Below are 115,343 nucleotides of genomic sequence, written 5' to 3'. Positions count from 1 at the left end.
CCTCGCTCTGGCTGATGCTCAACCTGCCGACCGAGACCTGGCTGCGCTTCGCGGCCTGGATGGCGCTCGGCTGCGTCATCTACGTCGCGTACGGCCGCTCCCACAGCCGCATGAGCGCGCCCACGAACCCGGGGGAGTAGGCCGCTGGGCCCCCCGCCTGGCCCCGCCGCGTGGGCAGGTGCGTCGGTGCGCGGATCGCCGCACCCGGACACGCGGTCCGAAAGCGGCGCGGCGGCGGGAATTGGGGGTCGTAAAACGTCGATTTCAGGACCGGGAAAAGCGATAGATGGCTCTGCCACTTCCCGGATCTCGTTGACGTTGTGATCCGTCGCCTGCGAATCTCGGTGAGGCTCGGCGGCTTTCCCATCGGGGGCGGCGCATTCGCCCGAGAAAAGCGCGCTGACGGAGCGGCTGACACAGTGACAGCGGGAGCGGCGTTGAGATTTCCAGTACGTGTGTCCGCGCTGGCTCTGGCCGGTGGCCTGGCGGTGGCGGGCTGCGCCAGCGACTCCGCGCCCGCCCCCGTGGAGTTCGCGTCACAGAAGGGACAGCCGCTCGGAAAGGCCGAGGAGCGGGCACGACAGGCCGGCCTGACCTTCTCGTCGCACGACGCCAGCGAGGGCGATCGGGCGCCACGCGCCGACTGGTCCGTGTGTTTCCAGTCCCAGCGCGAGCGGAGTATCGAGTTCGCCGTCGTCAGAAAAGCCGAAACGTGCCCCAGCGCGGACGGTCAGCCGATTCCCTGGTTACGGATGCCCGACGTGTCGGGGCGGCCGGTTTCCAGCGCGCGGGCCGAACTCACCGATATCGAGACGGCCCTGAGGAAGGGCGTCCGCCTGGTCGGAGCCCGCCCCGGCGTCAACCCGCACGCACACCCGGGCGACGGCGCGTCCGACTCCTGGACGGTCTGCTCCCAACGGCCCGCCCCGGGGACCGCCCTGGACGAGCGCTGGCAGGCCGAGGAGGACATCGAACTCCTCGTCATGCGGCCCGGTGCCCCGTGCCCATGAGCGGCGGCTAGCCGCGCACCGACCGTGGCCCCGCCACGCTCGCCCCCAACGCGCCCACCCGCTCGCGCAGTTCGCGGTCGGCCGTGACCACCAGGCAGGGCCGCTCCGGTGGGCGGGCGGCGACGACGTCCACGATGTGGTCGTCACCGCTGCCGGGTGCCGCCTCGACCCGTACGCCCGGCGCCGACGCCACCTCGCGGGCCCTGCCCTCCACGACGAGCACGATGTCCACCGGCTGCCCGCACGCCCACGCGGGCACGTCGGTGCGCGCGGGCAGTCCGGTGGCGGAGAATGCGGTCAGTGCGTCGCGCAGTCGCTCGGCCGCACCATGTCGATCCCGCCACCAACCGTCGGGTACGGAGCCGACCACGTTCGCCGCGTCCACCACCACGAGTGCCTTCATGCGCCCAGCCTGGCACGATCTATGGCTCGGGGCCGTATTGCCCACGGGCGGGCACCCGGCGTGCGCGGCCAGGCAAAATACTATGGTCAGTGTTACAAGAGGGAAGGTTGTCTGCGAACCATGGTGTTGCGGTTGCTGCGCGGCAAGGACGGCAGGCTCTCGGCCTACGCCCCGGCGGCAGGCGGCATCGCCCGCTGGACGGAGACCCGTCCCGGAGGTCCGAAATGGACGGGGCCGGTGTGGCTGGACGTGCCGGGGCTGACCGTCTGTTCCATCGGCCAGGGCTCAGACGGCTACGTCCACCTGGTGGGTCTGCGGGAGAGACGCGCCCCCGACGAGCGGGTCGACGTGGACGTGGTGCACGCCACCCAGTACCAGACGGGCCGGCCGACCACGGTCTGGCACTCGCTGGGCACCCCGCACCCCAATGACTGGCACAAGGCCAGCCGCGTCAACGTGGTGACCACCGTCGTCGGCAAGGAGGGCGCCGTCCACGTCGTGGTCCGCAACGCGGGCGGCGGCATCAGCGCGCGCCGCCAGGACGCCAAGGGCAAGTGGAGCGGCTGGGTCGACTTCAAGGGCAGCAACGTCACCGAGGGCATCTCGGCCATCGCCACGGCGGAGGGCCGGGTCGAGTTCTTCGCGCCGGCCACGGGCGCCGCCCTGCGCTGGTACATGAACGAGCCCGGCGGCGGCCTCAAGCGCGGCGCCAACCTCGACGTGGACCCGCTGCCCGGCACCGCCTCCGGCGTGCAGACCGGCCCCGACAGCCTCACGCACTACTGGCGGGACGCGGGCAGCAACGAGATCTTCGCCCTGCGGCCCGCCGAGGGCGCCGAGCCCGTCTCGCTCGGCGGCGCGGCGGGCGAGGGCCCGGCCGCGGTCATCCAGGCCCCGGTCTACGGATACGACTGCACGGTCCTCGCCCAGCGCGAGCCGAGCACCGGGCGGCTGGCCGTGGCGGCCTACCCCACGGAGAACGAGGCGGCCGGCGTGTGGTGGACGCCCACCGGCGACCCGGGCCTGACCGAGCCCGCGTTGGCGCTCGACGGGTACGGGCGCGTCGTCCTCGCCGCCCTCGCGCCCGACCGCACCCTGCGCGTCGCCCGGCAGAAGACGACGGAGCCCGGGCTCGCGCTGGACGCCTGGACGGCCGTCTAGCCCCACGCCCGCGGGCCGGCCCCGCCGGCGTGAGCCCAGCCCGCCGGCGTCGGCCCGTACGCGCCCCGCCCACGTCGCCTGACGGCCCCGCGTCCGCCGCCCGGCGGCGGCCCCGTACGCCCACGCGGCGGCCCCGCACGCGCACGCGGCGGCGGGGCGCCCGGCGCCGCCCGGCGGCGCACACGCGAACGGGGAGCGCCACGCGCCGCGTGGCACTCCCCGTCGACGGTGTGGGGCGGTGGGCCGTCAGGCCGGCACGCTCGCCAGCCCCGGCGCCAGGAACCGCTTGCCGGCGACCCGCTCCGAGACGCCCGCGCGGTCCAGGTACGGCGTGATGCCGCCCAGGTGGAAGGGCCAGCCCGCGCCGGTGATCAGGCACAGGTCGATGTCCTGCGCCTCGGCGACCACGCCCTCCTTCAGCATCAGGTCGATCTCCTGCGCGACGGCGTCGAGGACCCGCTCGCGCACCTGCTCCTCGCTCAGCACGCTGTCGCCCTGCTTGAGCAGCGCGAGGACCTCCGGGTCCAGCTCGGGCTTGCCCGAGTCGTGGACGTAGAAGCCGCGCTTGCCCGCCTCCACGACGGCCTTGAGGTTCGGCGAGACCGTGAACCGGTCCGGGAAGGCCCGGTTCAGCGTCTCGGAGACGTGCAACCCGATCGCCGGGCCCACCAGTTCGAGGAGGACCAGCGGGGACATCGGCAGCCCGAGCGGCTCGATGGCGCGCTCCGCGGTGGCCACCGGGGTGCCCTCGTCGATGACGTTCTGGATCTCGCCCATGAAGCGGGTCAGGATGCGGTTGACGACGAACGCGGGGGCGTCCTTGACCAACACCGCGGTCTTCTTCAGGGACTTGGCGACCGCGAACGCGGTGGCCAGCGACGCGTCGTCGGTCCGCTCGCCGCGCACGATCTCGAGCAGCGGCAGGATCGCCACTGGGTTGAAGAAGTGGAAGCCCACGACCCGCTCGGGGTGGCTGAGCTGGGACGCCATCTCGCTGACCGACAGCGACGAGGTGTTCGTGGCCAGGATGGCGTGCGCCGGCACGACCGCCTCGACCTCGGCGAACACCTTCTGCTTGACGCTCATCTCCTCGAAGACGGCTTCGATGACGAAGTCCGCGTCGCCGAAGGCGGCGGCCTTGTCGAGCGAGCCGGTCACCTGGCCCTTGAGCCGGTTGGCCTGGTCCTGGTTGACCCGGCCCTTGAGCAGCAGCTTGTCGATCTCACCGTGGACGTACGCCACGCCCTTGTCCACGCGCTCCTGGTCGATGTCGGTCAGCACGACCGGCACCTGGAGGCGGCGCACGAACAGCAGCGCGAGCTGCGAGGCCATCAGGCCGGCGCCCACCACGCCCACCTTGGTGACCGGGCGGGCCAGCGACTTGTCGGGGGCGCCGGCGGGCCGCTTGGCGCGCTTCTGTACCAGGTTGAAGGCGTAGATCCCGGACCGCAGCTCGCCGCCCATGATCAGGTCGGCGAGCGCCTGGTCCTCGGCGTCGAAGCCCTGGCGCAGGTCGCCGTTCTTGGCGGCGGCGACGATGTCGAGCGCCCGGTAGGCGGCCGGGGCCGCGCCGTGCACCTTGGCGTCCGCGAAGGCCCGGCCGCGCTCGACGGCCGCGTCCCACGCCTCGCCGCGGTCCACCTCGGCCCGTGCGACCTCGACCTCGCCGCTCAGCACCGACGCGGTCCACAGCAGCGACCGCTCCAGGAAGTCCGCGCCCTCGAAGAGCGCGTCCGCGATCCCGAGGTCGAACACCTGCTGGCCCTTGAGCTGCCGGTTCTGGTTCAGCGCGTTCTCGATGATGACGCTGACCGCGCGGTCGGCGCCGATCAGGTTCGGCAGCAGCGTGCAGCCGCCCCAGCCGGGCACCAGGCCGAGGAAGACCTCGGGCAGCGCGAAGGCGGGCAGCGCCTTGGAGACGGTGCGGTAGGTGCAGTGCAGGCCGACCTCGACGCCGCCGCCCATGGCCGCGCCGTTGTAGTACGCGAAGGTCGGCACCGCGAGCTGGGACAGCCGCTTGAAGACGTCGTGCCCGCCCTTGCCGATGGCCAGCGCGTCCTCGTGCCGCTTGAGCAGCTCGACGCCCTTGAGGTCGGCGCCGACGGCGAAGATGAACGGCTTGCCGGTGAGGCCGACGCCGACGATCTCGCCGTCCGCGGCCTCCTTCTCCACCTGGTCGATGGCCGCGTTCAGGTTGGCCAGCGACTGCGGCCCGAAGGTGGTGGGCTTGGTGTGGTCGAACCCGTTGTCCAGGGTGATCAGCGCGAACCGCCCGGCGCCGGGCAGGTCGAGGTGGCGCACGTGGGCCTGCGTGACGACCTCGTCCGGGAACAACTCGGCCGCGCCCCGCAGCAGTTCGGTGGTGGCGGTGGTGGTGCTCACTTGCCCTCCCAGTGGGGGTTCTCCCAGATGACCGTGCCGCCCATGCCGAAGCCGACGCACATGGTGGTGATGCCGTACCGCACCTGCGGCTGCTCCTCGAACTGCCGGGCGAGCTGGGTCATCAGCCGCACGCCGGAGGAGGCCAGCGGATGGCCGTAGGCGATGGCGCCGCCGTACTGGTTCACCCGCGGGTCGTCGTCGGCGATGCCGTAGTGGTCTAGGAGCGAGAGCACCTGCACGGCGAACGCCTCGTTGATCTCGAACAGGCCGATGTCGTCGATCGACAGGCCGGCCTTGGCCAGCGCCTTCTCGGTCGCCGGGACCGGGCCGATGCCCATGACCTCGGGCTCCACGCCCGCGAACGCGTAGGAGACGAGGCGCATCCGCACCGGCAGGCCCAGCTCGCGCGCCACGTCCTCGGCGGCGATCAGCGAGGCGGTGGCGCCGTCGTTGAGCCCTGCCGCGTTGCCCGCGGTGACCCGGCCGTGCGGGCGGAAGGGGGTCTTGAGGCCCGCCAGGTTCTCCAGCGTGGTGCCGGGCCGCATCGGCTCGTCCGCGGTGGCCAGGCCCCAGCCGGTCTCGCCACCCTCCGGGCTGGTGCGCCGGATGGAGATCGGCACCAGGTCCTGCTGGATCTTGCCGTTGGCGTACGCCTTCGCGGCCTTCTCCTGGCTGCGTACGGCGTACTCGTCCGCGCGCTGCTTGGTCAGGTGCGGCAGCCGGTCGTGCAGGTTCTCCGCCGTCATGCCCATGAACAGGGCGGACTCGTCGACCAGCTTCTCGGACACGAACCGCGGGTTGGGGTCCACGCCCTCGCCCATCGGGTGCCGGCCCATGTGCTCGACGCCGCCGGCCACGACCACGTCGTAGGCGCCGAAGCTGATGGAGCCCGCGGTCGTGGTGACGGCCGTCATCGCGCCGGCGCACATCCGGTCGATGGAGTAGCCGGGCACGCTCTGCGGCAGGCCCGCCAGGATGCCGGCGGTGCGGCCGAGCGTCAGGCCCTGGTCGCCGATCTGGGTGGTCGCGGCCACGGCCACCTCGTCGATCCGCTCCGGCGGCAGCCCGGGGTTGCGGCGCAGCAGCTCGCGGATGCACTTGACGATCAGGTCGTCGGCACGGGTCTCGTGATAGATGCCCTTCGGGCCCGCCTTGCCGAACGGGGTGCGGACGCCGTCGACGAAGACGACTTCCCTAGCGCTACGAGGCACGTTGGCTCTCCCTCTCGTTGTGTTCGCTCGCCACCGGGTACGGCGCGACCGGTGCCGCCCCCGAAGGGCCGACCCACCCGGGACCCGCGGCCACCGGTCACCAGGCCCGACGCGTGGCCCGGGCCGACCCGCGGGCCGACTCCACTGCCACACCGGGCGCCCGCTGGCTCGCTCGCCTCACGGGGCTGGCCGGTTACGCCGGGCAGGTCACCCGGCAGAGCTCACCGCAGGCGTAGCGGCGGGGCTCACACCGTCATGCTACTTACGGGTAACCAAGCTGCCCACCCCCCACGGGCTAAGCGGCGCAGATCACACCGCCCGCTCCCACGTGCGCGGCGACACGCGCGTCAGCTCACGCCGTCGGCAGCAGCGCGCCGGTGAGCGCGGGCGTGACCAGGTCGACCTGCCAGGGCCTGGCCCCGTACCCGGTGAGCACCTGCGCCACGTTCTCCACCGTGGCGTCGGCCGGCGGCTCCCAGCACAGCCGGCGCACCGTGTCGGGGGTGATCAGGTTCTCCTGCGGGAGGTTCAGCCGCTCCGCGAGCGCGCTCACCGCGGCGCGGGCCGCGGCCAGCCGGGCGGCGGCGGCCGGGTCCTTGTCGGCCCAGGCGCGCGGCGGCGGCGGGCCGTTCAGCGGCGCTCCCGGCTGCGGCAGTTCCGTCTCCGGCAGCGCCCTGGCCCGCTCGACGGCCGCGTGCCACTGCTCCAGTTGCCGCCGGCTCATCCGCTGCCCGAAGCCGGGCAGCGCGGCGAGCGCGCGGGGGCTGGTCGGCATCGCGAGGGCGGCCTCCACGATGGCGCCGTCGCCGAGCACCTTGCCGGGCGAGACGTCGCGCCGCTGCGCGATCCGGTCCCGGGCCTCCCACAGCTCCCGCACCACGGCCATCTGCCGGCGCTTGCGCACCTTGTGCATGCCCGACGTGCGCCGCCACGGGTCCTTGCGCGGGGCGGCCGGCGGCGCGGCGGCGATGGCCGCGAACTCCTGCTGGGCCCACTCCAGCTTGCCCTGCTCGGTGAGTTCGGCCTCCAGCGCGTCCCGCAGGTCCACCAGGAGCTCCACGTCGAGCGCGGCGTAGCGCAGCCACGGCTCGGGCAGCGGGCGGGTGGACCAGTCGACCGCCGAGTGCCCCTTCTCCAGGGCGTAGCCGAGCACGTTCTCGACCATCGCGCCGAGGCCCACCCGGGCGAAGCCGGCCAGCCGGCCCGCCAGCTCGGTGTCGAAGAGCCGCTCGGGGACCATGCCTATATCGCGCAGACACGGCAGGTCCTGGGTCGCGGCGTGCAGCACCCATTCGGCGTCGGCGATGGCCGCGCCCAGCGCGGACAGGTCGGGGCAGCCGACCGGGTCGATCAGGGCGGTTCCGGCCCCGGCGCGGCGCAACTGGACCAGGTACGCGCGCTGTCCGTAGCGGTAGCCGGAGGCGCGCTCGGCGTCCACGGCCACGGGGCCCGAACCGGCCGCGAAGGCCGCGATGACCTCGGCGAGCGCGTCGGCGTCGGCGACGACCGGAGGGATGCCTTCCCGCGGCTCCAGCAACGGGACCGGTGCCGATGGGCTGTCCGGGGGGCCGCCCCCGGTGGTTCGCAGTGTCGTCTTAGCTGCGGCTTCTTGGGCGTCGGTCACTCATCAAGGGTATAGGTCACATGGGGCGGTGACCTGCCCTGATTCCACTCTATGGGTGCTGACCTGCGCCGACCACGCTCCGTAGTTCCCGCCCCGGCCCGGCGGGCCCGTATCCCGCGCCAACGGCCGGCGCGCGGACCGGTGTGCGGGCCGCACAGGATCGCGGTGCGGGCCGGACATCGCCCGGCGTGCGGGGCCCCGCGACCTCGCCGTCGCGGGCACGACACGCGCCCGCCGGCGGAACGTCTCCGCAGACGGGCGCGGGGTTACGGGGCGGGCGCGGGATCACGGGCGGACCGGGAGGCGGGGGTTGGGCGGGGGGTCGGGGATGACCCCGGGGTCAGTGGATGATCCCCGTGCGCAGGGCGACGGCGACCATGCCGGCCCGGTCGCCGGTGCCCAGCTTGCGGGCGATGCGCGCGAGGTGGCTCTTGACGGTGAGTGCGGACAGGCCCATCGAGACGCCGATGGCCTTGTTGGACTGGCCCTCGGCGACCAGCCGCAGCACCTCCACCTCGCGCCCCGACAGCTCCCGGTAGCCGCCGGGGTGGCCGGGCGCGCCCGGCGGGCGGCGGTGCAGCCGGGCCGCCGCGGCGCCCACGGGGGTGGCTCCGGGGCGGCCGGGGAGGCCGAGGTTGGTTCGGGTGCCGGTGACGACGTACCCCTTGACGCCTCCGGCGAGGGCGTTGCGCACGGCCCCGATGTCGTCGGCCGCGGACAGGGCCAGGCCGTTGGGCCAGCCGGCGGCGCGGGTCTCGGACAGCAGGGTGAGCCCCGAGCCGTCGGGGAGATGGACGTCGGCGACGCAGATGTCGCGCGGGTTTCCGACTCGGGGGCGGGCCTCCGCGATGGACGACGCCTCGATGACGTCACGCACTCCGAGCGCCCACAGGTGGCGGGTGACGGTGGAACGGACTCGGGGGTCGGCCACGACCACCATGGCGGTCGGCTTGTTCGGGCGGTAGGCGACCAGGCTCGAAGGTTGCTCTAGAAGAACAGACACCAGGCCTCCTGAGGGAGTGGCGAGAACGGACGCCGTGCTCGGGGGACAAGCGAGGCGTTCCGGGTGGGAAGGGTCATGTGATCCTTCGGCAGCTCAGGTGCCCGGCTTTAGGGATTGATCACGAAATCCTGGGTAACAATTCGGGTCATTACGGACCAGGGAAGTGGGGCTCGCCGGGTGCTGGGGCGGCCCGCAGCCGGGCGGGGCGAGGTACGCGAGGTCGTCCGGAAAGGGCCGCGCGCCCACGCCGATGGCGTACGCCCTCGGCACTCCACGGCCCGGGACGCCGCCCTCCGCCGCGCCTTCCGTGACCCCCGGCCGGCCGCCGCCGTCCACGGCCGTACGCGCCCTGCCGGCTGGCCCGCCGCGCGCCCACGGCGCGCTGTGGCACTGAGTGTCACGAGTGAGGGTGCCCGACCGCCGGGGCCGGGCGCGGCGAAGCCGCCGAGGGCCGGGCTCAGGGGCTGGGCTCAGGGGCTGGGCTCAGGGAGGGGGCCGGCGTCAGCGCGGTCGCCGAGGGCCGGCCCCGTGGAAGTCGCCCGAGGCCGGGGCTCGGCGGTAGCCGTCGGGGCCCGGCTCAGCGGGAGAGCGGCCCCCGGCGCTGGGGGAGGGTGACGACGCTCGGGTCGCCGGCGCCCACCGGTGGCAGGCCCGCGACCTGACAGAGCAGGTCGCCCCACGCGGAGAGGTGCGCCGCGGTGTCGGGCACCGGGCTCGGGCCGCCCCGCCGGTCCGGGTCGCCCCCCTCCGTCGGGGTCCAGGAGGCGCGGATCTCGATCTTCGTGGACGGGGCGCGGTCGGCGAGCCCGCCGAAGTAGTGCGAGCCGGCCCGCGTCACGGTGCCGCTGGGCTCGGCGTACGCGACGCCGCGCGCCGCCAGCGCCCCGGTCAGCCAGGTCCAACACACCTCGGGCAGGAGCGGGTCGGCCGCCATCTCGGGCTCCAGGTCGGCGTGGACGAGCGTGACCATGCGGAACGAGCCGTGCCAGGCGTCGTGCCCGGCCGGGTCGTGCAGCAGGATCAGCCGGCCCTCCGCCAACTCCTCGTCGTCCACGACGACCGCCGCCTCCAGCGCGTAGGAGAACGGCGCGAGGCGCCGGGGTGGGGGCGTCGAGTCGATCTCCAGCTCGGGTCGCAGCCGCGCGTCGCGCAGCCCGGCGACCGCGTGCCGGAACACGAGCGGGGTGCCCTCCCCGTCCGCGTCGTCCGCACCGTCAACGAGGTGTCCGTGAGCCGCAGCCATGCGGGGAAGACTAGGCGGAGAACGGAGCTTGTTCGGGTAGGAACACCCGCATGGGCGGGTCACTCGTTCGGCCCGTGCGAAGATTTGGGACATGAGCGCCAACTCCCAGCCGACGAGCCAGCAGCAGACCGGCCGCACCGCGGCCTACGACTCCGCGTTCCTGCGGGCCTGCCGGAGGGAGCCGGTGCCGCACACCCCGGTGTGGTTCATGCGTCAGGCGGGCCGCTCGCTGCCCGAGTACCGGAAGGTCCGCGAGGGCACCGCCATGCTGGAGTCCTGCATGCGGCCCGACCTGGTCACGGAGATCACCATGCAGCCGGTGCGCCGGCACGGCGTGGACGCCGCGATCTACTTCAGCGACATCGTGGTGCCGCTGAAGGCCATCGGCATCGACCTCGACATCAAGCCGGGGGTCGGCCCCGTGGTCGAGGAGCCCATCCGCTCCCGGGCGGATCTCGAACGACTTCGGCCACTCACGCCCGACGATGTGAAGTACGTCACTGAGGCCATGGGGATGCTCGTCGGCGAGCTGGGCACCACCCCGCTGATCGGCTTCGCGGGCGCCCCGTTCACGCTCGCCAGCTACCTCGTGGAGGGCGGCCCGTCCCGCAACCACGAGCACACCAAGGCGCTCATGTACGGCGACCCCGAGCTGTGGGCCGACCTGCTCGACCGGCTCGCCGACATCACGGCCGCGTTCCTCACCGTGCAGATCGAGGCGGGCGCCAGCGCCGTGCAGCTCTTCGACTCCTGGGTGGGCGCCCTGGCCCCCGCGGACTACCGGCGCTCGGTCATGCCCGCGTCGGCCAAGGTCTTCGACGCGGTCGCCGGCTTCGGCGTGCCCCGCATCCACTTCGGCGTGGGCACCGGCGAGCTGCTGCCGCTGCTCGGCGAGGCGGGCGCGGACGTGGTGGGCGTGGACTGGCGGGTCCCGCTGGACGAGGCGCGTCGCCGGGTCGGCCCGGGCAAGGCGCTGCAGGGCAACCTCGACCCTGCCGTGCTCTTCGCGCCGCGCGCCGCGGTCGAGGCCGCGGCGGACGAGGTGCTGGCGGCGGCGCGGGGCCTGGAGGGCCACGTGTTCAACCTGGGCCACGGCGTGCTGCCGACCACCGACCCGGACGCGCTGACCCGCCTGGTGGCCCACGTCCACGAGCGGACCAGCCGCTAGCCGCACGACCCGGACCGGCTCGGCCCGGGCCGGCCACAGGTCGGCCGTACGGGGCGGTGCGGGGCCGGGCCCGACCCGCCGCGCCCGGTGGGACGCGGCGAGCCGGGCCGGGTGGCCCGGCGGAGCCGGTCAGCGCCCGCCGGCGGCGTGCTCGATGTCCCGGGCCACCTGGGCCGTCGCCTTGCGGGCCGCGACCAGGACCGGGTCCCAGACGGGCGAGAACGGCGGCGCGTACCCGAGGTCGAGGGCGGTCATCTGCTCGACCGTCATGCCCGCGGTCAGCGCGACCGCCGCGATGTCCACCCGCTTGCCGGCGCCCTCGCGGCCGACGATCTGGACGCCGAGCAGCCGCCCCGTACGACGCTCGGCGAGCATCTTCACGGTCATCGGGCGGGCCCCGGGGTAGTAGCCGGCCCGGCTCGTGGACTCGATGGTGGCCGTGACGAACTGGAGCCCCACCGACCGCGCCTGCTGTTCGAGGAGCCCGGTGCGGGCGATCTCCAGGTCGCAGACCTTGCTTACCGCCGTACCGACCACGCCCGGGAAGGTGGCGTGGCCGCCGCCGACGCCCGCGCCGATGACCTGGCCGTGCTTGTTGGCGTGGGTGCCGAGTGCGATGTGCCGGGTGCGGCCCGACACCAGGTCGAGCACCTCCACGCAGTCCCCGCCCGCCCAGACGTTGTCCTGCCCGCGCACCCGCATGGACAGGTCGGTCAGCAGCCCGCCGGACTCGCCGAGCGGCAGCCCCGCCCGGCGCGCCAGCGTCGTCTCGGGGCGTACGCCGAGGCCGAGCACGACGATGTCGGCGGGGTACTCGGCGTCGTCGGTGACCACGGCACAGGCCCGGCCCTCACCGTCGGTGCGGATCTCGGTCACCTTCGCCTCGCGCACCGTCTCGATGCCCAGGCCGCACATCGCCTCGTACACCAGGCGCCCCATGTCGGGGTCGAGCGTGGACATGGGCTGCTCGGCCTGGTCCACGACCGTCACCCGGTAGCCGCGCTGCACGAGCGCCTCGGCCATCTCCACGCCGATGTACCCCGCGCCGACGACCACCGCCCGTGGCTGCTCGCCACCCTCCACGGCGCGCAGCGCGTCCAGCAACGCCTGACCGTCGTCCAGGTTCTGCACCCCGTACACGCCCGGCGCGTCGATGCCCGGCAGCGGGGGCCGGATCGGGCGCGCGCCGGTCGCGATGACCAGGTCGTCGAAGCCGGTCCAGGCGTCCGTGGCACCGGGTGCCGCGAGATCGCGGGTGCGCACCCGCTGCCGGTCCAGGTCGATCTCGGTGACCTCGGTGCGCATCCGCAGGTCGATGGAGCGCTCGCGGTGCTCCTCGGGCGTGCGCGCGATCAACGCGTCGGGCCCCTCCACGCCGCCGCCCACCCAGTACGGGATGCCGCAGGCGGAGTACGAGGTGAAGTGCCCCCGCTCGAAGGCGACGATCTCCAACTCGTCGGGCCCCTTGAACCTCCGTGCCTGGGACGCGGCGGACATCCCCGCCGCGTCCCCTCCGATGACCACCAGCCGCCGAGCTGCCATGCCGCGTGCTCCCTTACGCCGTTCCCGGGTGTGCCGGCCCCACGGTACGTGGCCCGCGGTGCGGGGCTGGAGTGGCGTGGGGGGGCGGGCCGCGGGGCGGCGGAGGAGGCCCTGCCCGGGCGCGGCCGGGCAGGCAGGCAGGCAGGCAGGCTAGGAGAGTATGACGCCGAACTCCCTGAACTCGTCGGCGAGATCGGACCAGTCCCAGTCGGTCCCGTCTTCGACCTGGTCGGCGGGGGGCGGGCCGATGCGGAAGTCCTCGGCGACGTCCAGGAAGGTCACGGTGGACTCCAGGGGTCCGTCGGCGGTTTGGCCGCGCATCCTGAACCGCTTGGTGGTCTGGGTGGCGTCGTTGACCCACCCGTCCATGGTGAAGCGCGTGATCCCCTGGGCCTCGTACTTCTTGGCGGTGGTCAGGAGCGACAGGCGCCGGGACCAGCTCAGCGTCTCGTCCTTGGCCATGGTGCGCAGCTCGGCGGTGCTCATTTCGCTGTACAGGCGGTAATGAGTGGTACGCACACCGTCGATGGTCTCGGTGCCGATCCTGCGCCCCTCGTGCAGACGATCGGGAGAGACAGTCGTGCCGTCCTCCGTCCCCGCGAGATCGTCAGCCGGCTGCTCCCGGTCCGTACCGCGTTCTCTCTTCTGGGGCAGCGCGTCGGTCACCCTGGTCCAGGGCTTGTCTCCGGACGCCTCAGCCTCCGGGTCCCTGAGGTAGAGGGTGCTCCCGACCGTCCGTAGCTCTATGGCGGGCTTTCCGCCCGGGACCGGCATGTACATCCGCCGGCTCATCGCGCGGGGCTTGTCGGTCATCGCTATCTCGGAGTACAGGTACCCACTCTCGCGGTCCCAGGTGGTCGCCCGCATGCGGATCGCGTTGATGTCCTTCGTCCGCCGCGTGGCCTCGCGCGTCGGCTCGGTCTTCGCCGCCCGGTCGGCGCTCGCCGTCGGGCTCGGTCGCGCGGTCGGCTTCGCACTCGGCTTCGCGCTCGGTTCCGCCTCCACCCGCCGCTGCACGTCGGCGAGGGAGGACGACGAGCCGCAGCCGGCCGCCCCGCCGCACAGCAGCAGGCTGCCGAGGACGGCGCCGATCATCCGCGTGCGTCTTTGTTCGCGCGTGCGTAAGGCATTGGCCATATATCCCACCCCTGTTCGTTATGGAGCGCTTTGTGCGCAACCTGCGGACTTTAGCGCACGCATAACGGACGGGTGGTGGGGGGTGGCTGTGCCGGCCCCTGGCTCAAATGCCCAGCGGGGGCGGGTACTTGGTGGGGCGTGTCGGCGGGCTCGGCTCAGGGGCCACGCGGGGCGCGCGGAGCCCCCCGAGCCGCCCTACCGCTAGCCGCTCGTTCCGGTACGTGGAGTCGACCGGCTCACGATCCGGTCGGTGGCGGGTCGATGCTGAACCCCGAGTTGATGCCGTCGTAGGTCAACACCATCTCCAACGGCCCGACGGACGACGTGGCCTTGAGCACGTACTGCCTGGCGAAGCCGTCGGCGTCGATCCACAGCTCGGCCGTGAACTGGCGTACGCCCATCGCCTCGTACTCCGCGGCGCGCTGTGAGCGGTGCGCGCGCTGGGACGGGCCCCTGAGGCGGAAGAGTTCGGCGCGCAGTGCCGCGACGGTCAGCGTGCCCCGGTAGCGGGTGGTCTCGGCGCCGTGGAAGGGCTCGGTGCCCACCCGGCGTACGTCGTCGAGTCGCGCGGGCGGTGCCGAGGGGCCCATCGGGTTCTCCAGCGCCTGGTCGGCCAGTTGGTCCCAGCCGCCGGTCAGGGTCGGCGCGTCCTTCTGTCTGACCCAGGGGCCGTCGTTCGGCTCCTGCGTGTAGGTGACCCCGCCGACGATCCGCTTGCGCGCCCGCACGTCGGGGCTCTCCTCGGGGGCGAAGTCCTCGCGGTCCATGCTGAACGGCTTGAAGGTCAGCGCCGCCGTGCTGGCCCGCATGGTCTTGCCCGGCATCTGGACGGACAGCGAGACGCGCAGCGAGGTGGCTTTCTGGAGTTGGCGGGCGGCTGCGCGTACGGCGTCCGCGGGCGGTGTCTGGGCCGGCGGGGTGCTCGCGCGCGGGCTGGACGTCGCCGGTCGGGGGCCACCGTCGGTGGACGGCGACCCGCTACAGCCGGTCGCCGCGCCGCACAGCAGCGTGCCGGTGACGACGGCGACCACCGCCCGCTTGGGTCTGTGGTGTCGCGTACGTAAGCCAGTGTTCATGTAGCTTGCCCCTCGGTGCGGTTGGGCCCCTGTGGCCCGGCGGGCGGACCCTAGCGCGCTCCGGCACACGCGCCGGGGGTGGGTCCGGGAACCCGCGCCCGAACCCACCCCGGCCGTGCTCGTCCCCCGCGCCCCGGGCGTCAGCGCTCCAGGACGAGGGCCTGGCCCTGGCCGACGCCGATGCACAGGGCGGCCAGCCCCACGCCCGAGCCCGCGGCGGCGAGTTGGTGGGCCACCGAGCCGGCCAGCCGGGCGCCGGAGCAGCCGAGGGGGTGGCCGATGGCGATGGCGCCGCCGCGCGGGTTGACGATCTCCGGGTCGAGGTCGGGCCACTCGGCCAGGCAGCCGAGCGCCTGGGCCGCGAACGCCTCGTTCAGCTCGAAGGTGGCCAGGTCGGCGAAGGTGTGGCCGCTGCGCTCCAGGACCTGGCGCACCGCCCGCACCGGGCCGAGGCCGAAGTACTCGGGCTCGATGCCGGTGACCGCCGTCGCCCGCACGCGGGCCAGCGGCTCGCGCCCGCTGGCCCGCAGCCCCTCCTCGTCGCAGAGCATCAGCGCCGCCGCGCCGTCGTTGAGCGGCGAGGAGTTGCCGGCCGTGACCGTGCCGCCCTCGCGGAACGCGGGCCGCAGCCGGGCCAGCGCGTCGAGCGAGGTGTTCTGGCGGATGGTCTCGTCGCGGTCGAGCGAGGCCGCCGGGTAGGCCACCACCTCCGCGTCGTACGCCCCGTCCTTCCAGGCCCGGGCGGCCTTGTCGTGGCTGGCGAGCGCGAACGCGTCCTGGGCCTGCCGGCTGATCCCGTGCCGGTCGGCGATGAGTTCGGCGCCCTCGCCGAGCGGGATCGTCCACTGCGGCGGCATCTTCGGGTTGGTCATCCGCCAGCCGAGCGTGGTGTTCAGCAGCGCCTGGTTGCCGGGCGGGAACGGCCGGTCCGGCTTGGGCAGCACGTAGGGCGCGCGGCTCATCGACTCGACGCCGCCCGCGATCACCACGCGCGCGTCGCCGACGGCCACGGCGCGCACCGCCTGGACGACGGCCTCAAGCCCGGACGCGCACAGCCGGTTGACGGTCGCGCCCGGCACCGACACCGGCAGCCCGGCCAGCAGCACCGCCATCCGGGCCACGTCGCGGTTCTCCTCGCCCGCTCCGTTGGCGTTGCCGAAGTACACGTCGTCGATCCGGGCCGGGTCGAGGGCGGGGGAGCGCTCCACGAGCGCACCGAGAACATGGGCGGCGAGGTCGTCCGGGCGTACGCCGGACAGCGCGCCGCCGTACTTGCCGATCGGCGTGCGGACTGCGTCGACGATGTACACGTCGCGGAGGCGGTCATTCATGCGGTGGTGGTCCCTCGTGTGAAGGTGAGCCGGTGGATGACGGTCGTGCCGAGGACGGTGCGGGGTTCCCGGGGCGGCCCTGGTGGGCGGCGGTCCGGTCGAACGGTGGGGTGGTTCAGCCGGTGCGCCGCGGCCGTCCGGCGTCGTCGCGCGGCCAGCCGGGCGGCGCACGGCACCCAAACCCACCGACCGATCGTCCGTTCGGCGGGTGGGGGTACTCGTCCGTGCCGCTCACCCTGCGCTGAGTCTCCGCACCCTGGCACGCAGTGTCAATGGGGCCCGCTCGGCTGTCACTGAAGGCCGCCACCCGGGGGTGGGGGTGCGACAGCCGGGCCGGGGCGCGGTGAGAGAGTGGGGGTATGAGCGAAACGCACGTTCCCGCCCCCCAGGTGCGTCAGGTGGTCGTCATCGGTGGCGGCATCTCCGGCCTGGCCGCCGCCCACCGGCTCACCGGCGGCGGCGCGCGGGTCACCCTCCTGGAGGCGAGCGGGCGGCTCGGCGGCAAGCTGTACGCGGGCGAGATCGCGGGCGTCCCGGTGGACCTCGGCGCCGAGTCCATGCTGGCCCGCCGCCCGGAGGCGGTGGAGCTGGCCCGCGCCGTGGGGCTCGGCGACCACCTGTGCCCGCCCGCGGCCTCGGCCGCCGACCTGTACACGCGCGGCGCGCTGCGTCCCATGCCCACCGGGCACCTGATGGGCGTCCCGGGCGACCTGGCCCCGCTCGCCGCCTCCGGCGTGCTCAGCGACGCCGGCGTCGCCCGGGTCCGCGAGGACGCGACGCTGCCCCCGGTCGCACTCGGCGACGACGTGGGCATCGGCGACTACATCGCAGCCCGGCTCGGCCGCGAGGTCGTCGACCGGCTGGTGGAGCCGCTGCTCGGCGGCGTGTACGCGGGCGACGCGTACCGGATCTCGATGCGCGCCGCCGTGCCGCAACTCTACGAGGCGGCGCGCGCCGACGGCTCGCTCACCGAGGGCGTGCGGGCGCTGCTGCGCCGGTCGGCCGAGGCCGCCCCGCCCGGCCCGGTCTTCATGGGCATCGACGGCGGCATCGGGCGGCTCCCGCTGGCCGTCGCCGACGCGGTACGCGCCCGCGGCGGCCAGGTGCGCACGCACGCCCCCGTACGCCGCCTGGCGCGCACCGGTACGGGCTGGAACGTGATCACCGACGACGGCACGGCGTACCCGGCCGACGCCGTGCTGCTCGCGCTGCCGGCGCCCGCCGCCGCCCGGCTGCTGGCCGCCGACGCGCCCGGCGCCGCCGCCGAGTTGTCCGGCGTCGAGTACGCCTCGGTGGCGCTGGCCACGATGGCCTTCCGGCGCGCGGAGGTGGCCGCGCTCCCGGACAGCCGCGGCTTCCTGGTGCCCTCCGTGGACGGCCTGACGATCAAGGCGTCCACGTTCTCCAGCAACAAGTGGGGCTGGGTCGCCGACGCGGACCCCGACCTGTTCGTGCTGCGCACCTCCGTCGGCCGACACGGCGACGAGGGGGACCTGGAGCGCGAGGACGCCGAGCTGGTCGAGCGGTCGCTGACCGACCTGTGCACCGCCACGGGGCTGACCGCCCGCCCCGTGGCCAGCCGCGTCGAGCGCTGGACGGAGGGGCTGCCGCAGTACCCGGTCGGCCACCTCGGTCGGGTCGCCCGGGTGCGCGAGCAGGTGGCCAAGCTGCCGGGGCTGCGGGTGTGCGGCGCGGTCTACGACGGTGTGGGCATCCCGGCCTGCGTGGCCAGCGCGCACGCCGCGGCCGACGAACTCCTGGCGACCACGCTCGCCGCCGCCTGAATACTTCCGACAGAGCCCGCGACAGCGCCCCGCCGCGGGCACCGGGCCCTGCCGCGGGGCACTGCCGGACGCAAGTGAAGACTGAGAAGAGGAACGATGACTGCTGCTCCCGACAAGACGCCGAACGCCGGCAAGCGGGCCAAGGACCTGAACGAGGTCATCCGCTACACCCTGTGGTCGGTGTTCAAGCTGCGCGACGTGCTGCCCGCTGACCGCGGTGGCTACGCCGAGGAGGTGGAGGAGCTGTACGCCCAGCTCGCCACCGCCGACGTGACGGTGCGCGGCACGTACGACGTGTCGGGGCTGCGCGCCGACGCGGACCTGATGATCTGGTGGCACGCGGAGACGGCGGAGGCGCTGCAGGACGCGTACAACCGCTTCCGTCGCACCCGGCTCGGCCGCGCGCTTGAGCCCGTGTGGTCGAACATGGCGCTGCACCGCCCCGCCGAGTTCAACAAGTCGCACATCCCCGCGTTCCTCGCCGACGAGGAGCCCCGCGAGTGGGTCAGCGTCTACCCGTTCGTGCGTTCCTACGACTGGTACCTGCTGCCGGACGAGGACCGGCGTCGGATGCTCGCCGACCACGGCAAGATGGCGCGCGGCTTCCCCGACGTGCGCGCCAACACGGTACCCGCGTTCTCGCTGGGCGACTACGAGTGGCTGTTGGCCTTCGAGGCGGACGAGCTGTACCGGATCGTGGACCTGATGCGTCACCTGCGGGCGTCCGAGGCGCGGATGCACGTCCGCGAGGAGGTGCCGTTCTTCACCGGGCGTCGCCGCCCCGTGGCCGAACTGGTCGCCGGCCTGGCGTAGTCGACGCCGAGCGCGCGCCGGTGGCGCGGCGGCGACACGGCCGGGCACGGGCTTCGGACCGCGCCCGCGCCCTGGTGTCGCCGCCCGGGTCCGGCCCGGGCAGGTCCGGACCGGGCCCGCCGGACGGCTCGGGGGCATCGCGGGCCCCGGGCAGGCGGGTTACGGGCGCGGCGGGTCAGGGCAGGGCGCGGCGCCGGCCGCCGCGCAGCGCGGCGCGGAGCGCGGGGTCGGACAGGCCGGCGGCGCCGTGGATGGCGAGGATGGTGAGCGCGGCCCGTTCGGCGCGCTCGGCCGGGCCGTTCGGGTCGTACGGTTCGCTCGGCACCGGGCCGTCGCCCGGCACGCCGCGCTCCGCCGGCCCCTCCGCCCCCGCGGTCGCCCGCGGCGCGTCATCGCCCGCGCCGGGGCCGGCGGGCGGCTGGCCGTCGGCACGGTCGCCTCGGTCGCCTCGGTCGCCGCGTTCGTGCCCGTCGTCCCGGGCGTCCCGGGCGTCCCGTTCGTCCCAGGTGTCCGGGGCGCCTCGGACGCCGGGGTGGGGCGCGGGGCCCTCGGCCGGCCGGGCCGTGCCGCCCGGCAGCCGGTCCTCGCGCGGCGGCACCAGGATCTGGCCGAGCCGCTGTTGGCCCGCGGGGGAGGCCCAGCGGGTGTACGGGTGGACCTCGACGCGCGCTATGGCCAGGCAGCCGGTGGTGGCCACCAGGGGCAGCGCGAACCACGCCGCGACCGTCCCCGTGCCGGTCTCCGGCGGCACCATCACCAGCGCCGCGACCGCGCTCACCAGGATCAGCGCGCAGGCGCCGCGCACGTGGGCGATCGCGGCGGCGACCCCGGCCCGGGCCGCGTCGGGCACCGCGAGGCCGGCCATGACCAGTCGGTCGGCGAGCGCCCGTACCGGTTCGGCGGCGGCCACCGCCGAGCGCACCGGCGGCACGGGCGCCTGCCCGGCCGAGCCGATGGCCCGGAGCAGCGAGCGCTCCATCTCGTCCCGGCCCACCGGGTCGACCACGGTGACCCAGCCGGTGTGGGCGAGCAGCAACCGCCGCTCGCGGTGCATGGCGACGAGGGCGAGATCGCTCACCCGGTACGGGCCGCCGGACAGGAACGCCGCCTCGTACAGCGTGAGAGCACGGTCACGGCCCGCGGACGGCGCGGCGTCGGGGCCTTGCGCGGCGGCGACGGCCGCCTGACAGAGCCGGGCACAGGTGACAAACGCCGCGACCCAGGCGATCACAAGAAACAGGACCCACAGCATGGCCGATTCTTACTCGGCCAACTCCGGCTCCGCCATGCTTTGTTCACGATACGGACCGACGACCCGCGCATCGGTGACCGTCCGTGGGCACGAGACGCACGGACCGGATCAGAACGGATGGCCCGAACCACGCACGGTGGTGGGCGGGGCGACATCCGTAGCCGCCCCCACGCCGCTCGCGCCGCCCCACGCTGCCCGCGCCGCCCCACGCTGCCCGCGCCGCCCCACGCCGCCGCGCCGGCGCCCGGCCCCGGGTCAGCCTCCGCCACCCCCGCAGCCTCCGCCGCCGCAACCGCCCCCGCAGCCACTGCCCCCACCGCTACCGCTGCCTCCCCCTCCGCCACCACCGTCGCCGGAGCCCGCCCCGCACGAGGCGTTGCCGCAACCGCTGCCCCCGCCACCTCCGTTGCCCCCGCCGCCCCCGCCGCCGGACGAGCTGGCCCGCACCGACTGCTCGGGCGCCGTGCCGCACCAGGTGACCTCGGCGACCGCCGGCGCCGCCACCGCCGCGCCCCCGGCGACCAGCGGCGCGGCCGAGCCCTTCCGCGCGGCCTCCTGGAGCAGGGTGCGCAGCTTCCCGCTGATCTCGTACAGCCCCTTGGCCGCGACGCGGTTCATGGTGGCCGGCACCTCGTCTCCGGTCTCGGAGCCGGTGGTCGAGGCGTACGTGAAGAAGGCCGCCTCGCCGGCCGGGGTGAGCCGGCCGCCGACGGCCGCCACGCAGACCAGGCTGCCGACGAAGCCCACGACCAGCGAGGGCAGGAGCGCGCCGAGCGTCGAGCCGACGGAGTCGCCGAGCCCGCCGAGGCCGAGCAGCACGACGAGGAACGCGAGCCCCAGACAGGTCAGCGCCAGCGTGCGCGCCCGTCGTCGCCAGTGCCGGATGACGGCGGGCCGCACCATCAGGCCGCGCTCCGCGAGACGGTCGCCGATGCCCTGCACGGTGGCGCTGCGCATCACCTCGCCGCGCAGCCGGCCGAGGCCGCCGTGCGGGGAGCGGGCGTGCGCCGCGAGGACCTCGCTCTCCACCGGGTGCCGCGCGACCGGCTGTTCGACGGTGACGACGCCCGGGTCCCCGACGCGTATCCGCCCGTCGGCGTGCAGGGCGTACAGCGCCAGGTCCGTGACCCGACCGGGCCCACCCGCCAGGAAGGCGGCCTCCCACACGTCGTCGGGCCGCTCCGTGCGCACCGTCGAGAGGGTGCGCCGGAAGGCCCGTACGCCCAGGATGAGGGCGAGCAGCGCGCCGCCGACCACGGCGGCCAGCGCGAGCGCGAGCACGGTGATCATCACTTCCTCCCCCATGCCCGTCGGGCGGCGCGCAGCAGCCGCGCCGCCGGGTGCGCCGACAGCGGGGCGGGCCCCGAGCGCTCCTGCCACCAGGCCGCCAGCCGTCGGTGCACCACGGGGTCGGTGAACTCCTCGGTCGCCAGCAGCCGTTCGACGAAGGCGAGCGCGTCCCGCCGGTACCCGCCGCGCAGCGGCCGGTACCGGGCGTACGCCACGAACGCGGGCCGGTACGCGGTGCCGAGGATCTCCGGCAGTTCGGGGGCGATCCTGGCCACCACGTCGGCGCGCTTGGCGATCAGCGCCCGGCTCTGCACGCGCAGCCGGCCACGGTCGAACCCCTCCGGCGCCGGCGTGCCCGCGACCAGCGCGGACAGCAGGGCGGTCTGCGCGAGCGCGAGCCGCTGCCGCTCCGGGTCACCGGCGTCCGGCGCGGCGACCCCGGCCGTGGCGGCGTCCGGCGCGCTCGGCGCGGCGACGGGGCCCACGGCGGGCACGACGCCGGGCACGGCGCCGGGCGCGGCGCGGTGGCCCGCGGGTCGGGCCGTCGGGGCGGCGGCGGTCGGGGCGGCGGCGGTCGGGGTGGCGGTCGAGGCGGCGGCGGTCGGGGTGGCGCGTGCCGTGTCGGCCCCGGACGGCGGGCGCGGTGCCGCCGGGCGCACCGCGGGCCGCGCGCCGTGCGCCGCGGCCACCGGTTCGCGGGCCACTCGCGGCGTCGGCGCGGGCGAGCGGGGCGCGGGGACGGCTGTCAGGTGCGGCAGGGTGCGGGCCGGGGCGACCGCCCGGCGCGCCGAGGGGGCGGCCCGGTCGGACGTGGGCGCGGTCGGGGTGGTGGCCACGACCGCGCGGATCGCGTCGAGTTCGGCCGCCAGCTCCGCCGTGGTCGGGAACGCCTCGTCGCGCTCCAGCAACACCCCGGGCGGCGTCGCCCGGGAACACAGCTCCGCGAGCACGTCCAGCACCGGCCGGGTGACCGGGTGGGCGTGGCTGTCGTGCCACACCCCGTCGCGCTCGACACCGCCCGCCACGTGCACGTAGGCGATGGCCCAGGTCGGCAGCGCGTCCAGGGTGCGGGCCGGGTCCTCGCCCCGGTTGACGTGGTTGGTGTGCAGGTTGGCGACGTCGATGAGCAACCGGACGCCGGTGCGCTCGACCAACTCGGTCAGGAACTGGCCCTCGGACAGTTCCTCGCCCGGCCAGGAGATCAGCGCGGCGATGTTCTCCAGGGCCAGCGGCACCGGCAGCGCGTCCTGCGCGATGCGCACGTTCTCGCACAGCACCGCCAGCGCCTCCCGGGTGCGCGGCACCGGCAGCAGGTGTCCGGCCTCGATCTCCGGCGACGCGGTCAGCGGCCCCCCGCCGCGTACGAACGCGATGTGCTCGGTGACCAGCGGCGCGGCCAGGATCTCGGCGCGCTCGGCGAGGGCGGCCAGCCGTCCCGGGTCCGGTCGCGCGGCGCCGCCGAGCCCGAGCGAGACCCCGTGCGGCACCACGGTCGCGCCGCGCTCGCGCAGGGCGGTGAGGGCGTCGGGGACGTGACCCGGGCAGATGTTCTCGGCCACCACCTCCACCCAGTCGATGTCGGGAAGGCGAGCGATGTCCTCGGCGATCTCCGGTCGCCACCCGATTCCGGTCCCCAGTCGTTTCATGGTTGCCCCCCTGGAAGAATGCGCGCGTCCATCCGCGTGGGGAGAGTCTTGGCCCCCCGTAGGGGGGACGAACCCCGTCCGCGTTCGGTTCAGAGCTTCATTTGAGGTTGCTCCGTGGGCGATCTCCGCGCGGTCCCACGGGGGTTGGGCACCCCGGCGGCGGGGTGGTGCGCCGGCGGGCGTGGGCGCGCTCTCGGGGAGTGCGGACAGGCGCGTAAAGGGGCTGTGGGCTTGGTTTTCGTGCGGCCCGGGGCGCGTTGAGTGATGATAGGCACGCGAGTTGGGATGCGTAGATTGCGCTCGTGCGGGTCCGCTAATGTCGGCACTGCTACGAACTTGTGCGGTTCTCTTGCGAAAGCTGTTCACAAGGCGCCATAGAGTCGGACGGTTGTGGGGGCGCGGATCGGTGCGGGTGCGCGCCGGGTCCGCCGCGTCGCATTCGGGACGTAGGAGAGACGTGCGGATCGGAAAGCTGTTCGCGGCGGCCAAGGCGCGAAAGTCCAGGGGGCCGGACGGTTCGACCGGGCCCGCGGAGCCGGGCACGCCGCCCGCCGCGCCCCGCCCGGCGCCCGGGCACGACGACGCCCACACGATCACCCTCGGCATCGTCACCCCCGGCAGGGCCGCCGCGAGCGACGGCCACCCCCCGCCCCGCCCCGGCCCCGCCCCCGCGACCCCCGCCGCCCCGGGCGCGACCAGCCAGGGCGGCGCGACCGGCAGGGGCCGCAGGCGCAAGGCCCGACCGCGCCGTGGCCCGTCGCTGCGCCGGCCCCGGATCGACTACCCGCGCGTGGGCAGGCGCGGCGTGCGCCGGTGGGTGCCCTCCTGGCGGCTGGCGCTCGGCACGTTCCTCTTCGTCCTCGGCACGCTCTCGGGCGTCGTCGGCTACGCGTACTCGCAGACCGAGATCCCCTCCGACCTCAACGACTTCGCCACCCAGCAGGACAACGTCTACTACTGGGCCGACGGCACCGAAATGGGCCGGACGGGCCAGATCAACCGGCAGGCCACGGCGTTGAAACGGGTTCCCGAAGACGTGCGGTGGGCGGTGCTCGCGGCCGAGAACGCCTCGTTCTACTCCGACAGCGGTGTTTCCCCGACCGGCATGTTCCGCGCCGTGACGCGCATGATCACCGGGGGCGACACCCAGGGTGGTTCGACCATCACGCAGCAGTACGTCAAGAACGCCTATCTGAACCAGCGGCAGGACCTTTCCCGCAAGGTCACCGAGATGTTCATCGCCATCAAGCTGGACAACAAGATGAGCAAGGACGAGATTCTGGAGGGATATCTCAACACCAGTTGGTTCGGGCGCGGCACCTATGGAATCCAGCGCGCCGCCTACGCGTACTACCGCAAGGACGTGTCCGAACTGACCGTGAGCGAGGGCGCCTTCCTCGCCACCCTCCTCAAGGGCGCGGGAATGTACGACCCGCACCTCAGCGACGCCAACCACCGGCGGGCCGTGGAGCGCTGGGAATGGGTGCTCGACCGCATGGTGGAGATCGGCAAGCTCTCCCGTTCCGAACGCGAGCAGATCACCGAGTTCCCGGAGCCGCGCAAACCCCCCAAGCCGGTCGGCCTCGACGGGCAGACGGGATATCTGGTGGAGACCGCGCGGGCCTACGTCGCCGCCCACACCGACATCGAGCCCGCCGACTTCGACCTCGGCGGCTACCAGATACGCACCACCTTCGAGAGGCCGAAGGTGGAATCGCTGGCCGCGTCGGTGAAGGAGGTCCGCGACGAGCTGCGGCCGAAGGAGCGGGAGGCGGATCGGGAACTCCACATCGGCGCCGCCTCGGTGGAGGCCGACGGGCGCATCGTCGCCCTCTACGGCGGCCCCGACTACGTCAAGCAGGGCTTCAACGACGCCAACGCCTCCAACGTGCCGGCCGGCACCGCCTTCGCCCCCTTCGTCTACGCGGCCGGGCTCCAGGAGGGCGTGCTCAAGAAGCGCGGCGAGAGCCGCAAGACGATCACGCCCGCCACCGTGTACGACGGCGACGACAAGGCCGCCCTCCAGACGCCGGAGGGCCCGTACTGGGACCGCGGCGGCAAGATCGTGCGGGCCCGCAACGACGACGGCAAGTCCTGGGGCGACATCAGCCTGCACCAGGCGCTGGTGAACTCGGTGAACACGCCGATCATGCAGCTCGGCATGGACGTGGGCCTCGACCGGGTGCGTCGCACCGCGACCACGGCGGGCCTGCTGCCCAGCAGCTTCGGCGAACAGGTGCCCGCCCTCTCGCTCGGCACGGCCAAGCCCAGCGCGATCCGCATGGCCAGCGCGTACGCCACCTTCGCCGCGCACGGCATGCACACCGAGCCGTACTCGGTGACCCACCTGACCCGCAACGGCGACGCCGTGCCGCTCGACGTGCCCAGCGGAAAGCGGGCGCTGCGCGCCGAGGTGGCCGAGGCGGTGGACGGGGCGCTCAAGGACTCGCTGCGCACCGGCGCGGCGAGCGCGGCGGGCGACGTCGGGCCGGGCGCGGCCGGCAAGGCCGGCACGGCACAGGACCGCACCTCGGCCTGGTTCGTCGGCTACCGGGACGTGCTGGCCACGGCCGTGTCGATCAGCAGGCTCGACCCCGAGACGCACGAACTGCTGCCGCTCGACGGCGTGGGCGGCGACCCGTCGGGGAAGACGGGCGCCGGCTACCCGCTCGCCATCTGGCGCGACTACCTGCGCTCCTCGCCCTGACCACGGCGCCGGCCGGCCCACCAGTGGCCACCGGTCGGGCGGGGCCGGTGGCGGGCCGGCCACGGCGGTGCGCGGGCGGCCCGGCCGGTCGCGCGGGAGCGGCCGGGCCGCCCGGGGCGGGCGCTACTTCAGGAACGTCTTCCAGTCCGGTGCCTGCGCCGGGTCGAGGCCGCGGAGCTTGGCGAGCACCTTCGGGTCCTGGGCGTCGAGCCAGTCGGCGAGCTGTTTGAAGGACACGCAGCGCACTTCCTTACGTGTGCACGCCTCGCGCATCACGTTCTCGATGGCCTGCATGTATATGCCGCCATTCCAGTTCTCGAAGTGGTTGCCGACGAACAGCGGGGCGCGGCTGCCGTTGTAGACGCGCTCGAAGCCGTTCATGTACCCGCCCGTGGTCAGGTCCAGCCACTCGTCGTACTTCGCCGGATCGCCCTCGGTGCTGTCCCCGGACTGGTTGTAGAGGAAGTTGAAGTCCATGGAAAGGACCTGCTTCTCGCTCTTGGGGTACGGCAGGAGTTGGAGCGGGAAGTTCCACACCCCGTCGATCTTCGTCGGCCAGATCTGGAAGTCGCCCGGGGAACTCGCGTCATAGCGCCAGCCGAACGACTTGGCCGCCGGTATCAGCGTCTTCTGCCCCTCCAGGCACGGGGCCCGGCCGCCCACCAGTTCCTTCGTGTAGTCGAAGGGCAGCGGGTCGATGTCCGTGAAACCGGTGTTGGTCTTCCAGTTCTGCACGAACGAGTACTGCTGCTTGATCTCGCTCTTCCACTCGTCGACGCTCCAGTCGTCGCCCCCCTTGGCGCCGCAGAAGTGCCCGTTGAAGTGGCTGCCTATCTCGTGCCCGTCCTGCCACGCGCCGCGCAACTGCTCCAGGGTGTCCCGTATGTGCGGATCGGTCGCGAAGGATATCGCCGCGCTGCCCGGCTTGTGCTGCGGCGGGCGGTACAGCTCGCGCTTGGACTTCGGGACCAGGTACATCCCGGTCAGGAAGAACGTCATCTTCGCGTTGCTGTCCCGCGCCACCTGACGGAAGTGCGAGAACAGCCGGTCATCGCCCTGCAACGCGCCGTCCCAGGAGAAGACGATGAACTGCGGCGGCCGTTGCCCCGGCTTCAGCTTCGTCGGCTTGGGCTGGTGCGGCTGCGGCCCGGTGTAGGACGTGGAACCGTCCCCGAGCACCTTGACCTTGCCGTCCCAGGGCTCCTCCGTCGGCTTCGGTTTGCCGTCCTTGCCCTTGCCGAGCGGGCCCGGGAGCGTGGGCCGGGCGCCGGTGGCGGTGGCGGACTCCTTCTTCCCGTCGTCGGAATCACCGCGCGAAAGCCCTATCGCGACCGCGGTCACGGCACACGCCGAGACGATCGCGACCGCCGTGTAGAGGCTCTTCTTCGATGGCTTCGACGATTCACGCGACGAACGCGCTCGACGTGATTTCTTCCGGGACGTGCTCAACTTCGCCCCCCTGGGCACCAGTACAGATGTTCTCGTGCCTAAGTATCACAGTTCTCCGGGGCGTTTCCGAAGGGCCGGGTGGTCTGCGACGATCGTGCACGAACCGGGAGCGATCTCCGTGAATCCCGCGTCCCGCACCACCGGCAGCCCACTGTCGGCCAGGGCCCGCCAGCGCTCCGGCGGGGTGACGCGCACCGCCAGCGCGAACCCCGACCCACGCCAGGCCGCGCGCTGCTCGTCGGTCAGCTCCCACCAGGCGAGCTGCGCCCCGTGCCCGGCCTGGGCCATCGCCTTGCCGGCCGACATCTCCAGCTCCGGGCTGAGCCACAGCACGGGCAGGCCCGGCTCCGGCGGGCCCGGCGCGGTGGGCTCGGCCAACTCGGTGCCCGACACCTGGAGCTTGGCCAGCTCCCTGGGCCAGCCGTCCAGCGGCACCGGCGGGAAGACCCGCACCTCGGCGCTGGCGCCGGTGACCGTGATCCCGGGCAGCTCCGCGGCCCGCCGCCACTCCGCGCCGCGCGCCCGCCGCACCACCTTGCGGATGCGGGCGTCCTCCCAGTCCCGTACGGCCTTCGCCCACGGCCCGTCCGCCGCCGTCGCCCGCTCGTCGGAGAGCAGGGTGAGCACGGCGCGCGCGGCGGCCTCCAGGGCGTCGGTACGGGCCGGGGGAGCGGCCTTCTCCACCCGTACCACCAGCGGCAGCACGTACTGCTGCGCGGCGTCACGGTCGGTGGCCGCGCGCCCGGCCGTGTCCGGGCGCGCGGTGGCGTCGCCCGGCGTCGTGGCGGGCTGGGTGGGGGAGTCGTCGGGGGTGGCGGGGGAGGCGTCGCGGTGGGCGTCGGATGCGGAGCTGATCACGCGCTCCAGTCTGCCAGCCCGCCCCCGAGCCCCCGCACGCTCGTGCGCCCGCCGCGCACCCGGCCGGCGCGGGCCCCCGGGGCCCGCCCGGGCCCGCGCTCCCGGCCCGGTCCGTGACCGGGGGCCTCGGCTAGGGTCGGGGCCATGAGAGCGCTACGACCGCCGCCGGGCGGGCTCCGAACGCCGCTGGCGCTGGAGGGCGTTGGCCGGCGGTACGGGCCGCGCGGCCCGTGGGTGCTGCGCGACGTCGAACTCGCCGTGCCGGCCGGGGCGCTGCTGCGGATCGTGGGGACCAACGGCACCGGCAAGTCCACCCTGTTGCGGATCGTCGCGGGCATCGACCGGCCCACCGTCGGCCGCGTGCGGGGCCGGCCCCGCACCGCGTACGTGCCCGAGCGCTTCCCCGCCGAACTGCCCTTCACGGCCGTCGGGTACCTCACCCACCTGGGCCGGGTGCACGGCCTGCGCCGGCGGCCCGCCGCCCACGCGGCGGCACGGTGGCTGGAGCGCTTCGGCGCGGCCGGGCACGCCCACACGCCGCTCGCCGAACTCTCCAAGGGCACCAGCCAGAAGGTCGCCGTCGCCCAGGCGCTGCTGGCCGACCCGGAACTGCTGGTCCTCGACGAGGCGTGGACGGGGCTCGACCAGCGGGCGCGGGCCGAACTCGACCGGGCGGTCGCGGAGCGGGTCGCCGACGGCGGCGCGGTGGTCTTCGTCGACCACGACCCACGGCGGCTCGCCGGCGCGGTCGACGCCGTCTACCACGTCCACGGCACCGGCCTCGCCCCGCGGGACCCGGACGGGCCGCTCGCGGCGGACGGGCCGGCCGGCCCGGGCGCGGCGGGCCGGCGGGTACGGATCGAGGCCGTGGGCCCGCCGGGCGCCGCGCCCCCGGACGGACTGCCCGGCGCGCCCGAGGTGGCCGGCGCCCCCGACGGCGGCACGGCGCTGACGGTGCCCGCCGCGTACTCCGACGCGCTGCTCCGCGCCCTGCTCACGGCCCACCCGCCCTGGCACATCCGGGCCGTGACCGAGCCGCCCGCGTCCGAGGGGCCGCCCGCGCCCGACGGGCCGGCGGCGCCGGCGGGCCGCGCGCCGCACTCGCCGAAGTCCGAGGACCGCCCGTGACCGCCCTGTTGCGCTACCAGGCGGAGCTGCTGATCCGCTCCCACCGGCTGCTGCCCCCGCTGCTGCTGTACGGGGTCTTCCTGGCGATCGGCGTCCAGTCGGGGCAGCCGATCCTCGACTCGCTCGGCTACACCGCCGCCGGCCTGCTGCCGGTGGCCGCCTGGCTGGTGCGGGTGTGCGTCGCCGGCGACCCACCGGCCGCCCGGCAGGTCGCGGCAGCCGCGACCAGCCCGGCCCGGGTCCACCTGGCGTGCGTGCTGACCGCGCTGCTGTGCTCGACCGCGCTCGGCGCGCTGGCCACCGTGGTCGTCGCGCGGATCAGCGGCGCGCACAGCGCCGACCACCGGGTGACGGTCCCGGTGGGCGAGGCGACCGTGGGCGGGCTGCTGGCCGCCGTCGCCTGCGCCCTGCTCGGCACGGCGGTCGGCGCGCTGTGCAACTGGCCGTTGCTGCGCCGCCCCGGTTACGCCCTGCTGGCCACGGCACTCGCCGCGCTCGTGGCCCTGGTCCAGGCCCCGTCGCCGGCCCACGCCGCCGTGCGCGACCTGGTCAGCGGCTCGCACAGCGGGGCGGTGCCGATGCCGGTGCCGGCGTGCGCCGCCGCCGCGCTGCTGTGCGCCGCGGCCACCGCCGTGGCCTGCGCGCTCAGCTCGCGAAGGGCCTGAGCGCGGGTACGCGGTCCGGACGCGCGGTCCGGACACGTGGCCCGGGCCACGCGGCCGAGTGCGCCGCCGGTACGCGGTGCGCGCGCCGGCGGCGCCCGTCCGGCGGCTACCGCCAGGGGCCCGTCACGGCGAACGTCGTGCCCGGCGTGTAGCAGTTGACGTACATCGTGCGATGGTCGGGCGAGAAGGTGACCCCCGCGAACTCGCCCCACGACGGCTCGTCGGGTGTGCCCAGGTTCTGCCGGCCGCGCGCCATCGGGTAGACCTCGCCGCGTCGCGAGAGGCCGTAGACGTGCTGGGCGCCGTCGCCGTCCTCGCACACCATGAGGCCGCCGCTGGGCGCGAGGGCGATGTTGTCGGGCGACTCGCCGGGGAGGGCCACGTCGGTGTCGGGGCCGAAGACGATCACCAGGGTCAGCCGTTCGCGCCGCGGGTCGTACCGCCACACCTGGCCGAAGTGGTCCCCGGCCGAGCCCTCCTCGCTGCGGGCGTAGCTGGAGACGAAGTAGACGCTGGAGCCGCCCCAGTAGCAGCCTTCGAGCTTCTGCGCGTGGGTGATGCCGCCCTTGCCGAAGTCCTGGAAGCGGATGGGCGTCTCCGCGGCCAGCGGGTCGGGCACCGGCACCCACTCGACGCGGTCGAAGGCGGTGCCGGGCTCCCGGATCGCCGAGAGGTCGGGCACGTCCGGCACCCGCATGGCCTCCAGCACGCCGCCCGCGCGCAGCGAACCGCGCCCGCCGCGCGGCTTGTTCGGCAGAAAGCGGTAGAAGAGGCCGAAGGGGCGCTCGAAGGCGTCCTCGGTCTCGTAGACGACGCCCCGTCGCGGGTCCACGGCGACGGCCTCGTGCTGGAAGCGCCCCATCGCGGTGAGCGGCACGGCGCCGGTGCGCAGCGGGTTGTACGGGTCGACCTCGAAGACGAAGCCGTGGTCCTTCGTGTAGCCGTTGGTGCCGGCCCGGTCCTCGGTCTCCTCGCAGGTCAGCCAGGTGTGCCAGGGCGTGGGGCCGCCCGCGCAGTTGACCGCCGTGCCGGCGATCGCCACCCGCTCGCCGAGCACCCGGTTCCGCTGGTCGAGCGCGAGCGTCGTGCAGCCGCCCATGCCCGTCGGGTCGTACGTCAGGCCCTCCACGGCGGGTACCCGGATGGCGGCGTCGGGGCGGTTCTCGTGGTTACGGACCAGCCGGGTGTGGGCCCGCCCGTAGGCCGCGGGTCCCGGGTGACCGGGGGAGCCGGGGAAGGCCGCCATGCCGTCGTGGTTGCTGGGCACCTCCCCCTCGCCCGAGCGCAGCGGGTCGCCCTCGCGGGAGAGCACCTGGTAGCGGAAGCCCGCCGGCAGGTCGAGCAGTCCGTCCGGGTCGGGCACCAGCGGGCCGTAGCCGCCCGGCCGGTCGGCCCCGGGCGCGGCGGCGGCCGTGCCGGCGAAGAGTTCGGAAAGCGCACCGGTGAAGGCGAGGCCGGCCCCGAGCGCCCCGCTGCGGGCCAGGACCTGACGTCGTGTCGTGGACATAAGGTGACTCCCTGTTGGCGGACAGGTGACGTGATCCGCCCGTGTGTACCACGCAACGGCCCGGACGGGAACCAGCCGCGCGCACCCGCCACGCCACCCCCGGCCCCGTACGACCGCCCCGCTCACCACGCCCCCGCCACGCGGCGCACCCGCGCCCCCGAGCCGCTCGCCCAGGCCAACGCCGCCGCCGCGCCCACCAGTTGGAACCCGCCCCGCCCCGCCCCGCCCCGCCCGCCCCGCCCGCACCCGGCACCCCGTATCCCGTCCACCCGCGTGCGGCGGCGAGCCGTGCGGGACCGCGCGCAAGGCGGCAGGGCCGGCGCCGCGCCCGGGGGCGTCGCGCCGCTACGCCTCCAGGAGGCCCTTCGCGTCCCGCGCCAGGGCCGTCAGTCGGGATATCGCGCGGAAGTACTTCTTCCGGTAGCCGCCTTCGAGCATCTCCTCGCTGAAGAGCTGGTCGAACGGCACGCCGGAGGCCAGCACCGGGACCTCCCGGTCGTAGAGCCGGTCGGCCAGGACGACCAGGCGCAGCGCGGTCGCCTGGTCGGGGACGGGCGTGACGCCCGTCAGACACACCGCGTGCAGCCCGTCGGTCATCGCGCCGTACCGGCTCGGGTGGACCGTGGCCAGGTGGCCGAGGAGCGCGCCGAAGTCGTCCAGGGAGGCGCCGCGCGTGCGCTGGGCGGCCTCGGTGACGGTGGCGTCGGAGTACGGCGGCGGGGCCGAGGGCAGGCCCCGGTGCCGGTAGTCCTCGCCGTCGATGCGCAGCGGGCGGAAGTGCGCCGAAAGCCCCTGGATCTCGCGCAGGAAGTCGGCCGCGGCGAACCGGCCCTCGCCCAGCTTGCCCGGCAGCGTGTTGGAGGTGGCCGCCAGCGCCACGCCCGCCTCGACCAGCCGGGTCAGCAGGCTGGAGACCAGCACCGTGTCGCCCGGGTCGTCCAGCTCGAACTCGTCGATGCACAGCAGCCGGTGCCCGCTCAGCGTCCGCACCGTCTCCTGGAAGCCCAGCGCGCCGACCAGGTTCGTCAGCTCCACGAAGGTGCCGAACGCCTTGCGCTCGGCTGGCGCGGGCGTCGCGTGCCACAGCGAGGCCAGCAGGTGGGTCTTGCCGACGCCGTACCCGCCGTCCAGGTAGACCCCGCGCGGGGCACCGGCCGTGGCGGGCCTGGCCTTACGGAACCAGCGCCGGCGCCCGTCCGACGAACCGCCGGCCCCCTCGCCCAGGCCCGCGGCGAACGCGCGCAGCACGCGCACGGCCTCGGCCTGGCTCGGCTGGTTCGGGTCGGGCAGGTAGTTGTCGAAGCTCACGAGGCCGAAGCGGGGCGGCGGCACCATCTCGGCGACGAGCTGGTCGGCGGGGACGCGCGGGGCGCGGGAGGTCAGCGCGAGTGGGCCCTCGTGCGTCGCCGCGGTCCCTATTCGGGAGGCGGGCGCAGAGCTGGCGGCGGAGTCGGCAGAGGAGGACGAGAAGGACACAGCGTTCCAGCCTAGTCGCTGCCCACCGGTCCACCGCCCGCCGAGGGACCCATGTCACACTGCGGCCATGCGACGCCTGTTCCCCCCGACACCCGACCCGACGGACATCGAAGCGCGCTCCTGGTCGCTGGACGAGTTGGCCGACGCGTACGCCTATCCGGGTGAGGCCGGCGCCGCCGGGCCGCCGGCCGGGGCGGGCGCGGCCGGCGCGCCGGCCACCACGAGCCCGCGGCCCACGGCCTGGCTGCGGGCCAACATGGTCGCCTCGCTGGACGGCGCCGCCTACCACGACGGCCGTTCGCAGCCGCTGTCCTCCGACGCCGACATGCGCGTCTTCGGGGTGCTGCGCGGGCTGGCCGACGCGATCGTGGTCGGCGCGCAGACGGTGCGGCAGGAGGGGTACCGGCCGGCCAAGGCCCGCGAGGCGTTCGCGGCGCGCCGGGCCGCGGCGGGCCAGTCGCCGGCGCCCGCCATCGCCGTCGTCAGCGCCAGCCTGGACCTGGACTTCTCGCTGCCGCTGTTCACCGCGCCGCGGACGCCGACCCTCGTGCTGACCGGGGCCGGGGCGCCCGCCGAGCGGGTGGCGGCGGCCGAGGCGGCGGGGGCCGTGGTGGTGCGCGCGGGCCAGGGCGCCCGGGTCGACCCGGGGCTGATCAAGGGGGCGCTGGCCGAGCGCGGGCTGACCCGGCTGCTCACCGAGGGCGGACCGACGCTGCTGGGGCAGTTCGTGGCCGCTGGCGCCCTGGACGAGCTGTGTCTGTCGGTGGCGCCACTGCTGGCGTCGGGCGAGGCGGCGCGCGTGGTCAACGGGCCGGCGCTCACCGTGCCGGAACGATTCTCCATCGCTTCCGTCATGGAGGAGGACGGTTTCCTCTTCACCCGCTACCGTCGGCTCTGACAATCGGCGGAATTTACCGTTCCGGTTAACTTCCGCTGGGCAGACTTGTGTCACGCGGCCCCGTGCGGGCACGCGCAGGATGGTTTCTGTTGGGCCGCTCGGGCCCAGGGAGAAGAAGGGCGTCCGTCGTGTTCACGAGCGTATTGATGATCGAGCAGCCCCTGACACCAGCGGATGTGGACTTCGTTGCCTCGCTACACGGCGACGATGCCGTCTCCTTCATCGTCCTCATGCAGCCGCGCGGCGACCAGGACCGACTGCTGCGCGCGATCGACGACGTGGCCCTCGGCGAGCTGGACCGGGCCGTCCAGGAGGCCGAGATGCCCGAGGGCCACGCGGACGGGCAGCCCGCCGAGCGCGCCCTGGCCCACTCCCTGGACGCGCTGCGCGCCACCGGCAGCGAGGCCGTGGGCCAGCTCGTACAACGCCACCCGCTGGACCTGCTGCGCTCCGTGGTCGAGGAGACCGGCGCCGACGAGGTCATCGTGCTGACCGCGCCGCACTTCGTCGAGGAGTTCTTCCACCGCGACTGGGCCTCCCGGGCCCGGCACAAGGTCGGCGTCCCCGTCCTCAAGCTCTTCTCGCACGCGGCGGACGAGCCCCCCGAGAGCCAGCAGGGCTGACCCGCCGCCCGGGCCGGCGCGCGGCGGCGGACCGTACGCGAGCCGCCCGGCCGTCCGGGCCCCGCCACGCCGCTCGGCCCACCGCTCGGCGAGGCGGGCGGCTCGCGGGCGCGCGGGCCGGCGCGGGGGGCGCGCGGCCGGGGGCGGCGGTGTCGGTCCGGGGTGCGAGAATCTTGGCCGGGGTCGGCGGCAGTGGCGACCCCGTACCGGATCGGCGGCCACCTGGCCGCCCACACCTCTACCACCAGGGAGAACCGCGATGGCACCGGCCGGCCTCGGCTCCGAGAACGCAGCGCGGCGCGAAGCGGCGGCCCCCGCGGCCACGGCCACGGCGTCGACCGGGACGGCCACGGCGGCCGTGGCGGCGCCCGCGACGGGCGACGCGCTGGCGCGCCCGCACTTCATCGGGATCGGCGGCGCCGGCATGTCCGGCATCGCCAGGATCCTCGCCATGCGCGGCGCCCAGGTCGCGGGCAGCGACGCGCGCGAGTCGGCCACCGCGCGGTCGCTGCGCGCGCTCGGCGCCACGGTGCACGTCGGGCACGCGGCCGAGCACCTGGCCGCGGACACCACCAGCGTCGTGGTCTCCAGCGCCATCCGCCAGGACAACCCGGAGCTGCGGGCGGCGGCCGAGCAGGGCATCCCGGTGGTGCACCGCTCGGACGCGCTGGCCGCCCTGATGACCGACCGGCGCGCCATCGCCGTCGCGGGCACCCACGGCAAGACCACCACCACCTCGATGCTGGCCGTCTCCCTCGGCACCCTGGGCGTCGACCCGTCGTACGCGATCGGCGGTGACCTGGACGCGCCCGGTTCCAACGCGCGGCACGGCAGCGGTGAGATCTTCGTGGCCGAGGCGGACGAGAGCGACCGCAGCTTCCACAAGTACGAGCCCGAGGTCGCCGTCATCCTCAACGTGGAGCTCGACCACCACGCCAACTACGCCTCGATGGACGAGATCTACGAGTCCTTCGAGACCTTCGTGGCCCGGGTGCGCCCCGGCGGCACGCTCGTCATCGCCGCCGACCAGTCCGGCGCCCGCGAGCTGACCCGCCGCGTCCGTGGTCGGCGGGACCTGACCATCGTCACCTACGGCGAGTCGCGGGAGGCCGACCTGCGCATCCTCGACGTCACCCCGCACGGCCTGACCAGCGAGGTCACCGTGGCCCTGGCCGACGGCGAGCGGCTCACGTTCACGGTCTCGGTGCCCGGGCGGCACTACGCGCACAACGCGGTCGCGGCCCTCGCCGCCGGCACCGCGATGGGCCTGCCGACCCGCGAGCTGGCCACGGCGCTCGCCTCGTACACCGGCGTCAACCGCCGCCTCCAGCTCCGCGGCACCGCGGGCGGCGTGCAGGTCATCGACTCCTACGCGCACCACCCCACGGAGATCGCCGCCGACCTGGAGGCCATCCGGGGCGGCGCCGGCGACGGGCGGGTGCTCGTGGTCTTCCAGCCGCACCTCTTCAGCCGCACGCAGGAGCTCGGCGTCGAGATGGGCGAGGCGCTGACGCTGGCCGACGCGGCGTTCGTGCTCGACATCTACCCGGCCCGGGAGGACCCGGTCCCGGGCGTCACCAGCGCCCTGGTCATCGACGCGGCCACCGCCCGGGGCGCGGACGTGCGGGCCGTCGCCGACCGGGAGGCGGTCCCCGAGCTGGTCGCGGGAATGGCGGGCCCCGGTGATCTGGTTCTCACCATGGGCGCGGGCGACGTCACGGACCTCGGTCCGCGGATCGTGGCCCGGCTGAAAGGCTGACCTGTGGCCGGCCCGCGCCGCGCGACGGCCGCGGGCCGGCGACGACGCGTAAGACCGCATCCCCGAAAGGCGCGAGATGGCGTACGAGGTCGAGAAGTCCGACGAGCAGTGGCGAGCTGAGCTGTCGCCGGCGGAATACCAGGTGCTCCGCCGGGCCGGCACCGAGCCCGCCTTCCGTGGCGAGTACACCGACACCACGACCGAGGGGGTCTACTCCTGCCGGGCGTGTGACGCCGAGTTGTTCCGGTCCACGGAGAAGTTCGAGAGCCACTGTGGCTGGCCGAGCTTCTTCGACCCGAAGGACTCGTCCGCGGTCGAGTTGATCGAGGACCGCTCGCACGGCATGGTCCGCACCGAGGTGCGCTGCGCCCGCTGCGGCTCCCACCTGGGCCACGTCTTCGAGGGCGAGGGCTACCCGACCCCCACCGACCAGCGGTACTGCATCAACTCCATATCGCTGCGGCTCCAGCCCGCCGAGGACTGAGCCCGCCGACCACCCCGGCCGGCGCCCTCACCGGCCCAGGCCCACGCCCCACGCGTACGCCGCCGGGCGCGCCGTAGCGCGACCGCGCCCGCCCCCGTGCCTGGCGGGCACGGGGGCGGGCGCTGGGCACGCGTCGCGGCGCGGAGGACGCCGTCAGCGTGGGCTCAGCCTCACGTCTGCGGCCACTGGAAGTAGGCGCGCTCCTGGGAGATCGGGTAACCGGCCTTGGCGAAGTTGGCCGCCATCGGCCGGTTGCCGTGGTCGGTCTCGGCGAAGATCTTCTCCACGCCCTCCGCCGCGAGCATCCGGGTGCAGTCGGCGAGCAGGTCGTACGCGTAGCCGTGGCCGCGCTGTTCGGGCACGACGCCGATGAAGCCGATGACCGGCGCGCTCTGGTTACGTGCCGGGATGTGCAGCCCCACGAGTTCGCCCTCGGCCGTCCACGCCGTGCGCCACCACTCGCGCGGGGACGGGCACCAGTGGAAGAAGTCGAGTTCTTCCCTCGCGGCGGCGTCGTGGCCGTCGGTGGCGATGACGCGGCGGGCGTGCGCGTCCAACGTGCCGTGCTGGACCCGGCGCAGCACGGCGAGGATCTCCTCGTCGTCGGGCGTCGGCCTGAACGTCAGCCGGCCCGGCTGCTCGGGCACCCCGCACTCGGGCGTCCAGGTGTAGCGGTGGCGGCCGACGAGCTGGTCCATGCCGGCGTCGGTCACGGCGTCGACACGGGCCCGGGCCGCCTCCCGCACCGCCGGGTCGCGCTCCCAGTCGGGCGGCAGCAGCAACGCGTAGTCGGAGCGGAACGGCGCCGCGCGCAGCAACTCCACGGCGGCGTCGGCGTCGGTGAAGTCGAACCAGTCCAGGGCGATCGGCTTCGCGTCGTCCGGGCCGGCCCACCAGGCGGCGCGGGCCACCACGGTGTCCTCGCGCAGGGCGACCCAGGTCCAGTCGGGCCGGTACTCGCCGCCCTGGGCGAAGGTGGCGTACCGCCGCTCGAACGCGCCGTGGCCGACGAGGCCGGGGTCGGGCAGGGTGTGAAAGAGGTGTGCGTCGCTCTCGGAGAGCTGACGGATGACCAGATCGGTCACGGGAGTCCTTCCAGGAATGCGGTGCGCTCCCGGTCAGACGGCGTCAGACGAAGGCAGCCCTGCGGACGGGGCGGGAGCGCGGGAATGAAGTGACGTACATGGCTCCGGCCTCCTTCCGTGATCTAGGGCGTGACCGCACTGTAGGCGGGCCGCCGGCGCCCTGTCCACACCTTTGTGCGAGTGCCGTCGGGCGGGGCGCGCCGTATGCGCGGCCGGTCGGCGCTCCCCGACCGGCCCGCGCCCACCGCCGCCCCCGTTCGCTCTTCCTCCCGTCACCCCGCCAGGCATCCCTGGTCCCCTCCCGCCCCGCCGTCGCGTGCCGGGTGGGCGTCAGGGGGCGTTGCCGTCCAGCAGGCCCGCGTCGTGCGTCAACAGGGCTATCTGCACCCGGTTGTTGAGGTCGAGCTTGGTCAGGATGCGGGAGACGTGCGTCTTGACCGTGGCGACGCTCATGTACAGCGCGGTGCCGATCTCCGCGTTCGACTTGCCCTCGCCGACGGCGAGGGCCACCTCGCGCTCCCGGTCGTTCAACTGGCCCAGCAGGCCGCGCGCCCGGCTGCGGCGCAGGTCCTGGCCGGCGCCGGCGACGTGCTCGATGAGCTGCTGGGTGACCGCCGGGGAGAGCACCGGGTCACCGGCGGCGACCCGGTGCACGGCGGCCACGATCTCGGCCGGCGGCGTGTCCTTGAGGAGGAATCCGGCCGCCCCGGCCCGCAGCGCGCGCAGCACGTGCTCGTCGGCGTGGAACGTCGTCAACACGATGACCTCGGGCGGCCGTTCCGCGCTCCGCAACTCCTCCGTCGCCGCGAGCCCGTCCAGCGTGGGCATGCGGATGTCCATCAGCACGACGTCGGGGGAGTGCCGCCGCACCAGCGGGCCGACCTCGGTCCCGTCGGCGGCCTCGCCGACGATCTCCACGTCGGCCGAGCCGCCCAACATCAGCCGCAGCCCGGCGCGTACCAGCGGGTCGTCGTCGACGAGGAGCACGCGCACGCGCTGGTGATCGGAAGTGTTCATGAGGGCCACGGTAGCCAGGCGCGCAGCAGGAAGCCGCCGTCTTCCACGGCCCGGCTCTCCAGGTCGCCACCGGCCAGCGAGGCGCGCTCGGCCAGGCCGATCAGCCCCTGCCCGGAGCCGGGTATCCGCTCCGCCCGCCGCGGCCCCCCGTCCCGCTCCACGGGCCGGTTTCGCACCTCGACCGTCAGACCGCGCTCGGGGGCGCCGGCCACCCGCACCGTGACCGCGGCGTCCGGGGCGTGCTTGCGGGCGTTGGTCAGGCCCTCCTGCACGATCCGGTACGCCGTACGCCCCGTCGCGGCCGGCACCGGGTCGCACGCCTCGCGTTCGTCGTGCAGCGCCACCCGCATGGCCGCCTGCCGCGACTCCTCGACCAGCCGTGGCAGGTCGGCCAGCGTGGGCTGTGGCCGGCTCGGTTCGGCCCCGTCCCAGAGGTCCCGGGCGGCCGGCGGCGCCGGCTGGGCGTGCGGTGTGGAGGCGGCGCCGGCCGCGTGGTCGGCCCGGTCGGCGGCGCGCTCGCGGCGCGGGCGCCGGAACCTGCGCGGCCTCGTCCGGGCTTCCGTCCCCGGCCGGGGTTCCGAGGCCGTGCCCGCTCCCGCCGTCGGCGACGGCGCGCCGTCCGCGGCCATCGGGGTGCTGGCGCCGGCCGCGGACCGCCCGATGGGGGTGCGGAGCACGCCGATCACCTCCCGCAGGTCCTCCAATGCCTGGTGGGCGCTGGCCCGGATCACGCCCGCGGCCTGCGCGATGTCCTGCGGCGACGCGTCGGGCCGGTACTCCAGCGCGCCCGCGTGCACGCTCAGCAGGGACAGCCGGTGCGCGAGCACGTCGTGCATCTCGCGCGCGATGCGCTCCCGGGTGAGCCGTTGGACGCGCTCGGCGCGCAGCGCGGCCTCCGACTCCGCCCGGTGCGCCCGCTCCCGCAGCGAGATGACGAGTTGGCGCCGGGAGCGGACGAACATGCCCCAGCCGATGGCCGTGCTGTAGAGCAGCGCCCCGGTCAGCACCGAGCCCACGTACCCCAGGTCGGGATCGGCGTGCACCAGCCCGTTGACCAGGCTGCTCGCGAACGCCAGCGCGCCGATGGCGGCCACGGGACGGAACGGGCGGTGCACCGCGACGGTGAACATCACCACCAGGCTGGGCCCGACCACGAAGTGCGAGGCCGTCGACGCCAGCAGCATGGCCGCCGCGAGCGGCACCGGCCACCGCCGGCGGAACCACAACGCCACGCAGGCCAGCAACCCGAGCACCTGGTCGACGAAGATCCACAGCTCCGACAGGTCGGGGTCCTCCACCACCGACTCGGCGGTCATGAAGGAGAACAACGCGGCGAGCACGAAGGCGCTGAGGTCCACCGCCCAGTCGCGGGGGCCGCGCCGGGCGCGCGCGGGACGCGCGCCGGGCGCGTCGGCGGGCTCGCCCTCGGGCGCCCCCGCCGCGACGGGCGCGGGCGGCGGTTCCTGCGTACCGTTCAACGTGCCGTTCATGCCGGCGAATCTACGAAACCCCGCCGCGTGCGCGCCCCCTCAGCACGGCATGGGCTACCAAAGTCGCAGGTCCGTAGACCTTCGGCGGACGGGCGGCGGCGCCCCGCGCGCCTAGCGTCGGGCCCATGAGAAAGCTGCTTGAGATGCTGGGCACGGGATTGCTCCTGATCGGCGGCTCCAGCCTCGTCCACTACTTCACCGACTGGTTCGGCAAGTGGGCCGTGCTGGACCGGCTGCCCTTCCTCGACGGGTACGAGCTGTACGCCAGCGGCGTCGTGGCCGTGCTGGGCTTCGCCGTGCTGTGCGCCGGCGACCTGGTCCCCGACGACGGCACCGCCTCGGCCCGTACCCCCGCCCGCACCAGCCGGCACCCCGCCGGTGGCGCCGAACCCGGCGCGCACGGCGGGGAGGAGGAAGCCGCCGACGGTGGGGCGAGCGGGGCCGGCGCGCGCGAGGGCGCCGGCCTCGACGGCGTCAGTGCTGGTGCAGACCCCGACCCGCCAGCGTGAGGAACACCTCGCCCACGGCCTCGGAGAGCGTCGGGTGCGGGTGGATGTGCTGGGCGACGTCGGTCGGGTCGGCCTCCCAGCCGACGATGAGCTGACCCTCGGCGATCATCTCCGAGACGTGCGGGCCCACCAGGTGCACCCCGAGCACCGTGCCCACCTCACCGGCCGCCCCCACGGCCGACCGCGCCCCCGGGCCGCCCGGCTCCGCGCCGGCGGCCGGCCCGCCGGCGCCGCGCTCGGCGACGACCTTCACCAGGCCGCCCTGTCCGTGCACCATGCCCTTGGCGGTAGCCGTCAGCGGCAGCGTGTTGGTGACCACGTCGTGGCCCCGCTCCCGGGCGCCCTCCTCGGTGAGCCCGACGGACGCGGTCTGCGGGCTGGAGTACGTCACCCGTGGCACGGCGGCGTAGTCGATGGGGCGCGGGGCGCGCCCGGCCAGCGTCTCGGCCACGAGCAGCCCCTCCGCGAACGAGGCGTGCGCCAGGCCCAGCGACGGCGGCGGCAGCAGGTCGCCCACCACGTGCACGCCCGGGACGGCCGTCTCCAGGCGCGACCAGTCGGCCGGCGCCACGAACCCCCGCGCGTCCGGCGCCAGTCCCGCCGCCGCGAGGCCGAGCCCCTCGGTCACCGGCGCCCGCCCCACGGCCACGAGCACCCGCTCCACGTCCAGGCGGCGCGGCTCGCCGCGCGGCACGCTGACCGTGACCCGCACCCCGTCCTCGTACGGCCGCGCCTCCTCGCACCTGGCCCCGGTCCACACCGTGACGCCCCGCTTCTTCAATCCGCGCGTCACGTGCCGACCGACGTCCGCGTCCTCCAGCGGAAGCAGCCGGTCCGCCGCCTCCACCAGGGTCACCGTGGCCCCCATCGAGCGGTGCAGCGAGGCGTACTCCACGCCGATCGCGCCGCCGCCGATGACCAGCACGGAGCCCGGGAGCCCCGGCGCGAACAGGGCGTCGTCGCTGGTGACCACCCGGCGCCCGTCGGGTACGAGCCCCGGCAGCGTGCGCGGCCTCGAACCGGTCGCCAGCACGACGCCCCGCCGCGCCCGCCACGTCCCGCCCGGCTCCACGCGCACCGTACGGGGCCCGGTCAGCGTCGCCGTCGCGCGCACCACGCGCACCCCCGCGTGCGCGAGGTGGCCCTCGACGCCCCGGTGGTTGCGGGCCACGATGTCGTCGCGGGTCGCCGTCAGCGCGGCCCAGTCCACGCCCTCCACCGTCGCCTTGACGCCCCACCGTTCGCGGGCCTCCGTGATGCCGTCGACCAACTCGGCCGCGTGCAACATCGCCTTGCTGGGCACGCACCCACGGTGCAGGCAGGTGCCGCCGACCAGGTCGCGCTCGACCAGCACCACGTCCAGGCCCAGCGCGGCGGCGCGCAGCGCGGTGCTGTAGCCGCCGGTGCCGCCGCCGATCACGATGACGTCCGTGACGTGCGCGTTCTCTGTTTCCTGTGCTCGATCCGCCATGGCCCAAGGCTCCGCCCACAGCGGCCGATCGGTCCAAGGCAATGTTTTGATGGAGCCGATGAAACCTGTGCATGCCAGGTGGCACACCCGCGTCGTGCGGGCCCGGGGCGGTCGCCGTGGGGCGCTCGGTGTGGCGCGCGCCACCGTGGCGCGGGCGGCGCCGGGGCGCTGGCGCGCCGCGTCCGGGGCGCCCCCGCGACCGGCGGGTGGGGCGGACGAGGAAGGTGGGGGCGGCGATGAGCCTGCGGCAGATGGAGTACCTGGTCGCGGTGGTGGAGGAGGGCTCGTTCACGCGCGCCGCCGAGACGCTCAGCGTCACGCAGTCGGCGCTCTCCCACCAGATCAAGGCGCTGGAACGGGAGGTGGGCGGCCCGCTGTTGGAGCGCCTGCCGCGCGGCGTGCGGCTGACCCCGATGGGCCGCGCCTTCCTGCCGCACGCCGAGCTGGCCGTGCGCAGCGCGGGCCAGGCGCGCCGCGCGGCCCGGGCCGCCGCCGGGGCGGCCGACGGCGAACTGCACATCGCCAGCGTGCACGCGGTGGCCATGGGGGTGTTGCCGGAGACGTTCGCCCGCTGGCGGCGCGCGCACCCCGGGATGCGCCTGACGTTGCACGAGTACGCGTCGGCCGGCGAGCTGGCCGACCACATGGACCGTGGCGTGGCCGACCTGGCCGTCGGACACCGGCCCACGCACTGGCAGGGGCCGGTGGAGCCGGTGGGGTCCGAGGAGATCGTCATCGCCGTCCCCGCCGACGACCCGCTGGCCCGCCGTGGCTCCGTACGGCTGGCCGAACTGGCCGACCGTCCCTGGGTGCGCTGCGCCCTGGAGCCGATCGTCGCCGGCCGTCCCGCCATGGACGCGATCTGCGAGCGCGCGGGCTTCACGCCCCGCAACGCGGTCCACACCGAGCACACGTCCACGGCGGTCCGCATGGCGCGCGCCGGCGCGGGCGTGGTGGCCGCCCCGGCGCACGTCATCGCCGGCATCCAGGGCTGCGTCGGGCTCCGCGTCGACCCGCCGATCCGCCGTGAACTGGTCGTCTTCTCGCGCGCCGAGCTGGTCGGGGCGGCCCGGGCGTTCGTCGCCGAGCTACGCCAGACCCTGCCCGGTGCCCTCGCGGGCGCCCCGCCCGGCGCCACCGATGCGCCCCGCGCCACGGCCGCGACCGAGCCCGCCGCGGTCACCCCCGGCGCCACCGCTCCCGCGGCCTGACGCGACGTTCGAACCAGCGCCCCGCCGAGCCGCGCCAACGAGCCGCACCGACGCGAGGTGGCTCCGAACGGTGTTTCTGATCGGCGTTTCCGAGCGGCGCCTACGAGGGGCGCTGGAGCACCAGCAGGCTGCGGTCCACCAGCGTGAGCCGGTCGCCCGCCGCGACGGTGGGGCCGGCGCCCGGCGGGACGCCGTCCGGGCGGGCGGTGTCCACCACCACCTGCCAGCGCTGGCCGTGGCGCATCGGCACGGTGAAGGTGAGCGGCGTGCTGTGCGCGTTGAACATCAGCAGGAACGAGTCGTCGCGGACGCGCTCCCCGCGCGGGCCCGGCTCCGAGATCGCGTTGCCGTTGAGGAAGACCATCAGCGAGTTGGCGTGCGCCGCCTGCCAGTCGCGCTGGCGCATCGGCTCGCCCTCGGCCGTGAACCAGGCGATGTCCGACAGCGCGTCGTGGGTGCCCGCGACCGGCCGGCCGTGGAAGAAGCGCCGGCGGCGGAAGACCGGGTGGTCGCGGCGCAGCCACACCAGCGTGCGGGTGAACTCCAGCATCCGCAGCGCCTCCCGGTCCGCGTCCCGCTCCGGCTCCCGCTCCGACTCCTCGTCCGGCGCCGGGTCGGGGCGGCGGGGCCAGCGCACCCAGGTCAGCTCGTTGTCCTGGCAGTAGGCGTTGTTGTTGCCGTGCTGGGTGCGGGCGAACTCGTCGCCGTGGCTGAGCATCGGCACGCCCTGCGAGAGCAGCAGCGTGGCGACGAGGTTGCGCATCTGTCGGGCGCGCAGCTCACGCACCGCCGGGTCCCGGCTCTCGCCCTCGACGCCGCAGTTCCAGGACCGGTTGTCGTTCTCGCCGTCCCGGTTGTCCTCGCCGTTGGCCTCGTTGTGCTTGTGGTCGTAGGAGACCAGGTCGCGCAGGGTGAAGCCGTCGTGGCAGGTGACGAAGTTGATGGAGGCCAGCGGGCGGCGGCCGTCGCTCTGGTAGAGGTCGGAGGAGCCGGTGAGCCGGGAGCCGAACTCGGCCAGCGTGCGCGGCTGGCCGCGCCACAGGTCGCGCACCGTGTCCCGGTACTTGCCGTTCCACTCGGTCCACAGCGGCGGGAAGTTGCCCACCTGGTAGCCGCCCTCGCCCACGTCCCACGGCTCCGCGATCAGCTTCACCCGGCTGACCACCGGGTCCTGCTGCACCAGGTCGAAGAACGAGGAGAGCCGGTCCACCTCGTGGAACTGGCGGGCCAGCGTCGCCGCCAGGTCGAAGCGGAACCCGTCCACCCGCATCTCCGTCACCCAGTAGCGCAGCGAGTCCATGATGAGCTGGAGCACGTGCGGGTGGCGCATCAGCAGCGAGTTGCCGGTGCCGGTGGTGTCCGTGTACGTGCGCGGGTCCTCGCCGAGCCGGTAGTACGAGGCGTTGTCCAGGCCGCGGAAGGAGAGCGTCGGCCCCAGGTGGTTGCCCTCGGCGGTGTGGTTGTAGACCACGTCGAGGATGACCTCGATGCCCGCCGCGTGCAGCGCCCGCACCGCCGACTTGAACTCCAGCACCTGCTGTCCCCGGTCACCCCAGGAGGCGTACGCGTTGTGCGGGGCGAAGAACCCGATCGTGTTGTACCCCCAGTAGTTGGCCAGCCCCTCGTCCACGAGCCGGTGGTCCTGAACGAACTGGTGCACCGGCATCAGCTCCAGCGTCGTCACCCCCAGCTCCGTCAGGTGCTCGATGACGGCCGGGTGCGCCAGCGCCGCGTACGTGCCGCGCAGTTCGTCCGGGAGCCCCGGGTGGCGCATGGTCAGGCCCTTCACGTGGGCCTCGTAGATGACGGTGCGGTGGTAGTCGGTGCGCGGCGGCCGGTCGTCGCCCCAGTCGAAGTACGGGTTCACCACCACCGACGACATGGTGTGCGGGGCCGAGTCGAGGTCGTTGCGCCGCTCCGGGCGCCCGAAGTGGTAACCGTAGACCGCCTCGTCCCAGTCGATCTGGCCGCTGACGGCCTTGGCGTACGGGTCGAGCAGCAGCTTGGCCGGGTTGCAGCGGTGGCCCCACTCCGGGGCGTAGGGGCCGTACACCCGAAAGCCGTACCGCTGGCCCGGCATCACGCCCGGCAGGTAGGCGTGCCGCACGAAGGCGTCGGTCTCCCGCAGCTCGACCGTCTCGTGGGAGCCGTCGTCGTGCAGCAGGCACAGCTCGATCCGTTGGGCGACCTCCGAGAACACCGCGAAGTTGGTTCCCGCGCCGTCGTAGGTGGCCCCGAGGGGGTAGGACTGTCCTGGCCAGACCTGCATGAATCGACTCTTCCACTTCTCTCGCCGGGCCGCCCGGTCGGGCGTTCGGCGCATGCGTGACAAGTGTCCATATGGGGCGATGTAGGGGCTGTACGGGGATGTGCCGCACCATAATGCACCGGCCGCCGCGTGGAAGGGCGTCGGGCGCGAGCCCAGGGGTGTGGGAGTCGTGTCCGGGGCGGGCGGAGGTGGCGGCGTGCGCCGCGCCCCGTGGCGCGGCGTGCGACTATGAATCGCCTCACTCCGCGTGGTCGGGGTGAGCACAACGCGCCGCGAGCGGTGGCGCGTTGACGCACAGCTGACCTGCTGAGGCTGCATCGGCTCCCCGCATCGCAGTAGTCTGCCTTGATCGTTGGACGGGGGCGGAAGGCGGTGCACAGGTGAGCTCGGGCGGGCTGGAGCTGCCATCTGGGGAGGAGAGCACCCCGCAGGGCGGCGCCACCGACGCACCTCCCGGCGCGGTATCCCTGGTCAGGCCGGTGGAGATCGGAGCGGAACTGGACTGGGGCACCGACGCGTGGGCCGAGGTGCACACGCGCGCGCGGCGGGCGGGCCGTGCCTACATCTGGCTGAATCTGGTCGAACAGCGACTGCGCGCGGTGGTGGCCTCGGTGCTGCAACCGATCTACGAGCCGGTGCACGGCGAGGACTGGGTGGTGGCCGCCGCGGGCCCGGCCGGCCAGGAGTGGGTGCAGCGCGCGGTGGCCGTGCGCGAGGTCAGCCGCCGCAAGGGCTACCTCCTCGACCCGGCCGACGACAATGTCGTCAGCTTCCTGACGCTGCCCCAGTTGCGCGAACTCCTGGTCCAGCACTGGCCGTGCTTCGTGCCCTACCTGGACGACCGGCGCGAGCTCGAACTCGCGCTCGACGAGCTGGAGGTCACCCGCAACGTCGTCTCGCGCAACCGCGCCCTGTCCCAGAACGTGCTCGACCAGGCGGAGCGCGCCTCGGCCCGCCTCCTGGACATCCTCGGCGGCGGCACCGGCGGCCCCTCGACCGACCGGCTGCCGATAGACGCGGTCGAGGACCTGGTGGGGGACCGGTACGCGGACGTGGTCAGCGTCCACGCCGACCGGGTCCGGCTGCAACGCCAGTTGCCCGCGGAGGACCTGTTCGGCAGCGCGCGCCGGCTGGACGCCATGGGCATAGGTCTGAACCTGCTCGTGCAGAACTACTCGGGGCGCCGCCTGATGCGGCTCGCGGAGACCGGCTGCCGGACGCGGCTCCTCTTCCTCAACCCGGCCAGCAGCGCGGTCCGCCGCCGGGAGCGGGAACTCGGCATGCGCAAGGGCGAGCTCAGCCGCTCCGTGGAGATGAACATCCTGCACATGCGCCGGGTACGGGCCCGGCTGCGGGACCCCGGCGCCTTCGAGATCCACGTCTTCGACGAGACCCCGCGGGTGACCGCGTACCTCATCAACGGCGACTCGGCCGACGGCGTCGGCGTCGTCCAGTCGTACCTGCGCAGGGCCCGCGGCATGGAGGCCCCCGTGCTGGTGCTGCGCGCCGGTGGCCGCGAGCGCGAGGTGGTGCGCGGGGTGGACACGGGCGCCGACAACAGCCTCTTCGAGGTCTACCGCGAGGAGTTCGAGGGCGCCTGGGCCGACTCCCGCCCGGTCTCCTGAGACCCGCGCCCGGCCGTCGAGCAGGGGCCTGTCCGGGGGCCGGCCCCGGAGCGGGAGCACCCGCCACGTGGCGTCGCGCGGCGCGATACGCTGCGCGGACCTGACAAAACGGGAGAGGGAACGCGACGTGAGTATGCCCCCGCAGCAGCCCGGGTCCGGAGTTCCGGAAGGCGGTTGGCCGTCCGGCCAGCCCGGGCCGGGCGGGCCGCCGCAGCCGCCGCAGAACCCCTACGGCTACCCCCACGGCCACCCCCAGCAGGGCTCGCCCTACGGCGGCCAGTCGGGCCAGCAACCCTCGTACGGCCAGCCGGGCCAGCAGTCCCCGTACGGCCAGCCGGGCCAGCAGTCCCCGTACGGCCAGCCGGGCCAGCAGCCCCCGTACGGGCAGTCCGGCCAGCAGTTCCCGTACGGCCAGCCTGGGTACGGCACGCCGTACGGCGGTGGCCCGGGGATGGGCGGGCCGCCGGGGCCGCCGAGCGGGGGTTCGCGTAGGACCGTGGCGATCGTCGTCGGCGCCGTGCTCGTGGGCCTGCTGGCGATCGGCGGCGTGGTGTTCGCGATGAGCGGCGGCGACGACGGGGGCAAGCGGGACGAGTCCAAGGTCAGCGACGACTCCTCGGTCGACGTCAGCCAGCGGCCGAGCCCCAGCCAGAGCCCGACGCCGCCCACGCCCAGCCCGACCGCCGACACCGACCGCGACGCGCACACGAAGTACAAGGTGGTCCTCCCCAAGTCGCTGGAGGGCGGCAAGTACACGCTGGAGAAGGACCTCAGCGAGTCGGCCGACGAGCAGGTGCCGGACGACGGCAGCGGGGCGAGCGGCGTCAAGCCCGCCACCGGACGCTACGTCACCGCGCCCCGGGACGCGGAGATGGTGGTCACCGGACTCAACGGGACCTTCATCACCCCCACGTACGCCAAGAACAGCTTCTTCCGCGGGCTGGAGGGCAACGACAACGCCGAGGTGGGGGTCGAGCGCCGGGAGATCACCCCGCCCGGTGCGGACGCCGCGTTGACCTGCGAGGTCGTGATCAAGCGGCAGAGCGGGCAGAAGCTCGTGATGCCCGTGTGCGCCTGGGCCGACACCACCACGCTCGTGGCCGTCATGGAGAACACCCGCGCCGCCGCCGGCAAGGACCCGCACTCCATCGACCTGGACGGCTTCGCCGCCCGGGTGGACGGCATGCGCGACGACCTCCTGACCCCGATGAGCTGAGCCGGACCCCGCGCCTCCCCGTTCTCTCAAAACCCATCAACTCGGGCATATCGCCGTTTCTTGGGGTATTCGGTCGGTGGGGGTGGTCGGTCGCGCCCGACGCCGGACGGGTTGTCAGTGGCGCGTGGGAGGGTGATGAACAACAGGGGGACGCACCACGAAGGAGGGCCGCCATGGGCTGGCACCGAGAGCTGCTGATCGGCTTCGACCTGGAGACCACGGGCACCGACCCGGACGAGGCACGGATCGTGACGGCCGCGGTCGTCGAGGTCCGGGGCGGGGAAGCGGTGGGCGGCCGGGAATGGCTGGCCGACCCGGGCATCCCGATACCGCAGGACGCCGTCGCCGTGCACGGCATCACCAACGCCCGCGCGGCGGCCGACGGACGGCCGGCCCGCGAGGTGGTGGCCGAAGTAGCGGACGTGCTCGTGGCGCACTGGCGGGTGGGCACGCCGGTCGTGGCGTACAACGCGGCGTTCGACCTCAGCATGCTGGCGGCGGAGTTGCGCCGACACGGGCTGCCCTCGCTGCCCGAGCGGCTCGGCCGGGCCGACGTCGGCCCGGTCATCGACCCGTACACGATCGACCGCTCCGTCGACCGCTACCGCAAGGGCAAGCGCACCCTGGAGGCCGTCTGCGGGCACTACGGCGTCCCGCTCGACCAGGCGCACGAGGCCCGGTCGGACGCGCTGGCCGCGGCCCAGGTCGCCTGCGCGGTCGCCGAGCGACACGCCCAGGTGGCGGGTCTCGACCTGTGGGAGCTGCACCGCAAGCAGGTCGGGTGGTACGCGGAATGGGCCGCCGACTTCCAGTCCTGGCTGCGCCGCAAGGGCACCCAGGACGCGGTCGTGGACGGCGCCTGGCCGCTGCGCGGGGCGCCGGCGATAGCCGGCTGACCGCGATCCGGGCCCAGGCGCCCGGCCGCGGCGAGCGTGCGCAACACCCCGCTACGGCCGGGCGCGACCGCCACGACGCGTACTCACGCCACGCTCGCGGCGCGGACCACCGCACGCTCACAGGGCGAACCACCGCACGCTCGGGTCGCCCGCCCGCAGCGACGCCACCCGGCGCTCGAACTCCGCGCGGGCGGCCGGGTTGCCCGGCGCGTGCTGCGCCACCCAGGCGCAGCTCGCCGTCTCCCGGGCCCCGCGCAGCACGGCACAGCCCTCCCACTCGCGCACGTCCCAGCCGTAGGCCGAGGTGAACTCCGCGTAGGCCGCCGCGTCGAGCCCGTACCGGTCGCGGGTGAGGGCCATCACCACCAGGTCGTGTTCGCGCAGGTCACTGGCGAAGGTCTCCAGGTCCACCAGGACCGGACCGTCGGCGCTGACGTGCACGTTGCGCGGCAGCGCGTCACCGTGCAGCGGACCGGGCGGCAGATGGGGCGTCAGCGCCGCCGCGGCCCGCGCGAAACCGTCCCTGCGCGCCCGCAGATAGGCCGCGTCGGCGGGGTCGATCGCGTCCCCGGCCAGCCGCAGCCACCGCTCCACGCCGCCCAACAACTCGCGGCGCGGCAGCGCGAACGGCGGCTCCGGCAGGGCGTGCACTCGCCGCAGCAGCCCCGCCAGGTCGGCCGGGGTCGCGGCGCGGACCGCCGGCGGCAGCCGGTGCCAGACCGTGACCGGGTGCCCGTCGACCAGCAGCGCCTTCGGCTCGGCGGGGCGCACCGCGGGCACCCCGTGCTCGGCGAGCCAGGTCGCGACGCGCGGTTCGCGGCTCGCCCGCTCCCACAGCCCGCTCTCGCGCCCCACCTTGACCACGGTGCTGGCCAGCGCGAACACCGCGTTCTCGCCCAGGGCGAGCAGCCGCGCGTCGGCCGGCGTCCGCGCGAGCCCCGCCGCCGCCAGCACCCGCCGGGCTCGCTCCTCGGTGAACTCCGCGCTCACGCCATGCTCCCCACACCGTCACGCCCCACGCCGCGCCCGTCCTCTCGTGTCCGGCCCCGTCCGGCCCCCTCCGGCCCCGTCCGGCCTCGGCTGACCGTGCCGGGCCTCGGCTGACCGTGCCGGGTTGTGTCCGGACCTGTCTGATCCTGCCTCGTCCTGGTCTGGCCGTGCCTGACTCTGACCGGTCCTGTCCGGTCAGTCTCGCATCGCGGGAGTCGAGGTCGTGCGCGCGTACCGCTTGACTGCGATACGGACCGTCAGCACGATGACGGGGGCCTCCTGACGGGCGCCCGCTCCCCGTGACCACGGGACGGTGCCGCCCGCCCCAGGCGCGGCTGCCCCGCCCCAGCCAAGCCCAGCACCGGGGTGCCGCGCTCCCCGGACGGCGTCCGGGCCGCCGCGCCCCACCGCGCCGCGCCGTGAAGGAGCCCCCTGCCGTGAGACCGATGACCGAGGCGGCGCGGTCCGGCGACGAACCGGACCGCGCCCCAGCCAAGGAGGGCCGCGCCCCGCGGGCGCGCGCCGGCCGGAGCCGGGGCCGGGGCGGGCGGCCCGCCGGGCTCGGGCCCTGGTTCCTGGTCCTGCCCGCCCTCCTGCCCATCCTGCTGCTGAGCGCGGGACCCCTGCTGTACGGCATCGGCCTCGCGTTCACCGACTCCCAGTCGGGCCGTACCGAACCCACCGAGTGGATCGGCCTGCTCAACTTCCGCGACCTGCGCCACGACACCCTCTTCTGGGAGTCCTTCCGGGTCGGCCTGGTGTGGGCGGTGGGCGTCACGGTGCCGCAGTTCCTCCTCGGGCTCGGGCTCGCCCTCCTGCTCAGCCAGGATCTGCGGATGCGCTGGCTGGCGCGGACGCTGGCCATCGTGCCGTGGGCGATGCCGGAGGTCGTCGTCGGCATCATGTGGCGGCTCGTCTACCACTCCGACGCCGGCATCCTCAACGAGACGCTGCGCGACCTGCACCTGGGCGACGGCTCCGACTGGCTCGCGGGCCTGTCCACAGCGCTGCCCGCGGTGATCGTGGTGGGCGTCTGGGCGGGCCTGCCCCAGGTCACGGTCGCCCTGCTGGCCGGGTTGCAGAACGTGCCGCGCGAACTGCGGGAGGCCGCCGCCGTGGACGGCGCCGGCGCCTGGCGCAGGTTCCGCACCGTCACCTGGCCCGCCATCCGCCCCATCGCCCTGGCCATCAGCGCGCTCAGCTTCATCTGGAACCTCAACTCCTTCGCCCTGGTGTACGTGCTCACCAGCGGCGGCCCCGGCGGGCGCACCCGGCTGCCGATGCTCTTCGCGTACGAGGAGGCGTTCCGCTACGGCCAGTTCGGCTACGCGGCGGCTATGGGCTGCGTCCTGGTCGCGGTCGTCTCCGTACTGCTCGCCGTGTACCTCGTCGGACGGTTGAAGGGAGCGGACCAGTGAAGCGAGCCGGACCCGGGCCGACGAACCACCCCACGGACCACCCGACGGCGAGCCACCCCCGGGGCCTGGCCGCGCTGTCCCGGCCGCGCGCGGCGTCGTCCCGGCGGCGCGCCGGAGTGTCCCGGGGCGGCCGGCGCCGGGCGGCGCGCGCCGGTCAGTACCTGGCGCTCCTGGGCTACCTGGTCTTCCTCGCCTTTCCCCTGCTGTGGCTCGTCTCCACCGCATTCAAGCCACCCACCGAACTCGCCACCCTGCACCCGACCTGGCTGCCGGAGCGCCCCACGCTCGACAACTTCCGGCGCGCCTTCGACGAGCAACCGCTGCTGCGGGCCGCGGGCAACAGCCTGCTCACCGCCGGGAGCGCCGCCGCGATCTCGGTGCTGATCGCCACGCCCATGGCCTACGTGATGGCCCGGCACCGCTCCGCGCTCTCCCGCGCGGCCACCGGCTGGGTGGTGGTCAGCCAGGCGTTCCCGTTCGTGCTGGTGATCATCCCGCTGTTCCTGATCCTCAAGGAGTTCCGGCTCATCGACGAGCCCGCCGGGCTGGTCCTGGTCTACGTGGTCTGGTCGCTGCCGTTCGCGCTGTGGATGCTCGCCGGGTACGTGCGGGCCGTCCCGCCCGAGTTGGAGGAGGCCGCGGCGGTGGACGGGGCGGGCCGGCTGCGCACGCTGGTCTCGGTGACGGCTCCACTGCTCGCGCCCGGCATCGTGGCCACCGCGCTGTTCACGTTCATCACCGCGTGGAACGAGTTCTTCTTCGCGCTCGTCCTGCTGAAGACCCCGGAGAAGCAGACCATGCCGGTCGTCCTCACCCACTTCATCGGCACCGAGGGCGTCGCCGACCTCGGGCCGCTGGCCGCCGCCGCGCTGCTGGCGACCCTGCCGTCGCTGGTGCTGTTCGCGTTCATCCAGCGCCGGATCACCGGCGGCCTGCTGGCCGGGGCGGTGAAGCACTGATGGCGGGCAGCCCGCACGAGCCGGCCCGTACGTCACCGCTCTCCCGCCGCCTGCCTCGCCGTCGCCTGTTGGCCGCGGCCGGGGCGGCCGGCGTCGGCGCGCTGGTGCCCGGGTGCGCGAGCGGGGGCCGGGGCGGCCTGCGCTTCCTCTCGCTGGCCTGGCAGCAGGAGTCGGTGCGGGCCAACAAGCGGTTGGTCGCGGAGTGGAACGAGGCGCACCCGCGGTCCCGGGTGACCTACGTCCAGGGCAGTTGGACCAGCGTGCACGACCAACTCCTCACCTCCTTCGAGGGCGGCGAGGCGCCGGACATCATCCACGACGCCTCCGACGACCTCGCCGACTTCGCCTACGGCGGCTACCTCGCCGACCTGGGCGACCTGCTCCCGGACCGGCTGCGACGCGAGATCCCGCCCCACAGTTGGCGGACCGCGACCTTCGGCGGGGGTGTGTACGGGGTGCCGTTCCTCCAGGAGCCCCGCATGATCATGGCCAACCGGAGGTTGCTGGCCGCCGCCGACGTGCGGTTGCCCACGGCGCGCGAGCCCTGGACCTGGGAGGAGTTCGCGGACGCCGCCGGGCGGCTCACCCGTGGCGCCACGTACGGGGTGGCCTGGCCGCTCAAGGAGCCGGTCTCCGCGACGCTGAACCTCTCGCTGTCCACCGGCGGACACCTGTTCCACCGTGGTGACGAAGGCAAGGTCACCATCCGCTACACGGCGCGCGACCGGGTGGTGCCGAACGCCATCCGCGACCAGGTGGTGCGGGAGAAGTCGGCATCCCGCAGCACCCTCGGCATGAGCGGTGCCGACACCCTGCCGGGCTTCTTCGGCGACCGGTACGCGATGGTGCCGCTCGGCTTCTCGTACCGGCAGCAGATCGTCCAGCAGGCCCCGCGCGGCTTCGACTGGGTGACGCTGCCCGCGCCCGCCGGCCCCGGCGGCGACCAGCGACAGGGCGTCAGCCCGCAGACGCTGTCGATCGCGGCGGACTGCCGCCGCAAGGAGGAGGCGATGGCCTTCGTCGACTTCCTGTTGCGGCCCGCGAACATGGTGCGGCTGGCCCGCGGCGACTGGCTGCTGCCCACCGGCACCACCGCCCTGGCCGACCCGGCGCTGGGCACCCCGCGGCATGGCTGGGCCACCGGCACCGCGCTCGCCGGCCACCTGCGCTCGGCGCCCGCCCAGTCCGTGCGCGGCTACCCGGAGTGGAAGGACAAGGTGGCCACACCCGCCTTCCAGGAGTTCTACAGCGGCGCGATCGACGACGGCGAGCTGCGGGACCGACTGGTCTCCGACGGCAACCTGGTCCTCGCGCGCTACCAGCGCTGAGCGCCACCGGCTGGGGGCTCGGCGGGGCGGCCGGGCCCGCATCCGCCTTGCCCCGAGCCGCCTTCGCCCCGAGCCGCTGAGCCCCCATCCGCCGAAACCCGGAACCCCGACCGGCCCCGAGCCGCCGTCCCGTGCCCCAGGGAGATGGACGAGACGTATCGTCTTGCACGAGACGTATCGTCTCGCGTACAGTCCCGATCATGACGACAACCGAACGCGCCCACATCGCCATGTTCAGCATCGCGGCCCACGGGCACGTCAACCCGAGCCTTGAGGTGATCCGAGAACTCGTCGCCCGCGGCCACCGGGTCACCTACGCCATCCCCGCCTCGTTCGCGGAGAAGGTCGCCGCCACCGGCGCGGAGCCGGTGATCTACACCTCCACCCTGCCGATGGACGACGAGCCGGAGGCGTGGGGCACCGAACTCATCGACTACCTGGAGCACTTCCTGGCCGACGGCATGCAGATGCTGCCGCAACTCCTCGACGCGTACGCCGGCGACGAGCCGGACCTGGTGCTGCACGACATCACCTCGTACCCGGCGCCCATGCTGGCCCACCGCTGGGGCGTGCCGGCCATCCAGCTCACGCCGAACCTGGTGGTCTGGGACGGCTACGAGGAGTCCGAACTGGCCCAGGGGTTCGAGGAGATGAAGCGCACCCCGCGCGGCGCCGCCTACTACGACCGCTTCGCGGCCTGGCTCGCCGAACACGACATGACGCACACCGACCCGGCCCGGCTGGTCGGGATGCCCGAGCGCGGCATCGTGCTCATCCCCAGCGCCCTCCAGCCGCACTACGACAAGGTCGACACCTCCGTCTTCACCTTCGTCGGCGCCTGCCAGGGCGACCGCGCCGACCAGGGGGAGTGGCACCGCCCCGCGCACCTGGACGAGGGGACCAAGGTGGTGCTCGTCTCGCTGGGCTCCGCCTGGACCAAGGAGCCCGCCTTCTACCGCGAGTGCCTCGCGGCCTTCGGCGACCTGCCCGGCTGGTACCTGGTGCTCCAGATCGGCAAGTTCGTGGACCCCGCCGAACTCGGCCCGATACCCGACAACGTCGAGGTCCACTCGTGGGTGCCGCAACTGTCCATCCTGCGTCAGGCCGACGCCTTCATCACCCACGCCGGGGCCGGCGGCAGCCAGGAAGGGCTGGCCAGCGGCGTGCCGATGGTGGCGGTGCCGCTGGCCACCGACCAGTTCGGCAACGCGGCCATGCTGGCCGAGCTGGGCGTGGCCCGGCACGTGCCCATGGCGGAGGCCACCGCCGACACGTTGCGCACGGCGGTGCAGGGCCTGGTGGCCGACCCCGAGGTCGCCGCGGCCGTGCACCGGATGCGGGAGCGCACGGCCGCCGAGGGCGGGACCGAGCAGGCCGCCGACCTCATCGAGGCCGCGCTGCCCGGGCGCGCCGCGCGACAGGGTTAGGCGCGCCGCGCGGGCGCCCACGCAGCTGGCCGGACGCCGCTACGCACAGGGTGCGGCGCTCAGGCGTCGGCATCGCCTCCAGCGAAGTGTGGCGCTCAGGCGCGGGCGTCACCTCCGGCGGGGCGTGCCGCTCAGGCGCGGGCGTCGCTGGCGCGGCCGAAGTCGGAGACCCCGGCGGACAGCAGGTGCTCCGCGCCGCCTTCGAGGGCGCGGGCCGTCTCGACGGAGCGGGGCAGCATGGCCTCCTCGTACGCGCGGACGGCCTCCGCCACGGTGGTGGCGCTCGCGAGGGCGAGGGCGAGTTCGCTGGCGTCGAGCAGGGCGAGGTTGACGCCGACGCCGAGTGGGGGCATGAGGTGGGCGGCGTCGCCGAGCAGGGTCACCGTCGGGCAGTGCCGCCAGGTGTGCGGCACCGGGAGGGCGAGGATCGGGCGGTCGACGTAGGGCCCGTCGTTGGCGGTGACCAACTGCCGCATCCGGGGCGACCAGTCGGCGTACGCGTCCAGCAACAGGGCGCGGATGCCGGCGGTGTCGTCGGCGGCCAGGCCGCTCGCGGCGATCCAGTCGACCGGGGCGCGCTGAATGAGGTAGACGCGGATCTGGTCGCCGCCGTTGCGCTGGGCGAACAGGCCGCGGTCGCCGTCGGCCGCGGCGGCGCTCCCCGCGCCGACCAGCGCGGCGATCTCGGGATGCCGGCGCTCGACGTCGGAGAACCACGCCTCCAGGAAGCTCACCCCGGTGTACTCGGGGACGGCGGGGGACACGGCCGGGCGCACCCGCGAGAAGGCCCCGTCGGCGCCGATGACCAGGTCGGTCTCGACGCTCGTGCCGTCGGCGAAGTGCAGGCGCCGGGGCCCGTCGGCGGGCCCGTCGACCGTGTCGAGGGCGCGGCCCCAGCGGACGGTTCCCGGCTCCAGGGAGTCGAGTAACAGGTCGCGCAACTGGCCGCGATCGATCTCCGGTTGGAGGAGTTCGCCGGCCTCCGGGACGGAGTGGAACAACAGTGACCCCGAGGGGTCGAGTTGGCGCATCTCCTGCCCTTCGGGCCGGGCCAGTGAGAAGAAGTCATCGAGCAGGCCGGCCGCGCGCAGGGCGCGTTGACCGTTGTCGACGTGCAGGTCGAGGGTGCCGCCCTGGTCGCGCGCGGTCGGGCCGGGGTCGCGCTCGTACACGGTGACCGCGAGGCCGTGCCGCTGGAGGACCCGGGCGCAGGTCAGACCGCCGGGCCCGGCGCCGATGACGCTGATCCTGGCGTGGGCGGGTGCTGGGGAGTCCATGGCTGTTCCTTCTGGGGTCGATGGCGGGATGCAGGGGTGCAGAAACGCAGGGTGCAGGGGTGCAGGGATGGGGCGGGCAGGGGCGGTCGGGGCATCGACCGTGGCGCCACCCAGGCGGGCTCCGCTCTCAGAACAGCACACCGAATAAAAAAGTGCAACGAGTCAACTTTTTGAACGAGACAACCATCGGCTACGCTCACGCCATGACCGAGCCCCCCGTCGGCCGCCGTGAACGCAAGAAGGCGGCCACCCGACAAGCCATCGCCGACGCCGCCCTGCGCCTCTTCCTGGAGCGCGGCTACGACCAGGTGAGCGTCCGCGACGTCGCCGAGGCGGCCGACGTGTCGACCACGACGGTGTTCAAGCACTTCAGCGGCAAGGAGGCGCTCGTCTTCGACCAGGAGGCGGACCGCGAGGCGGCGCTCGTCGCCGCCGTACGAGAGCGGCCCGCCGGCCGGAGCATCCCCGACGCCCTCCGCGAGCACGTCCTCGACACCTGGTTGCCCCTCGCGGCCCACCCTCAACTGCCCGACTTCGTCCGCCTCGTGGACACCACGCCCGCGCTGCGCGCCTACGCCGAGCGCATGTGGACGCGGTACACCGATGCCCTCGGCGCGGCCATCGCCGACGCGTGCGGCGTGCCCCACGACGACCCGGTCTGCACGGCGCTGGCCCGGTTCGTCCTGGAGGTCCCGACCCTCGCGCGCGGCCAGGCGGACCGTCGCGCCGCCGTCGAGGCGATCTTCGACATCCTCACCCGGGGCTGGCAGCCACCCCGCCCGCCCGGCGACGCCTGAGCCCGGCTCGCGCCGGCGGGGCCGCGTGACGGGCGGCCGGGCGACACGGGCGCGTCACATGGGCCGCGTACCGTCGTGCGGATGAACGCACAGGTCAGCGGGGACGGTACGGGGTCGGGCGCAACGGTGAGGCCGGGCGGCGAGGGCGACCTCGAAGAGTTGACCCGGATCTACAACCACTACGTCGTCCGGACGCCCATCACCTTCGACACGGAACCCTTCACCGCCGAGCAGCGGCGGCCGTGGCTGCTGGCCCACCCCGCCACGGGGCCGCACCGGCTGCTCGTGGCCGAGGCGGGCGGCACGCTCCTCGGCTACGCGACCAGCAGCGCCTTCCGGGCCAAGCCGGCGTACGCGACCTCGGTGGAGACCACCGTCTACGCGGCGCCCGAACAGGTGGGGCGCGGCGTCGGACGGTTGCTGTACGCCGCGCTCTTCGCGGCGCTGGAGTCGGAGGACGTGCACGTGGCGCTCGCCGGGATCACCGTGCCGAACGAGGCGTCCCGGCGCCTCCACGCACACGTCGGCTTTCGGCCGGTCGGCGTCTTCGAGCGCGTGGGGCGCAAGTTCGACAGGTTCTGGGACGTGGCCTGGTTCCAGAAGTCACTGTCCCCGCAGCGCGCGGACGGCTGACCCGCCGCCGGGCGCGACCGGGGCGCGGCCCGCCCGCGCCCCCGCGACCGACCAGGCGATCGACCAACCAGCGTCTCAGCCGATGACGAACGGCAACCGCTCGGCCAGCGCGCCGAGTTCGGCCACCTCCGCCTCCGTCGGCGCCCGCCGCCCGGTGCCGACCAGGAGCACGTCCCGGTCGCTGAACGACGCGGGGAACGCCGTGCCCGCGATCGTCTCCAGCGTGGCCCGACAGTGGGCGAGAGCATCGGCGGGCGGGCCCGCGACGTCCGGGAGGTGGGCGACCAGGTCGAGGTGGTGCAGCGTCCACTCCAGGACGTACGCGGTGCGGAAGTCGCCCACCGTCAACACCATGTCCTGGGTGCTCACCAGGGCGTCGGGATCGGCGAGTTCGGCCGCGCGCCCGGCGGCCGAGCCGACGTCGTCGAGGTGGAAGGCGAGCAGGTTCGGCTGTTCGTACGCGGCGGCCAACCGGACGATCAGCGCGTCGAGCGGGTCGTCACCGGTCGGCGGCTGCTGCGTGACGCTCCAGTACGTCACCGCGTCGGCGGTCGGCTCCGTCGTGGCGGGGGTGGCGAGGGTGATCAGGACGTCCTGCGCGTCGATCACCAGGTGGCAGACGAGGTCGCGGACGAGCCAGCCGGCGCAGCCCGACGGCTGCTCGAAGGCCCCGTCGGGGAGTTCGGCGACCGCCGCGCGCAGCGCCGCCCAGGAGTGCGAGAAGAGATCCACCCGGGCACGGTAGTGCGGCCCGTGACGGGCGAACAAACGAATTCGCCGCGGCCCGCCGCCTGTGGGGAGGGGTTCGCGCACACGCGCCGCGCCCCCACGCCGATCGGCGTGGGGGCGCGGCAACTCACCCGCGCGGAGTCGAAGGGTTGGCGAGCCGCGGGCGTCGCTGGGGCGCCCGCGGCGTGCGCCGGGCGGCGTGCGTCCGGCACCGGTCGGGGAGCTAGGAAGCGTCCCGCACCGTCCCGGTGACCAGCGGGCCCTCGTACTCCGCGCTGTCGTCGTCGAAGGTGACCAACCGGGCCTGGAGCAGCTCATCCGGCTCGGTGAGCGCGTCCTTGACGGTCGGCACGGTCACCACCGCGCTCAGCTTCCCCTCCTCCACCGGCACCGGGATGACCGGTGGCTGGGTCGCCTGGGAGAGCGGGCGAACGGGGGTCTGGTCCTCGTAGAAGACCTCCTCGAACCAACTCTTCTCGACATCGACGCTGGACAGCTCGGACCCACCGGCCGGGGCCTGGAGGCGCAGTACGGACCAGACGTCCGTGTCGGCGGCCTCGGACAGCGTCACCCGCCAACTCAGCGCCTGCCCCTCGGTGACCCGGTCCTTGACCGGTGTCACCGTGACCTTCGGCAGCGGGTCGTCGTCGCGTACGAAGACCCCGCCGTGGTCGGAGCCGACCGCCGTGCCGCGCAGCGCGCGTGCCGTGACCGAGTACCCGAAGTCGGCGCCGTAGCGGGTGTTGCCGCGCACGGAGAACGGAACGTCGATGGTCCGGGTGCCCGGGCGCACCGTCACCGTCCGGTGTGTGTGCTTGCCCGTCGTGCCGTCGGTGGTGATCAGCCGGACCTGGCCGGTGCCGTGGCTGGCGACGCGGATGGGTATCCGGTGCGTGCGGACGCCCGTGTCACCCTCCTTGACCTCCGTCCTGCCGATGTCGATGCGGGGCAGGGCGGCGGGCCGGACCGTGGGCGTGCCGGGGCTCCAGCCCCACGCGTCCACCAGCCAGGCGCGGCCGGGGCCGCCGCGCGGCGTCAACTCCAGCGAGGCGACCCGCTTCAGGTCGAGCCCGGCCCGTGCGGCGGCCGACAGCGGCACCCGCACCTCACGTCCCCACAGGGACGCGGTGCGGTCGGTGCCCGGCAGCCCGTCCACGCGCACCCGGCCCAGCGTCGCGCGGTGGCCCGCCGCGTCGGTGAGGGTGACGTCGAGCGAGGTGCCCGAGGTGTTGGGCGGCACCATCACGCGCAGGGCCAGCGCCTGGGAGCCGGCGACCGAGACCGGCCGGGGCAGGCCGATGCGGGCCGGGGTGCCCGCCTTGGACCAGCGCAGCGCGACCGCGTGCCGCTCCGGCTCGCCGGGCGTGTACCAGAGCGAGAAGTGCGGGGACCTCTGGCTGGTCTCCGGCGGCAGGCAGGGCGTGCCGGCGGTGTTCTCGTCCGAGTCCATCTGTACGCACATCCGCGCGCCGGAGACCTTCAGTGAGGTGTGCGGCACGACCAGCGGCGTGCGCCGCCCGCCGACCGCGTGGCTGAGTACCCGCGCCGGGCCCGCCGACGGCGCGCGCCGCTGGGACCCGTCGAGCAACGGGCGCACCCGGTCGTCGCCCGCGACGAACAGGCGGGCGGCGGCGGCGATGTAGGTGGCTCCGGCCCGCTGTTGGTCGGCGGCGCTCAGCCGGGTCTTGGCGCTCGGCGCGCAGACCCGGTCCGGTGCCTCGGGGTCTTGGTAGAAGTCGTCATCGGCCGGCGCCTCGGCCTGGCCGGGCGTCCACTCCGTGTTGAAGAAGTTGTGGTTGGCGCCCACCACGTACAGCGCGCTGTGCAGGGCGGTGCCACGGCTGACGCCGCGCGTGCCGTCCACGTACACCTGGCCCTGGAGGTCGGACACGTCCCCGTCGCAGCCCGGCAGGATGGTCGCCGACGGCACGTCGGGCACGGGGTTCTGCCCGAAGATGGTCGGGCCGATCAGGACGTTCCCGCGAATGCGCCAGCGCACCGGGCCCCGGTAGCCGTCCTGCGCCGCCGGCGGGCGGCTGAGGCTGTCGAGCGCGGCGCGGTTGACGCCCTCGCCGCCGCGCGAGTGGCCCACCAGCAGCACGCGGGACAGGTCGGCCGGTGCCACCGCGCGCACCGCGCGCGGGGCTCCCTTCGGCCTGTCGGCCCACCCCGCCCAGCGGGCCAGGTGTTGGCGCACCAGCGAGGAGCGCGCCTGGGCGCCGCCGTCTTCCGCGGCGTCGTCCTGGCCGTTGACGCCGTTGGCCGAGAGGGAGACCGTCACGTAGCCCTGCGAGGCGAGCAGCTTCTGGGCCTGGAGGTAACCGCGGTAGCTGGGCACCGGCTTGCTGCCGGCCGCGCACGGCCAGTCGCCGGTCTGGTCGTCCGCGGACGGGCCGAAGCACGTGTAGTGGCGGCCGTGCAGGAACAGCGCCAGCGGCCGGCGGCCGGGGGCGTTCGTCGGGCCCACGACCGTGGCGCGCATCTCCACCGGCTTGGCGAAGTCGGGGAGCCGTACGGCCGGCAGGTCGTACTCGCCGCTGGTGGTGCGGTAGCGGCCCGGTACGCCGGGGTCGACCGGGCCCACGGGCAGGGCCGCCGGCGGCTCGGCGGGGGTGGTGGGCCGGGCGGTGCGCGGTGCGCGGTGCCGGGGGGCCGCGTCCAGGCGGCGACCGCCGGCCCGGACCTGGAGCTCGTCCGTGAGCTGGGCCCGGGCGTCGTCGAGCGGCAGCCGGAACGTCCTGCCGTCCTTCGCCGCCGTCGGCCGCCCGACGAGCCGGTCGCCGGCGTAGAACTCGACGCGGGCGTCGCCCATGGGCACCGGTTCGCGCGAGCGCCAGACCAACTCCCGGTCGGCGCCCTCCCCGTCGAGCCGCCAACCCGCCGGAAGGCGCTCGGCGGTGACGCCCGACGGGGCGGTCGGTATGTGGGTGCCGGGTTGTTGCTGTGGCACGGGTCTCGGCGCCGCGTGCGCCAGCCCGGGCAACCCGGCCGCCAGCGCGAACACCGCGGCGGTGGCGGTGATCACGCGCGGGACACGGATCAAGGTGGACCTCCTCTTGGATCGGCGTTGACCGTGAGATCAGCCGGAGGACCCACGAGGCGGCGGGCCTCCGCTACCGCGGAGGATGCCGACCGCGCGCCACGGGTTGCCTGCCGCCCACACCGCGTCCGAGACGTCACATCCGACGGTGATATCTGTCCGAAAGCGGACTTGTGGGGCAGAGGGCGAGGGGCCTCAACGGTGCGTACAAGCCAACCGGTTGAGCCGCGCGGGAGAGCGAACGGGCGGCGCGCCACCGGGGCGTGTGGGGCGCATACACATGCGAGATCACGCACATGTTGCATAGGTAAATTGTGTCAGTTATTGCCAAGGAAGCAGACCGAAGTGCGCGACTTGCGCCACACACAGGCGACATGCGAGGCGTTGGATATGTCACAACGCCTCAACTTGGTTGTGTCGGCCGCCGTCGGTCGGCCAGAGTTTCGAGTCTCCTCGGGGGTGGCCGTGGCCGCGCCCGACGGAGCGGGAGAGCCGCGCGCCGGCTGTCGGTCGCGCGCGCCCCCAGGCGTCCGGCCGTCGCGCCCAACCCCCACGGGGCGCGACGGCCGGCCCCTTGTCCCGTGGTCCCTCCACCGCGTTCCGAAGGGTCGGCGGACCGCCTCGTGCTGACGCGCCCTCGTGCTGACGTGTCGTCGTACGGACGCGCCCGCCGCGAGGATGCGACGGCGTCGCCCGGCATCCGGTTCCCGTTCGCGAGTCGCCCGCTCGCCGCGCGCGGCCGTGGTCACTGTCCGTGTGGGATGCGCCACACCCGGGGCGCCGGGGAAGGGTTACGAGGGGAGCCGTCACGCCCGCTGACCGGCCAGTAAACCCGCCCGGCCGCCTCGCCGCGTTAGGTCAGTCACATGCCCGCTCACCTGCGGCTATTGCGCGGAAGTACCCCTTGTTCTGTTGGCCGGCGAGTTACCTTACCGCAACGTAGCGTGCTTAAGCTTTCCCCTGATCCTGGCACCCGCCACGAGAAGCGAGGACGACTGACAGTGGGCACGTTACGACTGACCGCAGCCGATCTGCGGGGATTCTCGGCGCCGCCCAAGGTGCGCAACCTGCACAACGGCTACCGCTCAGCCAGTTGGACAGCCCCGGCCAAGCTGGCCGACGGCTGCCGCGAGCGGATCTTCGACGTGGTGGCCGACGTCGCCACCCGGACCTTCGAGACCGACCACTCCAACTACTGGAAGGCGCGCAAGGAACAGAACTTCTTCGACCAGGTCTCCAACTTCACGCTGACCCTGGCGCCGGACGACGAGGTCGTCGGCTGGGCGGGATATCAGCGCAAGCGTTTCTTCGGCAAGCGCGTGGTCTACCTGGACGCGGCGGGGCTGCTGCCCGCGCACCGGCGCTCCAAGCTGTCGGCCCGGGTGCAGGCGCGGTTCCTGATCACCGAGGTCCTGTTGCGGAACCCGTTCGGACACACGTACGTGGTCCTGCGGACCCAGAACCCGGGCATACACGCCGGGTTCACCAAGACCTTCGGACCCGACCGCGTCTTCCCGCAGCCCGACCGCCCGGTGCCGGAGCAGGTGCAGCGCCTCGGCGTCGCCACCATGCGGTGGCTCGGCCACCGGCCCGAGCAGATCGACGCCGAGAAGCTCGTGGTCAGGGAGGCCCTGGGCGGCCTGCTGTCCCAGCTCTACGGGCAGGCGCCGCGCAGCGGCGACCCCGAACTCGACGGGTTCTTCGCCGAGCACATCGGCACCACGGACTGCTTCGCCCTGATCACCAAGGCCAGCGCCGGCCCGCTGCTGGCGTTCATGGCCCGCGAGGCCAGCCGCCAGGCGGCCACCCGGCTGGGGCGCCACCTCGGCGTCGCGCTGGGCGGCGTACGACACGCCATGCGCCGCGTCTCCCGCTGACGGCGCACCCGGGCCCGAGCGCGGGCCCGGCCCCTGACCGCACGTGGGGCAACGCCGCCGTGGAGCAGAGCATGGCAACGTTGCCCACCACCCTCCCGGCCGGTCACCCTCACCGGTCGGGCCCCGACCGAAGCGAGTGGGGCCGTACGGTCAGGCGCTGAGCGGTACGCCCAACGGCGTGCGCACCGCTCGCGCCTGACGCGCCTGCTCGTAGCGGCGCAGCACCAGCGCTGCCACCTCCGGAGCCGGCCCGAGCACGTCGGCCAGCACGTCGGCGCCGGCCCGCGCGGCCCCGTCCGCGATGCGGTCGGGCAGCCGCCCGGGCGCGATCACGTACGGCGCGACGGCCACCCGCCGGGCGCCGTCGGCGCGCAGCGCGCGCACCGCGTCCTCGGTCCGTGGGATCGAGGTGAGCGGGGCTGCCGCGGAGGCGAACGCAGGCCGCACGGCGCACCAACCGGTGTGCCGCCACTCCCGCGCGATTTCTGCGATCACTGCGATCGCCTCCGGGTCTGAGGAGCCCGCCGAGGCCAACACGACCCCGGTGGTACCGCGGTCGCCGGGGCGCACCCCGGCTTCCGCGAGGCGCCGCTCAAGGGCGGCGCCGAGCAGTGCGGACGGGCCGAGTACCGCCGCCTGCCGCACGCTCAGCCGCGGCAGCGCGGCGCGGGCCGCGTCGAGCACCGCGGGAATGTCGGCCTTGGCGTGGAAGGCGTGGGTGAGCAGCAGCGGCACCGCCACCACGTCCCGTACGCCGTCGGCCGCCAGCCGCGACAGCACCTGTGACACGCTCGGCGCGCAGAAGTCCAGGTAGCCGACCTCCACCCGCAGCCCCGGCCGCAGCGCCCGGACCCGAGCGGTCAGCTCGGTGACGGTCGCCGCGTGCCGCGGGTCGCGGCTGCCGTGCGCGATGATCACCAGTGCGTTCGCGTGCATCGACGTACCCCTAGCGGTTGCTGGCCAGCAGGCCGCGGCTGCGCAGCACCCGCCGCTCGATCGGCGCGAAGATCAGCAACTCGATGCCGATGCCCACGATGAGGATGAGCAGGATCGCCGCCAGCACCAGCGACATGTCCGAGTCCACCCGCGCCTGGTCCAGCAACTGACCGAGCCCGGTGCCCAGCTCCGGCGAGGTCGCGATCAGCTCGGCCGCCATCAGCGAGCGCCAGGAGAACGCCCACCCCTGCTTGAGCCCGGCGATGTAGCCGGGCAGCGCGGCCGGCAGCAGCACGTGGCGGATGCCGGCGAACCCGGTGGCCCCGATGGTGCGGCCCGCGCGCAGGTACAGCGGCGGAATCTGGTCGACCCCGGCGACCAGCCCGTTGGCGATCGAGGGCACCGCGCCGAGCAACACCACCGCGTAGATGGTCGAGTTGGTCAGCCCGAACCAGATGATCGCCGCCGGCACCCAGGCCACCGACGGCAGCGACTGGAGGCCGGAGAGGATCGGGCCGATGGCCGCGCGCACGAACCGCACCCGCGCCACCAGGAGACCCAGCGGCGTGCCGATGAGCAGCGAGGCCGCGAAGCCGAGCGCGCCGCGCGAGACGCTCTCCCACACGTAGCCCAGCAGCGTGCCGTCCAGCCACTTGTCCTGGAGGGCCCGTGCCACGTCGGCGGGGCTGGGCAACTGGTAGTGCGGCTTGACCTCGAAGTGGTAGGCGAGCTGCCAGGCCGTCAGGACCAGGGCGATCGCCACCACGGGCGGCACGACCTTGTCGAGCAGCACCCGGGCCAGCGGCACCCGGGTCCTGGTCTGGGTGTCCAGCGCGTCCAGGCCGGCCTCCAGGCCGGCGAGCTGGTCCGGGGTGCCCTCGGCCGCGTCGGTCGCGGCCGACTCCTTGGTGACGGTGGTGCCGGCGGCGCCACCCGTCGCCTGGGGCTCCGAGCCCGCTGGGCCCGCCGGTCCCGTGGAGGCGGAGTTGTCAGTGCTGGCCATGGCGCCGGATCTCCCCACGGAGCTGCTCGGTGATCTCTACGGACAGGTCGGCGACCGCGGCGTCCTCGATGCGCCGCGGGTGGGGTATGTCCACGGTCCACTCGCGGGCGATCCGGCCGGGCCGCGAGGAGAGCAGCACCACGCGCTGGGCGAGCCGTACCGCCTCGCTCACGTTGTGCGTGACGAACAGCACCGAGACGTGCGTCTCGGCCCAGATGCGGGTCAGCTCCTCGTGCAGCACGTCCCGGGTGATGGCGTCGAGGGCCGCGAACGGCTCGTCCATCAGCAGCAGCCTGCTGTCCTGGGCCAGCGCCCTGGACAGCGCCACCCGCTGCCGCATGCCGCCGGACAGCTCGTGCACCCGCTTGCCGTACGCGCCCTTGAGCCGCACCAGGTTCAGCAGCCGCTCGGCCTCCGGGCGCCGCTCCGCGCGCGGCACCCCCCGCATCCGCAGCGCCAACTCGATGTTCTTGCCGGCCGTCAGCCACGGGAACAGCGCGTGTTCCTGGAACATCAGGGCCGGCCGCCCGCCCGGCACGTCGATGCTGCCGACGGTCGGCTTGTCGAGCCCGGCGACCAGGTTGAGCAGCGTGGACTTGCCGCACCCGGAGGCGCCGAGCAGGCAGACGAACTCGCCGGGCGCGACGTCCAGCGCGATGTCGTCGAGCACCTGCTGCCGGGCGCCGGGGCGGCCGAACGACTTGGAGACGTGGTCGATGCGCGCGGCGTAGCCGCTGGACCGTTCCGTCGTGACGGGCTGTTGGGTGAGCGTGGCGGTCATGGCGTCACCTCCTGGGAAGGGGGCCGGTGGGCGGTAGGACGTGGGGGGCGGCGCGTGGGGGGTGGCGAGTAGCGCGTGCTAGCTGGCGCCGAGCCCGGCGTCCTCGACCTCGGGCTTCCCCGCGGCCTTGAGCACCTTGTTCAGCAGTGTGAGGTCGTAGATGCCGTCGAGCTCGGGCTCCTCCAGCAGGCCCGCTTCGACGGCGTGCTCCGCCTCGTCCCGCAGCGTCTTGGCGAGCGGGTCGTTGGTGACGTCCACGTTCTTGAAGGCCGGGTCGAGGACCTTGGCGTCCAACTGGCTCCCGGTCAGGTTCTTCAGGGCAGCGTTGACCTGCTTCTTGGCCGCGTCCGGGTTGGCCTTGATCCAGTCGTTGGTGCGCACCGAGCCGCGCAGCACCGCCTCGACGACCTTCGGGTGCTCCTTGAGGAACTTCTGCGAGACGATCACGTTGGTGATGACGAACTTGCCGTCCTCCCACAGGTCACGCTCGTCCAGGATGACCTTGCCGCCCTCGGCCACCAGCTTGGAGGCGGTCGGCTCCGGCACCCACGCCCCGTCGATCCCACCCTGCTTGAAGGTGGTGGGGATCTCCTTGTTGTCCTGCCGGATCACCGACACGTCGCCCTTGCCGGTCTGGGCGTCGACGTCGTAACCCTTCTCGGACAGGTAGTTCAGCAGCGCGACGTCCTGCGTGTTGCCCTTCTGCGGGGTCGCGATCCGCTTGCCCTCCAGGTCGGCGGGCGTCTTGATCTTGTCCGGGTTGGCGACGAGCGAGACGCCGCCGGAGGCGGAGCCGCCGATGATGCGCAGGTTCTGGCCGCCGGACCTGGTGTAGCCGTTGATGGCGGGCGACGGGCCGATCCAACCGATGTCGATGGAGCCCGCGTTGAGCGCCTCGATCTCCGAGGGTCCGGCGTTGAAGGTGAACGGCTTGATCTGGGTGCCGCCCAACTCCTTCTGGATCAGCCCCTCCTGGATGCCCACCAGCGGGGTGGCGTGCGTGACGTTGGCGAAGTAGCCGATCCGCACCGAGTCCAGGCCGTCGATCTTCGCCCCCTTGGCCTTCGCCGCGGGCTTCTTCCCGTCGTCCTCCTTCTGCGACCCGTAGCCGCAGGCGGCCAGCGCGCCGATCAGCAGCGGGGCCAGGGCGGTGGCGGCCAGGAGGCGGCGACGGGCTCTGCGGGCGCGGGACGCGGGAAGGGCAGACATGAAAGGTGGTTCCTCTCAGCGAGCCGGGGCACGCCTCACGGCGGTACCGGCGGTGGTTCCGGGGTACGGAAGGGCACGAGCGATCCGGCCGGGCGGCCGGGGGCGCGGGGGGTGAGGGGACAGCGGGCGGTTAGCACGCACATCGCCCGACCCCGCCCTGACCGGCGCCGAGCGCGCCGCTGCCCACGCGACCGCCCTCCTTCGCGAACGTCGAGAACGCCTCACCCGCCATGTCACGCACCCCGTTCCGCGTCGCCGCCGGGCCGCGCGCCCGACTCCGCCGGACCGGCGGCGAACGCCTCGCCGGCCATGCCCGCGGTCAGCGTCGTGCCGTCCGCCGGATCGATGAGCAGGAAGGAGCCGGTGCGCCGGGACGCGGCGTACGCGTCGAGCGCCAGCGGCTGCGCGGTCCGCAGCACCACCCGGCCGATGTCGTTGGCGACCAACTCGCCCGGCGCCGGGTGCTGGGACAGGTCGTCGAGGGTCAGCCGCGAGGGGATGTCCTTGACGATGGCCTTGACCGTGCGGGTGGTGTGCTTGAGCAGCACGCGGTCGCCGACGCGCAGCGGCCGGTCCGCCACGTGGCACACCGTCGCCGCCACGTCCTGGGTGCTGGTGGGGGCCGCGTCGGCCGGGGCGATCAGGTCGCCGCGCGAGACGTCGAGGTCGTCGGCGAGCCGCAGCGTCACCGACTGCGGCGCCCAGGCCGCGTCCACCGGGTCGCCCAGCGCGTCGATGCCCTCGATCACGCTCTCGCGCCCGGACGGCAGCACCACCACCGGTTGGCCCACCCGCAGCACGCCGGAGGCCACCTGGCCCGCGTAGCCGCGGTAGTCGGGGTGCTCGGCGGACTGCGGGCGGATGACGTACTGCACCGGGAAGCGGGCCACGTCGCGCGCCGGGTCGGCCACGACCGGCACCGTCTCCAGGTGTTCGAGCACCGTGGGGCCGCCGTACCAGTCCATGTTCGCCGACGGGGTCACCACGTTGTCGCCGGCCAGCGCCGAGATCGGGATGGCCGTGCACCACGCGTCGGCTGGACTTGCCGAGCCCGCCGAACCCGCCGCGCCGGACGTGCTGACGGCGCTCCAGCCGGGGATGCCGAGCGAGGCCACGTACGCGCTGAACTCCTCGGCGATCGCGGCGAACACCGGCTCCGCGTAGTCCACCAGGTCCATCTTGTTGACGGCGAGCACGATGTGGGGCACGCGCAGCAGGGCGGCGACGGCGGCGTGTCGGCGGGTCTGTTCGACGACGCCGTTGCGGGCGTCGACCAGGACGACGGCCAGTTCGGCGGTGGAGGCGCCGGTGACCATGTTGCGGGTGTACTGCACGTGGCCCGGGGTGTCGGCGAGGATGAAGCGGCGTCGGGGTGTGGCGAAGTAGCGGTAGGCGACGTCGATGGTGATGCCCTGCTCGCGCTCGGCGCGCAGCCCGTCGGTCAGCAGCGCCAGGTCGGGGCCCTCCGTGCCACGGTGCCGCGAGGCGTGCTCGACCGCCTCCAACTGGTCGGCCAGCACGGACTTGGAGTCGTGCAGCAGCCGCCCCACCAGCGTGGACTTGCCGTCGTCCACGCTGCCGGCGGTCGCGAAGCGCAGCAGCGAGGTGGCCGGCGCCCGCTCGGTCGGCCCGGGCTGGCCGGTGATGATGCTCGTCATGGTTAGAAGTACCCCTCGCGCTTGCGGTCTTCCATCGCGGCCTCGGACAGCTTGTCGTCCGCCCGCGTGGCGCCCCGCTCGGTGAGTCTGGACGCGGCTATCTCCTCGATGACCTGCGAGATGGTCGCCGCCTGGGAGTCGACGGCGCCGGTGCAGGACATGTCGCCGACGGTGCGGTAGCGCACCAGGCGGCGTTCGACCCGCTCGCCCTCGCGGGGGCCGCCCCACTCGCCGGGCGCCAGCCACATGCCCGAGCGCGAGAACACCTCGCGCTCGTGCGCGTAGTAGATCGCGGGGAGGTCGATCTTCTCCCGCTCGATGTACTGCCACACGTCCAGCTCGGTCCAGTTCGACAGCGGGAAGACGCGGACGTGTTCGCCGGGGGAGTGGCGGCCGTTGTAGAGCTGCCACAGCTCCGGGCGCTGGCGGCGCGGGTCCCAGCCGCCGAACTCGTCCCGTAGCGAGAACACCCGCTCCTTGGCCCGCGCCTTCTCCTCGTCCCGCCGCCCGCCGCCGAAGACCGCGTCGAAGCGGTTCTTCTCGATGGCGTCCAGCAGCGGCACCGTCTGGAGCGGGTTACGCGTGCCGTCGGGCCGCTCGCGCAGCTCGCCGCGGTCGATGAACTCCTGTACGGACGCCACGTGCAGCCGCAGCCCGTGCCGCTCCGCGACCCGGTCCCGGTAGTCGATGACCTCGGGGAAGTTGTGCCCGGTGTCCACGTGCAACAGCGCGAAGGGCACCGGCGCCGGCGTGAACGCCTTCAGCGCCAGGTGCAGCATCACGATCGAGTCCTTGCCGCCGGAGAAGAGGATCACCGGCCGCTCGAACTCGCCCGCCACCTCGCGGAAGATGTGCACCGCCTCGGACTCCAGGGCGTCCAGATGGGCGAGCGCGTACGGGTTGTCGGTGTCCGCACCGACGGACGCGGGGGGTGTCATGGGGGGCTCCTCTAGGTCGCAGTGTGCGTCGTTCGCCGTGCGTGCGCCGCTCACACCATCCCCCGACTGGCCAGCAGCGCGTGCAGCGCCGCCGCGGACTCGTGCACGCCCTGCCGGTGTGTCTCGATCCGCAGGTCCGGGTCCGTCGGCGCCTCGTACGGGTCGTCCACGCCGGTCAGCCCGGAGATCTCGCCCGCCGCCTGCTTGGCGTACAGGCCCTTCACGTCACGCTCGGAGCAGACCTCGACCGGCGTCGCCACGTGCACCTCCAGGTACGGCGTGCCCGCGCTCTGGTGCCGCTGGCGCACAGCCTCCCGGCTGTCGGCGTACGGGGCGATCACCGGCACCAGCGTGATGACGCCGTGCGAGGCGAGCAGTTCGGCCACGAAGCCGATCCGCTGCACGTTGGTGTGCCGGTCCGCGCGCGAGAAGCCGAGCCCGGCCGAGAGGAACTCGCGGATCTCGTCGCCGTCGAGCACCTCGACCCGGTGGCCCTCGCTGGTCAGCCGCTCGGCCAGCGCGTAGGCGATCGTCGTCTTGCCCGCGCTGGGCAGGCCGGTCAGCCACACCGTCCCGCCGACCGACCGGGCGGCCCGCACGGCGTTCGCGGTGTTCACGGCGTCCGCGTCGTGCGGGGTGTCCGCGGTGGACCCGTCTGCCGGGGCCGTGCTCATCGATGGCTCCTGGGGTATGTGTGTGTCCGTCATCAGCCGTGCAGCCCGCATTCCGTCTTTCCGCGCCCCGCCCAGCGCCCGGCCCGCGCGTCCTCGCCCGCGCGTACCCGGCGGGTGCAGGGGGCGCAGCCGACGGAGGCGTAACCGTCCATCAGCAGCGGGTTGGTGAGGACGCCGTGCTCGGTGACGTAGGCGTCCACGTCCTCCTGCGTCCAGCGGGCTATCGGCGACAGCTTCACCTTGCCGCGCCGCGCGTCCCAGCCCACCACCGGCGTGCCGGCGCGGGTCGGTGACTCGTCGCGGCGCAGGCCCGTCGCCCACGCGTCGTAGCCGGCGAGCCCCTCCTCAAGAGGGGCCACCTTGCGCAGCGCGCAGCACAGGTCCGGGTCGCGGTCGTGCAGCCGCGGCCCGTGCTCCGCGTCCTGCTCGGCCACCGTCTGACGGGGCGTCAACGTGATCAGGTTGACGTCCATCACCGCCCCCACCGCGTCCCGGGTGCCGATGGTCTCGGGGAAGTGGTAGCCGGTGTCGAGGAAGACCACGTCCACGCCGGGCCGTACGCGCGCCGCCAGGTGTGCCACGACGGCGTCCTCCATCGAGGAGGTCACGCAGAAGCGCGCGCCGAACGTCTCGACGCCCCAGCGCAGGATCTCCAGGGCCGGCGCGTCCTCCAGTTCGCGGCCCGCCCGCTCGGCCAACTCCTGTAGCGCGCTCGCCGTGCGGTGCTCAGTCGTCGTCATGACGACCACTCCTCTCGCCGGTCTCGGCGTCGTCGCGCCGCAGACCGGCAGCTAGCAGTCCTAGGAACGACAGTCGGAACGCACGGTTGCAGGAGACACATTCCCAGGCGCCGCGGCCCTCTTCGGACGGACGGAGGTCCTCCTCGCCGCAGTACGGACAGTAGAATGGCGCGGTCCGCTCGCTCACGACAGGTCTCCTTCGGCCGCTCGGCCGACCCACTGGGCGAACCGCTCTCCGTCGGCGCGCTGGTCCTGGAATCGGGTCAGCAACCGCTCGACGTAGTCGGGGAGTTCGGCCGAGGTGACCTTGAGGCCGCGGACCTTGCGACCGAACCCGGCCTCAAGCCCGAGCGCGCCGCCGAGGTGCACCTGATAGCCCTCGACCTGGTTGCCGTCGCTGTCCGTGACCAACTGGCCCTTGAGTCCGATGTCGGCGACCTGGATACGGGCGCAGGCGTTGGGGCAGCCGTTGATGTTGATGGTGAGCGGCTCGTCGAAGTCCGGCAGCCGCCGCTCCAACTCGTCGATCAGCGCCGCGCCGCGCGCCTTGGTCTCGACGATGGCCAGCTTGCAGAACTCGATGCCGGTGCACGCCATGGTGCCGCGCCGGAACGTCGACGGGTTCACCTGGAGCTCCAGCGCCTCCAGGCCCGCGACCAGCGAGTCCACCCGGTCCCGCGCCACGTCGAGGATGATCATCTTCTGCTCGGCGGTCGTACGCAGGCGCCCCGATCCGTGCTCCTGCGCCAGCTCGGAGATCTTGGTGAGCGTCGTGCCGTCCACGCGGCCCACCCGCGGCGCGAAACCGACGTAGTAGCGGCCGTCCCGCTGCCGGTGCACGCCCACGTGGTCGCGCCAGCGCTCGACGGGCTGCTCGGGCCCGGGCCCGTCGGTGAGCCCGCGCTTCAGGTACTCGTCCTCAAGCACCTGCCGGAATTTCTCCGCGCCCCAGTCGGCCAACAGGTACTTCAGCCGGGCGCGGTTGCGCAGCCGGCGGTAGCCGTAGTCGCGGAAGATGGAGATGACGCCGCCGAAGACGTCCGGCACCTCCTCCAGCGGGACCCAGGCGCCCAGCCGCACGCCGAGCTTCGGGTTGGTGGACAGGCCGCCGCCGACCCACACGTCGAAGCCGGGCCCGTGCTCGGGGTGGCGGACGCCGACGAACGCGACGTCGTTGATCTCGTGCACCACGTCGAGCAGCGGCGAGCCGGAGACCGCGGTCTTGAACTTGCGCGGCAGGTTCGAGTACGCCGGGTCGCCGATGTACCGGCGGTGGATCTCGTCGATGGCCCAACTGCCGTCGATGATCTCGTCCTCGGCGATGCCGGCGACCGGGGAACCGAGGATGGTGCGCGGGGTGTCGCCGCACGCCTCGGTGGACGACAGCCCGACGGCCTCGAGGCGGCGCCAGATCTCGGGCACGTCCTCGATCCTGATCCAGTGGAACTGGATGTTCTGCCGGTCGGTGATGTCCGCGGTGCCGCGCGCGAACTCCTGCGATACCTCGCCGATCACCCGCAGTTGCTCGGTCGTCAGCCGCCCGCCGTCGATGCGCACCCGCATCATGAAGTAGCTGTCGTCCAGCTCCTCCGGCTCCAGGATGGCGGTCTTGCCGCCGTCGATGCCGGGCTTGCGCTGGGTGTACAGGCCCCACCAGCGCATCCGGCCGCGCAGATCGGCCGGGTCGATGGTGTCGAAACCGGTCTTGGAGTACGTCGTCTCAATGCGTGTCCGCACATTGAGACCGTTGTCGTCCTTCTTGACCTGCTCGTTGCCGTTGAGCGGAGTGAAGTGCCCCATGGCCCACTGGCCCTCACCACGGTGGCGACCTGCCTTGCGGCGGGGCGCGGCGGCGGGGGCGCCCGGGGCCGGAGACTGCGGGCGTTCCGAATTGGCGGCCATGGCGATATGTCCTTCGGGGCGGCTTGAGGCCGTGCGGGACGGCGTGCGGCGAGCGTGGCGGATGGCGACGTGGCTGAGCGCGGGCGTGGGCTCAGCCAGGGGAAAGCGGGGCTGCGCTGAAACTCTCGGCTGCGCGCCAGGGCGCCGCAACCTAGCGGGCTGGGCCGGCGGAACCCCGCCGAACCGCGCGCGAGCGGACGCGTGGCGGCCCGTGACGGGCCGGGGCGGGGTGTCGTGAGATCAACGGAACACGCACGTCCGCGGCGGCGGGGACGGCGGAAAACGCGGTGGTGCTGTGCTGTCAGCCCGCCGAACAGATGGCGCTGGACATGCGTCCGAGGTCGACGTGTCGTCGACTCACCAAGGCGATTCCAGCTCTAGACATGACGGAAGCCTGGCACGGGCCTTTGTTGACCGTCCAGCATTGTCCAGTATGTGGGCGATGGAGTCTCGCGGAGTGGGATGCTGTGGGGTCGCTCACACGAGTGAACGGGGTTCGCGTCGCGCCCTCACAGCCCCGCCTTACGCGCTGGTGGGAGCCGGGTACGCGCCGGGCCACGGCCCCGGACTGACCGGCTCCGGCTCCTCGTCGGTCGTGGTCCGGTAGACGCTGAAGCCGCGCTTCTGGTAGTTGCCGAGCGCGTGCTCGCCGTCCTTGGAGCAGGTGTGCAGCCACACCCGCCGGGTGGCGGGCAGATCCGGCCACCGCTCGCCGAGGTCCCACGCCCGCTGGACCCCGACCGACAGCAGGTGCCCGCCGATGCGCCGCCCCCGGAAGGCCGGCAGCAGCCCGAAGTAGACGATCTCCACGGAGCCGGCGGAGCCCGAGGAACTGGCGGAGCCGGAGGAACTGGCGGAACCGGAGGAACTGGTGGAACCGGCGGAGCCGTCTGGGTTCGCCGCCAGCTCGACGTACCCGGCCGGCGTGCCCCGCTCGTACGCCACCCAGGTCTCCACACCCGGGCGGGCCAGCGCCCGCTGCCACTGGGCGTACGTCCACGCCAGCCGGTCGGTCCAGGCGATGTCCCCGCCGACGGAGGCGTACAGGAAGCGGCTGAACTCGGGGCTCGGGACCTCGGCGCGCACGATCCGCACCCCGGCGTCGGGCGCCGGCGCGGGCGCGGGGGAGAGGTCGCCGGGAGCGGTCTGTTCCAGATACCAGGTGGTCACGGTGGTGGTCATGCCGGCAGCCAACCACGCGGCCTCCGCCCGCCCGCGATCGGCCCAGGTCATCCGGCAAGCCAGGGGCGAAAGGACAGATACGGTGAAGACGTGCAGCCAGCGAACGAATCCCCCAGTCGGCCGACCGGTCGACTGCGCAGGGCACGTGCCCTGTCGCAGCATGTGTCCAAGCGCAAGATGGCGTGGCTGCTCCTGAAGGACACCGTCAACTCCTGCATGGAATACCGGGTCACCGGCCTCGCCGCCGAGGCGGCGTTCTTCACGCTGCTCTCGCTGCCGCCGCTGCTGCTCGGCCTCATCGGGCTGCTCGGCTACCTCGACGCCTGGACCAACACCGAGACCGTCGCCACCATCCGGGACAACATCCTCGACGCCTCGGGCACCGTCCTGTCGGACAAGGGCGTGAGCGACATCGCCCGGCCCCTGCTCGACGACGTCATCGAGGGCGGCAGACCCGACGTGATCTCGCTCGGCTTCGCCATCGCCCTGTGGTCCGGCTCGCGTGCGGTGAACGTCTTCGTCGACACCATCACGATCATGTACGGGCTCGAAGGGCACCGCGGCATCGTCAAGACGCGGCTGCTGGCCTTCCTGCTCTACCTGGTCGCCCTGCTCGTGGGGGCGGTGGCGCTGCCGCTGATGGTGGTGGGGCCCGACGCGGTGGTGCAGATCTTCCCGCGCAGCGCGGACACCGTACGCGTCCTGTACTGGCCCGTGGTCATCCTGCTCTCCGTCGCCTTCCTGACCACGCTCTACCACGTCTCGGTGCCCGTGCGCTCGCCCTGGCGGGAGGACATCCCGGGCGCGCTGATCGCCCTGACCATGTGGGTGCTCGGCAGCTTCCTGCTCCGCATCTACCTGACCCAGACGGTCGAGGGCCCCACCATCTACGGCTCCCTCGCGGCGCCGGTGGCGGTACTCCTGTGGATCGGGGTGTCCGCGTTCGCGGTCCTGGTCGGCGCCGCGGTCAACGCCGCCCTGGACCGGGTCTGGCCCTCGGTCGCCACGGCGGCGGCCCGCGAGGAGCGCGAGCGCGAGCGGCGCCGGGCGGTGGCCCGCGCCTACGCCGAGGCGGCGGCCATGGCGGAGGACGGCGACGGGGACGGGGCGGACGCCGAGCCCCCGTCGGAGTTCCCCGAGCGCTGGGCCCAGTTCCTGCCTCCCGAGGACGTCAGGTCGCGGCTGCACGCCTGGCGCGAGCGCGAGCGCACCCAGCAGGGCGACGCCGGGCGTCAGCGGCCCACCGCACGCGCCGAGGAGGCCGCGCGCGAGGCCGCGAGGCCGCCCCAGGACCCCGAGCGCCCACCGGCCCCGGCGACCGACCCCCGCTACCCGCCCCGCCCCAGCTACCCGCCGGGCCCCTTCCCCCCGAGCGCGTACGGCCTGGGCGAGGCCGAACCCCGGCCCGCGGACGCCGAGCCGCAGGGCCCCGCCCCGGAGCGGGGCCGCCCGACGGGCTCGGCGCGCGGCCGACACCGCGCCGGACCGTAGGGCGGGGTGGGCGGCACGGTGGGGTGGGCCGGGGCGTGCGACGGCGCCCCGCGTCCGCGCCGCGTGTCGGCCCCGGCCTCAGCCGGCCGCCGTGCTCCCTGGGGCGGCTGGCCACCCGCGTGGCCCGGGCGCGGGGCATCAAGGCGGGGCCTCAAGGTGGCGCCTCAAGGCGGCGGGTCGGCCCGGTCCGTCGCGGCCTGGAGGTCGGCGAGCAGTTCGGCCTGGTTGGCGAGGACGCCGGTGAGGATGGTGCGGGCCGTCGCCAGCAGTTCGGCGACGCGGGGACTGGTCAGCGCGTAGTAGACGGTCGAGCCCTCCCTGCGGGGCACGACCAGGTTCGCCCGCCGCAACACGGCGAGCTGCTGCGACAGGTGCGCTGGCCCGACCCCCACCTCGGGCAGCAACTCGGCGACCGCGTGCTCGCGCTGGCTCAGCAGCTCCAGTACGCGGATGCGGACCGGATGCCCGAGCGTCTTGAAGAACTCGGCCTTGAGTTGGTACAGCGGCGTGCTCATCGAACCGGCCTCCCATTCCCCCCGCGCTCGGCCGCCCACCGATGCCGGGGCCGCACGAGCCCCACGCGACGCATCCGCCCAGCATTCCTCAGCATGCGGCCATCCTCACCCGCGCACGCCGGGCGGATCGACCCGGGACCACGGGCCGCCCCCCTCGCGGGGGTCACAGGGGCAGGGTGACCCAGATGCTCTTGCCGCCGCCGTCGGCGTCCTGCCGCACGCCCGCGGTGCCGGCCAGCTCCAGCGTGAGCTGGACGACGGTGGCGAGCCCGCTGCCGCCGCCGGTCATCGCGCCGTACAGCGGCGGCTGGTACGGGTGGCGGTCGTGTACCCCGAAGGCGAAGGTGTCCCGGCTCGCCGCGTACATGATGGTGATCTGGGAGGAGAGCGCGGAGGCGTGCCGCACGCTGTTGGTCACCAGCTCGCTCAGGATCAGCAGGGCCGGGTCGGTGACCGGGTGTCGCACGGTGGCGCTGATGCCCCACTCGGCCAGCGCCAGCTCGGCCGTCTCGCGGGCCACCCGCACGGCGGACGGCATGGTGGGCAGGGTCAGCAGGTGCTGGTAGGGCAGGGCGGCGAGTTCGGTCAGCCCGGCGAGTCCGATCACGGCCACTCCGCGCGCCGCGAGCCGGCCACCGGCCGTGGGGACCGCGCCGGGCCAACGGCCCCGCGCGGGACGGTGGCGCTCACCGCGCCGCGACCTTCGCCGGCTCAGCCTCCCGCAGGACGTCGAGCAACTCGTGCCGCCCGGCGAGCATCTCGGTCAGGATGCGCCGGGCGGCCCGCATCAGATCGGCCACGTCGCCGCCGGCCAGCGCGTACACGACCGTCGAGCCGTCCCGCCGCGAGGTGACGATGCCCGACCGGCGCAACACCGCGAGCTGCTGCGACAGCGCGGACGGCTCCACCTCGATCGCGGCCAACAACTCCCGCACGGGCAGCGGCCCGTCCCGCAACAGCTCCAGTACGCGTATCCGCACGGGGTGGCCCAACATGCGGAAGAACTCGGCCTTCGCCTGGTACAGCGGAACCGACACGACCCCTCGACCTCGACTTCCCCGCACTCCGGCCGGGCCGGGTGCGCCCGACCGCGGGCCGGACGGCGGCCGGCGCGGCGACAGGCTGCTGAGCGCGGGCGCCCCTGCGCACCGCCCGCACACCATCCAACGAATTGCGAAGTTTCGCAATTCACCGAATCGGTCAAGCCCACCCCCGCGCCCGACACCCACGGCCACCCGCGAGAAGTTCCGCGAAAAGCCCCGCGAAGAGCCCACGGGGAGCCCGGTGTGACGGCCCGCGAAAAAGCGGTGGCCGGGCCGCGCGGTACGGGGCTAGAGTGCTCGCTGTTCCCCTCGGCGGCAGCAAGCCGCCGAAGTCAGACCGTGTGTGACGAGGAGGTGTCGACCGATGGCTGTCGTTGCGCTGGGCGCTGCCCGCTTCCGCGAGTTCATCAAGTCCACCTCCGTGGTCCCCGGCTGATCCTCTCTTCGCCGCGCGTCGTCGCGCCCGGCCGGGGCCCCTCCCGAAGGGTCACCCTGTGTCTTCCTCTTCTCCTCGCTCCTCCCTTTCCTCTCTCTCCTCCGGTTCCACTGGTTCCGACGGTTCCACTGGTTCCCTTGGTTCGTCCGGTTCTTCCGGCTCCTCCGCCGCGCACCCGCTCGCCCCGTACGGCTGGGACGCGCACTGGGAGGCCGAGTTCGCCCCGTACGCCGCGCAGGGGCTGGTGCCCGGGCGCGTGGTGCGGGTCGACCGTGGCCAGTGCGACAGCGTCACCCCGTACGGCGTGGTCCGCGCGGACACCGAGTACGTCACGCCGCACGACCCGCTGCGGGTGGTGTGCACGGGTGACTGGGCCGCGCTCGACCCCGACGGCACTGACCCGCGCTACGTGCGGACGCTGCTGCCGCGCCGTACCGCCTTCGTGCGCTCCACCTCGTCGCAGCGGTCCGAGGGTCAGATCCTGGCCGCCAACGTCGACCACGCCCTGATCGCCGTCTCGCTCGCGGTCGAACTCGACCTCGGGCGGGTGGAGCGGTTCCTGGCCCTGGCCTGGGAGAGCGGGGCGACGCCGCTGGTCGTGCTGACCAAGGCGGACCTGGTGGACGACGCGGCCACGCTCGGCCACCTGGTCGCCGACTGCGAGAACACCGCGCCCGGCGTGCAGGTCCTCGCGGTCAGCGCGGCCACCGGCGACGGCGTGGACATCCTCGCCGCCTCGCTCGCCGGCGGCACCGCCGTACTGCTCGGCCAGTCCGGCGCCGGCAAGTCCACGCTGGCCAACGCGCTCGTCGGCGAGGACGCGCAGGAGGTGCGGGCCACCCGCGACATGGACGGCAAGGGCCGGCACACCACCACCACCCGCAACCTGCTCGCACTGCCCTGGGGCGGGGTGCTCATCGACACCCCCGGGCTGCGCGGCGTCGGGCTGTGGGACGCGGAGGACGGCGTCGCCCGCGTGTTCTCCGAGATCGAGGCGCTGTCCGAGCAGTGCAGGTTCCACGACTGCGCCCACCAGGCGGAGCCGCACTGCGCGGTCCTCGCCGCGGTCGAGGACGGCTCGCTCCAACAGCGCCGGCTGGACAGCTACCGCAAGCTCCTGCGCGAGAACGAGCGCATCGCCGCCCGCACCGACGCCCGGATGCGGGCCGAGATGCGGCGCGACTGGAAGCAACGGCAGGCACTCGGCCGGCACATGATGGAACGCAAGCGGGGCGTGCAGCGCAAGCCGTGACCCACCGGACGCGTGGTGCCTCGGGGGCCGGGCCCGCTCGGGCCCGGCCCCCGCGGTCGCCGCCGTACCCCGAAGCCGGTACGGAAGGCCCCGGCGTACGCCCGGCCGGGGCGCCCGGCACCGCGACCCGTTGCCCATTCCGCGCCGCCGGGTGGCTCGCCCCGAGCGCCGGGGTAAGGATGGAGCCTTGCGGAGGGCGCGACCCGGGCCAGCCGACAGCGGACCGACCAGCTCACACCGAGCCGCGCCGAATCCGCGCCGGACCGGGCCGCGTCGCCGATGGCGTGACCGAGGCCGCGGGCCCCGGTCACGCCGTAGCCGAGCCGTTGCCGAGGACCGCGGGTCCCCGTCGCCAACAGAGAGAGCGGGTTGTGATGGACGCCGCCATGGACACGTACGACGTCATCGTCCTGGGCGCGGGCCCGGTCGGCGAGAACCTGGCCGACCGGGCGCACGCGCAGGGCCTGTCCGCCGTCGTCGTCGAGAGCGAACTGATCGGCGGCGAGTGCTCGTATTGGGCCTGCATGCCCAGCAAGGCGCTGCTGCGCCCGGTACTCGCGCGGGCCGACGCCCGGCGCACGCCGGGGCTGCGGCAGGCCGTGACCGGGCCGTTGGACGCGTCGGCCGTGCTGGCCCACCGCGACGCGTTCGCCTCGCACTGGAAGGACGACGGCCAGGCCCAGTGGCTGGACTCGGCCGGGATCGACCTGGTGCGCGGGCACGGACGCCTCGACGGGCCCCGGCGGGTCACGGTGACGGAGCCGGACGGCCGACAGCGCACGCTCACCGCGCGGCACGCCGTCGCGGTCTGCACCGGCAGCCGCGCCGCCCTGCCCGACCTGCCCGGGCTCGCCGACGCGCGGCCGTGGACGAGCCGCGAGGCCACCAGCGCCGCCAGCGTCCCGGGGCGGCTCGCCGTGGTGGGCGGCGGCGTCGTCGCCGTGGAGATGGCCACCGCCTGGCGGGCGCTCGGCGCCGAGGTGACCCTGCTGGTCCGTGGCCAGGGCCTGCTGCCCCGGATGGAGCCGTTCGCCGGCGAACTCGTCGCCGCCGCGCTCACCGAGGCCGGCGTGGACCTCCGTACCGGCACGTCGGTGACGGACGTACGACGCCCCGACCCGACCGGGCCCGTCACGCTCACCCTCTCCGGCGACGGGGCGGGCGCGGGCGGCACCCTCGAAGCGGACGAGGTCCTCTTCGCCACCGGCCGGGCACCGCGCACCGACGACATCGGCCTGGAGACGGTCGGGCTGACCCCCGGCGCGTGGCTCGACGTGGACGACACCTGTCAGGTGCGGGACGTGGCGGGCGGCTGGCTGTACGCGGTGGGCGACGCCAACCACCGGGCGCTGCTGACCCACCAGGGCAAGTACCAGGCGCGCGTCGCGGGCGCCGTCATCGCCGCCCGGGCGCAGGGCCTGCCGCTCCTGGAGACCGACCCGTGGGGCGCGCACGCGGCCACCGCCGACCGCGCGGGCGCCCCGCAGGTCGTGTTCACCGACCCCGAGGTGGCCGCGGTGGGCCTGACCGCCGCCGAGGCGGAGCGCGCCGGCCGCCGCGTACGCGTCATCGACCAGGACCTGGGCCAGGTGGCGGGCGCCAGCCTGTACGTGGACGGCTACCGCGGCCAGGCCCGCATCGTCGTCGACCTGGACCGCGACCACCTGATCGGCGCCACCTTCGCGGGCCCCGCCGTCGGCGAACTCCTGCACTCCGCGAGCCTGGCCGTGGTGGCCGAGATCCCCATCGACCGCCTCTGGCACGCGGTGCCGGCCTATCCCACGATCAGCGAGGTGTGGCTGCGGTTGTTGGAGGCGTATCGGGGATAGGGGGTTGGCGCGGCTGGGTGAGGCCGCGGAGCGTGTGGTCGTGGTGGCGCCGTCGGCCCGTCAGGAAGCCGCCAGCCCCTCGATCGCCTGGAGCCTGACCGTGAAGGCCAGCGTCTGCCCCGCCGGTGGGGAGCACCTCACCACGGCGCGGGTGTCCGACGGGACGATCTGTGGTGGGTTCCATCCGGTCGGCACCGAGCCGTCGGCGGAGCCGAAGGAATCGAGCACGCGGGTTTCGGGGGACCAGCGGGTGACCGTTCCGCCGATGTTGCTCAGGCCCTGTTCGAGAGTCCAGGTCGCGGCCCGGCCTGTCGCGTCGGTGGCCATGACGTGGGCCAGGTAGCGGCTCGCGCCGGGGGCCAGGGGGAGGCCGGCCAGGGTGATGGGGTGGGACGTCGCGATGCCGCTGCCCTGGGTCTCCCGTTCGCGGGCCGCGACGCGTCCGGTCCCGGCGTCGAAGGCGAACACCCAGTCCCGCCCGCCGCGCCACTGTGTCTGCCCACTGTCCGTCGTGGACACGCAGCCGCCGAGGTGGGACACCATGTGCTCGTCCTGGGGCAGGGCCCAGGGTTGCGCGGGGTTGCTGGTGCTGCCGATGATCCGGACCGGCGTCGGGCCCCGCCTACCGGAGAACCGCACGTTCGCGCGCGTGCGCGCGCTGGGGCGGAACTCGCAGTTCACGAACGTCGACGCGGTGGGGATCTCCAGCGGGGGCTTGGGGTGCTCCTGGGCGACGAGGAGCGAGGAGTTGTCGATGAGTACCGGTGGGCAGTCGCTCCGTACGAGGAAGCTGGTCTCCAGGACCGAGCCCTCCAGGAGGAGATGGTGCAGGTCGGACGTCGCCACGGCGGCCTGCCAGGTCTCCGGGTGTTCCTGGGTCGTCTCGGAGGAGATGGTCACGCCGATGCCGTGGAAGGTCCCGTACGGAGCCCCCGAGGTGAGCAGCAGCGGCACGATGGAGCGGAAACCGCCGATGTACCAGTCGCGGGCGGTGACGCCGACGATGTCGGTCGCGACGAAGTCGTACTGGGTTCCGAGAACCTGCAACCGGTCGACCCTCGCCAGCGCACTGCCGCCCAGCGCGAGGCCCAACCGGGTGGCGCTGACGTAGAGGTGCTCGATCTCGGAGAGGTACGAGTTGTGCCGTAGCCGCACTCCGTCGCGTACGGCGGTGGCGCGGATGTGGCTGAGCACCGAGCTGTTGGCGAGCTGCCCGTGGATTCCCGTACCGGCGGGGCTCTGGAACTCCAGGCGCCGGACCGTGACGGCCGAGCCCGCGACGGGCGTTCCGCCCCACTGGTACATCAGGTAGACCGGGGTGGGGTTCAGGGCCTGGCCGCCGTCCGCGCGGTACCAGGTCGACCCGACGGTGAAGGCGTCGACGTCACGGTCGAAGTTGATCAGCATCCGGGTGATCAGCGGCCTGGCCGGATCGGCGGGGTCGGGCCTGACGTTGGTGGCGAAGTCGGTGGGGAACTTCGCCGTGGGGGCGGTGAACCCGCGCGCCGCGTCCCGGTCGATCACGAAGTCGCTGATGCGCAGGGAGTCGACGCGGCCGGTGAACGGCCGCGTGTGGTCCAGCCATTCCGGCCAGCGCTGCTGGCTTCGGGCCCCGAGGTAGATGCCTTCCTCGACGGGCAGGGTCAGCTTCGCGCCGGGTGGTGGACGGTGCGCCGCCGGCGGCTCCACGGGCGTGAGCACCGCACCGGGTGGCCCGGCGTAGAGGTCGAGGTGGGTGCCGTCCCAGACGAGGGAGAGGTGGAAGGTCTGCCCGACCGGGAAGCCGCCGGGGTGGGTGACGGGGTAGTCCACACCGTTCAGCCGAGCGGTGGCGCTGACCGTGACCTGTCCCGTCGCACCGCCGAGGAAGATGCCGAACGCGCAGGTCGCCGGCTCGCTGTCCAGTCGCCGCCCCGAACTCGTGACGACCGGCTCACCGCCCCCGAGCGGGAGCGCCTCGGGGCGTACCGTGCACGAGACGGAGAAGGACGCCGCGCCGTCCAGGTCGTCGAACGCCGGGCTGTCGCGGAGGTTGATGGTGCTCCTGTTGCCCGCGCTGAGGGCACCGGCCCGGCCCTCCCCGGTGAGCAACGCGTCCCCCGTGGGCAGGTGTCCCAGCGACCTCGGCGAGACGCACAGCGCGGGACCGTGTCCGGCGAAGAACCTGACCGTGGTGGTGTGCTCGCTCTCGCCGAGCAGTTCGATCTGCCCCCGCTCCCGGTCGACGACCAGCGGGCGACTGACGCGGTAGTAGCCCGCCGGGAAGTAGACCACGCCCGGCTGGAGCGGGTGCAGGGAGCGCATGGCGCGGGTGATGGCGTCCCAGTCGTCGCTCTGGTCGTCGCCTCTGGCGCCGAAGTCGAGGACGTTCGCGAAGTCGTGCTTCGGCGCCACGGTGACATTCCCCCGCGCATCACACTCGCCGACGACGAACGCGCCCTCCACCACCGGTAGTTGACGCGCGCAGCGGCCCTGGGCGTCGGCCACCACCGCCGACGGCGGCCCTGCCCCGAGCCCGGCGACACCGGCGGGTACGACCTCCGGCTGCGCGTAGTAGTTCACCGTCCCGCCGGCCGCCACCGTGGTGGCGGCGACCCCGGTCACCATCGTGCCCGCGTGGAGCGCGGCGAGCGTCCCCCTGGTCAGTTTCTCCGGGGCTTCCTTGTCCAGTGCCGGGCAGAGCACGTCCCCTGCCCGCACGTCGACCGCGACCACTGCTGTCCTCATCGGCCCCTCCGGCCTCGACGCGGTGATGCGACACCCAGCCACGCGGCTCACGGGTCGGGGGCGGGTCCGCGACGCGGACCACCGGACTCGTACGCGGGCAGCCGGGGGCAACCTCGAACCAGAAGACTGCAAAGCGTCAACCGAGGACAGTCACCGGGCGCGCTTTTCACCCACACGGGTGTGCCGTGCGCCGGCGGTGCGCCAGGGTCCCGCGCGGTGCGCCAGGGCTGGGGCAGTACTGGGTGCCGGGTCGTCGTGATGATGCCGCGTTCTGCGGTACGTCCCGCATACGAACGCGGATCAGGGCCGCGCGGCACAGTGCCGCACGGCCCTGATCAGGTGCCGCCCACGACCCGGCCGTCATCGTCCGAGACGTCGTCGTCGGAAGACCGGGCCCCGCTGTCGCGGTGCCCGTCAGACGGTCGGGCCTGCCCGGGGCGGTCGTACGCTCCGGGCGTGGGCGAAGGGGGCGTCAGGCGACGTTGATGTTCTCGGCCTGCGGGCCCTTCTGGCCCTGGGTGACGTCGAACGTGACGGCCTGGCCCTCCTGGAGCTCACGGAAGCCCGTGGAGTTGATCGCGGAGTAGTGCGCGAACACGTCCGGACCGCCGCCGTCCTGGGCGATGAAGCCGAAGCCCTTTTCCGCGTTGAACCACTTCACAGTTCCTGTAGCCATGTCTCATGCCTTCCAGCCGATGTGCGTCTCCCCGCGAGGTGCGGGGGACGGAGGTGATCGCCCTGGTTCCTGCGGCACAACACAGCAGAACGCCCACGCCGAGGACGTGGGCGAAGGGGTACTTCCGAACCATGACAGCTTGAGCAGACGCTACACGTATGCACCCGCTGTCACCAGAGGTATCCGCTCCCGTGTCACCCTGACACCCCGATTGGGGCCCCGATCGGGGTGGGTGGGCCGGCGGTGTTCAGCGTTCCCGTGCCGGGCTCGTCCGGGCCGGCGGCCCGGACGGCCAGGCGCGGTCGTCCACCGTCAGGAACGGCTCGTCCACCACGGCCGTCGGCGTGGCGCCGGTGAAGGCCCTGACGTCCCGGTGCAGGTGGGACTGGTCGCAGTAGCCGCTGTCCGCCGCCGCGCGGGCCGCGCCGTGCCCCGCGACCATGCGGTGCACCGCGTGGTCGAAGCGGACGAGCTTCGCGGCGTGCTTGGGCGCCATGCCGAGGTGCGCGTGGAACTGGGACCACAGGCGCTTGCGGCTCCAGCCGAGTTCGACCGCCAGGCCGTCGACCCGGACGCGACTGCCGCTGGCGACGATCCGGTCCCAGGCCCAGGCCACCGCCGGTCCGCCGGCGGTCGCGTCGCGCGCCGGTGGGCGAGCAGCGCGTCCGTCAGCGCGAAGCGTTCCCGCCACGAGCGACTCTCGCCCAGTCGCTCGCGCAGCCGTGCCGCCTCCCGGCCCCACAGGTCGTCGAGCGGGACCGCCGTACCGGTCAGATCGGCCGGAGGGACGCCCAGCACCCGGCGTGCGAGCACCGGGGACAGCCGGACCTGTACGCACTCGACGCGCTCGCCCCAGGCCCGGACCCCGCCCCCGGAGCCGAAACCGGGCCCGGCGACGAGGCTTCCCTGGTGCTGTCGCCCGGTGCCGTCGTCCACGGTGGGCGGGCCCGCGCCGAACTCCAGGACGAGCATCACGGCCGGGTGCGGAACCACCCGCAGGCCACCGGCCGCCAGGTTCGGGACCCGGAACCCGGCCATGTCGGCCCCGGCCACCCGGCTGGGGCGCGACGGGCGGGCGACGTCCCACGCGGCGGGCGCCTCCCGGTCAGCCATGGTGGACCCCGTCAGCGGTGGTCGGAGGGAACACATGGTGGGCCCCGTCGGCAGTGGCCGGAGGGAACATTCGTCCAAGCCGGGGGCGCGTCCCGGAGGTGACCGTGGGCGCATGACGCCATCCGACGAACACGCCGAGGTGAGCGGCGTCGCCGGCGCCAGCGCGGACTCGGCCCTCCGCCTGGAACACGGCGACGTCCACGTCCGCCAGGACAGGTGGCGCCCCTCGTCCGCGGCGGACTACCGCGCCGTCCCGGGCGCGAGGGTCGATGTGCTGACGGGTGCCGGACACACGCCCATTCTGGAGGAACCGTTGCGGACCGCGGCACTCTTGCTGGCCTTCGCCGCGCTCCACAGCACGTGAGCCCGGCCGGGCCGACGCCGGGCCAGCCCACCCGCACCGCTCAGCCGAAGAGCACCGCGGCCAGCCAGGCGCTGGTGATCAGCAGGCAGATGACCAGCTCGACCAGGACGGCGAAGCCGATGGCGCGCAGGGCGTCGCGGGTGGAGACCCAGGCCGGGCCGTGCGCGCCGAGGCGGACGCGCTCGGCGGCGTAGAGCCCGGCCAGGAAGCCCGGCGCGGCGCCGATCACGGGCAGGACGACGAAGCCGACCCCCGCGGTGCACGCGGCGAGCAGGAGGGTGCCCCGGGTGATGCCCGAGCCGCGCATGCTGCGGGCCGGCAACAGCCACCTGAGCGCCTGGTTGAGCAACAGCGCGGCCGTCGCCCCGGCCAACAGCGCCCAGGCCACCGAGGTCTGTTCGGCCATCGACCACCACAGCACTCCGGCCCAGACGAGCAACGGCCCCGGCACCCCCGGCAGCACGACGCCGACCAGCCCGAACAGCAGCACCAGGCCGTCGAGAACGAGCTGCCCAGTACCCATGGCCCCAGCCTGCCGGACCACGCCGCCGACCGCTCATCGACGTTCTCCGGTGCCTGGTGCCTGGTGCCTGGTGCCTGGTGCCTGGGGTCGGGTGTCGGAGCGGCTGCGACCGCGTCGTTGCCGGTGCCGAGGGATGGAGCGTCCGGCGGGTCGGGCCGGCCGCCCCGCCGGACCCTGTGGCTAGCGCAGGCCGTCACCGTGGCCGGCGGGCTGGCCGGGCTCCCGGCGTAGGGGCGTGGATCTCAGACGTGTCGGCTTGTTGCCGTCGCGGATCGTGGCGTTCGCGGCCCGGTCGGCGGTTGCCTGCGCCGGATGCCCGGTCGCGTGCGCGGGGCCGTACGCCGTGGTGCGCTCGGGCGCGGCCGTGCTGCCGTGCGCCGGCGTACGGGGCATCGGGGGACGGAGCGGGGGAGGGGGCTGCGGGGCGTGGGGGCGGTCCTCGGGCGGGGCGGCGACGGTGGCGGGGGTGGCGGCCGGACGGGGCGGGCGGGATATCCAGCGGAGCTCGTACGCGTGCCAGCCGAGCTGGAGCCTGGTCGTCACGCCCGCCCGCTCCATCAGCCCCTTCACCCGGCGCTGCACGGTGCGTAGCCCGAGGTCGAGTTGTTTGGCGACGCTGGCGTCGGTCAGCCCGGCCAGCAGCAGCGACAGTATGTCCAAATCCGTCGCGTCCGGGCCGTCGGGCGGCGCGGACGACGGCGCCGCCGGTCGGGCCGCGCCGGGGCGCGCGGCCTCCGGCCGCAGCGGTACGGCCTCCCGCCAGACCCCCTCGAAGAGCGCGAGCAGCGCGGCGAGCAGACCGCTGGGATGGACCACCAACGCCTCGCCGCGCGCCCCGCGCCCGCACACGCCCTCGTCGCACGTGCCGGTGTACGTGCCGGCGTACGCGCCGAGGTGAGCAGCCGCGTACGGCTCGTCCCGCGGCTCCGCCGGCGCGTCGTCGTGCGCCTCGCTCGCGGCGCCAGGGCCGCGGCTGGGCGTCGTGGCGCAGCACGGGCGGTGCAGCGCGACGAGCGCGAGGTGTCCGTCCACGGCGAGCAGGGTCGTCGGCAGCCGGTCCACCACGCGGACCTTGGCCTCGTAGCCGCGCCCCAGGGACGCCGCGAGTTCGCCGAGCGCCGCGGGGCGCGACAGCAGCGCCCGCTCGACCACGACGCGATGGCGTACGCCGGGGCGCAAAGGCACGCCGCGCGGCAGTCGTTCCGTCGCGGGGACGAGCGCGCACACCTCGTCGGTCGCTGCCGCGAGCAGTTGGAGCGAGCGGTGGCCGATGGCGGTCGTGCCGCGGGCGATCTCCACCGCGTCCTGCGTCACCGACCGGGGCGCCCCGTTGCGGTACTCGTCGGTCAGGACCGCGACGGCCCGCTCCGCCCGTTCCAACTCCTGGCGGCGCCGGCCGAGCAGCGTGCCCAGCGCGGCGTCGGGCGGTACGGCGACCCAGCGCTCGGCGCGCCCGGCGGACCGGGCCGCGAGCCCCTGCCGCTCCAGGCGGCGCAGCGCCCGCTCGACGTCCTCCTCCGAGCGGAACAGCCTGAGGGCGAGTTCGGGAACCTCGGCGGCGCCCAGCGCCACCAGGGTCCGGTACGTCGACTCCTGCCCTTCGTCCAGCCCCAGTGCACTCAGCATGCCGCGCCCTCCAGAGAGTCGGTTAGCGAAAAGCCGGTTGGCGAAAGCCGGTGGGCGAGAAGCGGGCCAACGACGGACGCGACGGGAATACGCCGCGGCGTGAACCCGCCCCGCGGGCACACATCCTCGCACTGGCAAGCGCGTTCCTGCCCAGTCGATCGGCGGGGGCCCATCCCACGGTGACCGGGGCTCCCGCCTCGAACGGGGTGTGGAGACGTTCTGGTCTTCCGGTCCACGTGCGTCGTGTGCGGTGGAGAATATGGGCCATGAGCCAGCAGGGGGAACACCGCCACGGCCACGAGGACGACTGGTGGCGGGAGTTGTACGAGGCGGACCAGGACGACACCGGTCCCGCCGTCGGTCCGGACTCACTGGATGACCGCTTCGACTCGGCGGCCCAGACGCTCGGCACGCCGCCGGACCAGGCCGCGCCGAAGGACGCCCGTCCCCCGACAGCCCCGCCCCAACCGCCGCCCCCGCCCCGGCACGAGGCGCCCGCCGCACCCGCCGCGCCACCGACCCCGGCCCCGGCCGAACCCGCGCTCCCGCCCGCGCCTCCGGCTCCGCCGCCCGTCCCCCCGTACGAGGCGCCCGCCGCGCCGCCCGTGCCCCCGGCTCCGCCCGCCCCCGCGAGCCCGCCGGAGCCCGCCCCGCCACGGGAGGCGGCGCAGGCGCCGGAGCAACCGGACCCGCCCGTGGCCGCGCCCGACACCTCGGCGGCGACGGGCTCCCCAACGGCAGCGCGAACACCGTCGGCACCGCAGACACCGCAGAATCCGAAGGTCCCGCGAACCCCGGAAGTCCCAGAGGCCCCGGACGTAGCCCAGAACCCGGACGCGGCGGAGGCCGTGGAGAAGGCTCAGGGTGCGGCGGCGGAGGAACTTCCGTGGTGGGAGCAGCCCGCCGCCGCGCAGGTCCTGGCCTGGTGGGAGCCGACCCCCGAACCCCAGGCCCCGACGCCGGACGGGCCGGCTGCCGACGAGCCCGCGACGCACCAACCGGCGACGTCCGGTCCTGTCACCGACGACCCCACCCCTGATGGTTCTGCTCCGGGCGACCCCACCCCGGACAGCGCCGACGCCCGCGCCGGCTCGCCGGAGCCGGGCGGGATATCCGTGGCACCCGACAGCCCGCAGGGCACGGCGCGGCAGGGTCTGACGGGGGAGCAGGAGCCGCCGGGGGCGGCCGGGGCCTCCGGGCCGTTAGCGGGGCGCATATCTTCCGGCGACGCGGACGCCGTTGGCGCGGTCGGGCCGCCGCGTCAGCCGGAGGCGGGCGAGGGCACGGTCGGGGCGCCGGCGGGGGAGGGCGCCTCGGCGGCCGGCACCCCGGCGGCCGGTACCCCGGCGGCCGGTACCCCGGCGGCCGGCTGGCCCTGGGACGTGTTGTTCGGGGGCGGCCCGGCCTCGGTGGCAGGCCACAGGCCGCGGCCGACGGCGGAGCCGGGCCCGCTGGGGAGCGCGAACCGGCCCCGGCCGACCGCGCGGGCGCCCTGGGAACCGCCGCCGCCCCCCGGCACCGAGGGCGGCGCCCCCGGCCTCCCCGGCTACGGCACGCCCGTCGGGTTCGCGATGCCGAGCCCGACGACGCCGCCCAACGCGCTGCGCACCTCCGACGGGCCCGCCGCCCCGACCACCGGTGCCTCCCGCGAGGCCACGACGCGCCACCCCGCCACCCACGAGTCCCGCTCCGGCTCCGGCACGGGTACCGACTCCAGCACGGGGACGCGTACGGAGACCGCCACGTCCCCCGCCACCGGCGCCGCCCCCGACGGCAACGCCAACGACGCGACCGGCGTCGTACCGACCGACGCCGAACCCACCAGCGGCGTCCCCGCCGGCGACCCGCCAACCCGCGACGTACCCACCACCCGCCTCCCGACCCGCAGCGCACCGCCCGCCGACGTACCGCCCCGGGACCTCCCGACCCGAGACCTCCCGACGCGGGACCTCCCCACCCGCCAGGTGCCGCCACGCCAAGCGCCGCCACGTGACGTACCGTCCTCGTCCCGCAGCGCGCCGATCCGCGACGTACCCGCCACGGCCCCCGGCCCCGCCGACCCGTGGAGTTCGCCCGAGGACCATCCGGCCACGACCGAGTTGCGCCACCCCAGCGCCCCGCACCGGGGTCGCCCGAACGGCCCCGTGGCCGACCGATCAGGTACGGCCGCCGTCCAGCCCGGGGCCGGCTCCGGCGAGGCGCCCGCCGGGGGCGTGGCGGGCGCCGGCGGGGCGGGTGCCGTGGGCGCCGGGGCCGCGCCGCGGCCGGCCGGCCCGCCCGGGGCGCAGCCGTTCCGGAGTGGCCAGCCGCGTGGCGAGGGGGAGTTCATCGGGGTCCGCCCGCCGACGTACGCGGCCGAACCGACCGCGCTGCCGCCGGCCGATGCCGCGGACCTCGACGCCCTGGTGCCCGACACCACGTTGGACGGGGCCCGCTACGGCCCGCTCACGCTGCGCGCCGTGTCCTCGCGCGGTGACTCGGCCCGCTACCGCGGCGAGCCCCGCCGCGACGCGCTGCTCACCGCGCGCTTCGGCAGCGGGGACGAGGCGCTGTTGCTGGTGGCCGTGGCCAGTGGTGCCAGGGCCGCGCCGCTCGCGCACCGGGCGGCCCGCGAACTGTGCGCGTCGATCGGCGGGGCGATCGGGCGCAGCCACGTCCGGCTCGCCGACGACGTGCACAGCGGGCGCCGCGCCGCGCTCAAGTCGGGGCTGCAACGGCTCACCGACCGGGCCTACGTCCGGCTGCGCGCGCACGCCCACGAGCTGGGCCTCGACCCGACGGCCTACACGGCCTCGCTGCGCTGCCTGCTGCTGCCGGTCGCCCCCGACTGTCGTACCCGGGTCTTTTTCGGCGTCGGCGACGGCGGCCTGTTCCGGCTGCGGGACGGCGCCTGGCAGGACGTGGAGCCGGCCGCCGCCCCCGTGACAGCAGCGCCGTCCGGGCACGCCACCGCCCCCGACAGTGACCCCACCACCGCCTCCGATCAGGCCCCGCCCGAAACCGACCCCGCCGCGCCGTACGCGCCGCCCGCGCAGGCGGCGGCAGGTTCCGGCCCGCGTCCCCCGGCCGACCCGCGGATCGCGGTGGGCCTGTCCCCGGCCGGCGAGTCGGTGGACGCCGCGCCGGAGGCCGGCGGTGGCGGCGCCGGCGGGGCTGACGAGCCGCCGGCCGCACCGGGCGGGGCCAGCACGGAGTCGACCGGGGCGGAGGCCGCTGGCGCCGCCGTCGAACCGTTCCGCTTCCAGGCGGCCGTCGCCCGGCCGGGCGACGTGCTGCTGCTGTGCGGACCGGGCCTGGCGGAGCCGTTCACCGGGCAGCCGGCGCTCGCGGACGCGCTGCGCGAGCGGTGGTCGCAGGCGGAACCGCCCGGACTCGCGGCCTACCTGGCGGATGTGCGGCTGCGGGTGAAGGGCTACGCCGACGACCGCACGGCGGTCACCGTCTGGGAGGCGTAACCGCGCGGTTCGTGGGTTGATGGGGGGAACCGGGGCACCCGGCCCGGACAGCGGGCGCCTGCTCCTCGGCGCCCGGTACCCGCGAGACCCAGCGGAAGGGGCGAGCGCGCGATGGCGAAGCAGACCGTGGCGGAGCAGTTCGTGGACATCCTGGTGCGAGCCGGTGTGCAGCGGCTGTACGGGGTGGTGGGCGACAGCCTCAACCCGGTCATCGACGCCATCCGCCGCACCCCGGGGATCGACTGGGTGCAGGTCCGGCACGAGGAGGCAGCCGCCTTCGCGGCCGGTGCCGAGGCCCAGCTCACCGGGTCGCTGGCGGCCTGCGCCGGCTCCTGCGGGCCCGGCAACGTGCACCTGATCAACGGCCTCTACGACGCGCACCGCTCCATGGCCCCCGTGCTGGCCCTGGCGGCGCAGATCCCCAGCAGCGAGATCGGCACCAGCTACTTCCAGGAGACCCACCCCGACCAGCTCTTCCGCGAGTGCAGCCACTACAGCGAGCTGATCTCCAACTCCCGGCAGATGCCCAGGGTGCTCCAGACCGCTGTGCAGCACGCCATCGGTCGTGGCGGCGTCAGCGTCGTCGCGCTGCCGGGCGACGTGGCGGCCGAACAGGCCCCCGAGCGCGCGGTCGAGCACGCCCTGGTGACCTCGCGGCCCTCCGTACGCCCCGGCGACGCCGAGATCGCCGAGCTGGCCCGCCTGGTGGACGACGCGAAGCGGGTGACGCTGTTCTGCGGCAGCGGCACGGCGGGCGCGCACGACGAGGTGATGGCGTTCGCCGAGCGGGTCAAGGCCCCGGTCGGGCACGCGCTGCGCGGCAAGGAGTGGATTCAGTACGACAACCCGTACGACGTCGGCATGAGCGGGCTGCTCGGCTACGGCGCCGCGTACGAGGCGACGCACGAGTGCGATCTGCTGATCCTGCTGGGCACCGACTTCCCGTACAACGCCTTCCTGCCGGACGACGTGAAGATCGTGCAGGTGGACGTCCGGCCCGAGCACCTGGGGCGGCGTTCCACGCTGGCGCTGGCCGTCTGGGGCGACGTGCGCGAGACGCTGCGCTGCCTGACGCCGCAGGTGCGGGTGAAGACGAACCGCAAGTTCCTCGACCGGATGCTCCGCAAGCACGCGGACGCACTGGAAGGGGTCGTCAAGGCGTACACCCGCAAGGTAGACAAGCACATTCCCATCCATCCGGAATACGTCGCCTCGGTGCTAGACGAAGAGGCGGCCGACGACGCGGTCTTCACGGTGGACACGGGGATGTGCAATGTCTGGGCGGCCCGCTATCTCACGCCCAACGGCCGGCGCCGGGTGATCGGTTCGTTCTCGCACGGGTCGATGGCCAACGCCCTGCCGCAGGCGATCGGCGCGCAGTTCCTCGACCGGAAGCGGCAGGTCGTCTCCATGTCGGGCGACGGCGGATTCTCCATGCTGATGGGCGATTTCCTCACCCTGGTGCAGTACGACCTGCCGGTGAAGATCGTGTTGTTCAACAACTCCTCGCTGGGCATGGTCGAGCTGGAGATGCTGGTAGCGGGCCTACCGGCATATGGCACAAGCAACAACAACCCGGACTTCGCCCAGATCGCTCGCGCGGCGGGCGCCTACGGGGTGCGGGTGGAGAAGCCCAAGAACCTCCGTGGGGCGCTGCGGGACGCCTTCGCGCACAAGGGGCCCGCGCTCGTGGACGTCGTCACGGACGCCAACGCGCTGTCGATCCCGCCGAAGATCCGCGCGGAGATGGTGACCGGGTTCGCGCTCTCCGCGAGCAAGATCGTCCTGGATGGCGGGGTGGGGAAGATGGTGCAGATGGCCCGCTCAAACCTGCGCAACCTCCCCCGTCCCTGAGCGGGCGGCGGTGAGTGTGGGTCGGTTGAGTGGGCATGCATGGTGAGAGCGCGCGTTCGAATCACACGGTTCGTCGGACAGACGGGGATCGGTAGGAAAGGTTCGGGGCGGGGAGGTATGAAGCGTCAGCCTGCGCGGTTAAGCGATACGGACCTTCGGTGGGAAGCCGATACGGCGACCGTCGGACGGAACGCCTCGGGGGAAGCCGCACGGATCACGGGGCAGACCAGGAACGTCGTGGGGGAGACCGGGGGGAGCGCTGGAGCGGTAGGAAGGGTCGCGGCGGGTGACGCCGGCGGCGGAGCGCACGAAGACGCCGAACCACAGATGACACGGCAGTTGCGCCGAGGAGAGCTCACAGGGATCTCCGACGTCCGCAGGGCGCTGCGCGAACTGCTGCGCCAGTGGGGCGGCAGCCCGGAGCAGGCCCACGTCGCGGAGCTGTTGACCAGCGAACTGACCACCAACGCCCTGGTGCACACGGACGGCGGCGCCGTCGTCCGAGCCCGCCTGCCACGCGGCACGCACGCCCAGGTGGGCGGCCGACTGCTGGTGGAGGTGCGGGACTTCGCCGACGGCATGCCCCGACCACGCCGGGAGGCGCCGGACGCCGGCACGTCCGGGCGGGGGCTGCTGCTCGTGGAGGCGATGGCGGACACCTGGGGCGTGCGGGAACACGGCGCGGGCAAGGTGATCTGGTTCGAGCTGGCGGCGGACGCCCCGGGCTGAACCACGCGGGACGCGGCCGACGAGGGACACCCGGCCCCGGGCCGGGCGGCGTGTGGTGCGCGGCGTGACGCCGCCCGCCGCCCGCGTACGCCCCACCACCCGGCCGCCGAACGGGCGCCGAGCGGAGGCCGAGCGGGGGCCGCCGGCCTCGCCGCGCACGGCGCCGGGCAGCCGCACGGAGGTGTACCGGGTGCGCGAGGCGTACGAGCCGTACGGGCGCATCAGGGGGTGAGGCGTGCGAACCGTACGAGGCGTGGAAAGCGACGCGGCCCGTACGGGGCGCTCCCCGCACGGACCACGTTCACAGCGTGTCCTGACTCAGCCGAACTGGCGCTCGATCTCCGCGAGCTTCTCCTCCAGGGAGTCGAGGCGCGGGATCGTGAGCGTGTCGTCCTCGGCGGTCAGGTCGACGGTACGCGGGCGGCCAGAGGCCGCCGCGCTGCCCTCCTTCTCGGTGCTGGTGACCGGCTGGAGCGCCGGCCGGGAGAGCACGGGCAGGTTCCCCGGCCGTTCGGTTCCGGTCGCGTCGGATATGGCACTCTCCGAACTCAGCTGCCCGGCCGGCGCCGGCAGGCCGCCGCCGGCGTCCACCTGCCGCCCACCGCGCCGGCCCCACACCCGGTGTTGCCGGTTGTAGGCCCGGATACGGGCGCGGTCCAGCTTGTCCTGATCGCGCCGGCGCTGACGCTCCTGGTCCTTCTGCCGCCGGTCCTCGCGGACCTCTTCCACGGCCTCGTCCAGCGTCCGTACGTTCTCCAGCAGCATCAGCGACCAGGCGGCGAACGTCTCGCGGGGCGCCCGCAGCCAGCGCACGATGCGGATCTGCGGCAGCGGGCGCGGCACCAGACCCTGCTCGCGCAGGGCGGCCCGACGGGTCTGCTTCAGCGCGCGGTCGAAGAGTACGGCCGCCGACAGCGACATGCCCGCGAAGAAGTGCGGGGCGCCCGCGTGCCCCATGCCCCGCGGCGCGTGCACCCAGTTGAACCAGGCCGCGGCGCCCGCGAACGTCCACACCAGCAGGCGGGAGCCGAGCGCGGCATCGCCGTGACTCGCCTCGCGCACCGCCAGTACCGAGCAGAACATGGCCGCGCCGTCGAGCCCGAACGGGACCAGGTACTCCCAGCCGCCGTGCAGGTTCAGGTTCTGCCGTCCGAAGCCCACCAGGCCGTGGAAGGACAGCGCGGCGGCCACCGCCGCACAGCAGAACAGCAGCAGGTACGAGGCGCTGCCGTAGATGGCTTCCTTGCGTCGCCGACGCTCCTCGCTGCGCTCCCAGGAGTCGGTGGGTGCGGCAGCTTCCTTGGCGGCGACCTTCTGACCGCGCGTCTTCAACGTCACCGCTACCGCGACTCCGACGACGGCCACGGTGACCGGAAGCGCCCAATCAAGCGATATATCGGTCATATTCATCCGGTGCCCCTTGCCTCGCTTCCGTGACGTTTAAGCCGCAGTGCGACCTATCGCGGGTCATCTTGACGGAACCGGACCTTGTCCTAGGGCGTTTCCGGGCAAGAGGACGCCAACGGAGATCCAGGGCATCCGGATAGGTGCGATGCGGGCCGAACGCGGGCACGATGACGCCGCGTCGCGTTCGAGTCGCGAAACCCGATGGGGTGAATCTACCGCAAGTGATTGGTGCGATTGACCAGTTGCGGGGCCTTGATCGGCGATGAATCTCGGACGGCCTGGTGTGTGGGCGTATCCGGGGGCGCGCGCCGGCCGGTGAGGGCGCGTCACCTCGCCGGCCGCCGCGCCGCGGACAGGCCATCCGATGAGTCGTCAGCCTCGCGAGCAGCGTTCCTTCTCGCAGGCGGGCCACGCCTGTCGACGGGGCGCGGTCCCGGTCGGGGAGTCAGCTCCGGTCGGCGAGCGCCGCGTTGCGGTGCGACGGGGCGTCAGGCCGCCGTCATGCGCCGTACGCGCTCCGCGTCGCCGGTGCGCGGGCACGTCACGCAGGTGTCCTCGGGGCGCAGCGTGTAGAAGAGGCAGCAGCTCGCCCGGTCCCTGGTGCGCAGCGGCTGGCCCGCGGGGCCGGTCAACTCGCGGAACGCGGCGCCGCCGACGTACGGGGCCGTGGCGCCGGGCAGCAGTTGGCTGGCCGCGGTCAGCGCCCGCTCCTCCTCGCCGAGCAGGTGCCCGATGTGCCACAGGCCCTCGACGACCTCGTCCGTCGCCATCCCCCACAGCGCGCGCGAGCCGCGCCGCATGCGCGGCCGGAAGCCTTCGAGCACCGGCCCGAGATGTTCGGCGACGGCGGAGCGCACCTCGGCGCGCAGGGCCGCCTCGTCCGGCACCACCCGGGCGCCGGGCGCGCTGGCCGCCGGGTCGTCCGGCAGGCAGGCGAAGGTCGTGGCGCGCACCGTCATGCGGCCCAGCGTGCGCTGGAAGGAGACCCGGTCCACCGGAACCCGGGGCACCCGCCGCTGGAGCAGCCACGGGATGGTGATCAACAGGCAGGCCGGCCAGGCGTAGCGGTGCAGCCCGAAGCTGGCGACGACCTCGGGCCGGCCGCGCTGCCCGTAGTCCCGCAGCACCTGCGCGTCGTCCCAGGCCAGGAAGGCGTCGAGGGCCGGGCCGCCCGCGGCCAGCTCGGCCGCGGTGACCCAGCCGTCGCCGGTGCGCGGGTCCTCGTCGGTGATGGTCAGCGCGGGGTAGACGGCGCTCAGTCGCTCGTACGCCGCCCGCAGCGGTCCGAGCGCGGAGGGTGGGGACGGAGGGGAGGGCACCACGGGCATGAGCGGACCACCGAATCACGGGCTGCGACAGGTAAGGCTTACCTTACGCGAACTGGTCGGTGTAGGAATTGACGCGCTATCCACCTATGGTGCGTGAAGCCCGGAAAGTCCGGGCCAAGACGGACAGGGACGTCGCAGGGGGGCCGAGTGGAGCAGTGTGCCGCGCAGGTGAACGTGGGCGGGTGGACCGGGGCGCGCGCGGGGACGGCGCCCGCCGCGCCGGTCCTGCCACGCCGGTTCTCGGTACGCGAGCAGGTGTTGGACGCGTTGCGCGCCGCGCTGCTCGCCGGCGAGCTGACGCCCGACCGGGTCTACTCCGCCCCCTCGCTCGCCGACCGCTACGGCGTCTCGGCGACCCCGGTGCGCGAGGCCATGCAGCGGCTCGCCAGCGAGGGTGCCGTGCACATCGTCCCCAACCGCGGTTTCCGGGTCGCCCGGCGCACCCCGCGCGAGGCCGCCGAACTGGCCGAGGTGCGGGCCCTCCTTGAGGTGCCGGCGATCCTGCGGCTGGCCCGCACGGTCCCGGCGCGGCAGTGGGCGGCACTGCGCCCGCTGGCCGACGCGGCGGCGCTGGCCGCGGCGAGCGGGGACGTGGCCGGCTACGCGGACGCGGACCGGGCCTTCCACGGGGCGGTGCTCGGTATGAGCGGCAACAGCCAACTCGTGCGGATCGCCGCGGAGTTGCACCGCCGCTCCCAGTGGTCCCCGGCCCCCGCCCGGGACCACGGCGACCTGGTCGCCGACGCCGCCGAGCACGCGGCGCTGCTGGACGCCTTGGCGGCGGGCGACGCGGTTGCGGCCGAGACGGTGATCCGCGCCCACTTCGCCTGAGGCCGGGGCGCGGGGCTCGCCCGCCGGCGCCCGCTCGCCCGCCGCGCCAGGCCCGCCCCGTACCCTCTCCCGGCCCCGTACGCTGCCCGCTCAGTCCGCCGCCGCGCTGTCCTCGGGCCCCGCCTCCATCGCCCGCAGCCGGCGCGCGAGCCAGGCCGGCACTCCGCCCAGCAGCCGCACCAGGCGCCCGGCCTCGGCGCGCAGCCGGGCCGCCTCCGGCTCGGACTCGACGCTGGCCAGCGCGACCAGCGCGGGGGCGATGCCGATGAGGTAGCCCAGCTCCTCCCGAATCCTGAGCGACTCGGCGAACCCGTGCCGGGCCTCGGCCCGGTCGCCCCGTTCCTCGGCCATCGCGGCGAGGTGGCGCCAGGTGAAGGAGGACAGCAACGCGTCGCCGTGCGACAGGGCCGCGGCGTGGGCCCGTTGGAAGGCGGCCTGGGCGCTGGACGCGTTCTTGGACAGGTGCTGGGCGAGCAGGCCGCGCCGGAAGTCGAGCAGCGGGCGGGTCCGGGAGTCGGGGCCGAGCAGCGCCGCCGCCCGCCCCAGGGCGGCCCGGGCCTCGTCCGCCCGGTCCCGGTTGCCGAACAGCGTGGCCGCGTACGCCAGGTGCCCGCGCTCACACGCCGCCGCCCCGCGCTCGTCATCGGTGTGCGCGATGGCCTCCGCCGCCCGCAACGCGTCCTCGGCCGCCTCCCAACTCCCCGCGGTGAACATGCACTGTTCGGTCAGTACGGAGCTACGCAACCGGGCCGCGACCGGATCGGTCGCGGCCAGTGGGCTGAGCAACTCCGCGGCGTCGTGCCAGCAACCGCGCGAACGCAGCCGCCATACCGCCGTGTGCAGAGGGTCGTCCAACAGTCCGGCATGGAGCCCGCCTCCTGGCTCTCCTTCGGAATCCGACGATCCAGAACGTGACATGGCGGTGTCCGCCACATTGCCCTCCCCAAGCGCGCCATCGAGCCGGAAGTCGTGCGCGCATCTCAACACGGAAAACAGGGCCCGGCCAAGGGGTAGGTGTGAATTGATTCACAAACTTGGATCTCTTCTGACCAGGTAATGACGGTCGAGCAGTGGTAGAGGAAGATCACGCCGGAGCGTGCGCGGGCGCCGGGGTTGTGGGGCGGGGGCGTGCTGGTTTTGGTGGTGCGCGGGGTGGGGGGTTGGCTGGCTGGGGTGGGGTTGTCGCCGGGGGCTCAGGGGGTGGGGGGAGGGCTGTTGGTGCTGGAGGTGATCCCCGCGCTCGGGGGTCAGTACCGCCGCGCATGGAGGGCCGACAGCTTGCGGGACCCTGCGTGCGGGGACCAGGCTCGCTTTTCGTCCACCTCGTACCGCTCGCGGGACCATCCCCGCATGCGCGGGGACCAGATCGCCGTGATCATCTGCACCGGGTTCGCCCAGGGGCCATCCCCGCATGCGCGGGGACCAACTCGCCGCCGCCGGGCTGCCCGCGGCCGACGTGGGACCACCCCCGCGCGCGGGGGCCAGACCACGACGCCGAAGGACCACCGCTCATGACCGGGACCACCCCCGCGCGCGGGGACCAGCGGACGAACGCGGCCGGTGTGTGCACCGCGACGGGACCACCCCCGCGCGCGGGGACCAGACCCGCGCCAGCGACCGGCGCGACGGGAAGGCGGGACCACCCCCGCGCGCGGGGACCAGTGGTCGGCGCGGGCCTGGGCCTCGCGGTAGTCGGGACCACCCCCGCGTGCGCGGGGACCAGACGTGCTTGGCGTCCGAGATCTGCGCGACCACGGGACCACCCCCGCACGTGCGGGGACCAGTCACGGTGGACGCATCTACGGCGCGCCGACTTCGGACCACCCCCGCACGCGCGGGGACCAGCAAGGTCCGCACGAGCGGGGACGCGTGACCATGGGACCACCCCCGCACGCGCGGGGACCAGGCGCGGTCGCGGTCGCGACGGGCGCGGGCCCGGGGACCACCCCCGCACGCGCGGGGACCAGGAGACCCTGTGTCAGAGAACGTGATGTACGGAGGGACCACCCCCGCACGCGCGGGGACCAGCTCAACAACCGCGACGGGCGCTTCTCGCCGCGGGGACCACCCCCGCACGCGCGGGGACCAGTGGCCCAGCTCCACGCGGTCGGCGGCGCGGACGGGACCACCCCCGCACGCGCGGGGACCAGCGCCGCACGAGCGGCGCCACCACCGGCGGCCGGGGACCACCCCCGCACGCGCGGGGACCAGCTCTCTACAGGCTGGTATCGCGCCAGGTCAGGGGGACCACCCCCGCACGCGCGGGGACCAGCCCCTGCATATGTACGGGCAGGCGGCCCATCTGGGACCACCCCCGCGCGCGCGGGGACCAGCTCCAGGCCGCCGACGGCGAGCCGAGCGAACCGGGACCACCCCCGCGCGCGCGGGGACCAGCCGCGGCGACGCAGACCGTTTTCCACTACCACGGGACCACCCCCGCGCGCGCGGGGACCAGGACCGGGTCGGCGGCCTCTACACCGCGCTACTGGGACCACCCCCGCACGCGCGGGGACCAGAGCAATTGACTTGGGGCTTTACCTCGCGGGACCCCGGTTTTCCACAACTTCCACCGATCGCGACCTATCGCCCAACCGCCACGAATCGCCCATGTAACGCCCCTCCGACGGTAAGGCTGTTCAGCCTAGCGTTGCGCTTCAGCAGCCCCCGATGAGCAGTGCCACGCCCGAACCGCGGCGAGCCCCGTCGAGTCGATACGTAATCAACGCCGAGACGTCCGAGGCCCGTACGACCGTCGTCCGCCGCGATATCACCGTGGCGATGGCCCCCAGACCCGCGTCGTCACTCTCCAGTACGCCAGTAGCCGTCTCCTGCCCCTCCTCCACCGGCGCGGTCGCGGTGCTCCGGCCCTCTTGATGAGCTGACCCTGCTCCCAGCCGGACCCAGGCGTCGGGTCTGCGTGGCCGGGGGACGCGCCGGTCTCCGTGGCACGCTGGGCGGGTGTTTGATACGGAGTTAGCCGACAGGACCGTCCTCGTCACCGGGGCCCATCAGGGCATCGGGGCCGCCGTGGCCGCCGCGTTCGCGGCTCAGGGGGCTCGGGTCGCGGTGCACTACTTCGCTGGCGGGTCGCCGGTTCCCGACGGCGTCACGGTGCACCATCACACGGGCAGTGCCGAGGCGGCCGAGCGGGTGGCGGAGGGGCTGCTCGACCTGGGGGCGCCCGATGTCATGACGTACGAGGGGGATCTCGCCGTGCCGGGGGCGGCGGGGGAACTCTTCGACGCGGTCGAGCGGCGGCTCGGGCCCGTGATGGTGCTCGTCAACAACGCCGCGCACTGCGAGGGCCCCGACGAGACGCTCACCCTCGACCACGCGACGCTGACCCGGACCTACGGTGCCAACCTCCTCGGCCCCGTGCTGCTGACGGGGGAGTTGGCCCGCCGTCGGCGTGCGGCGGCCGGCGCGGCGAGTACCGGCGGCGGGGCGGCGCCGCACGGTGGTGCCGTCGTGAACCTCAGTACGGACGCGGCGCGGGCCTTTCCCGGACAGGTCGCCTACGGGACGTCCAAGGCCGCGCTGGAGGCGTTCACCCGGGCGGCGGCCATCGAACTCGGGCCGTACGGCGTGCGCGTCAACGCCGTCGCGCCGGGGCCGGTGCAGACCGGGTGGATGTCCGACACGCTCGTCGCGGAAGTCACCCCGCGGATTCCGCTGCGCCGGGTCGGGGAGCCGGCGGAGATCGCGGACGTCGTGGTCTTCCTCGCCTCGGCGCAGGCGCGGTGGGTGACGGGGCAGGTGGTGCAGGCGGCCGGCGGACACGCACTGTGAGGGGCGGCCCGTGGGCCTACGCAGCGCCCCACTCGCCGATTCGTCGGGACGACTCGCCGATCCGACGGTCTGACCAGCGGCGATGACGGCGAGGCGAGGGGTCGGAGGCCGTCCGGGTGGCCCGTGTCGCGTCGCATGTTCACCTCGGCGACGTCGGCGTGACCACTGAGCGTCCCGGGGCGCTGCGAGGGTGCCGGCTGGGTCGCGGGTCGCGGCTCAGCCAAGCCGGCGTCGCGGGGCGGGGTCGACGGCGGGCCGTGGCGTGCCACGTCCGGCCGGTCGGACCGAGGCGGCGTCGACCGTGCGGGGCGGCGTGACCGGGCCGGGTCGAAGGCGTTCGGGTCTGATCGGCGCGGGCCCGGTTGTGGCCGTCAGTGCGGCGGAGAGTGACTGAGGAGTGTTCGACGTGTTCAAGGTGTCCAGCCGTTCTCGATCGCTGCGGCCTGCCGGGCTGGCGGCGGTACTCGTCGCGGCGCTCGTGGCGCCCGGCGCCACCGCCCAGGGCGCCGCCGCCTCCCACCGCGCCGCGTCCGGCGCGCCCACCGCGGAGGCGGCCCGTGCGGGTGGTTGGGGTGGCGTGCCGAAGCCGGTGGCCGGTTGGGACCGGGATCGGCTGGCGCCCGGGGTCGACCTCTACCAGGGCGTCATCGCCGGCAAGCCGGGCGCCGACCACTGGACGGTCACCGTGCGCGGCGCGGGCGGCGCCCACCTGCTGTCCGAGGCGGCGGCCGACACCCTGGCCGGCCAGTTGCGCGCGGCGGGCTTCGAGCCCCGCGCGGAGCGCGTGAGCTGGCCGCGCGGCGCCGACCGCGCCGGACTGCTCGGCGTACGCACCCGGGTGGGCGCCTTCGGCGGCCAGAACCAGGCCGACGCGCGGCGCAAGGCCCTGGCGGCGGCCGGCTTCGACGCGGTCAGCGAGTGGACCGGCGGCGACGGCGCGCCCGGCACCGGGCTGGCCCAGGTCAAGGTGGCCGTCATCGACCCGGCCCGGTTCGGCGGGAAGCTCAGCGGCACCTACGGCACCCACGTGGCGGGGCGCGAGAACGTCAGCGACATGGCGGCCCGCTCCCGCGCGCTGCTCGCCGTGAACGCCGGGTTCTTCGTGATGGAAAGCCGCGACGGGGTGCCGGGAGCGGCGGCGGGCATCGCCGCGTACGACGGCGATTTGCAGAGCGCCGCCACCAACGGCCGGGTGGCGATGGTGCTGCGCGGCGACGGCCTGCGCCCCGAGTTCCGCCACCTGAGCACCCGTCTGCGGGTGCACGCCGGCAACGCGTCCGCGGTCGTCGACGGCGTCAACCGCGTCCCCGGCAAGATCCGCAACTGCGGCGGCACCGGCGGCGACCTGCCCACTGAGCGCCCGCTGCACGACGTGACGTGCACCGACCCGGACGAGATCGTGCGGTTCACCGACGAACTCGGCGCGCCCACCCCGGCCGGCGAGGGCGCGGAGGCCGTACTCGACCGCTCGGGCCGGGTGCTGGAGCTGCGCCCGCGCGGCGGCGCGGTGCCCGCGGGCGGCAGCGTGCTCGCCGGCATCGGCGAGGGGGAGCGGTGGCTGCGGGAGCACGCGGCGGTCGGCCAGCGGCTGACCGTGCGGGAGAACATCCTCGACGAGCACGGCCGGCAGGTGCGCCTCGGCTCCCGTGACGACATCGTCAGCGGTGGGCCGCGACTGGTGCGGGACGGCAGGGTGGCCGTCGACTTCGCGGCGGACGGCATCGACCGCCCGGACGAGCCGTCGTTCGCGTACACCTGGGGCCTCAAGCGCAACCCGCGCACGGCGGTCGGCGTGGACGCCCGCGGCCGGCTGATCGTGGTGACCACGGCCGGCCGCCAGCCCGGTTACAGCGACGGCCTCGGCCTGCACGAGACGGCCCAGCTCATGCGGTCGCTGGGGGCCCGGCAGGCGATGAACCTGGACGGTGGCGGCTCGTCGGCCATGGCCGTGAACGGCAAGCTCATCACCATGCCGTCGGACGCGAGCGGCGAGCGCGCGGTGGGCGACGCGCTGGTGCTCACGCGCTAGGCGCGCGCCGGCCGCCGGGCGCGGCTGAGCGGGCCTGGCCGGCGCGCGGCGGGGCGGCGCGCGCCCGGCCAGTCCTCACCCGGCCGGCCCACGGCCCGCCCCTGGCGCGCGGCGCCCGCGCCCCGTCGCTCCCGCGCGCGGCGCCCGCGCCCCGGCCCGCCACCCGCCGCCGGGGCGCCTCGTACACCGCCCCGCCGGCGGAAGGCGCCCCGCCGGGCCGTCAGCCCAGCCGCAGGGCCAGGAAGAAGTCCAGCTTGTCCTCAAGGCGGGACAGGTCGCGGCCGGTGAGCTGCTCGATGCGGCCGACGCGGTAGCGCAACGTGTTGACGTGCAGGTGGAGGCGGGTCGCGCAGCGGGTCCAGGACCCGTCGGCGGCGAGGAACGCCTCCAGGGTGGGGACGAGTTCGGCGCGGTGGCGGCGGTCGTACTCGCGGAGCGGGTCGAGCAGCCGGGCGGTGAAGGCGCGCCGTACGTCGTCGGGGACGAACGGCAGCAGCAGGACGTGCGAGGCCAGCTCCTGGTGGCCGGCCGCGCACACGCTGCCGGGGCGGGCCGCGGCGACCCGACGCGCGTGCCGGGCCTCCTCCACCGCGCCGCGCAGCCCCTCGGCCGACAGCACGGCGGCGCTCACCCCGATGGTGAGCCGGCCGTCGTCGGCCAGGCCGTGCGCCAGGGGTTCGCGTACCGCCGCGAGCAGCGCGTCCGCCCGCACCGCCGGTTCGGCGTCCGGCGCGTCGCCGGCCAGCGCCGGCAGCGGCACCAGCGCCACCGCCTCGTCGCCGGTGTGCGCCACCGCGATCCGGTCGGACGGCTCGGGCCCGGGCGCCGTCGGGTCCACCAGGATCTCCTCGAGGAGTGCCTGGGCGACCGGGCCGCCGGCGACCTCGGTGCCCGACCACTCGACCCAGGCGACCACCACCTGCCAGTGCGGCGCGGTGCCAAGGCCCGGCAGCAGCACCGGGGCCGCGACCCGCAGCCGGGCGGCGATCTCCGCGGGCGGGGCGCTCGCCTGCACCAGCTCAAGAACCTCCTGGGCGAGTCGGCGGCGCACCGTGCGGGCCGCGTCCCGGCGGTCGCGTTCGACGGCGATCAGTTGGGTGACGCCCTGGAGCAGGTCGAGCCGTTCCTCGGGCCAGTCGCCGGCGTCGGCCTCCACCACGAGCAGCCACTCCGAGAGCACCGTCTGGCGCACCTCGTGCCCCTCGCGCGGTGTCTCGCGGCCACCGCCGCCGACCGGGAAGAGGGAGTAGGTGGTGCCCGCGCCGGCGGTGACCCGGTGCGGCCAGCGCCGCCCGGCCCGTACGGCGGCCAGGTGTTCGCCCGCCAGCCGGGCCCGCAGCGCGGCGGGCAGCGCGGGGCCCTGGCCCGCGAGCGCCGAGCCCGCGATCTGGCGCCCCGTCGCGGACAGCACCCACGCGCGCAGGTCCAGGTCGCTGCCGAGCAGGTCGAGCACCACCTCGGGGCCGCCGCCCGCCGGGCCCGCGCTCATCAGCCTGCGGTGCCGGTCCACGACGGCGGCCAGGTCCCCGGCCCGTTCGCTGGAGACCTGCCGCACCACGTGTTCGGTGATCGACGCGAACGAGACGTCCTCGACCACCGAGAACAGCGGCAGCCGGTGCCGGGCGCACGCCACCATCAGGTCCTCGGGCACGGAGCCCAGCTCGGCCTCGCCGGCCGCCAGCCCGGCGACCCCGGCGGCCGTCAGGATGCGTACGAACCGCTCCGAGTCGGCCGGCTCGCGGTGCCAGGCGAGGCCGGTGAGGACCAGCTCGCCGCCGGACAGGTAGCGGCTGGGGTCGCGTAGGTCGGTGGTCATCACGCCGCGCACGGTGCGGTCGAGCTCCTCCTCGCCGCCGAGCAGGCGCAGGCCAAGGGCGTCGGTGTCCAGCAGTGCGCGCAGCCGCATCGTCTCGTCAACCGATCTGTCTCGTGGGGCGGGCGCCCGGCTCGGCCGGGGAGCCGGGGCGGGGGCGCCCGGGTGGTGGGGCGCCCGGGGTGGGGGCACGGCGCGGTGGGCGGTCCCGCCGGGCGGCGCGGTCGTGGCGGCCGGCCCGTGCGGGGTACCCGTGGCGCAGGTCAGGTGGGGTGAACGCCAGGGCACGCACTCCACGTCGTTCGTTCGAATCTACAAGACCGGGCCGCTGGCCAGCCAACTGCTTCATGCGTTCGGTGACTGCACCGGGCGTGTCGCGCCTCGGTGTACTGGAGGCAGGCCGCGTGAACTGGACATGACCATCCGCTCGGTGGGTCCCGCGAGGGCCCCGCCCCGCAGCCCCGCTATCCGAGAAGAGCACACCCATGGACTTCCTGCGCCCCACAACCTGGGGGGAAGCGCTCGCCGCGAAGGCGGAGCACCCTTCGGCGGTGCCCATCGCGGGCGGCACGGACGTCATGGTCGAGATCAACTTCGACCACCGCCGTCCCGCCCACCTCATCGACCTGACCCGCGTCGCCGACCTGTACACCTGGGAGGTGGGCGACGAGCGGGTACGGCTCGGCGCGGCCGTCCCGTACACGCGGATCATGACGCACCTGCGCGCCGAACTGCCCGGCCTGGCGCTCGCCGCCCACACCGTGGGCTCGCCGCAGATTCGCAACCGCGGCAGCGTGGGCGGCAACCTGGGCGCGGCGTCGCCGGCCGGGGACTGCCACCCCGCGCTGCTGGCCGCCGGCGCCGAGGTGGAGGCGGAGTCGGTGCGCGGCACCCGGCTGATCCCCATCGACGACTTCTTCACCGGTGTCAAGCGCTCCGCTTTGGAGCCGGACGAGCTGATCAGGGCGGTACGGATCACCCGGGCCACCGGCCCGCAGCAGTTCGCCAAGGTCGGCACCCGCAACGCCATGGTGATCGCCGTCTGCGCCTTCGGGCTCGCGCTCCACCCGCGACAGCGCCGCGTCGGCACCGGCATCGGCTCGGCCGCGCCGACCCCGGTGCGCGCCAGGACGGCCGAGGAGTTCCTGGCCGCCGCCCTCGCCGACGGCGACCTGTGGGCCAGCGGCGAGCCGCTGCCGCGGGCGCTCGTCCGCGAGTTCGCCGAGCTGGCCGCCGGCGCCTGCAACCCCATCGACGACGTGCGCGGTACCGCCGCCTACCGCCGGCACGCGGTGGCGGTGCTGGCCCGCCGCACCCTCGACTGGGCCTGGGAGAGCTACCGGGACCACATCGGCAGCACGGAAGGAGGCGCACCGCGATGCGCGTGAACCTGACGGTCAACGGACGCCCGCAGACGGCGGACGACGTGTGGGAGGGCGAGAGCCTGCTGTACGTGCTGCGCGAGCGGCTCGGCCTGCCCGGCTCCAAGAACGCCTGCGAACAGGGCGAGTGCGGCTCGTGCACGGTGCGCCTGGACGGCGTCCCGGTCTGCGCCTGCCTGGTCGCCGCCGGCCAGGCCCACGAGCGCGAGGTGCTCACCGTCGAGGGCCTGGCGGACCACGCCAGGCAGCGGGCCGCCGACCGACCCGCGACCCACGACACGCCCGCGCCGCCCCCGGACACCCCCGAGCCCGCCCCCGGCACCGACCTCGCCGCGGCCTGGAGCTGGCAGGCCAGCCCCGCCGACCCGGCCAACAGCGAACTCGCCCCGATCCAACAGGCGTTCCTGGACGCCGGCGCCGTGCAGTGCGGCTTCTGCACCCCGGGCCTGCTGGTGGCCGCCGACGAACTCCTGGAACGCACCAGCGAGCCGTCCGACGAGGACATCCGCGAGGCGCTGGCCGGCAACCTGTGCCGCTGCACCGGCTACGAGGCCATCATGGACGCGGTGCGCCTGGCCGCCGCCCGCGCGAGCCAGGGAGGCTGACCATGGGCGCCACCCGCATCCCTGCCAGCCTCACGCAGGCCAGCCAGGCCCAGGGAGGCGTCGGCGAGTCCACGCCGCGCCCGGACGGCACGCTCAAGGTCACCGGCGACTTCGCGTACGCCTCCGACCTGTGGCACGAGGACATGCTGTGGGGCCACACGCTGCGCAGCCCGCACGCGTACGCCGAGATCCGCTCCGTCGACGTGAGCCAGGCGCTGCGGGTGCCCGGCGTGTACGCCGTCCTCACCCACGCCGACCTGCCCGCCGCCACCCACTACGGGCTGGAGATCGCCGACCAGCCGGTGCTGGCCCGGGACGTGGTGCGCTGCCACGGCGAGCCGGTGGCCGTCGTCGCCGCCGACCACCCGGAGACCGCGCGCCGGGCCGCCGCCAGAATCGTCGTGGACTACCGGGAGCTGACCCCGATCACCGACGAGGCCAGCGCGCTGGCCCCCGACGCGCCGGTGCTGCACCCCGGGCGCACCGACGCGCACGCGGCCCACGTGCCGCACCCCAACATCGTGCACCGGCAACCCATCACGCGCGGCGACGTGGCCGCGGCCCGGGCCCGCGCCGACGTCGTGGTCAGCGGCGACTACGAGATCGGCATGCAGGACCAGGCGTTCCTCGGCCCCGAGTCGGGGCTCGCCGTGCCCGCCGCCGACGGCGGCGTCGACCTGTACATCGCCACCCAGTGGCTCCACTCCGACCTGCGCCAGCTCGCGCCCGTCCTCGGCCTGCCCGAGGACAAGGTGCGGATGACGCTCTCCGGCGTCGGCGGCGCCTTCGGCGGGCGCGAGGACCTGTCCATGCAGGCCCACGCCTGCCTGCTCGCGCTGCACACCGGCAAGCCCGTCAAGATGGTCTACAACCGGTTCGAGTCGTTCTTCGGCCACGTGCACCGCCACCCGGCCAGGCTGCACTACGAGCACGGGGCCAGCCGCGACGGCGTCATCCAGTACCTGACCTGCCGCATCGTGCTCGACGGCGGCGCCTACGCCTCGGCGTCCCCGGCGGTCGTCGGCAACGCGGCCTCGCTCGGCGCCGGCCCGTACGCCATCGACAACGTCGACATCGAGGCCCTCGCGCTCTACACCAACAACCCGCCCTGCGGCGCCATGCGCGGCTTCGGCGCCGTCCAGGCGTGCTTCGCGTACGAGTCGCAGATGGACAAGCTCGCCGCCGCGCTCGGCCTGCACCCGGTGGAGCTGAGGCGGCGCAACGCCCTGTCCCAGGGCGCCGCGATGCCCACCGGGCAGGTGGTGGACTCGCCGGCGCCGGTGGCCGAACTGCTGCGCCGGGTACGGGCGATGCCGATGCCGCCCGAGCGGCAGTGGGTCACCGCCGACGAGGCGGGCGAGACCATCGACGTGCGCGCGCTGCCCGGCGGCCGGGCGAACACCACGCACGGCGAGGGCGTGGTGCGCGGCGTCGGCTACGCCGTCGGCGTCAAGAACGTCGGTTTCTCGGAGGGGTTCGACGACTACTCCACCGCCCGGGTGCGCCTCCAGGCGGTGGCGGGCGAGCCGGTCGCGGCGGTGCACACCGCGATGGCCGAGGTCGGCCAGGGCGGCGTCACGGTGCACGCGCAGATCGCCCGCACCGAACTCGGCGTCGCCGAGGTGACCATCCACCCCGCCGACACCCGCATCGGCTCCGCCGGCTCCACCTCCGCCTCCCGCCAGACCTACGTCACCGGTGGCGCGATCCGGCACGTGTGCGCGCTCGTCCGCGAGCGGGTGCTCGACCTCGGCCGGGCCCGGTTCGGCAGCCACCACCCGGCCTGGGCCACGGCCGAACTGCTCCTGGAGGGCGGCAAGGTCGTCACGGACGGCGGCGAGGTGCTGGCCGACCTGGCGGACGTGCTCGGGGACGAGGTCATCGACGTGGAACGGGAGTGGCGGCACCGCCCGACCGAGGCGCTGGACCCGCACACGGGGCAGGGCTTCGGGCACGTGCAGTACTCGTTCGCCGCGCACCGCGCCGTGGTCGAGGTGGACGCCGAACTCGGCCTGGTCAAGGTCGTGGAGCTGGCCTGCGCGCAGGACGTCGGCAAGGCGCTCAACCCGCTGTCGGTCACCGGCCAGATCCAGGGCGGCAGCACGCAGGGGCTCGGCCTCGCCGTCCTTGAGGAGATCGTCGTCGCGGGCGGGAAGGTGCGCAACCCGTCCTTCACGGACTACCTCATCCCCACCATCGTCGACACCCCGAGCATCCCCGTCGACGTGCTCGAACTCGCCGACCCGCACGCCCCGTACGGGCTGCGTGGCGTCGGGGAGGCGCCCACCCTCTCGGCCACGCCCGCCATCGTCGCCGCCATCCGCGCGGCCACGGGCCTCCCGCTGCGCCGGGTGCCCGTACGCCCCGAGCACCTCACCGGCACCTGACCCGCACCTGACCCACGACGACCCCGGCCCCGGCCGCGCGCGGGACCGGGGCCCGGCGATGTCGGGCCCGCCCACGCGCGGGCGGGCCCGGCATCGCGACCGATTCCGAGGAGGCCAGCGCACCGAAGGAGAGCGAGCGTTCGTCTCGGGCCGTCCCCCGGGTCGTGCGGCAGCGTCCCCGCGCCCCGCGGTCGCCGCGGGCGCCCTCACCCCTGGGAGACACGCACCATGACCCGACCGTCACCCCGGCCACCGACCACGGCCGACGAGGCGGGCGCCGACCCGCCACCACCCGGCGCCCGGTCCCGGATCGACCGCTACTTCCACATCTCCGCGCGCGGCTCGACGCTCGCCCGCGAGGTGCGCGGCGGCGTCACCACCTTCATGGCGATGGCCTACATCCTGCTGCTCAACCCCGTGCTGCTGGGCGGGCCCGACGCCGCCGAGCACAGCCTGGAGCGGTCCGCGCTGATCACGGCGACCGCCCTGGCCGCCGCCGTCACCACGCTGCTGATGGGCCTGGTCGGCAAGGTGCCGCTGGCGCTGGCCGCCGGGCTGAGCGTCTCCGCCGTCCTCACCACCCAGGTGGTGCCGTACATGACGTGGCCGCAGGCGATGGGCATGTGCGTCGTCTACGGCGCCGTCATCATGCTCCTGGCGGTCACCGGGCTCCGCGAGGCGATCATGAACGCCATCCCGGCGCCGCTGCGGCACGGCATCACCATGGGCATCGGGATGTTCATCGCGCTGCTCGGCCTCGTCAAGGCGGGCTTCGTCGGCGCCGGCGCGCCCGTCACGCTCGGCGTGGACGGCGAACTCCGTGGCTGGCCCGTGCTGATCTTCTGCGTGACGCTGCTGCTGATCTTCATGTTGCAGGCCCGCGAGGTCCCCGGCGCGCTGCTCATCGGCATCGTGGCCGGCACCGTCGGCGCCGTGGTCGTGCAGGCGGTCGGCGACCTGCCGGCCGCGACCTGGGGCGGCCGGCCGCCGGAGCTGCCGGAACACGCCGTCTCGCGGCCGGACTTCTCGCTCATCGGGCAGGTGGAGTTCGGCGGCTGGGGCGAGATCGGCGGCGTGACCGTCGGCGTCATCGTCTTCACGCTGGTGCTCGCCGGCTTCTTCGACGCCATGGCCACCATCATCGGCGTCGGCACGCAGGCCCGGCTGGCGGACGAGCGGGGCCGCATGCCCGGGCTCAGCAGGGCGCTGTTCGTCGACGGCGCGGGCGGGGCCGTCGGCGGCGTGAGCGGCGCGTCGGGCCAGACGGTCTTCATCGAGTCCGCCACCGGCGTCGGCGAGGGCGCCCGCACCGGGCTCGCCAGCGTCGTCACCGGCCTCTTCTTCGCGGCCTGCCTCTTCCTCACGCCGCTCACCCAGATGGTGCCGGCCCAGGTGGCCGCCGCGGCCCTGGTGGTGATCGGCGCGATGATGCTGCGCGACGCCCGCCACGTGGACTGGGCCGACCACACGGTGGCCGTGCCGGTGTTCCTGACCGTGGCGCTCATGCCGTTCACGTACTCGATCACCGTCGGCGTCGGCGCCGGCGTCATCGCGTACGTCTGTCTCAGGGCCGCGCGGGGGCAATGGCGCGAGCCGGGCCCCTTCCTGTGGGCGCTGGCCGTCGTCTTCGCGGTCTACTTCGCCCTGCACCCCATCGAGGGCTGGCTCGGGGCGGCCTGACCGAGCGACACGCCCCGTACACCGTGCCCGCCCGTGACGCCGAGGGAGCTGAGGACCATGTTGGACATCGCCGACGAACTGACGCGGTGGCGCGCGCGGGGGCGGGACTTCGCCGCCGCCACGGTGGTGGCCGTGAGCGGCAGCGCGCCCCGCGAGGTAGGCGCCGCGCTGGCCGTGGACGCCGACGGCGCGGCCATCGGCTCGGTCTCCGGCGGCTGCGTGGAGGGGGCCGTGTACGAGCTGTGCCAGCGGGCCCTGGAGAGCGGGCGCAGCACCGTCGAACGCTTCGGCTACAGCGACGACGACGCCTTCGCCGTCGGCCTGACCTGCGGCGGGGTCATCGACGTACTGGTCACGCCGGTGCGCGGCGGCGACCCGGCCCGTGCCGGCGACGCCGGGCCCGGTGGCCGGGGGGCCGGGGAGGCGTCGGCGACGCTGGCGGCGGCGCTGGACGCCGCGGCCCACGGGCGGGCGGCGGCGCTGGCGCGGGTCGTCGCGGGCCCGGCCGAACTCATCGGCGGCGCCCTGCTGGTGCGGCCCGGCGGTGGGTACACCGGATCGCTCGGCGGCGACCCGGCGCTGGACCGCACCGCGGCGGCCGAGGCCGCCGCCCTGCTGGACGCGGGCCGCACCGACACCCGCACCATCGGCGCGACGGGCGAACGCTGCGGCGAGCCGGTCACCGTGCTCGTGGAGTCCAGCGTGCCGGCCCCGCACATGATCATCTTCGGCGCGGTGGACTTCGCGAGCGCGCTGGTACGGGTCGGTAGGTTCCTCGGCTACCACGTGAGCGTGTGCGACGCCCGCCCGGTCTTCGCGACGCCCGAACGCTTCCCGGAGGCCGACGAGGTGGTGGCCGACTGGCCGCACCGCTACCTGGACGCGCAGGTCACCCGCTCCGCCCGGACCGCGCCGGACGGGGCGCGCGCGGGGGAGGGGGCCGACGAGGGGCGCGCGGACGGCGGCATCGACGGCCGCACCGTGCTGTGCGTGCTCACCCACGACGCCAAGTTCGACGTCCCGCTCCTTGAGCGCGCGCTGCGGCTGCCGGTCGGCTACGTCGGCGCCATGGGCTCCCGGCGCACCCACCTGGACCGCCTGCGACGGCTGCGCGCCGCTGGCCTGACCGAGCGCGAACTGTCCCGGCTGCGCTCGCCCATCGGCCTCGACCTCGGCGCCCGCACGCCCGAGGAGACGGCCCTGTCCATCGCGGCCGAGATCGTGGCCGACCGCCGCGGCGGCACCGGCACCCCGCTGACCGGCGCGCACACCCCCATCCACCACGACCCGCCGCCACCCCGGAACTGACCGGCCCCCGCCCGCCGCACCGACCGGCCCCCGCCCGCCACACCGACCGGCCCCGTCCCCCGCCCGGCTCCGGCCGAACGGCCCGCCCGACGCGTCGGCCATTCGCGGGATTCGGGCGCCGCGCGTTCCGTGGGAAGGGAGACGGCACGTCAGGTCGGGCACGATGGCGACTCCGCGACACATGCTCGCCGTGTCGACATCCGATCGATGAGCGAGGAGGTAGATCCATGAGTCAGGGAAACGGCCACGTGTCCCCGGACGGCACCGTGAACTCGGAGGACGTCGAGCGGGCGCGCGCCGCGGTGCACGCCATCGTCGCCGACGTGAAGGCCGGCCACCACGAGTCGGGCGAGGGACGCCAGCTCCATCTCGGCGAGGCTCCCGACAGCGGTGTCTCGTGGCCGGAAGACGACCAGCCCAGGGAACTGCACGTCTGCATGGGCCTGAACTCCTGCCGCAACCAGGACGCGCCGGGAACGGCCCCGATGGCCGGCATGGGCCAGTGCGCCACGGTCGTGCACGTCTGCCACGGCGAGGGCGCCTGCCGGGGCCTCGGCGGCTGCGGGTACGCCGGCAGCGACTACGAGCAGGCCCACCCGGGCGAGCAGGCGTGCCGCTGGAACGGCAGTTGCGCCAGCCCCATCAACGAGAGCCGGGTGCACGCCTGCGGCCCGCACAAGGGCAAGAGCGTGTGGAAGCTGGCGCGCAAGCTGTTCGAGGCCCGGATGTACGAGGCGGGCCTCGCCTTCGGCCCCTCGCCCGGACAGGGCTGGCCCGACGACGTGATCCCCCCGTACGACGTCATCAAGAAGCCCACCCATGCCTGAGGCGGGCACGCGGGCCGGGACCGTCGGCCCGGGCGCGCGCCGCCTCGGCTTCGGCGTCGGACTGCGCGGCCCGCACGTGCCCCACGTCCGCGCGCACTGGCCCGCGGTGGACTTCTTCGAGGCGATCACCGAGAACTACCTGGACTGCCACGGCGCGCGGCGCCGCGCGCTGACCGAGATCGCCGAGCGCTACCCCGTCCTCCTGCACGGGGTGTGCCTGTCCATCGGCAGCACCGACCCGCTGGACCGCGACTACCTGGCCCTGCTGCGCCGCCTGGCCGACGAGGTCCGCGCCGTCTGGGTCTCGGACCACCTGTGCTGGACGGGCGTGGCCGGCGCGCACAGCCACGAACTGCTGCCTCTGCCCTTCACCGAGGAGACCCTGCGCCACGTCGTACGCCGGGTACGGCGGGTCCAGGACGTGTTGGGGCGCACCATCGCGCTGGAGAACCCGAGCAGCTACGTCGGCTTCGCCGGGTCGGCGATGCCCGAGTGGGAGTTCGTCACCCGGGTCGCGGAGGAGGCCGACTGCGCCGTGCTGCTGGACGTCAACAACGTCTACGTCTCCTCCGTCAACCACGGCTTCGACCCCCACGCCTACCTGCGCCACCTGCCGCACCAGCGGGTGGCCTACACCCACCTGGCCGGGCACCGGCACCGGGGCACGCACATCGTGGACACCCACGACGCGCCCGTCGCGGAGCCCGTGTGGGAGCTGTACGAGCGGGTGGTGGAGCACACCGGCGGCGTCAGCACGCTCATCGAGTGGGACGACCACCTGCCGCCGTTCCCCACGCTGGCCGCCGAGGCCGACCGGGCGCGCCGCCGCGCCCGGCGCCCGTCCCCGGCCGGGGCCGTCCGTGGCTGACCCGGCCCGCGCGCCGGGCACCCTGGCCGAACTCCAGGGCTGGTTCCAGGCCGCGCTCCTCGCCGCCGACCCGCCCGAACCGGACGCGGCACACCGGGTGTTGGCCGCCGGCGGCGCGCTCGACCCGCGAGCGTGCCTGGACCTGTACCGCACGAGCTACCGGACGCGGCTCATCGAGTCCCTGCGCACCACGTACCCGGCGTTGCGCCTCCTCCTCGGCGACGACCTCTTCGACCGCTTCTGCGCCGAGTACCTGCACGCCTGCCCGCCGCGCTCCTGGGCCCTGGCCCGGCTCGGCGACCGGTTCGCCGACCACCTCGAACGCCACCGCCCCGACGCCCACCTCGCCCCCGCGGCCCGCGAGCGGTGGATCGACCTCCTCGTGGACCTGGCCCACCTGGAGCGGACGTACGGCGAGGTCCTCGACGCGGAGGGGACGGAGGAACTGGCCGCGCGGGCGGAGCGGGACGGACGGGAGCAGCCGCCGGCCGACCTCCCCGACGCGGCCTGGCTGGACGGCGCGCCCCCGACCCCGGCCC

The 115,343-nt window shown here is 74.5% G+C and carries 88 protein-coding genes, 6 pseudogenes and 1 CRISPR repeat array (2 of these 95 cut by a window edge); of the genes and pseudogenes, 44 read left to right on the top strand and 50 right to left on the bottom strand.

Annotation, left to right across the window (positions count from 1 at the left end; translation table 11 throughout):
* Positions 1-140 carry the final stretch of an amino acid permease gene (locus AC3CHW_RS06640; protein ID WP_488469875.1) on the top strand. The gene continues 1,375 nt to the left of window position 1, outside the view, so only the last 140 of its 1,515 coding nucleotides appear in the window; its start codon lies beyond the left edge, outside the window; it ends in the stop codon at positions 138-140.
* Between the two features lie 315 nt (positions 141-455).
* On the top strand, positions 456-1,010 hold the full coding sequence (locus AC3CHW_RS06635) for a PASTA domain-containing protein (protein ID WP_488469874.1): 555 nt from the start codon (positions 456-458) through the stop codon (positions 1,008-1,010).
* Positions 1,011-1,017: 7 nt separating this feature from the next.
* On the opposite strand, the gene AC3CHW_RS06630 is transcribed toward AC3CHW_RS06635, so the two are convergent.
* A complete protein-coding gene (locus AC3CHW_RS06630; protein WP_488469873.1) occupies positions 1,018-1,413 on the bottom strand; it encodes an NTP pyrophosphohydrolase in 396 nt (131 codons plus the stop codon).
* A gap of 120 nt (positions 1,414-1,533) precedes the next feature.
* Between AC3CHW_RS06630 and AC3CHW_RS06625 the strand changes: the two genes are divergently transcribed.
* Positions 1,534-2,574: a PLL family lectin gene (locus AC3CHW_RS06625; RefSeq protein ID WP_488469872.1), complete on the top strand. Its 1,041-nt coding sequence runs from the start codon at positions 1,534-1,536 to the stop codon at positions 2,572-2,574.
* Between the two features lie 246 nt (positions 2,575-2,820).
* Here the strand turns inward: AC3CHW_RS06625 and AC3CHW_RS06620 are convergent, their stop codons facing one another.
* The 5 genes from AC3CHW_RS06620 to AC3CHW_RS06600 form a co-directional block, all read right to left on the bottom strand.
* A complete protein-coding gene (locus AC3CHW_RS06620; RefSeq protein ID WP_398611191.1) occupies positions 2,821-4,956 on the bottom strand; it encodes a 3-hydroxyacyl-CoA dehydrogenase NAD-binding domain-containing protein in 2,136 nt (711 codons plus the stop codon).
* Positions 4,953-6,167 carry a thiolase family protein gene (locus tag AC3CHW_RS06615; RefSeq protein WP_176164607.1) on the bottom strand — a complete coding sequence of 405 codons (1,215 nt, stop codon included), beginning with the start codon at positions 6,165-6,167 and terminating at the stop codon, positions 4,953-4,955. The genes AC3CHW_RS06620 and AC3CHW_RS06615 overlap by 4 nt, the downstream gene beginning before the upstream one ends.
* 352 nt (positions 6,168-6,519) lie before the next feature.
* Positions 6,520-7,791 (bottom strand): HRDC domain-containing protein, encoded by a 1,272-nt coding sequence (locus AC3CHW_RS06610; RefSeq protein WP_488469871.1) that lies wholly within the window; start codon positions 7,789-7,791, stop codon positions 6,520-6,522.
* A 340-nt stretch (positions 7,792-8,131) separates the two neighbouring features.
* Positions 8,132-8,794, bottom strand: coding sequence for a response regulator transcription factor (locus tag AC3CHW_RS06605; RefSeq protein WP_176164609.1), 663 nt, complete (start codon positions 8,792-8,794; stop codon positions 8,132-8,134).
* Positions 8,795-9,371: 577 nt separating this feature from the next.
* Positions 9,372-10,037, bottom strand: a complete 666-nt coding sequence (locus AC3CHW_RS06600) for a DUF3000 domain-containing protein (protein WP_176164610.1) — start codon at positions 10,035-10,037, stop codon at positions 9,372-9,374.
* Between the two features lie 91 nt (positions 10,038-10,128).
* Between AC3CHW_RS06600 and hemE the strand changes: the two genes are divergently transcribed.
* Positions 10,129-11,205 carry a uroporphyrinogen decarboxylase gene (gene hemE, locus AC3CHW_RS06595; protein WP_488469870.1) on the top strand — a complete coding sequence of 359 codons (1,077 nt, stop codon included), beginning with the start codon at positions 10,129-10,131 and terminating at the stop codon, positions 11,203-11,205.
* Between the two features lie 129 nt (positions 11,206-11,334).
* Here hemE and AC3CHW_RS06590 read toward each other — a convergent pair whose 3' ends face one another.
* The 4 genes from AC3CHW_RS06590 to AC3CHW_RS06575 form a co-directional block, all read right to left on the bottom strand.
* A complete protein-coding gene (locus tag AC3CHW_RS06590; RefSeq protein ID WP_488469869.1) occupies positions 11,335-12,747 on the bottom strand; it encodes an FAD-dependent oxidoreductase in 1,413 nt (470 codons plus the stop codon).
* A 150-nt stretch (positions 12,748-12,897) separates the two neighbouring features.
* Positions 12,898-13,842: an SCO4651 family lipoprotein gene (locus AC3CHW_RS06585; RefSeq protein WP_488469868.1), complete on the bottom strand. Its 945-nt coding sequence runs from the start codon at positions 13,840-13,842 to the stop codon at positions 12,898-12,900.
* 278 nt (positions 13,843-14,120) lie between these two features.
* Positions 14,121-14,960 (bottom strand): SCO4651 family lipoprotein, encoded by an 840-nt coding sequence (locus tag AC3CHW_RS06580; RefSeq protein WP_488469867.1) that lies wholly within the window; start codon positions 14,958-14,960, stop codon positions 14,121-14,123.
* A gap of 140 nt (positions 14,961-15,100) precedes the next feature.
* On the bottom strand, positions 15,101-16,291 hold the full coding sequence (locus AC3CHW_RS06575) for a thiolase family protein (protein WP_398611196.1): 1,191 nt from the start codon (positions 16,289-16,291) through the stop codon (positions 15,101-15,103).
* A gap of 359 nt (positions 16,292-16,650) precedes the next feature.
* Between AC3CHW_RS06575 and hemG the strand changes: the two genes are divergently transcribed.
* Positions 16,651-18,075 carry a protoporphyrinogen oxidase gene (hemG, locus tag AC3CHW_RS06570; RefSeq protein ID WP_488469866.1) on the top strand — a complete coding sequence of 475 codons (1,425 nt, stop codon included), beginning with the start codon at positions 16,651-16,653 and terminating at the stop codon, positions 18,073-18,075.
* Between the two features lie 96 nt (positions 18,076-18,171).
* The gene (hemQ, locus tag AC3CHW_RS06565; RefSeq protein ID WP_398611198.1) at positions 18,172-18,888 is read left to right on the top strand and encodes a hydrogen peroxide-dependent heme synthase; all 717 of its coding nucleotides are present in this window, start codon (positions 18,172-18,174) and stop codon (positions 18,886-18,888) included.
* A 601-nt stretch (positions 18,889-19,489) separates the two neighbouring features.
* On the opposite strand, the pseudogene AC3CHW_RS06560 reads toward hemQ, so the two are convergent.
* From AC3CHW_RS06560 to AC3CHW_RS06550, 3 genes and pseudogenes are all read right to left on the bottom strand, one after another.
* Positions 19,490-20,140 (bottom strand): annotated as a pseudogene (locus tag AC3CHW_RS06560) (TIGR04222 domain-containing membrane protein); the annotation flags it as partial.
* 255 nt (positions 20,141-20,395) lie between these two features.
* The gene (locus AC3CHW_RS06555) at positions 20,396-21,430 is read right to left on the bottom strand and encodes a TIGR04222 domain-containing membrane protein (RefSeq protein ID WP_488469865.1); all 1,035 of its coding nucleotides are present in this window, start codon (positions 21,428-21,430) and stop codon (positions 20,396-20,398) included.
* The gene (locus AC3CHW_RS06550) at positions 21,430-23,076 is read right to left on the bottom strand and encodes an MbnB/TglH/ChrH family RiPP precursor modification enzyme (protein WP_488469864.1); all 1,647 of its coding nucleotides are present in this window, start codon (positions 23,074-23,076) and stop codon (positions 21,430-21,432) included. The genes AC3CHW_RS06555 and AC3CHW_RS06550 overlap by 1 nt, the downstream gene beginning before the upstream one ends.
* 457 nt (positions 23,077-23,533) lie before the next feature.
* Here AC3CHW_RS06550 and AC3CHW_RS06545 point away from each other — a divergent pair, with 457 nt between their 5' ends.
* Positions 23,534-25,783, top strand: coding sequence for a transglycosylase domain-containing protein (locus tag AC3CHW_RS06545; protein WP_488469863.1), 2,250 nt, complete (start codon positions 23,534-23,536; stop codon positions 25,781-25,783).
* A 123-nt stretch (positions 25,784-25,906) separates the two neighbouring features.
* On the opposite strand, the gene AC3CHW_RS06540 is transcribed toward AC3CHW_RS06545, so the two are convergent.
* On the bottom strand, positions 25,907-27,124 hold the full coding sequence (locus tag AC3CHW_RS06540; RefSeq protein WP_488469862.1) for a polysaccharide deacetylase family protein: 1,218 nt from the start codon (positions 27,122-27,124) through the stop codon (positions 25,907-25,909).
* Between the two features lie 153 nt (positions 27,125-27,277).
* A complete protein-coding gene (locus tag AC3CHW_RS06535; RefSeq protein ID WP_488469861.1) occupies positions 27,278-28,090 on the bottom strand; it encodes a peptidyl-tRNA hydrolase in 813 nt (270 codons plus the stop codon).
* Between the two features lie 144 nt (positions 28,091-28,234).
* Between AC3CHW_RS06535 and AC3CHW_RS06530 the strand changes: the two genes are divergently transcribed.
* Together AC3CHW_RS06530 and AC3CHW_RS06525 are read left to right on the top strand one after the other, a co-directional pair.
* Positions 28,235-29,218 (top strand): ABC transporter ATP-binding protein, encoded by a 984-nt coding sequence (locus AC3CHW_RS06530; protein WP_488469860.1) that lies wholly within the window; start codon positions 28,235-28,237, stop codon positions 29,216-29,218.
* Positions 29,215-29,883 carry an ABC transporter gene (locus tag AC3CHW_RS06525; RefSeq protein ID WP_176164623.1) on the top strand — a complete coding sequence of 223 codons (669 nt, stop codon included), beginning with the start codon at positions 29,215-29,217 and terminating at the stop codon, positions 29,881-29,883. The genes AC3CHW_RS06530 and AC3CHW_RS06525 overlap by 4 nt, the downstream gene beginning before the upstream one ends.
* A gap of 106 nt (positions 29,884-29,989) precedes the next feature.
* On the opposite strand, the gene AC3CHW_RS06520 is transcribed toward AC3CHW_RS06525, so the two are convergent.
* Positions 29,990-31,390, bottom strand: a complete 1,401-nt coding sequence (locus tag AC3CHW_RS06520) for an alkaline phosphatase PhoX (protein ID WP_488469859.1) — start codon at positions 31,388-31,390, stop codon at positions 29,990-29,992.
* A gap of 345 nt (positions 31,391-31,735) precedes the next feature.
* Complete coding sequence (zapE, locus tag AC3CHW_RS06515; protein WP_488470982.1) at positions 31,736-32,809, bottom strand: cell division protein ZapE; 1,074 nt, start codon at positions 32,807-32,809, stop codon at positions 31,736-31,738.
* A gap of 124 nt (positions 32,810-32,933) precedes the next feature.
* Between zapE and AC3CHW_RS06510 the strand changes: the two genes are divergently transcribed.
* The 4 genes from AC3CHW_RS06510 (at position 32,934) to msrB (ending at position 36,630) form a co-directional block, all read left to right on the top strand.
* Entirely contained in the window at positions 32,934-33,764 is an 831-nt protein-coding gene (locus AC3CHW_RS06510; protein WP_488469858.1) for a pyrimidine reductase family protein, read from the top strand.
* Positions 33,765-33,892: 128 nt separating this feature from the next.
* The gene (locus AC3CHW_RS06505) at positions 33,893-34,387 is read left to right on the top strand and encodes an indole-3-glycerol phosphate synthase (RefSeq protein ID WP_488469857.1); all 495 of its coding nucleotides are present in this window, start codon (positions 33,893-33,895) and stop codon (positions 34,385-34,387) included.
* Positions 34,388-34,646: 259 nt separating this feature from the next.
* The gene (gene murC, locus AC3CHW_RS06500; protein WP_488469856.1) at positions 34,647-36,146 is read left to right on the top strand and encodes a UDP-N-acetylmuramate--L-alanine ligase; all 1,500 of its coding nucleotides are present in this window, start codon (positions 34,647-34,649) and stop codon (positions 36,144-36,146) included.
* 76 nt (positions 36,147-36,222) lie between these two features.
* Positions 36,223-36,630: a peptide-methionine (R)-S-oxide reductase MsrB gene (msrB, locus tag AC3CHW_RS06495; protein WP_398611210.1), complete on the top strand. Its 408-nt coding sequence runs from the start codon at positions 36,223-36,225 to the stop codon at positions 36,628-36,630.
* Between the two features lie 170 nt (positions 36,631-36,800).
* On the opposite strand, the gene AC3CHW_RS06490 is transcribed toward msrB, so the two are convergent.
* The 3 genes from AC3CHW_RS06490 to AC3CHW_RS06480 all read right to left on the bottom strand — a co-directional run bounded on the left by AC3CHW_RS06490 (position 36,801) and on the right by AC3CHW_RS06480 (position 40,222).
* Positions 36,801-37,715 (bottom strand): GNAT family N-acetyltransferase, encoded by a 915-nt coding sequence (locus tag AC3CHW_RS06490; protein WP_459247713.1) that lies wholly within the window; start codon positions 37,713-37,715, stop codon positions 36,801-36,803.
* 330 nt (positions 37,716-38,045) lie between these two features.
* Positions 38,046-38,732, bottom strand: a complete 687-nt coding sequence (locus AC3CHW_RS06485) for a response regulator transcription factor (RefSeq protein WP_488469855.1) — start codon at positions 38,730-38,732, stop codon at positions 38,046-38,048.
* The gene (locus AC3CHW_RS06480; RefSeq protein WP_488469854.1) at positions 38,729-40,222 is read right to left on the bottom strand and encodes a sensor histidine kinase; all 1,494 of its coding nucleotides are present in this window, start codon (positions 40,220-40,222) and stop codon (positions 38,729-38,731) included. The genes AC3CHW_RS06485 and AC3CHW_RS06480 overlap by 4 nt, the downstream gene beginning before the upstream one ends.
* Positions 40,223-40,347: 125 nt before the next feature.
* On the opposite strand from AC3CHW_RS06480, the gene AC3CHW_RS06475 reads away from it, so the two are divergent.
* A complete protein-coding gene (locus AC3CHW_RS06475; RefSeq protein WP_488469853.1) occupies positions 40,348-40,731 on the top strand; it encodes a hypothetical protein in 384 nt (127 codons plus the stop codon).
* Here the strand turns inward: AC3CHW_RS06475 and AC3CHW_RS06470 are convergent.
* Positions 40,697-42,202: an FAD-dependent oxidoreductase gene (locus tag AC3CHW_RS06470; RefSeq protein WP_488469852.1), complete on the bottom strand. Its 1,506-nt coding sequence runs from the start codon at positions 42,200-42,202 to the stop codon at positions 40,697-40,699. The genes AC3CHW_RS06475 and AC3CHW_RS06470 overlap by 35 nt on opposite strands.
* Positions 42,203-42,438: 236 nt before the next feature.
* Here AC3CHW_RS06470 and AC3CHW_RS06465 point away from each other — a divergent pair, with 236 nt between their 5' ends.
* Entirely contained in the window at positions 42,439-43,413 is a 975-nt protein-coding gene (locus AC3CHW_RS06465; protein WP_488469851.1) for a LysR family transcriptional regulator, read from the top strand.
* 100 nt (positions 43,414-43,513) lie between these two features.
* Here AC3CHW_RS06465 and glgX read toward each other — a convergent pair whose 3' ends face one another.
* The gene (gene glgX, locus AC3CHW_RS06460; RefSeq protein WP_488469850.1) at positions 43,514-45,682 is read right to left on the bottom strand and encodes a glycogen debranching protein GlgX; all 2,169 of its coding nucleotides are present in this window, start codon (positions 45,680-45,682) and stop codon (positions 43,514-43,516) included.
* 380 nt (positions 45,683-46,062) lie between these two features.
* On the opposite strand from glgX, the gene AC3CHW_RS06455 reads away from it, so the two are divergent.
* The 3 genes from AC3CHW_RS06455 (at position 46,063) to AC3CHW_RS06445 (ending at position 49,419) form a co-directional block, all read left to right on the top strand.
* Entirely contained in the window at positions 46,063-47,307 is a 1,245-nt protein-coding gene (locus AC3CHW_RS06455; protein WP_176164634.1) for a DUF5919 domain-containing protein, read from the top strand.
* A gap of 127 nt (positions 47,308-47,434) precedes the next feature.
* Positions 47,435-48,523 carry a hypothetical protein gene (locus AC3CHW_RS06450; protein ID WP_488469849.1) on the top strand — a complete coding sequence of 363 codons (1,089 nt, stop codon included), beginning with the start codon at positions 47,435-47,437 and terminating at the stop codon, positions 48,521-48,523.
* A 173-nt stretch (positions 48,524-48,696) separates the two neighbouring features.
* Entirely contained in the window at positions 48,697-49,419 is a 723-nt protein-coding gene (locus AC3CHW_RS06445; RefSeq protein WP_488469848.1) for an exonuclease domain-containing protein, read from the top strand.
* A 117-nt stretch (positions 49,420-49,536) separates the two neighbouring features.
* Here AC3CHW_RS06445 and AC3CHW_RS06440 read toward each other — a convergent pair whose 3' ends face one another.
* A complete protein-coding gene (locus AC3CHW_RS06440) occupies positions 49,537-50,409 on the bottom strand; it encodes a phosphotransferase enzyme family protein (protein WP_488469847.1) in 873 nt (290 codons plus the stop codon).
* 446 nt (positions 50,410-50,855) lie between these two features.
* Between AC3CHW_RS06440 and AC3CHW_RS06435 the strand changes: the two genes are divergently transcribed.
* The 4 genes and pseudogenes from AC3CHW_RS06435 to AC3CHW_RS06420 all read left to right on the top strand — a co-directional run bounded on the left by AC3CHW_RS06435 (position 50,856) and on the right by AC3CHW_RS06420 (position 55,541).
* Positions 50,856-51,827 carry a carbohydrate ABC transporter permease gene (locus AC3CHW_RS06435; protein ID WP_488470981.1) on the top strand — a complete coding sequence of 324 codons (972 nt, stop codon included), beginning with the start codon at positions 50,856-50,858 and terminating at the stop codon, positions 51,825-51,827.
* A 116-nt stretch (positions 51,828-51,943) separates the two neighbouring features.
* The gene (locus AC3CHW_RS06430) at positions 51,944-52,786 is read left to right on the top strand and encodes a carbohydrate ABC transporter permease (protein WP_398611296.1); all 843 of its coding nucleotides are present in this window, start codon (positions 51,944-51,946) and stop codon (positions 52,784-52,786) included.
* Entirely contained in the window at positions 52,786-54,114 is a 1,329-nt protein-coding gene (locus tag AC3CHW_RS06425; protein WP_488469846.1) for an ABC transporter substrate-binding protein, read from the top strand. Before AC3CHW_RS06430 ends, AC3CHW_RS06425 begins: the two co-directional genes overlap by 1 nt.
* Before the next feature lie 157 nt (positions 54,115-54,271).
* Positions 54,272-55,541: pseudogene (locus AC3CHW_RS06420) on the top strand (macrolide family glycosyltransferase).
* A gap of 131 nt (positions 55,542-55,672) precedes the next feature.
* Here AC3CHW_RS06420 and AC3CHW_RS06415 read toward each other — a convergent pair.
* On the bottom strand, positions 55,673-56,818 hold the full coding sequence (locus AC3CHW_RS06415; RefSeq protein WP_488469845.1) for an FAD-dependent oxidoreductase: 1,146 nt from the start codon (positions 56,816-56,818) through the stop codon (positions 55,673-55,675).
* 203 nt (positions 56,819-57,021) lie between these two features.
* Here AC3CHW_RS06415 and AC3CHW_RS06410 point away from each other — a divergent pair, with 203 nt between their 5' ends.
* Positions 57,022-57,615 (top strand): TetR/AcrR family transcriptional regulator, encoded by a 594-nt coding sequence (locus AC3CHW_RS06410; protein ID WP_488469844.1) that lies wholly within the window; start codon positions 57,022-57,024, stop codon positions 57,613-57,615.
* An 81-nt stretch (positions 57,616-57,696) separates the two neighbouring features.
* Entirely contained in the window at positions 57,697-58,248 is a 552-nt protein-coding gene (locus AC3CHW_RS06405) for a GNAT family N-acetyltransferase (protein ID WP_398611222.1), read from the top strand.
* A 75-nt stretch (positions 58,249-58,323) separates the two neighbouring features.
* On the opposite strand, the gene AC3CHW_RS06400 is transcribed toward AC3CHW_RS06405, so the two are convergent.
* The gene (locus tag AC3CHW_RS06400) at positions 58,324-58,980 is read right to left on the bottom strand and encodes a maleylpyruvate isomerase N-terminal domain-containing protein (RefSeq protein ID WP_488469843.1); all 657 of its coding nucleotides are present in this window, start codon (positions 58,978-58,980) and stop codon (positions 58,324-58,326) included.
* A 220-nt stretch (positions 58,981-59,200) separates the two neighbouring features.
* Positions 59,201-62,020 carry a hypothetical protein gene (locus AC3CHW_RS06395; RefSeq protein ID WP_488469842.1) on the bottom strand — a complete coding sequence of 940 codons (2,820 nt, stop codon included), beginning with the start codon at positions 62,018-62,020 and terminating at the stop codon, positions 59,201-59,203.
* A gap of 998 nt (positions 62,021-63,018) precedes the next feature.
* On the opposite strand from AC3CHW_RS06395, the gene AC3CHW_RS06390 reads away from it, so the two are divergent.
* Complete coding sequence (locus tag AC3CHW_RS06390) at positions 63,019-63,894, top strand: hypothetical protein (RefSeq protein ID WP_398611225.1); 876 nt, start codon at positions 63,019-63,021, stop codon at positions 63,892-63,894.
* 150 nt (positions 63,895-64,044) lie between these two features.
* On the opposite strand, the gene AC3CHW_RS06385 is transcribed toward AC3CHW_RS06390, so the two are convergent.
* From AC3CHW_RS06385 to AC3CHW_RS06335, 11 genes are all read right to left on the bottom strand, one after another.
* On the bottom strand, positions 64,045-64,830 hold the full coding sequence (locus AC3CHW_RS06385) for a sirohydrochlorin chelatase (protein WP_459247723.1): 786 nt from the start codon (positions 64,828-64,830) through the stop codon (positions 64,045-64,047).
* A 10-nt stretch (positions 64,831-64,840) separates the two neighbouring features.
* Positions 64,841-65,833 (bottom strand): ABC transporter permease, encoded by a 993-nt coding sequence (locus tag AC3CHW_RS06380; RefSeq protein WP_488469841.1) that lies wholly within the window; start codon positions 65,831-65,833, stop codon positions 64,841-64,843.
* Positions 65,820-66,614, bottom strand: a complete 795-nt coding sequence (locus AC3CHW_RS06375; protein WP_459247725.1) for an ABC transporter ATP-binding protein — start codon at positions 66,612-66,614, stop codon at positions 65,820-65,822. The genes AC3CHW_RS06380 and AC3CHW_RS06375 overlap by 14 nt, the downstream gene beginning before the upstream one ends.
* 78 nt (positions 66,615-66,692) lie before the next feature.
* Positions 66,693-67,823 (bottom strand): aliphatic sulfonate ABC transporter substrate-binding protein, encoded by a 1,131-nt coding sequence (locus AC3CHW_RS06370; RefSeq protein WP_488469840.1) that lies wholly within the window; start codon positions 67,821-67,823, stop codon positions 66,693-66,695.
* A 233-nt stretch (positions 67,824-68,056) separates the two neighbouring features.
* Positions 68,057-69,481, bottom strand: a complete 1,425-nt coding sequence (locus tag AC3CHW_RS06365) for a sulfate adenylyltransferase subunit 1 (protein ID WP_488469839.1) — start codon at positions 69,479-69,481, stop codon at positions 68,057-68,059.
* 2 nt (positions 69,482-69,483) lie between these two features.
* Positions 69,484-70,419: a sulfate adenylyltransferase subunit CysD gene (cysD, locus tag AC3CHW_RS06360; RefSeq protein ID WP_217198048.1), complete on the bottom strand. Its 936-nt coding sequence runs from the start codon at positions 70,417-70,419 to the stop codon at positions 69,484-69,486.
* Positions 70,420-70,469: 50 nt separating this feature from the next.
* On the bottom strand, positions 70,470-71,093 hold the full coding sequence (cysC, locus tag AC3CHW_RS06355; protein WP_488469838.1) for an adenylyl-sulfate kinase: 624 nt from the start codon (positions 71,091-71,093) through the stop codon (positions 70,470-70,472).
* A gap of 32 nt (positions 71,094-71,125) precedes the next feature.
* Positions 71,126-71,833, bottom strand: coding sequence for a phosphoadenylyl-sulfate reductase (locus tag AC3CHW_RS06350; protein WP_488469837.1), 708 nt, complete (start codon positions 71,831-71,833; stop codon positions 71,126-71,128).
* Entirely contained in the window at positions 71,820-72,020 is a 201-nt protein-coding gene (locus tag AC3CHW_RS06345; RefSeq protein WP_398611233.1) for a hypothetical protein, read from the bottom strand. Before AC3CHW_RS06345 ends, AC3CHW_RS06350 begins: the two co-directional genes overlap by 14 nt.
* Positions 72,017-73,735, bottom strand: a complete 1,719-nt coding sequence (locus AC3CHW_RS06340; RefSeq protein ID WP_398611234.1) for a nitrite/sulfite reductase — start codon at positions 73,733-73,735, stop codon at positions 72,017-72,019. Before AC3CHW_RS06340 ends, AC3CHW_RS06345 begins: the two co-directional genes overlap by 4 nt.
* A gap of 522 nt (positions 73,736-74,257) precedes the next feature.
* Positions 74,258-74,917: a GNAT family N-acetyltransferase gene (locus AC3CHW_RS06335; RefSeq protein ID WP_488469836.1), complete on the bottom strand. Its 660-nt coding sequence runs from the start codon at positions 74,915-74,917 to the stop codon at positions 74,258-74,260.
* Positions 74,918-75,007: 90 nt separating this feature from the next.
* Here AC3CHW_RS06335 and AC3CHW_RS06330 point away from each other — a divergent pair, with 90 nt between their 5' ends.
* The gene (locus tag AC3CHW_RS06330) at positions 75,008-76,408 is read left to right on the top strand and encodes a YihY/virulence factor BrkB family protein (protein ID WP_398611236.1); all 1,401 of its coding nucleotides are present in this window, start codon (positions 75,008-75,010) and stop codon (positions 76,406-76,408) included.
* 164 nt (positions 76,409-76,572) lie between these two features.
* On the opposite strand, the gene AC3CHW_RS06325 is transcribed toward AC3CHW_RS06330, so the two are convergent.
* From AC3CHW_RS06325 to AC3CHW_RS06315, 3 genes are all read right to left on the bottom strand, one after another.
* Entirely contained in the window at positions 76,573-76,923 is a 351-nt protein-coding gene (locus AC3CHW_RS06325; protein ID WP_176164658.1) for an ArsR/SmtB family transcription factor, read from the bottom strand.
* 163 nt (positions 76,924-77,086) lie between these two features.
* A complete protein-coding gene (locus AC3CHW_RS06320; RefSeq protein ID WP_398611297.1) occupies positions 77,087-77,461 on the bottom strand; it encodes an ATP-binding protein in 375 nt (124 codons plus the stop codon).
* 148 nt (positions 77,462-77,609) lie between these two features.
* Positions 77,610-77,960 (bottom strand): ArsR/SmtB family transcription factor, encoded by a 351-nt coding sequence (locus tag AC3CHW_RS06315; protein ID WP_398611237.1) that lies wholly within the window; start codon positions 77,958-77,960, stop codon positions 77,610-77,612.
* Between the two features lie 500 nt (positions 77,961-78,460).
* On the opposite strand from AC3CHW_RS06315, the gene rsgA reads away from it, so the two are divergent.
* Both rsgA and AC3CHW_RS06305 read left to right on the top strand, forming a co-directional pair.
* Complete coding sequence (gene rsgA / locus AC3CHW_RS06310; protein WP_488469835.1) at positions 78,461-79,654, top strand: ribosome small subunit-dependent GTPase A; 1,194 nt, start codon at positions 78,461-78,463, stop codon at positions 79,652-79,654.
* Between the two features lie 386 nt (positions 79,655-80,040).
* Positions 80,041-81,483, top strand: coding sequence for a dihydrolipoyl dehydrogenase family protein (locus AC3CHW_RS06305; protein WP_488469834.1), 1,443 nt, complete (start codon positions 80,041-80,043; stop codon positions 81,481-81,483).
* Between the two features lie 60 nt (positions 81,484-81,543).
* On the opposite strand, the gene AC3CHW_RS06300 is transcribed toward AC3CHW_RS06305, so the two are convergent.
* The 3 genes and pseudogenes from AC3CHW_RS06300 to AC3CHW_RS06290 all read right to left on the bottom strand — a co-directional run bounded on the left by AC3CHW_RS06300 (position 81,544) and on the right by AC3CHW_RS06290 (position 85,924).
* A complete protein-coding gene (locus AC3CHW_RS06300; RefSeq protein ID WP_488469833.1) occupies positions 81,544-84,210 on the bottom strand; it encodes a glycosyl hydrolase family 28-related protein in 2,667 nt (888 codons plus the stop codon).
* Positions 84,211-84,682: 472 nt separating this feature from the next.
* Positions 84,683-84,886, bottom strand: a complete 204-nt coding sequence (locus tag AC3CHW_RS06295) for a cold-shock protein (protein WP_031104458.1) — start codon at positions 84,884-84,886, stop codon at positions 84,683-84,685.
* A 247-nt stretch (positions 84,887-85,133) separates the two neighbouring features.
* Positions 85,134-85,924, bottom strand: a pseudogene (locus tag AC3CHW_RS06290) (AraC family transcriptional regulator).
* Between the two features lie 289 nt (positions 85,925-86,213).
* On the opposite strand from AC3CHW_RS06290, the pseudogene AC3CHW_RS06285 reads away from it, so the two are divergent.
* Positions 86,214-86,363: pseudogene (locus AC3CHW_RS06285) on the top strand (alpha/beta hydrolase); the annotation flags it as partial.
* Between the two features lie 40 nt (positions 86,364-86,403).
* Here the strand turns inward: AC3CHW_RS06285 and AC3CHW_RS06280 are convergent.
* From AC3CHW_RS06280 to AC3CHW_RS06270, 3 genes and pseudogenes are all read right to left on the bottom strand, one after another.
* Positions 86,404-86,886, bottom strand: a complete 483-nt coding sequence (locus tag AC3CHW_RS06280) for a DUF456 domain-containing protein (protein WP_176164664.1) — start codon at positions 86,884-86,886, stop codon at positions 86,404-86,406.
* 477 nt (positions 86,887-87,363) lie between these two features.
* Positions 87,364-87,729, bottom strand: a pseudogene (locus AC3CHW_RS06275) (helix-turn-helix domain-containing protein); the annotation flags it as partial.
* Positions 87,730-88,320: 591 nt separating this feature from the next.
* Positions 88,321-88,512: pseudogene (locus AC3CHW_RS06270) on the bottom strand (helix-turn-helix domain-containing protein); the annotation flags it as partial.
* A 1,571-nt stretch (positions 88,513-90,083) separates the two neighbouring features.
* On the opposite strand from AC3CHW_RS06270, the gene AC3CHW_RS06265 reads away from it, so the two are divergent.
* The 4 genes from AC3CHW_RS06265 (at position 90,084) to AC3CHW_RS06250 (ending at position 94,782) form a co-directional block, all read left to right on the top strand.
* The gene (locus AC3CHW_RS06265) at positions 90,084-91,967 is read left to right on the top strand and encodes a protein phosphatase 2C domain-containing protein (RefSeq protein WP_488469832.1); all 1,884 of its coding nucleotides are present in this window, start codon (positions 90,084-90,086) and stop codon (positions 91,965-91,967) included.
* A gap of 111 nt (positions 91,968-92,078) precedes the next feature.
* Complete coding sequence (locus AC3CHW_RS06260; protein WP_459247739.1) at positions 92,079-93,821, top strand: pyruvate dehydrogenase; 1,743 nt, start codon at positions 92,079-92,081, stop codon at positions 93,819-93,821.
* Positions 93,822-94,148: 327 nt separating this feature from the next.
* Positions 94,149-94,550, top strand: a complete 402-nt coding sequence (locus AC3CHW_RS06255; RefSeq protein WP_488469831.1) for an ATP-binding protein — start codon at positions 94,149-94,151, stop codon at positions 94,548-94,550.
* A gap of 64 nt (positions 94,551-94,614) precedes the next feature.
* On the top strand, positions 94,615-94,782 hold the full coding sequence (locus AC3CHW_RS06250) for a hypothetical protein (RefSeq protein ID WP_488469830.1): 168 nt from the start codon (positions 94,615-94,617) through the stop codon (positions 94,780-94,782).
* A gap of 86 nt (positions 94,783-94,868) precedes the next feature.
* Here AC3CHW_RS06250 and AC3CHW_RS06245 read toward each other — a convergent pair whose 3' ends face one another.
* A complete protein-coding gene (locus AC3CHW_RS06245) occupies positions 94,869-95,960 on the bottom strand; it encodes a DUF2637 domain-containing protein (protein WP_488469829.1) in 1,092 nt (363 codons plus the stop codon).
* Between the two features lie 485 nt (positions 95,961-96,445).
* Entirely contained in the window at positions 96,446-97,279 is an 834-nt protein-coding gene (locus AC3CHW_RS06240) for a (2Fe-2S)-binding protein (RefSeq protein ID WP_488469828.1), read from the bottom strand.
* A gap of 153 nt (positions 97,280-97,432) precedes the next feature.
* On the opposite strand from AC3CHW_RS06240, the gene AC3CHW_RS06235 reads away from it, so the two are divergent.
* On the top strand, positions 97,433-98,116 hold the full coding sequence (locus tag AC3CHW_RS06235; protein WP_488469827.1) for a GntR family transcriptional regulator: 684 nt from the start codon (positions 97,433-97,435) through the stop codon (positions 98,114-98,116).
* Positions 98,117-98,206: 90 nt separating this feature from the next.
* Here the strand turns inward: AC3CHW_RS06235 and AC3CHW_RS06230 are convergent, their stop codons facing one another.
* Positions 98,207-99,034: a hypothetical protein gene (locus AC3CHW_RS06230; protein ID WP_232109710.1), complete on the bottom strand. Its 828-nt coding sequence runs from the start codon at positions 99,032-99,034 to the stop codon at positions 98,207-98,209.
* Positions 99,035-99,809: 775 nt separating this feature from the next.
* Positions 99,810-100,632: a CRISPR direct-repeat array (repeat unit 29 nt; unit sequence GGGACCACCCCCGCACGCGCGGGGACCAG).
* A gap of 442 nt (positions 100,633-101,074) precedes the next feature.
* Here AC3CHW_RS06230 and AC3CHW_RS06225 point away from each other — a divergent pair.
* Entirely contained in the window at positions 101,075-101,905 is an 831-nt protein-coding gene (locus AC3CHW_RS06225; protein WP_488469826.1) for an SDR family NAD(P)-dependent oxidoreductase, read from the top strand.
* A gap of 406 nt (positions 101,906-102,311) precedes the next feature.
* Entirely contained in the window at positions 102,312-103,934 is a 1,623-nt protein-coding gene (locus tag AC3CHW_RS06220; RefSeq protein WP_488469825.1) for a phosphodiester glycosidase family protein, read from the top strand.
* Positions 103,935-104,154: 220 nt separating this feature from the next.
* Here the strand turns inward: AC3CHW_RS06220 and AC3CHW_RS06215 are convergent, their stop codons facing one another.
* Positions 104,155-105,840 carry a PucR family transcriptional regulator gene (locus tag AC3CHW_RS06215; protein ID WP_488469824.1) on the bottom strand — a complete coding sequence of 562 codons (1,686 nt, stop codon included), beginning with the start codon at positions 105,838-105,840 and terminating at the stop codon, positions 104,155-104,157.
* Positions 105,841-106,232: 392 nt separating this feature from the next.
* Here AC3CHW_RS06215 and AC3CHW_RS06210 point away from each other — a divergent pair, with 392 nt between their 5' ends.
* From AC3CHW_RS06210 to AC3CHW_RS06175, 8 genes are all read left to right on the top strand, one after another.
* Positions 106,233-107,135, top strand: coding sequence for an FAD binding domain-containing protein (locus tag AC3CHW_RS06210; protein WP_488469823.1), 903 nt, complete (start codon positions 106,233-106,235; stop codon positions 107,133-107,135).
* On the top strand, positions 107,126-107,734 hold the full coding sequence (locus tag AC3CHW_RS06205) for a (2Fe-2S)-binding protein (protein ID WP_488469822.1): 609 nt from the start codon (positions 107,126-107,128) through the stop codon (positions 107,732-107,734). Before AC3CHW_RS06210 ends, AC3CHW_RS06205 begins: the two co-directional genes overlap by 10 nt.
* Before the next feature lie 2 nt (positions 107,735-107,736).
* The gene (pucD, locus tag AC3CHW_RS06200; protein WP_488469821.1) at positions 107,737-110,121 is read left to right on the top strand and encodes a xanthine dehydrogenase subunit D; all 2,385 of its coding nucleotides are present in this window, start codon (positions 107,737-107,739) and stop codon (positions 110,119-110,121) included.
* Positions 110,122-110,349: 228 nt separating this feature from the next.
* Positions 110,350-111,801: an NCS2 family permease gene (locus AC3CHW_RS06195; protein WP_459247748.1), complete on the top strand. Its 1,452-nt coding sequence runs from the start codon at positions 110,350-110,352 to the stop codon at positions 111,799-111,801.
* 57 nt (positions 111,802-111,858) lie between these two features.
* Complete coding sequence (locus AC3CHW_RS06190; protein WP_488469820.1) at positions 111,859-113,109, top strand: XdhC family protein; 1,251 nt, start codon at positions 111,859-111,861, stop codon at positions 113,107-113,109.
* 227 nt (positions 113,110-113,336) lie between these two features.
* Positions 113,337-113,936, top strand: coding sequence for a hypothetical protein (locus AC3CHW_RS06185; RefSeq protein WP_488469819.1), 600 nt, complete (start codon positions 113,337-113,339; stop codon positions 113,934-113,936).
* A complete protein-coding gene (gene bufB / locus AC3CHW_RS06180; RefSeq protein ID WP_488469818.1) occupies positions 113,929-114,804 on the top strand; it encodes an MNIO family bufferin maturase in 876 nt (291 codons plus the stop codon). Before AC3CHW_RS06185 ends, bufB begins: the two co-directional genes overlap by 8 nt.
* A protein-coding gene (locus AC3CHW_RS06175) for an HvfC/BufC family peptide modification chaperone (RefSeq protein ID WP_488469817.1) crosses the window boundary here: on the top strand, positions 114,797-115,343 show its 5' portion. It continues 365 nt past the right edge of the window; only the first 547 of its 912 coding nucleotides appear in the window; its start codon is at positions 114,797-114,799; its stop codon lies beyond the right edge, outside the window. Before bufB ends, AC3CHW_RS06175 begins: the two co-directional genes overlap by 8 nt.

It is taken from the genome of Streptomyces sp. MGP-BFMKR1, assembly GCF_057766585.1.
Note: the sequence above shows the minus strand (reverse complement) of the source record. Positions and strands in the feature narration are given on the sequence as shown.

Excerpts from the sequence above, each read along its gene's own strand:
- AC3CHW_RS06630 (WP_488469873.1), bottom strand. The coding sequence starts at position 1,413 with ATGAAGGCACTCGTGGTGGTGGACGCGGCGAACGTGGTCGGCTCCGTA.
- AC3CHW_RS06625 (WP_488469872.1), top strand. The coding sequence starts at position 1,534 with ATGGTGTTGCGGTTGCTGCGCGGCAAGGACGGCAGGCTCTCGGCCTAC.
- AC3CHW_RS06600 (WP_176164610.1), bottom strand. The coding sequence starts at position 10,037 with ATGGCTGCGGCTCACGGACACCTCGTTGACGGTGCGGACGACGCGGAC.
- hemE (WP_488469870.1), top strand. The coding sequence starts at position 10,129 with ATGAGCGCCAACTCCCAGCCGACGAGCCAGCAGCAGACCGGCCGCACC.
- AC3CHW_RS06590 (WP_488469869.1), bottom strand. The coding sequence starts at position 12,747 with ATGGCAGCTCGGCGGCTGGTGGTCATCGGAGGGGACGCGGCGGGGATG.
- AC3CHW_RS06585 (WP_488469868.1), bottom strand. The coding sequence starts at position 13,842 with ATGATCGGCGCCGTCCTCGGCAGCCTGCTGCTGTGCGGCGGGGCGGCC.
- AC3CHW_RS06580 (WP_488469867.1), bottom strand. The coding sequence starts at position 14,960 with ATGAACACTGGCTTACGTACGCGACACCACAGACCCAAGCGGGCGGTG.
- AC3CHW_RS06575 (WP_398611196.1), bottom strand. The coding sequence starts at position 16,291 with ATGAATGACCGCCTCCGCGACGTGTACATCGTCGACGCAGTCCGCACG.
- hemG (WP_488469866.1), top strand. The coding sequence starts at position 16,651 with ATGAGCGAAACGCACGTTCCCGCCCCCCAGGTGCGTCAGGTGGTCGTC.
- hemQ (WP_398611198.1), top strand. The coding sequence starts at position 18,172 with ATGACTGCTGCTCCCGACAAGACGCCGAACGCCGGCAAGCGGGCCAAG.
- AC3CHW_RS06555 (WP_488469865.1), bottom strand. The coding sequence starts at position 21,430 with ATGATCACCGTGCTCGCGCTCGCGCTGGCCGCCGTGGTCGGCGGCGCG.
- AC3CHW_RS06550 (WP_488469864.1), bottom strand. The coding sequence starts at position 23,076 with ATGAAACGACTGGGGACCGGAATCGGGTGGCGACCGGAGATCGCCGAG.
- AC3CHW_RS06530 (WP_488469860.1), top strand. The coding sequence starts at position 28,235 with ATGAGAGCGCTACGACCGCCGCCGGGCGGGCTCCGAACGCCGCTGGCG.
- AC3CHW_RS06520 (WP_488469859.1), bottom strand. The coding sequence starts at position 31,390 with ATGTCCACGACACGACGTCAGGTCCTGGCCCGCAGCGGGGCGCTCGGG.
- AC3CHW_RS06510 (WP_488469858.1), top strand. The coding sequence starts at position 32,934 with ATGCGACGCCTGTTCCCCCCGACACCCGACCCGACGGACATCGAAGCG.
- murC (WP_488469856.1), top strand. The coding sequence starts at position 34,647 with ATGGCACCGGCCGGCCTCGGCTCCGAGAACGCAGCGCGGCGCGAAGCG.
- msrB (WP_398611210.1), top strand. The coding sequence starts at position 36,223 with ATGGCGTACGAGGTCGAGAAGTCCGACGAGCAGTGGCGAGCTGAGCTG.
- AC3CHW_RS06485 (WP_488469855.1), bottom strand. The coding sequence starts at position 38,732 with ATGAACACTTCCGATCACCAGCGCGTGCGCGTGCTCCTCGTCGACGAC.
- AC3CHW_RS06480 (WP_488469854.1), bottom strand. The coding sequence starts at position 40,222 with ATGAACGGCACGTTGAACGGTACGCAGGAACCGCCGCCCGCGCCCGTC.
- AC3CHW_RS06475 (WP_488469853.1), top strand. The coding sequence starts at position 40,348 with ATGAGAAAGCTGCTTGAGATGCTGGGCACGGGATTGCTCCTGATCGGC.
- AC3CHW_RS06470 (WP_488469852.1), bottom strand. The coding sequence starts at position 42,202 with ATGGCGGATCGAGCACAGGAAACAGAGAACGCGCACGTCACGGACGTC.
- AC3CHW_RS06465 (WP_488469851.1), top strand. The coding sequence starts at position 42,439 with ATGAGCCTGCGGCAGATGGAGTACCTGGTCGCGGTGGTGGAGGAGGGC.
- glgX (WP_488469850.1), bottom strand. The coding sequence starts at position 45,682 with ATGCAGGTCTGGCCAGGACAGTCCTACCCCCTCGGGGCCACCTACGAC.
- AC3CHW_RS06445 (WP_488469848.1), top strand. The coding sequence starts at position 48,697 with ATGGGCTGGCACCGAGAGCTGCTGATCGGCTTCGACCTGGAGACCACG.
- AC3CHW_RS06435 (WP_488470981.1), top strand. The coding sequence starts at position 50,856 with ATGACCGAGGCGGCGCGGTCCGGCGACGAACCGGACCGCGCCCCAGCC.
- AC3CHW_RS06425 (WP_488469846.1), top strand. The coding sequence starts at position 52,786 with ATGGCGGGCAGCCCGCACGAGCCGGCCCGTACGTCACCGCTCTCCCGC.
- AC3CHW_RS06415 (WP_488469845.1), bottom strand. The coding sequence starts at position 56,818 with ATGGACTCCCCAGCACCCGCCCACGCCAGGATCAGCGTCATCGGCGCC.
- AC3CHW_RS06410 (WP_488469844.1), top strand. The coding sequence starts at position 57,022 with ATGACCGAGCCCCCCGTCGGCCGCCGTGAACGCAAGAAGGCGGCCACC.
- AC3CHW_RS06405 (WP_398611222.1), top strand. The coding sequence starts at position 57,697 with ATGAACGCACAGGTCAGCGGGGACGGTACGGGGTCGGGCGCAACGGTG.
- AC3CHW_RS06385 (WP_459247723.1), bottom strand. The coding sequence starts at position 64,830 with ATGCACGCGAACGCACTGGTGATCATCGCGCACGGCAGCCGCGACCCG.
- AC3CHW_RS06380 (WP_488469841.1), bottom strand. The coding sequence starts at position 65,833 with ATGGCCAGCACTGACAACTCCGCCTCCACGGGACCGGCGGGCCCAGCG.
- AC3CHW_RS06375 (WP_459247725.1), bottom strand. The coding sequence starts at position 66,614 with ATGACCGCCACGCTCACCCAACAGCCCGTCACGACGGAACGGTCCAGC.
- AC3CHW_RS06370 (WP_488469840.1), bottom strand. The coding sequence starts at position 67,823 with ATGTCTGCCCTTCCCGCGTCCCGCGCCCGCAGAGCCCGTCGCCGCCTC.
- AC3CHW_RS06365 (WP_488469839.1), bottom strand. The coding sequence starts at position 69,481 with ATGACGAGCATCATCACCGGCCAGCCCGGGCCGACCGAGCGGGCGCCG.
- cysD (WP_217198048.1), bottom strand. The coding sequence starts at position 70,419 with ATGACACCCCCCGCGTCCGTCGGTGCGGACACCGACAACCCGTACGCG.
- cysC (WP_488469838.1), bottom strand. The coding sequence starts at position 71,093 with ATGAGCACGGCCCCGGCAGACGGGTCCACCGCGGACACCCCGCACGAC.
- AC3CHW_RS06350 (WP_488469837.1), bottom strand. The coding sequence starts at position 71,833 with ATGACGACGACTGAGCACCGCACGGCGAGCGCGCTACAGGAGTTGGCC.
- AC3CHW_RS06340 (WP_398611234.1), bottom strand. The coding sequence starts at position 73,735 with ATGGCCGCCAATTCGGAACGCCCGCAGTCTCCGGCCCCGGGCGCCCCC.
- AC3CHW_RS06335 (WP_488469836.1), bottom strand. The coding sequence starts at position 74,917 with ATGACCACCACCGTGACCACCTGGTATCTGGAACAGACCGCTCCCGGC.
- AC3CHW_RS06325 (WP_176164658.1), bottom strand. The coding sequence starts at position 76,923 with ATGAGCACGCCGCTGTACCAACTCAAGGCCGAGTTCTTCAAGACGCTC.
- AC3CHW_RS06320 (WP_398611297.1), bottom strand. The coding sequence starts at position 77,461 with ATGCCGTCCGCCGTGCGGGTGGCCCGCGAGACGGCCGAGCTGGCGCTG.
- AC3CHW_RS06305 (WP_488469834.1), top strand. The coding sequence starts at position 80,041 with ATGGACACGTACGACGTCATCGTCCTGGGCGCGGGCCCGGTCGGCGAG.
- AC3CHW_RS06300 (WP_488469833.1), bottom strand. The coding sequence starts at position 84,210 with ATGAGGACAGCAGTGGTCGCGGTCGACGTGCGGGCAGGGGACGTGCTC.
- AC3CHW_RS06295 (WP_031104458.1), bottom strand. The coding sequence starts at position 84,886 with ATGGCTACAGGAACTGTGAAGTGGTTCAACGCGGAAAAGGGCTTCGGC.
- AC3CHW_RS06280 (WP_176164664.1), bottom strand. The coding sequence starts at position 86,886 with ATGGGTACTGGGCAGCTCGTTCTCGACGGCCTGGTGCTGCTGTTCGGG.
- AC3CHW_RS06265 (WP_488469832.1), top strand. The coding sequence starts at position 90,084 with ATGCCGAGCCCGACGACGCCGCCCAACGCGCTGCGCACCTCCGACGGG.
- AC3CHW_RS06260 (WP_459247739.1), top strand. The coding sequence starts at position 92,079 with ATGGCGAAGCAGACCGTGGCGGAGCAGTTCGTGGACATCCTGGTGCGA.
- AC3CHW_RS06255 (WP_488469831.1), top strand. The coding sequence starts at position 94,149 with ATGACACGGCAGTTGCGCCGAGGAGAGCTCACAGGGATCTCCGACGTC.
- AC3CHW_RS06245 (WP_488469829.1), bottom strand. The coding sequence starts at position 95,960 with ATGAATATGACCGATATATCGCTTGATTGGGCGCTTCCGGTCACCGTG.
- AC3CHW_RS06230 (WP_232109710.1), bottom strand. The coding sequence starts at position 99,034 with ATGTCACGTTCTGGATCGTCGGATTCCGAAGGAGAGCCAGGAGGCGGG.
- AC3CHW_RS06215 (WP_488469824.1), bottom strand. The coding sequence starts at position 105,840 with ATGCGGCTGCGCGCACTGCTGGACACCGACGCCCTTGGCCTGCGCCTG.
- AC3CHW_RS06210 (WP_488469823.1), top strand. The coding sequence starts at position 106,233 with ATGGACTTCCTGCGCCCCACAACCTGGGGGGAAGCGCTCGCCGCGAAG.
- AC3CHW_RS06205 (WP_488469822.1), top strand. The coding sequence starts at position 107,126 with ATGCGCGTGAACCTGACGGTCAACGGACGCCCGCAGACGGCGGACGAC.
- pucD (WP_488469821.1), top strand. The coding sequence starts at position 107,737 with ATGGGCGCCACCCGCATCCCTGCCAGCCTCACGCAGGCCAGCCAGGCC.
- AC3CHW_RS06195 (WP_459247748.1), top strand. The coding sequence starts at position 110,350 with ATGACCCGACCGTCACCCCGGCCACCGACCACGGCCGACGAGGCGGGC.
- AC3CHW_RS06190 (WP_488469820.1), top strand. The coding sequence starts at position 111,859 with ATGTTGGACATCGCCGACGAACTGACGCGGTGGCGCGCGCGGGGGCGG.
- AC3CHW_RS06185 (WP_488469819.1), top strand. The coding sequence starts at position 113,337 with ATGAGTCAGGGAAACGGCCACGTGTCCCCGGACGGCACCGTGAACTCG.
- bufB (WP_488469818.1), top strand. The coding sequence starts at position 113,929 with ATGCCTGAGGCGGGCACGCGGGCCGGGACCGTCGGCCCGGGCGCGCGC.